The following is a 111,548-nucleotide window of genomic DNA, read 5'->3' on the forward strand; positions in this document are numbered from 1 at the left end:
GATGTAGGAAGTGCCGACCAGCAGGGCGCGGACGCCGATGGCGTAGAGGGATCCGGTGGCGTCGGTGCGCACCCAGCCGCGGCTGACCAACGTCTGCAACAGCGCGTAAAGGCTGCTTCTCGGCACGTCCATCCGCTCGGCGAGCGGGCGCAGTCCGATCGGCCGTCCCTCGAGGCCACCGAGGACCTCGAGGACCTCGACCGTCCGCGCCGCCGACTTCACGTCGCGCACGCCCTTCGGCTGCTCTTCCATGGACACATTGTTCTCCAGCCGTGCCTCTCACGCGGCACACCCCGCTACCAGCGCGGGAACCCCGGGGCCGTCCAGGCGGGGTCGACCCGCCGCATGGCGGCGGCGTCGTCGCGCCGCCGGACGTCACTGTCGAGCCACCGCTGGTGCAGTGCGGCCAGAGAGTCCCGGTCGAGTTCGACGCCGAGACCCGGCGCGTCCGACACCTTCACCAACCCACCGGAGAAGGTGTGCGGCTCGGTGATCACGTCTTCGGTCTGCCAGGGACGGTGGGTGTCGCAGGCATAGTCGAGGGACGGCACGGTCGAGGCGACCTGGGTCATCGCGGCCAGGCTGATCCCCAGGTGCGTGTTGGAATGCATGGACAACCCGACGCCGTAGGTCCGGCAGATCGCCGCCAGGTCCTGCGTCGCGCGCAGCCCGCCCCAGTAGTGGTGATCGGACAGCACCACCTGGACCGCGTCGAGGCGGAACGCTTCGGGTATCTCGTCGAACGCGGTCACGCACATGTTGGTGGCCAGCGGAAGCGCGGACTTGCGAGCGACTTCGGCCATGTTGGCGGTGCCGGTCGTCGGGTCTTCGAGGTATTCGAGGACACCGTCCAGCCGCGCGGCGACCTCCAGGCTGGTTTCCACCGACCACGCGCCGTTCGGATCGAGCCGGAGTGGTTGTTCCGGGAATTCGTCGTGCAGCGCGAGGATGGCGGCGACCTCTTGCGCGGGCTCGAAAACCCCGCCCTTGAGCTTGAACGAGGTGAAGCCGTAGTCGTCGGCCATCCGTTTCGCTTGTGCCACAACGCCTGCCGGGTCGAGCGCGGCGCCCCAGCCGTCCCGGGGCTCGTCCGGCTCGGGGTGCTCGGCCCAGCGGTAGAAGAGATAGGCGCTGTATTCCACGGCGTCCCGCACCTTGCCGCCGAGCAGTGCGTGCACGGGCACGCCCAGTTCACGCCCCAGCGCGTCGAAGATGGCGACCTCGAAGGCCGAGGTGACGGCGGCCGCGATCTTCGCCAGGGTCCGGCTGCCGCGCAGTCCCTCCGCCTGGACGGTGTTGTCGATGCGCTCCGCCCCGACCTGCCGGGTGCATGCGGCGACCCGCGGGCCCAGGCCGTTGACGGTCAGCGCGCTTCCGGTCAGTTTCGGCGCGAACGCTTCGGCCAGCCTGAGATAGTCCAGGTCACCGTAGGTTTCGCCGAGTCCCACGGCGCCGTCCTCGGTGATCACTTCGACGATCGTGCGCGGCGTGTACGGCTGGTGTACGCCCTGCAGGTTCAACAGCGGCGGGTCGGAGATCAGAATCGGCGTCACGCGCACTTCGGCGATCGGGGACATCGCGCTCCTCAGACCAGGTCCAAACCGGTGTCCAGCAAGGCTTTCAACGTCGTGAGCTCCTCGGCCGTCGGATCCACCAGCGGCGCGCGAACCGGTCCCACCGGCAGGCCGCGCAGCCGTGCGGCGGCCTTCACCAGCGACACGGCATAGCCGGCGCGACGGTCCCGTAGGTCGGAGAACGGCTGGTAGAACCCGCGCAGGAGCTCGTCCACGCGGGCATGGTCGCCGGCGAACAGGGCGGTGCGAAACGCCCGCGAGATCTCGGGCGCGAAGGCGTGCACGGCCGAGGAGTACGCGGAAATGCCGATCGAGGAGTAGGCGCGAGCCTGCATCTCGGCGGTCGCGACGCCGTTGAAGAACAGGAAATCGTCCGGGACGGCCAGGCGAATCCGCTGTAACCGGTCGAGGTCGCCGTGGCCGTCCTTGAGGCCGATCACGGTGGGGATCTCGGCCAGCAGAGCGACGGACGCGGCATCGAAGAGCACATAGTCACGCTGGTAGACGATCACCGGCAACGGGGTGGCTTCGGCGACCCTGCGCACCTGTTCGACCAGGCCGTCGATCGGCGCCTTGACCAGATAGTGCGGCATGAGGAGGACCGCGTCCACGCCCGCCTCCGCCGCTCGCTCGGCGTACTGCCTGGCGATCGCCCAGCCGTAGCCCACCCCGGCGACCACCGGCATCCGGCCGCCGGTCTCCTCGACCGCGATGCGCACGATTTCGGCGTATTCGTCGAGCGCCAGCGAGAAGAACTCACCGGTCCCGCAGGCCACGAACACCGCCGCGGGATCGGCTTCGAGCTGGCCCCGGATGTAAGCGCGGAACGCGGCGGGGTCGAGTTCGCCGCTGTCCGTGAAGGGAGTCAGGGGGAACGACAGCACGCCGTCGCTCATCCGCTCGCGCAAGTTACGGGCTATCTCCATCAGCACCGTCTTCATATGTAGACGACAACTCAGTATGAGGACAGCCTAACACCCCTTGTTATGGAGGAAGGTGGCTTTACTACGGATCATCCGTAGTAAAGCCACCTTCCTCACCTTTCTCGGCACCCCAACCGAGGCCAGTGATCAGTGCGGCAGGAGCTCCTCCGCCTTCGTCTTGGCCCCCTGCACCATCAGGTGCCACGCGTGGGGATCGCCCTTGAGCACCGCCTCGGTCATCGACTTCATCTGCTCGAAGGTCGCGTGCGGCGGGATCGGCGGCACCTCGGGGTCACACCGGACGTCGAGCAGCGCCGGCCGGTCGGCCGCGAGCGCCCGGTCCCACGCCGTGCCGAGCTGATCCGGCGAATCGACGGCGACCGCCTCGAAACCGGCCGACCGCGCGAACTCCGCGTAGGAGAACTCCGGCAGTGCCTGGGACTCCTCGAACTTCGGCGAGCCGCTCATCGCCCGGAGCTCCCAGGTGACCTGGTTCAGGTCGTTGTTGTGGAAGACGCACACCACCAGTCGCGGGTCCGTCCAGAGCTGGTAGTACCGCCTGATCGTCAGCAGTTCGGCCAGGCCGTTCATCTGCATGGCCCCGTCGCCGACGAGCGCGATCACCGGACGGTCCGGGGCGGCGAACTTGGCGCCGATCGCGTACGGCACTCCCGGTCCCATCGTCGCCAGGGTGCCCGACAGCGATCCGCGCATCCGGCCGCGGAACTTCAGATCGCGGGCGTACCAGTTGGTCGAGGAACCGGAATCGGCGGTGACGATCGCGTTTTCGGGAATCCGCTCGGACAGTTCCCACACCACACGCATCGGATTGACCGGGTCGGCGTCGAGCATCGCCTGCTTTTCCATGACCTCCCACCAGCCGGCGACGTTGCTCTCGATCTTGTCGCGCCAGGCGCGGTCCTCCTTGCGCCGCACCATCGGCAGGAGCGCCCGCAGCGTGCCCTTCGCTTCGCCGACCAGGTTGACCTCGGTCGGGTACCGCATCCCGATCATGCCCCCGTCGATGTCGATCTGCACCGCGCGGGCCTTGCCGAACTCCGGCAGGAACTGCGTGTACGGGAAGTTCGACCCGACGATCAGCAACGTGTCGCAGTCACGCATCAGCTCATAACTCGGGCGCGTGCCCAGCAGTCCGATCGAACCCGTGACGTAGGGGAGGTCGTCGGGCAGGACGTCCTTGCCCAGCAACGCCTTCGCCACGCCGGCCCCGGTGAGCTCGGCGAGTTCACGCACTTCGGCGGCCGCGTTCCGGGCGCCCTGCCCGACCAGGATCGCGACCTTCTCGCCCGCGTTGAGCACATCGGCGGCGTGTTCCAGTTCGTCGTCCGGCGGGATCACCACGGGGTGCGGGACACTCGGCGGGCTCGACGGAACCTGCTTGAAGACATGCTTGGGCGGGCTGTACTCCTCCTCTTGGAGGTCCGTGGGAATGATCAGGGCGGTCGGCGCCCGCTTGGCCATGGCGGTACGGATCGCCCGGTCCAGCGCGTTCGGCAACTGCTCGGCCACATTGACCTCGACCAGGTACTCCGAAGCCACGTCCTTGTAGAGCGGCTGGAGGTCGACCTCCTGCTGGTAACTGCCGCCCATCGCGCTACGGGCGGTCTGCCCGACGATCGCCACCACCGGAACGTGGTCGAGTTTCGCGTCGTAAAGGCCGTTGAGCAGGTGGATCGCGCCGGGCCCCGAGGTCGCCATGCACACCCCGACCTTGCCGCTGAACTTCGCGTATCCCACCGCCGAGAAGGCCGCCATCTCCTCGTGCCGGGTTTGGACGAATCGTGGCTGGTTGTCCGCCTTGCCGAAGGAAGCGACGATTCCGTTGATACCGTCGCCGGGGTAGGCGAAGACCTGTTCGACACCCCAGTCCCGCAACCTTTCCAACAGGTAGTCGCCAACCGTCTCGGCCATCACTCCTCCTCGCTCTCTTGCGTTTCCCTCGGGCTACCCGGCACACGGCTGATCACACCTGGCTGATGGCGGCGCGGCGCGCCGCTGGCCAGCCCGCACCGTCACCCACAACGGACACGCTTCGCGTGGCTGTCTAAATTCGGTCCATGTCACCTGTGATTGTTTCGTCCACAACGGACAGTGAAGAGGGAGCGCGGGAACTGGCGGCGAAGGTGATCGAGGCGAAGCTCGGCGCCTGTGCCCAGATCGTCGGTCCGGTGACCAGCGTGTACCGATGGGAGGGCGAAGTGCGGACCGACACCGAATGGCGCGTGGAGATCAAGACCGCCGCCGACCGGGTGACGCCCCTGGTGGAGGCGATCAAGGCGGCCCACGGTTACGACGTCCCCGAGATCATCGTGACCCCGATCGAAGGCGGAAGCGCCGAGTACCTCGACTGGCTCATCTCTGAGACGAGACGGTAACGCGGAACGCATTCACTCGTTGACCCAGCGTGATCAACACCAAATACTTCGTTCGACTCCGCCGTGCCGGCCTGCGGGTCCTGGTGACCGTGCTGACCGGTCTTCTTGTTGTCCCTATGACAGCCCAACCCGCGAGCGCGGACAGTTGGTCGAGGACGTTCTACTGGGGCGTGGCCACGGCCGGGTTCCAGTCCGAAGGAACCGCCCCGGACAGCAACTGGTCGCGCTATGTGGCGAGGACGTCGGGCGTCGATCCCTACGGCAACGCGGTCGACTTCCGGCACCGCTACGCCGAAGACATCCGGCTCGCCAGACAGATGGGTGTCACCACCTTCCGCTTCAGCGTGGAGTGGGCGCGTGTGGAGCCCCGGCCGGGAGTGTGGGACGAGACCGAACTCGCCTACTACGACGACGTGGTGGCCCACATCCGTGACGCGGGGATGACGCCGATGATCACGCTCTCGCACTGGGTGTATCCCGGCTGGGTGGCGGACCAGGGCGGGTTCGCCGCCCCGAAGACCGTCGACGACTTCGTCGCCTTCGCCGGCGCTGTCGTGCGGCGCTATCACGGTCTCGGCGTGCTGTGGGTGACCTTCAACGAACCGGTGGCGTTCCTCACCGAGGAACTCAGGATCGGCGCGCTCGACCCGCTCCAGATCCCGCAGTGGCAGTCCGACGTCGTCCAGGCACACCGCCGCGTCTACGACCTCGTCCACGCCTCCGATCCGGCCGCGAAGGTCACCAGCAACCAGGCGTTCTATTCCGGTTTCAACCCGCTGACCGATCTGGTGATCATGGACCGGATCAAGGACAAGGTCGACTTCGTCGGCCTCGACTACTACTACGGCCTCAGCCTGGACAACCTGACCGCGGTCAACGGCATCTCCGGCGACACCTGGAAGATCAAGCTCCAGCCGGAGGGGATCTACTACGCGCTGCGCTACTACGCCGCGCGCTACCCGGGCCTTCCGTTGTATGTGGTCGAAAACGGCATGCCGACCGACAACGGCAAGCCGCGCGACGACGGCTACACGCGGGAGGCGGCGCTTCGGGATTCGATCTTTTGGCTGCAGCGGGCGAAAGCCGACGGCATGAACGTGATCGGCTACAACTACTGGAGCATCACCGACAACTACGAGTGGGGCAGCTACCGGCCGCGGTTCGGACTGTACACAGTGGACGCTTTGACCGATCCCTCGCTGACCCGCAGGCCGACCGGCGGGGTCGCGGCCTACCGCCAGGTGACCGGTGACGGCGGTGTTCCTTCCGGTTACCGGCTGGTGCAGGCTCCGGCCGACTGCTCCCTGGTCGACTTCCCGTCCAGCTGCCTGACTCCGGCGAACCCGAACGGCCCACTGGCTCCGCTGAACTGACAGCGTGTCCGTCGAGGGTGACGGAGGCGGCGGGAGTTTTTGGCGGCTCGGCAGCGTTGTCCCGGCATGGCGACAAGACGGCTGTACGCGCCGCTGGCGATCCTGGGCGCGCTCGCATGGGCGGTGCGTGAGATACCGCTGGCTCTGGGTGGCAAGCCCGATCCGGTGCTGCTCGAGCGGTCGGCGCAGTTCAGCGACGGACGTTTCCGCAACCTCGCGCCGCCCCTCGCACCCACCGCGCAGGCCGGCGGCGGGTTGCTGCGCGAGATGCTGTTCGGTAAACAGCGGCGGCGGCCGTCCGGCCCGGTCCCGCTGGTCCCTCGGCGCGGCGACGACCCGGACAAGGGGTTGCACGTCACCTGGTACGGGCACTCGTCGTCACTGGTCGAACTGGACGGGGTCCGCGTGCTGATCGACCCCGTGTGGAGTCGGCGCGTCTCACCGTCCCGGCTCGTCGGGCCACGCCGTCTCCACGAGCCCCCGCACCGCCTCGAAGAACTGCCGCACCTGGACGCGATCATCGTGTCCCACGACCATTACGACCACCTGGACCACACGGCCGTGGCCACGCTGACCCGCACCCAGACGGCTCCGTTCATCGTGCCGCTCGGTGTCGGTGCGCATCTGCGGCGCTGGCGGGTGCCCGCCGACCGGATCATCGAGCTGGATTGGCACGACGGCACCGAGATCTCCGGACTTCGCATCACCGCGGCGCCCGGCCAGCACTTCTCGGGCCGGGCGTTCATCCGCAACAACACCCTTTGGGCATCGTGGATCATCGCCTCACCGCGACGGCGGCTGTTCTACACCGGAGACTCCGGTTACTTCGCCGGGTACCGGGAAATCGGTGAGCGCTACGGCCCCTTCGACGCCACGCTCGTTCAGGTCGGCGCGTATCACCCGGCTTGGCCCGACATCCACATGACGCCTGAAGAGGGCGTCGCCACTCATTTGGACGTGCGGGGCGGCCTGCTGATTCCGGTGCACTGGGCCACTTTCCGGCTGGCGATGCACGCCTGGAACGAACCGGCCGAGCGAGCCTGGCGGGAGGCCAAGGCACACGACGTCACCATCGCCGTTCCCCGCCCCGGGGAACGAATCGACATCGACGATCCGCCTCCGCTCGACCCCTGGTGGCAAGCCCTCGGCTAGAGGAGCTAGGCCATCCCGAGCCGCCGGCTGATCCGGATCTCGATCACCACGCGTTCCGGATTCGGCCGCGGTTGCCTGCCGTACCGTTCCGCGTAGCGCGCTTCGGCGTCGGCCACCGAATCCGGGTCTTCGCGCACCACCGCGATCCCTTCCAGGGTGGACCACCGCCGCCAGTCCACCTGGCTCACCGCGACCCTGGCGCCCGCTTCCCCGGCGGCGCGCACGTTCCGCGCCTTGACGCTGCCGCGTGAACAGATCACGCGGGCGATCGCGAAGTCCTCGTCGACCGTGACACCGACCGGAACCACGTGAGGCGAGGAGTCGGGCCGCGGGGTGGTGAGCGTGCTCAAGTGTCTTTCGCGCCAAAATGCCGCGAGTTCGTTCGAGACCATGCCAAGATCGTTTCATGATGGGCCGCACACACGCACTGACCGGTTGGTGCGCCGGACTCGCCCTCGCGCCGTTCATCGGTGCCGGCACCGTGCATCAGGCGATCGCCTTCGCGGCCACGACGGCGGGATTCGCGCTCCTGCCCGATCTCGACCACCCCGGCGCCGGGGCGTCGAGGTTGCTCGGCCCGGTCACCGGCGCCCTGTCCTGGCTGCTGACCCACGCGTCGGCCGCGCTCTACGCGGTGACGAAGGGGCCACGGGACGAACGCCGCCGCGGCACGCACCGGCATCTGTCCCACACCATCCTGTTCGCCGTGGGGCTCGGCATGCTCACCGTCGCCGGCACGCGGGCCGGCGGCTGGTACGCGGTCGCCGGCGTGGTGGCGTTCGGCATCCTGCTCGCCACCAGCGCGCTCGGCGACTGGGTCCTGATAGTGGCCGTGGGAGGTGGAGCGTGGTGGGCGGCGACCGCGAACGGTGCCGGCGAACTGCAACAGCTCACCGGCTGGGTCGGCATCGCGGTCGCCGCGGGATGCGTCACTCACTGCCTCGGTGACGCGCTGACCGAGGCGGGTTGCCCGTTCCTGTTCCCCGTCATGATCGCGGGGGAGACCTGGTACGAGATCCGCCCGCCGTCCTTTCTGCGGTTCAGGACCGGGAAGAAGGCGGAAACGCTGCTGGTGTTCCCGGTCTTCACCGTGCTGGCCGTGGTTCTCGTGCCCGGCGTCTGGCCGGCGATCACGCACCTGTTCCAGCACCCGCAGGTGCAGGCGGGCGGCTGAGGACCTCACAGTGTTTCCTTCGCGAGTGCGCGCTGTGGTCACCTTGAATGCCGCGGGTTGGCACAAGGGGTGGTCACAGGGACAGCGCGAGGTACTGCGTGTCGAGGTACTCCTCGATCCCTTCGGCGCCGCCTTCACGGCCGAAGCCCGACGCCTTCACGCCGCCGAACGGCGCCGCCGGATTCGACACCATCCCGGTGTTGAGGCCGACCATCCCGGTGTCCATGGCTTCGCCGACGCGGATGGCCCGGTCGAGGTCGCGGGTGAACAGGTAGGCCACCAGCCCGAATTCGGTGTCGTTGGCCAGCCGGACCGCTTCGTCGTCGGTCTCGAACGTGGTCACCGGCGCGACCGGCCCGAAGACCTCTTCCCGCAGGATGCGGGCGTCCGCCGGCACGTCGGTCAGTACGGTGGGCGCGTAGAAGAACCCGTTGCCGTCCAACGGTTTCCCACCCGTGGTGGCCCGCGCGCCGCGGCTGGTCGCGTCGTCCACCAGCTCGATCACCTTGTCGCGCTGGCCGGCGTTGATCAGCGGTCCCACCTGCACGCCGTCGTCCGTGCCGTGCCCGGTCTTCATGGCGGACATCTCGTCGGTCAGCCGGCGGACGAACTCCCCGGCCACCGAGGAATGGACGTGGAACCGGTTGGCCGCCACACACGATTCGCCGTTGTTGCGCATCTTCGCCGTCACCGCGCCCTTGACCGCGGCGTCGAGGTCGGCATCTCCGAAGACCAGGAACGGCGCGTTGCCACCGAGTTCCATCGACATCCGCTGGAGGTTGGGGGCGCACTGTTCCACCAGCTTGCGGCCGACCTCGGTGGACCCGGTGAAGGACATCTTGCGGATGCGCGGATCGGCCAGGGCCGTACCGGCGACCCGGCTCGCCGAGGTGCACGGCAGCACGCTCAGCACTCCGTCCGGCAGCCCGGCTTCCCTGAGCAGCGCGGCCAGGTTGAGCATCGACAGCGGGGTCAGTTGCGCGGGCTTGACGATCATCGTGCAGCCCGCGGCGATGGCCGGGCCAATCTTGCGTGTCCCCATCGCCAGGGGGAAATTCCACGGTGTGATCAGCAGTGACGGGCCGACCGGGTGTTTCGCCACGAGCATCCGCCCGCCGCCCGCGGGGCTGCGTGCGTAGCGGCCCTCGACCCGCACCGCCTCCTCGGCGAACCACCGGAAGAACTCCGACGCGTAGGCGATCTCCGCGCGGGACTCGGTGAGGCTCTTGCCCATTTCCAAGGTCATCAGCAGCGCCAGGTCTTCGGCGCGTTCGGTCATCAGCGCCCAGGCGCGGCGCAGGATCTCCCCGCGTTCCCTCGGCGGGGCGGCCGCCCATTCGTCCTGCGCCGCGACCGCCTTCTCGACCGCGTCGCGCACGTCCGACTCCCGAGCGTCGGCGACCTCACAGAGCGTCTGCTCGTTTCCCGGATCCTGCACGGCGAAAGTGCCTTCACCGTCACGCCACTCTCCACCCACGAAAAGCCGCTTCGGCACATCGTCGATCATCTTGTCGATCATCTGTACCGGGTACCCGGCACCGCCCGATCGAACCCGTCCCGCTCCTCGACCGCCGCGCCGGTTCGAGAGCAAGGGCTGTTTGCTCCGAAACGAGGCGAGCGGGCCGATGGTCACACGATGATCACTGCGTGCTCCATTCAGGTGACTTGAACTTTCAATTATTCACTGGCGGTCACGTCTCTCTGCACCTTCGTTGAGCTGCGAAAACCGGTCGATCAATGATCGGTATCGCCTGGGTTGTCTCCGGCGGAGCGGTTAAAACGCTGTTACGCAGGGCGAGATTTCGGCGATGCAGGTAGCCGTGACCACAAACCCGGTCACAGCGCGTACCCATCGAAAGAGGCAACCTTGTCCGAGTTCCCCATGCCACCGGCCCCGGTGACTACCGCCCCGGCCCAGCGGAAGAACGGCCTTGGCACCGCCGGCTTCGTCCTCGGCCTGATCGGCGTGATCTTCGCGTTCATCCCGTTGATCGGTGTGGTCGCCTGGCCGCTGACGATCCTGGGGCTGATCTTCGGCATCGTCGGTACCCTCCGCGCGAACAAGGGACAGGCCGACAACAAGGGCCTCGCGATCAGCGGTCTGGTGCTCTCCGTTGTCGGCCTGATCATCTGTGTAATCTGGACCGCGGCCTTCGGCAAGGCCGTGAACGACGTGGCGAACACCATGCCGACGCCGGTGGCCCCTCCGGTCATCAAGGACTCGGCTGCGCCAGGCGCCCCCGCGAACGCTGCCCCGGCGGCACCCGGTGCGGCGAAGCACACCGTGCTGCTGGAAGTCACCACCGGCTCGAAGTCGAACGTGGAGTGGCACAGCGGTTTGACCGTCAACTCGCAGGACGTCATCGACGGCGGCAAGACCTGGAGCCAGACCCTGTCGATGAATGATCTGGCCTTCTCGTCCGTCAGCGTCACGCCGGTCAGCTACCAGATGGGCACCGCGAACAGCACCTGCAAGATCACGGTCGACGGCAAGAAGGTCTCCGAGAACTCCAACGCTCTCGCCGCCCTCTGCACCTACATGCCGTGAGGACAATCTGCCATGACAACACCTTCGAGCGAGGACTACGGCCCGGTTGAACCGGTACCGGTCAAGCGGAAGAAGCCAAAGCGCACCCTGATCGTCACAGGCGCGGGGGCCTTCATCGTGGTCGTTATCTTGGCGCTGACACTGCCTTCACTGTTGAAGCCGAAGACGTTCAGGCTTAACGGTGCCATGACGGTGATGTGCTCGACGACGTACGGTACCTACTCTTCTTCGAATTGTGCCGGGTACAGCGACCTGCGGCCTGGCGCGCAAGTCGTGGTCTACAACGAAAAGCAGGAAATCCTGGCGACGGGCACGCTCGTGAAAGCCGCGGACCCGACGGCGACCACGAGTAGCAGCCGCTCGGTGTCAGACTCCACGATCTACCAGTTCTCGATCGCCGACGTGCCGCGAGGTGAGAAGCAGTACGGGGTGCACATCGGTAACAGCAACCGGGGTGTCATCTGGAAGAACGAACAGGAAGCTTCCACCGATGGCTTCTTACTGTCGATCGGCGGAAACTGAGGGAGCCGGTAGCGGCGACAGGCCCGCGTCCTTGCGTTTTCCGAGACTTCGCGTTACGTGGTAAAGCCACCTTGCTCCACAAAAAGGCGGGAGCCCGACCCCCGACCGGTCCGGGCTCCCGACACTTCCCCGGCTAGTACTACCCGATGTCCCGGCGTTTGAAACCTGTCAATCCGAGCGCGAGCGCGACCAGCGCGATCGCGGTGAGCCACAGCATCGGCGCGGGAGCCGCCGTCGCCCCGGGAAGCTTCGGGATGTGCGTGAACGGCGAGATGTCCAGGACCGGCTGGGGCAGCCGCAAGATCGGTCCGTACAGCGTCAGAGCCAGGGACAATGACGCCACCGTCCAACTCGCCGCCGAGTAGGCCGGCAGGAAGCCGAACAGCAGCATCGACGCCCCGCCCACGGCCCACACCGCCGGCAGCTGCGCCATGGTCGCGCCGAGCATGGCCGGGATCTGTCCGCCGACATCGTGAACCCGCAGTCCGTGTGTCAGGCCGACCCCCACACCGGCCACGGCCAGCAACAGTGCGCTTCCTCCCAGCGAGAACACCAGATGACCGGCGGCCCAGCGCATCCTGGTCACGCGGGTGGCGAGGACGGGCTCCAGCCGGACCGCGGTCTCTTCGCCGCGCATCCGCAGCATCGCCTGCACCGCGTAGAGCGCGGCGATCATCCCGAACAGGCTCGCCATCACGGCCAGGAACGCGGCCACCAGAGCCGAAGCCCCGCCCATCCGCTCGAAGATCTGCTTGGTCTGCTCGCTGTTGCCGACCAGGTCGCCGATTCCGTCGGCCATCGCGCCGGTCAGCACGCCACCGGCGGCGAAGCCCACCAGCCAGCCGGTCAACGCGCCCCGGTGCAGCCGTGCCGCGAGCGCGAACGGCGAGCGGAGACCGGCGGGACCGGATGCGGGCCCGGGGCGGGCAGGCAGGATGCCCATGCCGATATCGCGGCGCGGCAGGACCACGTAGGCCACCCCGGCGAGCAGGATCGCGGTGCCGAGCATCAGCGGCGGCACCCACCACCGTTCCCCGGCGAAGGGCCGGATCTCATTTCCCCATCCGATCGGGGACAGCCAGGACAACCAGCCGAGCCCGCCCGCGGAGTCACCGACGGCGCGCAGCAGGAACGTCGTGCCGAGCACGGCCGACGCGAGCCCGTTGGCGGTGCGCGAGAATTCCGCGAGTTGGACGGTGACGGCGGCGACGCCGGTGAAAACCGCGCCGTTGAGCGTGATGCCCAGACCGAACGCGATCGCGCCGCCCGCCGGCAGGTGCGCGGCGATCAGCCCGATCGCGATGATCAGGCCGGTCGCCAGCGCGCCCGTCCCGGCCACCAGCAGTGCCGCGGTCAGCGGCGCCTTGCGTCCGGTGACGGTCGAAGACAGCAGTTCCTGGCGGCCGGTTTCCTCTTCCTGCCGGGTGTGACGGGTGACCGTGAAGACGCATGCCAGCCCCACGAAGAGGCTGATGAACACGCCGTAGCGCCAGGCCGTGAACCCACCGGCGGTGGACAGGTCGAACGCGCGCCCGTAAAGGAGGCTCAGTGTCGGGTTCGCGGAGGTGGTCGCGGTGAGCGCGGCACGGCTGGCCGCGTCGGGATAGAGCTGGTCGTAGACACCCGTCGTGGTGACGGGGATGACGCCGAGGACGAGCACCCAAAGCGGGAGCACGACACGGTCACGGCGCAGCGCGAGCCGGACGAGGTGCCGGGTACCGGCGAATTCGTTCATCACCGGCTCGCCTCGGTCGTGTAGTGCCGAAGGAACAGTTCCTCCAGCGTCGGGGGCTGACTGGTCAGGCTCCGGACGCCGACTTCGGTGAGCTGCCGGAGCGCCTTGTCCAGCGACGGCGTCTCCACGTCGAACCGGACCCGGTTCCCCTCGATCCTGAGGTCGTGCACATCGTCCAAAGAGGACAGACCGTTGGGATGCCCGGCGAGTTCCGCGGTGATCGAGGTGCGGGTGAGATGCCGGAGCTCGGCCAGAGTTCCGGTCTCCACCGTCCGCCCGTCGCGGACGATGCTCACCCGGTCGCACAAGGCCTCGACCTCCGCGAGGATATGGCTGGACAGCAGCACCGTCCGGCCCTTCTCGCGTTCCTCGTTGATCGCGGTCTGGAAAACGGCCTCCATCAACGGATCGAGGCCGGAGGTCGGCTCGTCCAGCAGCAGAAGGTCCACAGTGGACGCCAGCGCGGCCACGATGGCGACCTTCTGCCGGTTCCCCTTCGAGTAGGCGCGGCCCTTCTTCGTGGGGTCGAGGTCGAAGCGCTCGATGAGCTCCGCGCGGCGGCGCTGGTCGAGCCCGCCGCGCATCCTGCCGAGGAGGTCGATCACCTCGCCGCCGGAGAGATTGGGCCAGAGGCTGACGTCGCCGGGCACGTAGGCGAGCCTGCGGTGCAGCCGGGCCGCGTCGCGCCACGGGGCACCCCCGAGCAGACGGACCTCGCCGGAGTCCGCGCGGAGCAGACCCAGCAGCACCCGGACCGTGGTGGACTTCCCGGCGCCGTTGGGGCCGAGGAAACCGTGCACCTCGCCCGTGCCCACCTGGAGGTCGAGCCCGTCGAGTGCCCTGGTCGACCCGAACGACTTGTGCAGGCCGGAGATGGAGATGGCGTTGTCCATGACGGCGAAGCTACACTTATTTCACAAACTTGTGAACTGTTAAAATCGGATGGATCGAGTGAGCCGCTTCACCCCTGGTGAGGGAGGATGACCCCATGTCGAGTCGACCGCAGTCGCAGCGTGATCCGGCCGAGGACGACGCCGTCCTCCACTTCGTGGAGAAGTTCGCGCTCATCCTCGCCGACGCGGGTATGCCGCGCATGCCGGCGCGGGTCTCGGCGGCGCTGCTGGTCGCCCATGACGGGGGCATGACCGCCGGTGACCTGGCCCGTACCCTCCAAATCAGTCCGGCCGCGGTGTCCGGGGCCGTGCGGTACCTGATCCAGGTCGGCATGGCCAAGCGCGGGCGACGTCCCGGCGAGCGCCGCGACCACTACTTCATCGACGACGACACGTGGTATTCCGCGATCACCCAACGGGAGCAGCTCTTCCAGGCGTTGTGTGACACGCTCGACGAAGGCGTGGCGGCCGTCGGTCGCGACAGCGTCCGGGGGCATCGCGTTTCCGAACTCCGTGACTTCTTCCGCTTCCTCGCCAAGGAAATGCCGCTGCTCGTCGAGCGTTGGCAGGAGCAGAGGCGTTCTCCGGCTCAGTGACGGCTTCCCCGGGCTCGCTGGGCCGTTCCCGTGGTCGCTGTTCGGAGGTACCGGTGACAAAGCGAACCCGGGTCAGCACTCAGCGTAGATCAAACTGGGCTGAATGGGTGAAAGTTGCCGGGGATGGCCAGGTCTTTCCCAAAAAGGTTCCGCCGTATGTATCTGCGGGGCGAGTTCCTGCGTCATAGAGGCGTCGGCAAGGTTGTCCCCCTCAGATGGAGGATGCGCATGAGCTCCGCCCGGACCCTGGAAGAGGAACTCGCGGCTGTCCGCGATTCCCTTGCCACGCTGGGGGATCCGTGGCAGGCGGGTGAGACGGGGCTGAGCCGGCTAGGGGGAGAGTCGCGCTCGGCGCGACTGGGGGTGCCGGTCCCGAGCGCGGAAGAGGTCGAACGCAGGGCCACCCTGCCAGGGGAGATGACCGAAGCCGCGCTCGGGACCGCCGGCCAGCGCTGTACGGCGGCGAACGCGCCCACCGACCGGCTGCCCAGCGCGTTCGATCTTCGCGCCGCCCCCTGCGGTGACTACCTCACTCCGGTCAAGGACCAGGGCGAATGCGGTTCCTGCACGGCCTTCGCGGTCGCCGCGGCGATCGAGGGCACCGCGGCCTACACGCGCGGCGTTCCGGGGCTGGGCCTGGACGTGTCCGAGGCGCATCTCTACTTCGGATACGAGGCGGTCCGTGAGCGCAAGGATCACGACGGATCCTGGCCCGACGACATCCTCGGCGACTGTGTCGACCGAGGCGTGACCTTCGAGGACTACTGGCCCTACCGCCAGGACGGCGCGGGCGCGCTGAACCCGGACTGGCCGAATCGCCTGGTGCGCGCGGAAAACATCATCGATCTCACCCGCAAACCGGCCGAGATCAAGCACCACATCTACGGCTACGGCCCGGTGACCGCGTGCATGGTCGTCTACGAAGACTTCTTCCACTACACCGGCGGCGTCTACCGGCACACCACCGACAAGTCGATCGGCGGCCACGCGTGCGCGCTGATCGGGTGGGACGACGAGCAGGGCTGCTGGATCGCCAAGAACTCCTGGGGCACCGCCTGGGGCGAGGACGGATTCTTCCGCATCGCTTACGGCGAGGCCTACATCGAGGACTATCCGGACCCGCGGCCGACAACCCTCGGCTGCACCGGAGTGGCCCTGCGTGCCTGGCTACCGCCACAGCGCGCGCTCGGCCTGTTCGCGTCCGCCCGAGGGGGGAATGGGTGGGTGTATCTGGAAAACCTTGGCTGGACCAGGGTTTCCGGGGGGTTCGGCGGCGCGGGCGATCCGCTCGCGCTGCTGTCCGGCGCGCGGGCGGGCGGTTACCCCGTCATCCCGTTCGTCGAGAACGATGAGCTACTCCTGGTCCAGACCAATTACTGATGGTGTCGGCTTTTACCGAGCAATTCGGAATGGGGAGCGGAAAGCCATGACGACAAGCGAAATCGATCCACCGGCTACCGAAGAGAAGGGTGAGCCCGAGAGCACCGGCCCGGTCAAGAACGGCAGCCCCGCTGCCGGCACCCCGCCGGTCGTGGGCGCCCCCACGGGGGGCTGGAGTCCCTACGAGCCGCCGCCCGGTGCGCTCACTCAGGCTCAGGGTGGCTCGGTGCCGCCTTCGCCGGGTGTGGTCCCGATGGGTGGGTGGAGTCCGTATCAGCCGCCGCCCGGCGTGCTTACTCAGCCTCAGGGTGGTCCGGTGCCGCCTTCGCCGGGTGTCGTGCCGATGGGTGGGTGGAGTCCGTATCAGCCGCCGCCCGGTGCGCTTACTCAGGCTCAGGGTGGTCCGGTGCCGCCGTCGCCGGGTGTGGTCCCGATGGGTGGGTGGAGTCCGTATCAGCCGCCCGTCGCGGTCGGCCAGGGCCAGGCGAACGCTCAAGCGGTCCAGCCCGCCGGCGGCCAGCCGGTGGCACGCACCGGTTTCATCACGCAGCTGTGGTCGTCGAGCGCGCATCCGGGGGTGTGGGCGCTGGTGTACGGCGTCGGCTGGAGGCGGCTCGCGGAGTCCGAGTCCGGCCGCGGGGCGCTGGCCACGCTGGCGCTGCTGGCCAAGGCCAACGGCCTGCCGGTGTCGTTCCACGAAGACGCCAACGGCCAGATCGACGAACTCCTGGTCTGACCCGGGCGGCACAGCCGGGGCAGCATCAGGACGGGTGGTGGCTGGCAGCCGAGGGGGCCGCCAGCCGCCACCGAACCCGAACGGACGTGGAAGGAGTACGCGGTGTCACACGTTCGGCTCGCGCAGGCCGACGCAGGGGAGACGACGGAACTGCGAGTCGGTGACACCGTGGAACTCCGGTTGCCGGAGGCCCGGATTTCGGGCTACCAGTGGCGCTGGCAACTGCCGGACGCGGTCCACGTGGTCGTCGACGAGTACGTGAGCGGCGACGGCCATTCGGGTGGTGAGGTGGCGCGGGGGGAGCAGCCACCGGGGCAAGGGGGGGTACGCCGGCTGGCGCTCGACATCGTCGGCGCCGGCCGGCACCTTGTCCGGGCCGAACTGAAGCGGCCATGGGAACGCGAACCGCGGCGTTCCGTCACGTTCGTCTTGTCAATCACCGGTGATATTAGGCCGAACGAGTGAATATCTGTATCTCCCGCTCATCAGCACCCTCTTACTTCGGGAGAGACCAGAAGATACTGCCAGCGCCGATGTGAAGAGAGCCGCGCGGAACGGGGGCGAATCTGGTGACCGAAGTCCGGACCGCCGAGGCGGATCCGCCCTGGGACGGGTTGCAGGGTCCCGAATTGTTCGAGGTCTGTCTGCGGGCGGCACGTGCCGGCGATCGCATCGCCATGAACAGGCTGGTGGCCGAGCTGACCCCGTTGGTGTGGAACGTGGCTCGCGGGTGCGGGCTGGACAGGCACACCGCCGAAGACGTGGTGCAGACCGTCTGGCTGGCCCTGTTCAGTCACCTCGACCAGGTCCGGGAACCCAAGGCACTGGCGGGCTGGCTGGTCACCACCGCCCGGCATGAAGCGCAGCGGGTCAACGGCCGCAAACAGCGGCCGATGCCGTTGACCGACGAGATCGCGGAAGCCATGCCGAGCACGCAGCCCGCTCCGGAGGCGGAGGTTCTCCGCGCCGAACGCGACCGGCGGATCTGGTGGGCATTCGGCCAGCTTTCCGGCCGGTGCCAGGAAATCCTGCGGTTGACGGTGCTGGCCGGCCGCGCCGAATACCGGATCGTGGCAGAGTTGCTGCGCATACCGCGCGGAAGTATCGGGCCCAACCGTGGCCGCTGCCTGAAGGCATTGCGTGAACTGCTGGACGAAGGGGGCAGCGCATGAACGAGGCTCTGGTGCCCGGGGGCGCCGATCACGATGACGAGGTGCTGCTCGCCGACCTCGGCCGGATCATCGACCTGGTCGATCCACCGCCGGTGGGCCTGGTCGACCGCGTGCAGTTCGCGCTGGAACTGGAAAACCTCGATGTCGAGGTCGCCCGTTGGGAACGGGCGAGCCAGCTCGCCGGCGTGCGCAGCAGCGTCGACCAGGGCACGATCACGTTCACGGTGAGCGATCTGACGGTCATGATCAATCTGACGAAGACGGGGCTCTGCCACCGCATCGACGGCTGGCTCGTGCCCGCGGGCAGGCACAGCGTCGAGGTACGGGTGGCCGAGCACGGCTCGTCCCGCACGGAGGCGGACGAGGGCGGCCGTTTCGTCCTGGACAACGTGCCGCGCGGCACCACGCAGATCGTCATTTCCGTCGCCGGTGTCGGCCGCCGCACCGTGGTCACTCCGGCCGTGGTTCTCTAGCGAGCGCGTGTTTCCGCATGTGGTGAGCAGGTGCGCGCGCCCTTGAACGCCTAGTAGGGTCACCGCCCGCGTGGCCTCGAGCACGGATGTGCTCAGATAGAGCGTGTGTCAGCGCGCGCACTGGAGTCGGCCACTCGCCTGTATCAGCGCGCCCGCGATACCGCGGAGGACTACGGCCCGGCGGTCGCCGCGCGCCTGTTGCATCGCGCGCTGGCGCGTCTGGGCGCCGTCGGCGGGGACGGCAGGCCCGTCGCCGACGAGGACGAGGAAACCCTGGTCCTGCGGACCCGCATCCTGATCAGCCTGGCGTCCGCGGAGGCGGAGACGAGTTCGCTTGAGGTGGGCCTCGCCCACCTGCGCACCGCGAACACCATGCTGGCGCGGATGCGGCCCGGCGGCGAGCGAAGCACGCTCGCCGCGATCGTCGGCCTCCAGCACGGCGTGTTGTACATGCGGGGCGGGAGGCTGTCCGAGTCGCTGGACAAGTTCGACGAGCACCTGCCCGCCGTCGAGCGGGACACCGGCGACAACGCCCGTCTGCTCACCGCGAGCCTGCTCAACCGCGCCCTTGTCCACGTCATGATGAGCAACCCGGAAGCCGCGCTCGCCGATCTCGAACGCTGCCTCGGGTTGGCCGTCGCGCACGGGCACCGCGTCCTGGAGGCCAAGGCGAGACACACCCTCGGCGACCGGTCCCAGCTGGTCGGTGACATTCCGGGTGCGCTGCGACATTACGAGCAGGCGGCCCGCAACTTCGAAGAGGTCGGACCGGGTTCGCTGCCCCGGCTCCGGCTGGACCAGGCCAGGGCGCTGCTCGCGGCGGGGCTGGCGGAAGAGGCCGCGCGGCACCTGTCCGAGGCCATTCCCGAGTTCCGGCGGACCCGGGTCTTCCAGGACCTCGCCGAGGCCGAGGTTTTCCGCGCCGCCGCCGCGATTCTGGAGGGCGACTACAAGCTGGCGCGACAGCTCGCGTCCGCCGCTCGTCGTCGTTTCGTCCGTCGGCGCAACGTTCCGTGGGCCGAAGTGGCGGCGTTGACCAGGTTGCGCGCCGACGCGACCGAAGCGCTCGAACTCCGGCGCCGTCCCCGGCGCGGGCTTCCCGCCGAACTCGTCGAGCACGCGGATCTGCTGGCAGGCCTGGGACTCCGCGACGAATCGGCGGTGGCCCGGCTGCTCGCCGTGCGGTTGCACCTGCGGCGCGGGGAGGTCGCGAGGGCGGAGGAACTGCTCGCCGAAGTACCGAAACCACGGCAGACCACGCCGATCGACCATGTCATGCTGCTGCGTCTGTGCCGCGCGGAACTCGGCTTGGCGCAAGGGAATTCGCGGGTCGCGCTGGCCCAGGCCCGCGCCGGGTTCACCGAACTCTCCCGCGTCCGCGACCGCATGGGTGGTCTGGACCTTGTCTGCGGCACTGCCGTGCACGGGCAGGAACTCGGCGCGCTCGCGGTGAAGGTGGTGCTCGACGCCGCACGCGGTCACGCCGGCGCGCGCCGGGTCTTCGCCTGGCAGGAACGCACTCGCGCGCAGGTCTACCGCTACGAGCCGTTGCCTGCGATCGATGATCCCGTCCTCGCCGGTCTCATCGACGAGATGCGGCATCTGCAGCGGATGGCGCAACAGAACCGGCTGGAGGGCAGGCCGGTGACCCGGTTCGAGCAGCGCTACCTCCGGCTGCAGCGGGAGGCGGGCAGGCTGGGCTGGTCCACGAGCCCGTGGGGACGACCACGGCCGGTGAGTTCCCCGGAGGAGGTGGCCGCCGAACTGGGCGACCGGGTGCTGGTGAGCATCGCCGCCCACGGCGACCACCTGGCTTGCGTGGTCATCCGGGACGGCCGATTCCGCTTGGTGCGGCTGGGTTTCCGCGCGGACGCCGAGGAAACCACCAAGCAACTGCATGCCGACCTGAACGCGCTCGCGCCGGATCACCTGCCCCCGCCTCTTGTCGGTGCGGTGACCACTTCCGCGGCGAAACGGGCGAAGTTGCTGGACGAGTGGCTGGTGCGCCCACTCGTGGACTTCATCGACGGGCGTGAACTGGTGATCGTGCCGATCGGGCCGCTCTACGCGTTGCCGTGGGCGGCCTTGCCTTCGCTGCGGGGTACGCCCCTGTCCATCGCGCCGTCGGCGACCGCCTGGGTGAGCGCGGTGCGGCGCAAGGGGCCTGGCACCGCGTTGCTGGTCGGCGGACCGGGAGTCCCTGGCGCGGTCGGTGAGGTGGGGAAACTGCGCACGGTGTATCCGGGGGCGCGGTTGATCGACGGCGAGTACGCCACCAGCGAGACCGTGCTCGAAGCGCTCGAAGGGGTCGGCCTCGCGCATCTGGTCGCCCACGGCGCGCACGAGCCGGCGAACGCCCTGTTCTCGCGACTGGATCTGGTCGACGGCCCGCTCTTCGCGCACGAGGCGGCGAGGCTGAGCAGCCCACCCGAGCGGGTCGTGCTGGCGGCGTGCGAACTCGCGATGAGTCATATCCGGCCGGGTGAAGAGCCGCTCGGGTTCGCCGGTTCCCTGCTCGCGAGCGGTTCCCGCGCCGTCGTGGGCGCCATCGCGCGGGTCGGCGACCGGGCCGCGGCCGACGCCATGGCCGATCTGCACCGACGTCTCGCGCTCGGGACGTCACCGGCCCAGGCCCTTGCCCAGTCGGTCGCCGTTGATCCGCTGCGGCGTCCCTTCCTGTGCCTCGGGGCCGGCTAGAGCGGGTCCGAAGTCCCTGTTTTCGCTTGAGGTGAGGACAGGCGCGCGGGTGCGCGCACTGTGAAACACAGTTAACGCGTGACCGGCTCCCGTTCGGCGCCGCGCGCGAGCCGGGTGGCGAGAATCGCGATGACGCCGCCCACGAGAGCCCGGACGAGCGGCCCGGTACCAGGGAAGGACTCGGTGAACGAGCCGCGCCAGCACAGGTCCGTGCCGCCGGACGCGTTCGGCGTGAACGTCACCTCGGCGCGGTAGTCCCGCATGAGCGGCCGACGGGCGAACTTGTAGACGTGGCGCTGATTCCGTTCGTAGACAACGGTTTCCTCGAACATCTGCACCGGTCCCGCGCCGACCCTGCGGATCGCCCCGACACCGCCGGGCTCGTCCGCCTCACGGTCCCAGCCGGCTTTGAGCGGACGTCCCCACTCCGCCCAGCGGGGCGCGTCGGTTTCCAGTCGGAACAGCACTTCGGGCGGCGCCGTGCTGGTGCGGTTGATCTCGTACGAAAAGGTCCGTGCGGTCATCCCGGGCAAGATAGACGATCATGACCGCTCGCGATGCACGATTTGCGAGTTTCGGGTTCTATGGAGACATGGGTATCAATTTCGACGAGCTCAAGAAGAAGGCGCAGGAGACGTTCGATCAGAACGCCGGCAAGCTCGAGCAGGGCATCGACAAGGCGAGCGGGTTCGCCAAGTCGAAGTTCGGCCAGCACTCGGCCAAGATCGACGACGTCAGCACCAAGGCCAAGGACCTGGTGCACAAGAACACCAGCGAGGGCAGGAACGGGGGCAACCCGGAGCGGTAACCACGCTCAGCTCTCAGGAGACTTCGCCGGTCGCGATGCCATCGGTGATGGCGGTGATCCTGCCGCCCCGCTCGCCGACGGCGCGCAGACCGTCACGGGCATCGGGCGCGGACAGTTTGACGCGGACCCCGGCGGGCGTCGCGGCGCGGAAGCGGGCGAACTCGCGCGCGGCTTCGTTGCCCGCGGTGATGGTCGCCGCCAGGCCACCGGTCGACGCCAGCGAACCGCGCATCGCGCCCAACCGCCCGAGCGCCTCGTCGAGCACCGGAAGCAGGGCCTCCCGGTTGCCTTCGGTCATCGCGCGGACGAGTTCGGGACGGGTGCCCGCCACTCTCGTGCCGTCGGTGTACGACCCGGCCGCCAGTGTCAGGGCCGCCGGGCCGCCCTGTGCCCCGACCGTGGCCAGCACCGCGGCGAGCAGGTGCGGCAGATGGGAGATGCGCGCCGCCGCCTCGTCGTGCGCGGCGGCGGGCAGGGGCACCACATGCGCGCCGATGTCGAGCGCGAGCCGCGCGACCTCCGTCCAGGCCACCAGGTCCGTGTCCTCCTCGACGCACACGACCCAGGCCGCCCCCCGGAAGAGCGATCCGTCGCCCGCGTCCCAGCCGGATTCGGTGGTTCCCGCCATCGGATGACCACCGGCGAACCGGGTGCCGGGCGCGTGCGCCCGCACGGCGGCGAGCACGGGGGACTTCACGCTCGTCACATCGGTGAGCAGACAGCCGGGAGCGCACTCGCGCACTTCGCGCAGCACGTCGTCCACTTCGGTCAGCGGGACCGCGAGCACCACCAAGGCGTCCGCCTCCGCCGCGCGGCGGAGCGCCGCGGCCACGTCGGTGGAAGCGTCGAAGCCGTCACCGGCCGCGGCCGTGGCGTCGGCTCCGGACGCCGTCGCACCCCAGGCGGCCCGTCCGGCGGCCGAGGCCGCGCGCAGCAGCGAGCCGCCGATCAACCCGAGTCCGATCACGCACACGTCTCGCACAGGGGCATCTTGCCAGCTTGAGCCTTACTCCGGTTGGAGGGCATCGAGGGCGTAAGCGGCATAGAGCGCCACTCCGCGTGCCATTGCGCCCTCGTCGAACATCACCCGATTGGAGTGATTGGCCGCCGCGTCGGCGGGGTCATCCCCCGGCGGGGCCGCGCCGAGGAACGCTATCGCCCCCGGAACCCGTTGCAGCACATAGGAAAAGTCTTCCGCTCCCATGAGCGGGTTGGCCGCCTCCTCGGCCTCGGAGACGCCGAACAGGTCACTGGCCAGAGCCAGCACGCGGGCGGCCTCCGCCGGGTCGTTCACGGTCGGCGGATAGCCGAATTCGTAGTCGACGCTCACCCGGCAGCCGTAGGCGGCACCGACGGCTTCGCACACCTTCGGTACCTCGTCGCGGAGCAGGGCCCTCACCGGCTCGGACAGCGTGCGGAAGGTGCCTTCGAGTTCGGCGGTTTCGGGGATGATGTTCGAGGTCGTGCCGGTGGTGATGCGGGTCACCGACAACACCGCGGGATCGAAGACGTGCACCTTGCGGGTGACCATGGTGTGCAGCGCGCCGACCATCGCCGCGGCGGCGGGCACCGGGTCGATCGCGCGATGGGGCACCGAGCCGTGCCCGCCCCGTCCGGTGACCGTGACGGTGAAAGCGTCGGAGGAGGCCATGAACGGGCCGGGACGGCAGAAGATCAAGCCGGACGGTTCGTTTCCCCAGATGTGCAAGGCGAAGGCGCGCGTGGCGCGTGAACCGGCCGCGTCGAGCACCCCTTCGTGGATCATGTGGCGCGCGCCGTGACGGCCCTCCTCGCCGGGCTGGAACATGAACACCACCGAACCGGCGAGGTCATCGGCGCGCCCGGCCAGCAGCCGAGCCGCGGACACGAGCATCGCGACGTGGGTGTCATGGCCGCAGGCGTGCATCGCGCCGTCGATCTCGGAGGCGAACTCCAGGCCGGTGTCCTCCTGGAGGGGCAAGGCGTCCATGTCGGCGCGCAGCAGCACCGCCGGTCCCGGCCGCCCGCCCCGGAGCACGGCGGTCAGCGAAGTGGTCGATTCGCCGAGCCGGACTTCGAGCGGCAGCCCGGCGAGGGCATCGGAGACGGCGGCCTGCGTCTCCGGAAGTCGAAGCCCGATCTCGGGCCGCCGATGGATCTTTCGTCGTAGCTCGATGGTGTGGCTTTGGAGGGCTTTCGCCTCGGCGAGCAGGCCCGTGAAACGTGCGTCGGGCAGGGTCGGAAGATCGGTGGGACCGGTCATCTTCGCAGTACACCACTTCCGGCGCGGCGGGTATACCGTGTGCGCATGGCGGAGAAGGAGCCGGTCGCCGGATTCGCGGTGTCGGTGGTCAGGGAGAACGGCCAGTGGCAGTGCGCCGCCCTGGACGCGGTGGCTCTGACCAGCCTCGATGCCGCCATCACGGCGCTGGCGAAGAAGCGCTCGACGGGAGCGGTCTTCGGTCTGCTCGGGGTCGACGACGAGTTCTTCGTGATCGTCAGGCCGAGCCCGCGGGGACCGTCGCTGCTGCTGTCCGACGCCGCCGCGGCGCTGGACTACGACATCGCCGCCGACGTGCTCGACCTGCTCCGCGCCGAACCGCCGGACGAGGAAGACGAGTCCATCTGGCCGGAAGGCGACCTGGACATCCTGGCCGACCTCGGCATGCCCGGGCCCGAGCTCGAAGTGATCGCCGGCGAGGCCGACCTCTACCCCGACGAGCAGTTGCAGATGATCGCCCAGCGGTGTGGTTTCGGCGATCAGTTCGCCGCCCTGCTCGACAAGATCTGACTCCGGTGGACGCGGCGTCATTCGTCCGGGTGGCCATCGAAGCGGCCCGGGAGTCCGGCGACGACGTACCGATCGGTGCGGCGGTCTTCGCGCCCGACGGGTCATTCCTGGCACGCGCCCACAACGCCCGCGAGGAACTGGGAGACCCGACCGCCCACGCCGAGATCCTCGCCCTTCGCGCGGCCGCCCGCGCGTTCGGCGACGGCTGGCGCCTGGATGGCTGCACGCTCGCGGTGACCGTCGAACCGTGCACCATGTGCGCCGGCGCCCTGGTCCTCGCGCGGGTGGCGAAGGTGGTGTTCGGCGCCTGGGAACCGCGCACGGGCGCCGTCGGTTCACTCTGGGACGTCGTACGCGACCGCAGGCTCAACCACCGGCCCGAAGTCGTCGGCGGCATCCTCGAAAACGAGTGCGCCGAACTGCTGGAAGCCTTCTTCGCCTCGCACCGCGAGGTGTGACGCCGAGGGCGGGCGGGTATCCCCGAGCTGGGTACCCCACCGAAGGAGGACAGCATGAGCGTCGTGAAGCGGGTACAGAGCAGGACGAAACAGGCGGTAGGCGAAGCGAAGCACCTGGTGGGCAAGGCCACCGGCAATCGCAAGCTCTCCACGTCCGGCAAGGCCGACAGGGTCGTGGGCTCGCTGCGCGAGACCGGCAACGAAGTGCGCGACTGGGCCCGCGTGGCCGCCAAGGACGCCCGCCGTCGGATCGCGAACCACCGTCACGTATCCTAGTCGGCGGTAGCGTGTCCGAGCGGCCGAAGGAGCACGACTCGAAATCGTGTGACGGTTGATCCCGTCCGTGGGTTCAAATCCCACCGCTACCGCTCGCTAGCAGGCGAAACGCCGGGCGACTCCGCGAGGGTCGCCCGGCGTTTTGTTGTCTGGTCTCGTCTATTCTCCTGGTGAACGTGACTGACAGCCCTGGCCGGACTGGGAAATCGTGCTGGGCGCATTCCGTTTCATCCGTCGTCTACCAGTAAAAACGCCGGACCCCTGTAACTGGAAGCCCTGGCCCCGAGCTCGTCGACGGCGGTATGGCGCGTAAGTGTTACGTGCGTTGTCCGTGCTTCCTGCAGGCGCTTGCTCCTGGGCGACGACGCGTTCATCGGATGTCCACATAGGACAAGGTGGGCGTGATTTCTTGACCCGTTGGATGGACGTGACGTGGGTCACTAACGCAACGCCGGTGGGGCGGTAGGGAACACACCGGGCATGAGGACAAACAAGTTGACTCTCTGCCTGGCCGTGGCCGCCGCGATCGGCGCGCTCGCCGTCAATGGAGCAGTGGCGAGCGCATCGATCGCCGACTCGGGCTCTGCCGTGAACCTGGCGGCTGCCGCCAGTGCGGCCCGCCCCGCGGCCCAGGACCCGGATACCGAGATCACCAAGGAGTGCGTCCAGGCCAGTCCGGATTTGCCCGATCCGCCCAGTTGGCGGCCGGGTGTCCGGTTCGATCTTGATGCGCAGAACGGCTTCCTGGTAATCCGCAACGACCAGTACGCGAGGGTCTGTGTCGTCAAGGACGGCAAAGGTACGTTCACTTACTCCGTCAACGAGCGCCATGTCTATGGCAACCTGACCGCGGAGCGGCCGTTCGACTACCTCAGCTCCTACAATTTCGACTACCCCGCGACGGAATCCGTCCATTTCGGGATCGTGACCAACGACGTGACCGCCGTTTCGCTCGTCGGGCCGGACAAATCGGTGACCCCCGCGGTCGTGCGCGACGGCACCTTCTACGCGAAGAGCAACTTTCCGGAATCGCCCTACGTGTCGACCACCAACTATGTTCGAACCACCCTCAAGGACGGACGGGTGATCGAAGGGCCGTTCCGGAGTTACGCGGCGCCGCCGACAGGAGGGGAAATCTCCTGAGCAGCGGCCAAACGATCGAAGGCTCGTTCCGCGGCTAGGGATCCGACCCGGCCGTACCGCGTTCCTCGCGGCACGGCCGGGTCTCGTCACGAGCGGCACGCAACGCTGCCGGGTCGAGCGGGAACACACTCGTGTGACGATGGCTGGAGAGAGGGTGCGGCGACCAGGCGCGCGTGCCGGACAAGGCGATGATCCGGATCCCCGAGCTCTCTCGCTGTGTGACGACCAGATGTTGTGGAAGCAGGCGGCGGGCGGGGACCGTGCCGCGTATGGCGAACTGTACCGGCGGCATGCCGAGGCTGTGTGGAACTACGCGTACCGGTTGACCGGCTCGTGGACTTCGGCGGAGGACCTCACGTCGTCGACCTTTCTGACCGCGTGGCAGAAGTTGTCCGAGTTGATGCTGGTCAATTCCAGTGCGCGGCCGTGGCTGTTCGCTGTGGTGAGCAACCTGGCCCGTCACGAGTACCGCCGGCTGGGCCGGTTTTCCCGGCTGCTGACGCGCATCCCGCTCAATGACACCGTGCGCGACCATGCCGACGACGTGGTCGACGCGGCCGACGCGGAGGGCAGGCTGCGCGTGGTGCTTGATGCCGTGAGCCAGTTGCCCAAGGGCGAGCGGCGGGCCGTCGAGTTGTGCCTGCTGGGTGAGTTGTCCACGGCCGAGGCGGCCGAGGTGCTGAGGATCGCCGAGGTGAGTGTGCGGGCGCGGATTTCCCGTGCTCGCGGTAAGTTGCGAGTTTTGTTGCGTGACGCGGGCATGGGTATTGACACGGCAGCCTTTGAGGAGGGGCGATGAAGGAGACCGTCGGCCTGCCGGAGTGGCGCCTGATGCCCGAGGGCCTGCGGGATCGGTTGTGGGTCGAGATCGAGCCACGGTTGGAGACGCGGGCTTCCGACAGCTGGTTCAGGACGATGCGCGCACCGTTGGCGGTGGCTGCCTCGGTGGTCGTACTCGCCGCCGGTGCCGCGATCGGGCTCCCGCGGCTTCGTGACCAGGGCGGCACGGTGAGCGCCGGTGCCGGCTCTCCCAGTGACGTGCAACTGGTCAACGAGTGCGTCCAGGCCACCCACCAGAAGCTCAGGCCGGCCTTGAATTGGCGGGCGGGCGCCCGGATCGACGTCGATCCGGAAAATGGCTTCCTGGTCGTCCGCAACGACGATTACGCGGCGATCTGTAACCTCAAGAACGGTAAGGGCGAGGGCATCGACTACAGCGTCGAAACGCGTCAGATGTATGGCAATCTCAGCGCGGCGCGTCCGGTTGAATACGGCTATTCCTCGAACTTCGACTACCTCGCCAAGGGGTCCCTCCACTTCGGAATCGTGACTGACGACGTGGTCGCCGTATCGCTGATAGGGCCGCGCAACTCGGCGACCCCCGCGGTCGTGCGTGACGGCACCTTCCTCGCGGAGACCAAGTTCGGTGAGGCCGGAGCCTCGCCCTTCAATCGCATCCGGGCCACCCTCAAAAGCGGACAGGTGTACGAAGGTCCTCTTCGTTGAGGAAAGCGCCGATGTCAAGCTGATCCGCCCTCTTTTCCCGGCCGAGGATGAAGGTCCCCTTGGAACGCAAGGTGAGGACCAGCCCTCGCTCACCGAGTAAGATGCTCAACGCGGATCGGGGTCCGCGGCCTCCCGCAAATAGGTCAGGTTGTTGCGGGTGACCCGAGTGCTCGGGTGGTCGGGGCCGAGGACGCGTACCAGATCGGTGAGGAGCTGCTGAAACTCGGCGATCGCCCCGGCGATGTCTCCGGCCCTGCCTCGACAGTCGGCGAGGTTGTTGCGAGTGAGCAGGGTATCGGGGTGGTCTGGGCCGAGGACGCGTCGGCGGTCGGCGACGAGTTGCTCCAACTCAGTCGTTGCTCGGGTGAGGTCTCCGGCTTCTGCTCGCCAGGCGGCGAGGTTGTTGCGGGCCACCAGGGTGTCGGGGTGGTCGGGGCCGAGTATCCGTCGGCGTTCGGTGAGAAGTTGTTCGAACTCCGTGATTGCTCCGGCGATGTCCCCGGTGGTGCCACGCAAGGCGGCGAGGTTGTTGCGGGTGATGAGGGTGTCGGGGTGGTCGGGCCCGAGGATGCGCTGGCGGTCGGTGAGGAGTTGCTCCAATTCCGTCGCTGCTCCGGTGATGTCTCCGCCTTGCAAGCGGCAGGAGGCGAGGCCGTTGCGGGCGGCGAGGGTGTCGGGGTGGTCGGGGCCCAGGATGCGCTCGCAGTCGGTGAGGAGTTGTTCGAATTCGGTGATTGCTCCGGTGATGTCCCCGGCTTGGCCTCGCCAGTGGGCGAGGTTGTTGCGGGCGGCCAGGGTGTCGGGGTGGTCTGGGCCGAGGATGCGCCGGTGGTCGGTGAGGAGCTGCTCCAACTCGGTGGCTGCTCCGGTGATGTCTCCGGCTTCAGCGCGCCAGTATGCGAGGTTGTTGCGGGCGGCCAGGGTGTGTGAGTGGTCTGGGCCGAGGATGCGCCGGCAGTCGGTGAGGAGCCGCTCCAACTCGGTGATTGCTCCGGTGATGTCTCCGGCTTTGCCTCGCCAGTGTGTGATTTCGCCACGGGCGACCAGCGTGTCGGGGTGGTGGGGACCGAGGCTCTCTGCCGAGATGTCGTGCAATGACTCGAAGTGACTCCGAGCTGCGTTGACCTGTCCGCTCTGGCCGAGGCTCTCTCCGATGCGGAACAACACCCGGTGCGCGCCAGGCTCCCACAGGTGCCGGTCGACGGTGGCGTGCAGGGTGTTCGCGTTCGCTCGCAAGACCTGGACCAACTCGTTGTCGCGTTCGACCAGGGGCCAGATATCCATAAGGGCTGCCGCCGCGGCGCGCGCGACGGGGCCGAGCGCGGTGTCGGTGAGTTGTTCGCGGGCGGCTCGTTGGACCAGGGCGTGGACCCGGACTTCCTGGTGGCGCAGGTGGGTGTGGACCGTGGCCAGGTTCAGGCGGTGCAGGCAGCGGAGGGCGCTGCGTACCTCGTCGGCGTCGGTTTCGCGGGATGAGACCTTGGCCAGGTAGGCGACGGCGGAGGGCGCGGTGAAGAGCGAGGCGGGGATGCCGTTGGGGTCCAGGACGGCGGCCAGGTTGAGCACGTGAGAGGCCAGGCCGACGGGACGCATCTTGTCGGCGGCTTCGATGGACAGGGACCAGGTCGCGGCGACGGTGGTGGCGTGGTCGTCGGGCAGGGCGGTCGGTTCGGGCAGCAACTCGGCGAGGCGCCGTCGCTTGTCCGCGAACAGTTCCCGGTATCGCGTGCAGGTGAGGTCTTCGTCGATGAGGTAGGCGGCGGCCTGGGCCAGCGCCAGTGGCAGGTGACCCAGGGTGTCGGCGAGTTCCGCCGCTCCCACCTTCAGGTGCGGATGATCCTCCAGTTTGGCGTTGAGATAGGAGAGAGATTCCTCAGTGGCGAACACGCCGACATCGATCACACGGCGGCGATCCCCCGCCATCGCGGCGTCTCGCCGGCGCGTCGTGGCGATCGTGCGGCCCGTCGCGGTGTGTGGGGGCCACAGCTCGCGGGTGTCTCCTGGGTTTCGCACGTCGTCGAGGACGACGAGCCAACGTTTCCGGGTGCCGGCCAGGGCGGCGAGGAAGCGTTGTGCTCCTTGTTCGTCGTCGCTGTCGTGGTGCCGGCCGAGTTCGGTCGCCGCCCTGGCATAGGTCGACACGATGGCGTCCCGGGATCCGGCCGCCACCCAGACCAGCAGGTCGATTTCGCCGGCTTCCCATGCCTTTTCGGCGAAGTTCGCGGCCAGCTGGGTTTTGCCCACGCCTCCCAGTCCGGACAGCACCTGAGTCGATGCCGGTTCCAGCGCTGTCAGCACGACGGTATCGCTCTCGGCCACTGCCTGAGCCAAGGTCGCGGTGAGCGCGCGGTCTTGAAAACACCCCGCACGGGTGGGCACGACACCGGTCCGGTGTGGCCACTCCACCTCGGGCTGAACACCGAAGTTGAAGGTCACATCGCCCGTGCTCCGGGCCTGGACGCCGGTCATCTTGCCGACGACCGAATTCAGCGTTCCCGGATCGTTCGTTGTGCCTTCCGTTTTCCCCGGCTCCACCTCCCTATCATCACACCACCTTGTCGACGGTGATCGGCAAATCGAGGATCCGCTTTCCGGTCGCGTGGTAGACGGCGTTCGCGACCGCGGCGGGCACGCCGGTGATGCCCACTTCACCGGCGCCGACGATGCCCAGCGGCATGGTCGGATCGGGGTCGTCGAGGAACGCCACCTCGATCGGCGGAATGTCGGCGTGCACCGGGACGTGGTAGCCGGTCAGGCTGGGATTCATGATCCGCCCGGTGCGGGGATCGACGAGGGTCTCCTCCGACAGCGCCATGCCGATTCCCATCACGATGCCGCCTTGGAGCTGGCTGGTCGCCGTCTTCGGGTTGACCACCCGGCCGATGTCGAACACCCCGGTCCACCGGGTCACCCGCACCTCGCCGGTGTCGGTATCGACCCGTACCTCACAGAAATGTGCCCCGGTTGCGGCTTTCACCGTGCGAAGGTCGCGCATGATCGTCGCGATCATCCTCGCCTGCCCGGCCAGCCTGCCCAACCTGGTGTCCGATCCGACGGCGGCCTCGACGGCGGGCAGACCGGCTTTGGCCAAGGTTTCCGGGTACGAGCCGGTGCCGTGGCGTCGTGCGAGCTTGTGCAGCCGATCCTTCAGCTTTTCGCACGCTTCGAGAACGCTGGCTGCCACGCTGGCGGTTTGGACCGACCCGCCGGCCATGGGCGCGGTGGGCAGATCCGAGTCACCGTAAGCGACTTTGACCGCGTCGATCGGCACGCCGAGCGCGTCGGCGGCGATCTGAGCCTGTGCGGTCGCGGCGCCCATGCCCATTTCCTGGAAACCGCACCGCACCAGCACGCTGCCGTCCGCGGACAGGCGCACCGTGACGTCGGCGGTGAATCGCAACCCCGGGTGGTATGCCGTGGCCACGCCCATGCCGACCAGCCACCGCCCGTCCCGCATCGAACCCGGCTGCGCGGACCGGTTCGCCCAGCCGAAACTTTCGGCACCCTGCGCGTAGGCTTCGCGCAGCATGCGGTGAGAGAACTTCTTGCCGTCCAAGGGACCCACCGTGGGTTCGTTGCGCATCCGCAGTTCGATCGGGTCGAGTCCGAGACGGTAGGCCAGTTCGTCGATCGCCGACTCCAGGGGGAAACTTCCGACCGCCTCGCCGGGCGCGCGCATGGAGGTGTTCGGGAGGAGGTCCAGTTCGACCAGGTTCTGCCGCAGGAGAATGTTCTCCGCGGCGTACAGGTGCCGCGTCTGGGTGGTCACGCCCTCCGGAATGCCGTTACCTTGCCGGACGACGCTGGTGTGGACGATCGCGGTCAGCTTGCCGTCGGCATTCGCACCGAGGGCGACCCGTTGCGCCGAAGGACTACGCCCACCGACCGTGCGGTAGACGGCTTCCCGGGTGAGCGGCAACCGCACAGGCCTTCCCGTCGCACGCGCCGCCATCACGGCGAGGAGCGTGCCGGCCCAGGCCATCGCTTTGCCACCGAAGCCTCCACCCACGTACGGGGCGATGACCCGCACGTTCGCGGGCGGGACGGCGAATCGTGTCGCCAGGTGCGAGCGCAGGTAATGAATAGCCTGCGTCGCCTCGTGCACGGTGAGGTGGTCACCGTCCCAGACCGCGGTCGTCGCGTGCGGCTCGATCGCGTTGTGGTTGTGCGGCGGGGTGGTGAACCGCAGATCCACCGACACCGGAGCGACCGCCAGCGCGGCCTCCGCGTCGCCTTTCTTCCCGCCACTCGGCAAAATCGGATTGTTCTTCTGCGGCTTGGCGTTCTTCCGCTCGGCCGCGAAGTCCACAGTGGACGGAAGTGACCGGTAGCCGACCCGGACCAGATCCGCGGCCTCGCGCGCGGCCTCCGAGGTCTCCGCGATCACCACCGCGACCGGCTGCCCGTCCCAGTGCACCTCGTCGGTGTTGAGGTAGTCGACCGAAGTTCCCGAGATGAGCGTGCTCATGTTCATCATGCTGACCCGGGGCGCCGGCTTCAACGCGGGCGCGTTGTGGTGGGTGAGCACGGTGATCACCCCGGGGACGGCGGTCGCGGCCGTGGTGTCGATGCCGGTGATCCTGCCCCGGGCGACCGTCGCGTGCACCAGTGCGGCGTGCGCGAGGTCGGGGTAGGGGTATTCGGCGGAAAAGCGTGCGCCGCCGGTGGTTTTGGCGTGGCCGTCGATCCGGTCGAGGCGTTTGCCGACGGCCGGGGGAAGGGTCTGGGTCATGGTCTTTGCTCCCGTTCGCGCAGCCGGCGCAGCGTCGCGACGATCGTGCGACGGGCCAGGTCGATCTTGAAGGCGTTGTGTTCCTGGGCCGTCGCGGGCGCCAGTTCCGCATCGGCGGCGCGGTGAAACGACTCGGCGGTGGCCGGCGCACCGGTCAGGATCCGCTCGGCCTCGCGGGCTCGCCACGGCTTGGCCGCGACCCCGCCGAGCGCGAGCCGGACGGCGTCGATCTGTCCATCTCGCACCCGCATCGCCGCCGCGACCGAGACCAGGGCGAAGGCGTAGGACGCCCGGTCGCGCACCTTGCGGTACCGCGAGGTGGTGGCACACTGCAGCGGAGGCAGTTCGACCGCGGTGATCAGTTCGTCGTGGGCCAACGCGGTCTCGACCTGCGGCGTGTCGCCGGGCAGCCGGTAGAAGTCGTCGAGCGGGACCCGCCGGACCCCGCGCGTGCTCTCCACCTCGACCACCGCGTCCAAGGCGGCCAGCGCGACGGCCATGTCCGACGGGTTCGTGGCGATGCAGGCCCCACTCACGCCGAGAATCCCGTGGTCACGGGTGAAGCCGCCGAGCGCGCCGCATCCGGTGCCCGGCTCACGCTTGTTGCACGGTGAAGCCTTGTCCTCGAAATAGAGGCAGCGGGTGCGCTGCAACAGGTTCCCGCCCACCGTCGCCACATTCCGCAACTGCGCCGAGGCACCGTGCAGGATCGCCTGGGACAGCACCGGGTACTTCGACCTGACCAGCGGATGCGCGGCCAGTGTGGTGTTGCGCACGAGCGCGCCGATGCGGATCGAGCCGTCAGCGAGTTCGTCGATCCCGTTCAGCGGGAGCCGGGTGATGTCGACGACGGTGTCCGGGCGCTCGATGTCCCGGCGCATCAGATCGACGAGGTTCGTGCCGCCGCCGAGGAACTTCGCGTTCGGCTCGGTGGCCATCGTCCGCAGTGCGGTGTCCACATCGGACGCGACCACGTAGGAGAACGGTCTCATCCGGCCACCTCCGCGATCGCTTCGACGATTCCGTTGTAGGCGCCGCAGCGGCACAGGTTTCCGCTCATCCGCTCCCGGATTTCCTCCTCGGAGAGGGCTTCCGGCTCGTCCTCGTCGTCGGTGACCGCGCTCGGCGTCCCGTCCTTGTGCTCGGCCAGCATGCCGATGGCCGAACAGATCTGACCTGAGGTGCAGTACCCGCACTGGAAGCCGTCGTGCTTCACGAACGCCTCCTGCAACGGATGCTCGATTCCTTCGATCGTGGTGATCTCGCGATCGGCGTACTGCACCGCCAGCGCGAGGCACGAGTTGATCCGCACTCCGTCGGCCAACACCGTGCAGGCGCCACATGCGCCCTGGTCACAGCCCTTTTTCGGGCCGGTCAGGCCCAGCCGCTCGCGGAGTGCGTCGAGCAGGCTGACCCGTGGATCGACGTCGAGCGCCTCCCCGGCCCCGTTCACCCGTAGACGTATCTCGGCCACACGCTTCCCTCCGTTCGTTCCCTGGGGCCGACGTTAACAGGACGACGTTCTCTTAACAAGAGGACGTTGTTCTCTTAACTGAGGGATCTATGATGACGGGACATGTCTCACGAACGGTTTCTGCGGGCCAGGCGGCCGGAGCACAAGCAGCAGCGCCGCGAGGCCATCCTGTCGGCCGCGCGCGAACTCGCCACGGCCTCCGGGGTGCGCGGCGTGACCTTGGGCGAGATCGCGGAGGCCGTCGGCCTGGCGAAGTCGAACGTGGTGCGCTACTTCGGCACCCGGGAGGAGATCTTCCTCCAGCTCACCGCCGATTGCTGGCGGGAATGGGCGACCGAGGCCGTCGCGCGGCTGAAGGCCGGAGAGGATGTCGTGGACGTGCTCTCCGGGACGCTGGTGGACCGGCCGTTGTTCGGTGACCTGCTGAGCCAGATGGCGTGCAACCTGGAACAGAACGTCACCACGTCGGCGGCCGCCGCTTTCAAGGACACCACCCTGAGCATCGTCCGCGAGGTCACCGCGGCGGTCGCCCGGTCACGTCCGGACCTGACCGACGACGAGGCTTTCGAGCTGACCGCGGCTTCGACCCTGTTCGCGGGCGCCTTGTACCCGGCGGCGAACCCGCCGCCGGCCCTGGCCGAGGTCTACGAGTCGAACCCGGAACTCACCGCCATGCGGGTGTCGTTTCCGAATGCCATGCGGCGGGTCCTGACGGTGCTCATCGCCGGTTTTCCCGCCGCGCGGGGCTGACTCGTCGCCAAGATCGACAATACTCGACTGAAGATCAACTCAACCTCGCGCGAAAGACCGAGGCCGACCGAAGCCGACCATGGTCAGCTTCGGCCGCGCTGCTTCGGTTTTTCGCGCCTGGATGACACTGGCGCCCACGCTGTCGGTCTGGACCACTCGCCGACCGGGGGCCGCGGGCAGAGTGGTCTCACGTGTCATCTCACCGGGGGTGAAGTTGACACTTTCGGGTCTTTCCTCGTTCATCTCCGCGGGTGAGGATGCGTCGACTGATCGAAATGAGGGGGCCCGGTGTCGACGATCCGAAGGCTTGGTGTGCTCGCGGCTACCGCCGTCGCGGGGCTGGCGTGCGCCACACCCGCGATGGCGGCGCCCAGCGCGGACGTGGTGATCAGCGAGGTCTACGGCGGCGGTGGCAACTCGGGGGCCACGCTGACCAGCGATTTCGTCGAGCTCGCCAGTACGGGGGCGGTCATCCTCGATGGGTACAGCGTGCAGTACCTGCCGGGTACTCCGAGCGCCTCGAGCAAGTGGCAGGTCACGCCGCTGAGCGGCGGCATCACGGCGGGCGGACGCTATCTCGTCGGCGAGGCGAAGGGCAGCGGCGGCACGGTCGAACTGCCGACGCCGGACGCCACCGGAGCGATCGGGCTGGCCGCGTCCTCCGGCACCGTCGCGCTCGTGCACGGCACCGACCCGCTCACCTGCCTGACGGCGGCCGACTGTGCCGCCGACACGCGCATTCGCGACCTGGTCGGCTATGGCACCGCCACCGTTCGCGAGACGAGTCCGGCGCCTCAGGCGAGCAACACCACGTCCGTCGCCCGCGCCGGGTCGGCCGACACCGACGACAACTCTCGCGATTTCACCGCCGGGACCCCGACTCCCGTCAACGCCAAGGGAGAAACGCCGGGCGGCGGCACACCGCCGGTCGAGGCGAAGATCCACGACATTCAAGGCACCACGAGGATCTCGCCGTTGGCCGGCCGGAAGGTCACCGGCGTGACCGGTATCGTGACCGCCTTGCGCACTTTCGGTTCCGCGCGCGGTTTCTGGCTCACCGATCCGGTGCCCGACAACGACCCGCGCACGAGTGAAGGATTGTTCGTCTTCACCGGCTCGACGGCACCGGGAGTCGTGGTGGGTGATTCCGTGACGCTCACCGGGACGGTGCGGGAGTATTACCCGGACAACCCGGCGAGTTCGGTGTACCAGTCGACGACTGAGCTCACCGATCCGCAGTGGACGGTCTCCTCGAGCGGGAATCCGTTGCCACAAGCCACCATCGTCACTCCCAGTACCGTCCCCGGCGAGTTCGCGCCACACCCGGGCGGCAATATCGAGAGCCTGACGCTGGACCCCGCGAAGTACGCGCTCGATTTCTGGGAGGCGCACGAAGGCGAGATCGTGAGCGTCAGCGACGCGCGCGTCGTCGGGCCGACCACCGCGTACAACGAGTTGTACGTGACGACAAAACCCGACGAGAACCCGAGTGTGCGCGGCGGTGCCGTCTACACGGGATACGACCGGACCGAGACCGGAGTGGTCAAGGTCGAGTCGCTGATCCCGTTCGCGCAGCGACCGTTCCCCAAGGCCGACACCGGCGATGTGCTGACCGGCATCACCTCCGGTCCGGTCGAGTACAGCCAGTACGGCGGCTACACCATCGAAGCCGCCGTCCTCGGTGACCTGAAGGACAACGGTCTGGCCAGGGAGGTCACCCGGCGGCAGCGCCCGGACGAACTCGCGGTGGCCACCTACAACGTGGAGAACCTGTCGCCCAAGGACAGTCAGGACAAGTTCGACCGGTTGGCACACGGAATCGTCGAGAACCTCGCCGCGCCGGACGTGGTGACCCTGGAGGAGATCCAGGACAACAACGGGGCGAGCGGAACCGGTGACGGAGTGGTCGCCGCCGACCAGACGCTCAACCGGTTCACCGACGCGATCGTGACCGCCGGAGGCCCCCGGTACGAGTGGCGGGAGATCGACCCGCGTGATCTCGCCGACGGAGGCCAGCCGGGCGGGAACATTCGCACCGCGTTCCTCTTCAACCCTCGTCGAGTGTCCTTTGTGGATAAGCCGGGTGGTGATGCGGTCACGGCCGTATCGGTGGAGACCGCGCACGGCAGGCCGCATCTGTCGATCTCACCGGGCCGGGTCGACCCGGGTGACGAAGCATGGCAGGACAGCCGCAAACCGCTGGCGGGCGAGTTCGTCTTCCACGGGCGCACGGTGTTCGTCATCGCCAACCACTTCAACTCCAAGGGCGGCGACCAGCCGACCCACGGCCGTTACCAGCCTCCGGCACGGAGCTCCGAGGTGCAGCGCCAGAAGCAGGCGCACCTCGTGCGCGGTTTCGTCGATCAATTGCTGGCCGTGGACCCCGGCGCGAACGTCGTGGTGGCCGGCGACCTCAACGACTATCAGTTCTCACCGGCGCTGGCCGAGCTGACGGCGGGCCACCATTTGACCGATCTCATCGCCACACTGCCCCCCGCCGAGCGTTACAGCTACGTCTACGAGGGGAATTCGCAGGTCCTGGACCACATCCTGGTGTCACCGGCGTTGCGTCGCGTGGACTACGACGTCGTCCACGTCAACGCCGAGTTCGCCGAGCAGGCCTCCGATCACGATCCCCAGATCGTCAGGCTCGTCCCTCACGGACGGGGGTAGCTTCAGCGGCGGTCACGCCACCCCAGGGAGAGAACGGCGTCGACGAGCTCCTGGTACACCGTCTTGATCTCGTTGAGGTGGCGGTCCAGCCAGGAGCCGCGGGCATTCGCCACGGGGATCGGCTCTTCCCCGAGTTCCAGCCAGGACAGGTGCGCGACGTTGTCCGCCGTCATCCGCCACCAGTGGCGGACCGTCTGCCCGGTGCGCTCCTCCCGCTCCTTGGCCTGCTCGACGGCGGCCTCCGCCTCGGCGATGCGGCTGTCCAGTTCCCGCGCGTGGTGGTCCTCCCAGGCGCGCATGTCCTCGGCGGCCTTGGCGGCCAGGCCGGTGATCGCCTTGTAACGCATGGCCGCGGATTCCATCAGAACTCCGGACGGTCGAAGGGAATCATGACTTCCGGAGTCATGTGGGTGCTCCGGTCGAAGAACAGCGCCCGGCCGGGCCTCGGCGACCAGTGCACCACCTGCCCGGCGGCGAACCCGGTGAGTTCGCTGCCCTGGACGTCCAGTGCGGCCCAGGCGCCGATGTCGTCGGTTCCGGCGAAGCCCAGGGTGTCCTTGAGGCGGGCGGTGCCGCGCCACCAGCCGATGGTGTGCACACCGCGCGACGGGCCCAGCTTGAGCACCGTGCGAAAGTGGTCCAGTCCGCTCTTGATCTCGCCGGGCAGTTTGGCTTCCAGCGCGGGCAGGGCCGCGTCCACTCCGTAGAGCAGCAGGATCCGGGTGTGACCGACCGCTTCCCCGGCGATCTTGGTCATGCGTTCGGCGATGTCGTCCTCGGTCATCCGGACCACCCAGTGCCCCTCCGCCTTGAGCACCTCGACCAGCTGGTCGACCGCCGGGGCACACCGGTCGACCAGGCAGCACACGACGAACTCCACCTCGTCCGGGTGGTACTGCCGGGCCAGCGACCGGGCGGAAGCGTCCATAATGGACAGTGCTTCGGCGATCGCGGTGCCCAGCACGGCCACGTTGCGTCCCGGCGCCGACGCGAGCTCCACCGCGCACGCCTTGTCGTCGACGTCGATCGCCTGCCCGAGCAGCGCTCGCGCCCGTCCGCCGGGTGAGAGTGTCGCGTACGCGGCGACGTGGTCGAGCAGCGGCGACACCGCACCGTCGAACAAGCGTGGACGCTGGTGTTCCTCGGCGTAGAGATCCCACAACTTCCGTTGCAGGGTCGAGAAGATTTCCCGGTTACTGGCGTCCGGGATGTGCGCGAGCTGGTTGCCGTGCGCCACCCCTGAGTCGTGGTTGACCACCGCGTGCCACTTGGGCGCGGCGATCGCGGCGTTGTTGGTCTCCGCCAGCACCCGGCGCGCCTTCGGCATCGCGATCCGCAGGGTGCACTGCTCGAACACGGCCGGCTTGCCCCAGAACGCGTCGATTCCGGCGATGTCCTGGCTGGCCAGGATCAGGTGGATGCCCTGCGCCCGCCCGCGCCGCGCGATGTCCTCCAGCAACGCGGTCGCGGCGCCGGTGACCGTGTCCCGGCCGGCGAAGAGGTACTGGAACTCGTCGATCACGGCGACGATGCGCGGCCAGTGGCCGCCGGGGTCCTGCCGTCGCAGCCCGGCGAGATCGGTGACCTCGTGCTCCTTCGCCGCGGCCGACCTGCGGCGCAGCTCGTCGGCGAGGAACTTCAGCAGTGCCAGCCCGAACTCGCGATCGGTGTTGACGTTCACGCCGATGAGCCGGGCCTGCGGAAGCCAGCTCTTGTCCCGGCGGCCGGGCGCGAGACCCGCGAACGACACGCCTTCCTTGAAGTCCAGGAGATACAGCGCCAGCTCGTCCGGCGGGTAACGCGCGGCCAGGCTGCCGATCAGCGCGTACAGGAAGTTCGTCTTGCCCGACCCGCTCGGTCCGCCGATCAACACGTGCGGGGTGGCGTCCCCGATCACGACCTCGACCGGGTCGCCTTCGAAGAACCCGACCGGGGCACGGAGTTCGGCGGCGGAGCTCTCCTGACCGAACTCGGTGGGCAGCAGGTCGTTGAAGGTGCGCGGCCCGCCCTGGCGCTCGATGAGGGCCTCGGCGAGCCTGGCGGCGGCCCCGCTGACCTCGGTCGCCGGGATCGGCGGGTCGAGGCTGACCACCAGGTCGGGGCCGGTCATGCTGGTCATCGCGTGCTTTTCGTCGAGCAGCCGGATGTTCTCCACCCCGCCGCCGAGCACCGTCGGCAGGTCCACCGCGATCAGGGAGATGCCGGCCGCGACCGCGCCGCCCGCGATCCGCCTGAGCTCGCGCAGCGTTTCCGGTGCCCAGTTCTCGCCGTTGCCGAAGAGCACCGCGATGCGCCACGGTTCGGTGCGCTGCCCCAGGCTTTCCCGCATCGAACGCAGCGAGGTGTGGCCTGCCTGCATGGTCTGCGTGTGGATACGGCGGATATGCCCGGCCAGGTCGTCGAACAGATCCTCCAGCCTGGTGGGGTCGTAGACGGTGATCGCGCTGGTCCGGCTCAGCGGGTACAGGTTGGGCAGCACGGCCGTGAGCTGTCCGATGTCCCACAGGTGGATGCGCACCGCGCCGGGTTCCATGCTGGAGAGCACGCGCAGCAGGATGCCCTCGACGAGCGCGTCCACTGTCGCCCGGGTCTTCGGCGCCGACGTGATGGCCAGATGGGATTCGTCCAGCAGTGGCACGGAGACCGGGAACGGCCCGGTTTCGTCCATTGTGGACGATCCAATGCGCCAGAGCGGCGGGACGGTGAGCGCGCCGGTGCCGATCCGGCCCAGCCAGTCCGTCGGCGGACGGCTCGCCGGGCCCGGCGCGGCCTGGGCGATCAGTTCGCGCAGCCGCGCGGGAACCGTCGCCGCCTCGGCATGGAAGGCGGCCTGGGTGGCCTTGAACTGGTCTCGCAAGCCCGCCATCAGCGGGTGGTGCATGGCGGCGGCGAGGCTCTCGTCGTGGTCGGCCCTGGCGATGCCGACCCGCGCGATGCGCTGCTCGAGCCTCAGCCGCTCAAGCGTGGTTTCGGCGTCCTGACGGGCGTTCCGGGCGGCGCCGAGCACGAGCCCCAGCTGATGCCGCATGTTGCCGATCGCGGTGAGGACGCGCTTGCGTCGCTCGTTGACCTTCGAGGACCTCATGCCGGTTAAAGTCGCGCCTGATAGCCGTCGATCAGCTCACCGGCCGCGCTGAGGCGGCCGGCGTCTTCTCGAAGCCCCTCCGTGGCGCCTTCGAGCTCGGGCGGCAGCCAGGGCTCCGCCTGCGCGTAGGCCGTGACAATCGTTTCGCGTGCCTCATCGAGCAGCTCCACCGCACGGTTGGTGTGTTCGGTTGCCTCGGCCAGTTTCGCACGGAAAGCGCCCAACTGGGCCTGCAGTTCCGGGAGGGAGTACATCCGGTCTACAGACGCTGCGCGTACGACTCTGCGGACTGGATCGCCGCCTGGATCGAGTTCTGCTGGCCGCTGATGCCGTTCGCCGCCTCCTGGAGCATGCCGTGCGCCTGCGTGACCTCCGGCTGGCTGCTGCCCGCGGTCACCTGGCCCAGAATCTGCTGAGCCTCTTCAAGTGCCCGCTGGGCCTGCTCGAGTGCGGCGAGGCCGGCGTTGCACTTCTCCTTCGCCGTCATGATCCCAGCGCGGATGTCTTCCACTCCCGCCATCGCCCGGGTTCTCCTTGGGTAGTACCAGTGGGTGTCGTCAATAAACTATCGGTAGACCAGGTACCCACTTGAGTCCGGCCTGCTACGACAACGGAGTGAAATACGAGCTCAACCTACCTACGCTAGCCCATTCGGAGCAGGCAGTGGGCGTCACCCCGAGCCCGGATGGAGTGACGCGTGGTCGCGTGCCATGCGCTTCGACGACAGGCACGACGGAAAAACTGAGCCCACTATCCTGCGGCGGATGGACGCGTCCCTGCCCTCGACTCCTCACCGCCAGGCATTCGGGGCAAACCTCCCACGGACAAGCGGATGGACGCGGCGTCGGCGGTTAACTTCCGTCGCATGACCAACTGGGTTGGGTTCGTTCCCACGGCTCTACTCGTCTCGCTCATCCCGGGCGCGAACCAATTACTCGGTCTGAGCAACGCGGCGCGCTACGGCGCCGCTCACGCCCTTGCCGGCATCGGCGGCCGCCTCGCCGCTTTCGTTGCCCTCATCGCGCTTGTCGTCGCCGGCCTCGGCACGATGCTGGCGGCCTCGGCCACCGTGCTGACCGTGATCAAGTGGGCAGGCGTGGTCTACCTGCTCTGGATCGGGATCGCCGGTCTGCGGCAGGCCTGGCGGCGACGCGACGTGTCCGGCGCGGCCGGGGGGCCGCGCGGCGGCAAGGGGCCATGGGCGCTGGCGGTCAACGAATTCGTCGTCGCGATGGGCAATCCCAAGGCGCTGCTGCTGTTCGCCGCACTACTTCCCCAGTTCACCAGCAGCGGCCACGGGCTTGCCCTGCTGGGCGCGGCCTACCTCGGGGTCGAATTCGTGGTCGGGCTCGGTTACGTGGCGATCGGCAGCGGCATCGGAGCCACTGGAATGTCGATACGCACCCAGCGGCGGGTCGATCTCGGCGTGGGCATTTGTTTCGTCACGCTGGCGGGCCTTCTCGCGGCGGACTGAGGAAGTGCCTCGGAAATGTGGGGTCGCGATCGTGCCGAAGGCCGTGCCCGGTCGACTTGCCCGAACTTCATCCGCATATGCCCAAAATTACTTCCTGGGCTCAAAATTGGTACTCGTTCGGGTGCCGGTTCGAATACTCCTGCCGCGCGGCAGAAACCCGTCCGCTGGCGTGCGAACATATGTCTAGCTGCGAAAACATACTCAGATGGATGATGGGGGTGACTCGTTGCATTCGGGTGATTCACATCACAACTGGACACCCTTTCGCCTTGCCGAACATCTTTTCCTATGCGAGGTCGGGCTGAGCATCGAATAACTGGAACGACTTATCAAAGGGGACGAAATGAATGTCAACGGCACGATTCTTCGGCGTGGTGCGGCTACCGCTGTCGCGGTCGGCGCGATGGTGGCGGCGCTCGGGGCGTGCTCGGCGGGTGGGCCGCAGAGCGCCTCGGCGGCCGGTGGCGTGGGGGTCGCCCCGGCGGCCGCCCAGTCGGCTCAAGACGGTGCCCAGAACGCGATGGGCATGGCTGACGATGTCGACCACCCCGGTGTCGCTCATGCCGGGAACAAGATTCCCTGCACGACACTCGCGGTCAGCACCGCCGACCCGGAGCCCGTCGGTGACGGCAGTGCGCAGTGGCGGTTGCCGATCGAGTTCACCAACCAGACCGACGCCACCTGCTCGGTGCGTGGCTTCCCCGGGGTTCGCCTCCAGGGAGGCGACGGCGAAACGTGGGACCTGACCCGGACCGATGCCAAGATTTCCCCGGTCGTCCTTCAGCCGGGGCAGCACACCGAGGCCTCTCTGACCTTCCTCCCCGACCAGTCCGCCGACGGCTGGAAGGTTCTGACCATGGCGGTGACCCCGCCCAACACCACCGACACCCAGATGGTGAACTGGCCGCTCGGAAAGATCGTGAGGCAGGACGGCGCGACACACCCCGGCACCTACATCGACCCGGTTCACGTGGCCGGGTGACACCACGCTGCGTACCTGCCTGAAACGGCGATCGAGACCCAAACTGAGACGGACAGCAGAACGCCGGTCACCACTTACCCACGGTGACCGGCGTTCTGCTGGTAGCTGGCGGAGGATACGGGATTCGAACCCGTGAGGGCTGTTACACCCAACACGATTTCCAATCGTGCGCCTTAGGCCGCTCGGCCAATCCTCCGTGGAAGAGGGTACAGGAGGAACACCCCGAGGCCGGTACGGGGTGGCCGCCGACCAGGCCCTGTCGACACGATCGCGGGGGCGCGCAAGGCCGCGGAGGCCGCAGGGTGGCGAAGGGTGGCGTCGCGGCGCGATGCTGGAGGGGACGTGTCGCGAGCACGAGGTGGGATATGAAGGCATTGCGTTTGCCGCGGTGGAAGTCCGAAGCCGAACTCGTCGAGGTGGAGGAGCCGACGCCGGGACCGGGCCAGGTGGTCGTGCGGATCGGTGGCGCGGGGGCCTGCCACTCCGATCTTCACCTGATGCACGACTTCGACGAGGGCACGCTGCCCTGGGCACCGCCGTTCACACTGGGCCACGAGAACGCCGGCTGGGTGCACGCGCTGGGGACCGGAGTGGCCGGGCTGGAGCCGGGGCAGCCGGTCGCTGTCTACGGCCCCTGGGGTTGTGGCAGCTGCGCGCGGTGCAGGCTCGGCATTGAGACCTACTGCGAGAACCCGGCCGGTGCGCCGATTCCCGGCGGGGGCGGGGGTCTCGGTCTTGACGGCGGGATGGCCGAATTCATGCTGATTCCCGACGCGCGGTTCCTGGTCCCGCTGCCCGACGGGCTGGATCCGGTGACCGCGGCGCCGCTGACGGACGCGGCGCTGACCCCCTACCACGCCGTGCGCCGCTCCTGGCCGAAGCTCGCGCCGGGAACCGCGGCGGCGGTCGTCGGGATCGGCGGCCTGGGGCACATGGCGGTCCAAATCCTCAAGGCCACCACCGCGACCACGGTGCTCGCCGTCGACTCCCGGCCCGAGGCGCTGGCCGTCGCCGAACGAGCCGGTGCGGACCGCACCTTCCTGGCCGGTGACGGGACGGCCGAGGAGATCCGGGCGGCCACCGGCGGCAGGGGCGCGGACGTCGTCCTCGACTGTGTGGGCAGCGACACGACGCTGGCGCAGTCCGCCGCCGCGGCCCGGACGATGGGCGACCTCACGATCATCGGCCTCGGTGGCGGGACGCTGCCGGTGTCCTTTTTCGGCGTGCCCTACGAACTCTCGGTGCAGACGACCTACTGGGGCACCCGGCCGGAGCTGATCGAAGTCCTCGATCTCGCCGCTCGCGGGCTGATCCGGAGCACCGTCACCACCTTTCCGTTGGAGCGGGCCATGGATGCCTACCGGCAACTCGAAGCGGGCGAACTGGTCGGGCGCGCGGTCGTGGTGCCCAACGACGGCTGACGAACGAGTCGCGTGAGGCCGGTTTCCTGAACGATTCCCGCCCTCCATTTTCCACAGTGGACAAGGAGGACAGAGCGATGCCCGGTGACAATAAGTCGTAATCGGTCACCTGGTGTGCGTTCGGTGGAAACGGCATAGGACCGCTCGGGGCGGCGAATCAGGCGCTCTTCGGTACCCTTTCATTGCCGGGGTCCGTCGGTTTCGGGACCGCAAGGTCGCGGACGGCGGCGATGACGTCGGGGTGCGCGGCGAGTGTGAAATGTCCGGCGCCGTCCGTTACCACGTTGCGTACGCGCAGGTCGGGATGCTCGAGCCGGCTGTTGCGGGCGGGCAGGATCAGCGCGTCCGCGGTGCCGGAGAAAACCACGAAACGCGTGGTGCATTCCGGCGCGGGTTCGGCCAGTTCCCGGAACAGTTCGCTGCCCGGACGGAGTTGACGCACCAGCGGCACCGTGCACAACAACCACGCCGTCATGGTGCCGCCGTGCGGGGTCGCGATGGTCACCGTGGTCTGGACCCGCCGGTGACCGTCGAGCCGTTGCACGTAATACCGGGCGATCAGGCCGCCGAGACTGTGTCCCACCAAATCCACTGTGGACACTCCGGTGACCGCGCACAGTTCTTCGATCTGTGCCGCCAGCCGTGCGGCCGCCGTGCGCAGGTCCCCGGTCAGTGGGCTGTAACCGAACGACACGACCGGCCGGGGAAGCGCCCGCTTGAGTTCGGTGAAGACGGCGGTGTTGTCCGCGAGACCCGGAAGAACCACAATCGGCCGTTCGAGTGTTTTTTGTTTCATATCGGAAGCAATCGTCCACCGGCGCCCGATAGCCGCCGGATAGCGTGCGACATGCGTCATCACGCCGGTGATCTCCCCCAAGACGGCTCGCAGCATCGCGCACCTCCCTCCATCGAGAATAGACGCAACAGACGACATTCCCGTTACTCTTCGCTGTTTGCCAGGCTAGAGTGGGAGGGAAGCGATATCCAATCGTTGCCCGAGTTCCGCGTGAGACGGCCCTGACACCGCTCGCCCCGGCGAGTCGTACCTGTGATCGGGGCCTATTCCCGTGTGACCGGCGAAAGTGTGGTGATCACTGTGGACCTTTCCCAGGCGGCCGAGTTCGACGACGCTCGCCGCCGCCCTTCCCGCGTTCGCCGACGGCAGCCCGGAAAGCGGCGAGCGCGCCAGGGTCGAACCAAAGTGAGCGCTTATTTCGGCTGTGGGTCGACGGGGGCGGATATCCGGGATCCGCGCCCGGGCGGCACCGGAAATCGTGCACCGTCGCCAATCCGGCGGCAGACATGGCGGAAACGGGCGTCCGCAAGCAGGTTGACGGTGGACCGTGTCCGCCCCCTTTCGGCCGGATTGGTAACATGCGGTATGGCTCACCCAGCCAATATAGTCGTTGATTTCAGTCAAATTTGCCGGGTCTGGAAAAACGTCTCGCGACACTCTGCCGAGCAATGTGGTCCAGCAGTAGCGTCGGCGCTCGAATCGGACCGGAGGGGTTGATGGTGGAGCCGAATTGGGATGCGGTCGGAAAGGCCGTCCGAGAACGCATGATTCAGCTTGGCCTGTTGCAGGAAGAAGTCGCGCGCCGCTCCAACATCGCACCCGCGACCATCCGGGAGATCGAATACAACACCGTGCAGCGTCGGCGCGGCAAGCGCACGCTCAGGGCGTTGTCGGCCGCTCTGGATTGGCATGAGGATCACCTCGAGGCCATCAAGAACGGCGAGACTCCGCCCGAGCGTGTGATGCCGGGCCAGGACCCGGGAGAGGTGGCGGCCGGAGCCGCGAGCGCCGTGGAGGCGCTGCGCGAACTGGTGGACCGTGTCACCGAAATCGAGAGCATGGTCCGCGACCTGCACCGGAAGGTGTACGGCGGCTGAGCATCCCGCCCCGGAACGCCATGTGCGTCAGCCCGGCGTCTCCATCCGCTGCGCGCCGGCCACCGGATTGGTGGTGATGCCGGAGGCCAGGTCCATCAGTGTCCGCGCCACTCTCTTGGCGTCGGCGAGCGTGAACCGTGAGGATGGGCCGCTGACGCTGAGCGCCGCCGGGAGGTGGGTGCCCAGCAGCGGTGCCGCGACGGAACGCCCGTCCTCCTCGTGTTCCCGGTCGTCGATCGCATAACCCGAACGGCGCACTTTGGCGAGTTCTTCGAAGAACTCGTCGATCGTGTCGATCGTGTTGGACGTCCGCTTCACGAGCCCGGTTTGTTTGACCAGGTCGCGGACCCGGTCGTCGGGCAACCGGGCCGCGATCGACTTGCCGAGCGCCGTGCTGTGCACCGGAACTCGTTCACCGCGCGCGGCGGCCAGCCGGACGCCCCGCCGGCTTTCCACGATATCGATGTGGATCACGTGATCTCCGTCGAGAATCCCGAGGCTCGCCGTTTCGCCGAACTCGTCACGCAGGTAGTCCAGTGAGGGGCGGGCTCGTTCTCGCAGGATTTCCAGATGTCTTGACTGCATGCCGACGAAACCCAGGCCGAGCCGGAAGACGTTGCCGTCCGTGCCTCGTTCTACATAACGATGGTTTTCCAACGTCCATAGGTAGCGGAACGCTGATGACTTCGGCAGTCCAGTGGTCTGCGCCACCTCGTTCAGGGTGATTCCGTCGACCGACTCCTGTAACTGGTTCAGGATCAGGCAGACGCGTTCGACCGCGCGAACCGAGTAGTCACGCTCCAGTTCGCACGTATCCGTGGAATCGGGGTTACGGATGCTTCTCACACCAAACGCACCTCATTTCGTTAGCCGTTGTCGGCGATTGGCAGCACACTACCGCCGTTTAAGGTTTCCTGTCAGCGTCCGGTATGGCGTTCCGGTGCGGGCGAGATGTTGTTCAGAACGCAGGTATTCCGTCCTCCGGCGCAGCGTGACCTCCTCCACCGGCGGAAGTCGCCACGCCGACGCGGGGGCGGTGGCGCCCTCCGGCCGACTCTGAGGAAGAGATCCCTTGACGTCAAAGGGGAAAACAGTGCTGTGCATGCGCTGGCCCGCCCGCCGTGCGCCGGCCACGGGAGGCCGGCGCACGGGTTCTGGGAGCGATACCAGGACGGAGAATCGTCGCTCGCGCGTATTCCATTCTCCGGGTTCCGGGCGCGGACCTATCTTCGCCCGGACGGCCGGATGCCCGACCGTGAAAATTTCAGCATCCGGTACGCGAAAACCATCTGCCGTACCTCGGGTCCCGGTGTTGGAGACCGTACTTCGCCGATGCGACCGAAGCCGGCCTGGATGGTCCGGACATTACCTGTCGATGTCGGGCACACGGCCGTTCCTCGCGCACGCGAAGCGTGCCGGGCGGTGCGTTCGCTCGTGGGACGACGAACGAGTCAGTAGTCATGGGTCTCCCTCCTGGGCAACGTCACGAAAGTGCCTTTCGACCGCAGCGTGATGACCAGGCCCCGTTCGCGGAGGAGTTCGGTCGCCCGGCGTGCCGTGCCGAGCGATACCCCGTACTCGTCCGCGAGCCGGCGCTCGGCGGGCAGCGGTTGATTGGGTGGCAACTCGCCCTCTTCGATCCTGGCGGCCAGGTGGTCCGCCATCCGTTCGTAGATGTATCCCGGAGTTTCGCCGGGTTCGAATTCACTTATGGGCACGGCGATAACGGTAGAACCGTGCTGAACTGCCCAAATTCTCTGGTCGCAATGTGCCGCGACCCGTAGCGTATGTGCGCAATGCGAAATTGCTGCCACTCGAATGGGTAATTTCGTCTGGTGGTCTTTCATGTCGGGGTGTGGCGCGGTATCAATTGGGGTTCTCGTCTTTCGTGCCCGGGTGGGAATCGGTTCGGCGGGTGCCGGAGAGACGGGGCGCGCCGAGCCTGGTTGACCAGTGGCGCGTGCGGGTAGCCACGCACCATGAACCGGCTGCGACCTTTTCCCGATCGCCGTGTCGCCGGCCTTCACCTGGGCGAATGCCTGCGCGGGCGGGAGTGGCACGATCCGCTGGTCCTGGGGCTGGCCCGAGGTGGCGTGGTGGTGGCGCACGCCGTGGCGGAGACGCTCGACGCACCGCTGGACGTTCTGGTCGCGAGGAAGATCGGTGCGCCAGGACATCCGGAGTTCGGAGTGGGCGCGGTGACCGCGCGAAGTGACCCGGTCTTCGACGAACGCGGATTGGCCGCCCTGGGCCTCACGCCGTCGGACCTGGCCGGAACCCGCGACGAGGAACAGGCGGAGGCGTGTCGCCGGGAAGCGGTCTATCTGGACGGGCGTGGCCCGCTACCCCGCGCGGGCCGGGACGTGATCGTGGTCGACGACGGATTGGCCACCGGTGTGACCGCGACGGCGGCGCTGCGGGAGGTCCGCGAAGACCTTCCCCGCACGCTCTGTTTCGCCGCGCCGGTCGGGAGTCCGGATGCCTTCGACGTCATCGCCGGGGACGCCGACGAGGTGATCTGCCCACTGCGGCCACCGGATTTCCGTGCGGTCGGGGAGTGGTTCACCGATTTCCGGCAGATCACCGACGAAGAAGTCGTCGCGTTGTTGGGATGACGACGTGGTTCACGCCTTCTTGGCGGGCAGGCCGATCAGATCGGCCATTTGCTCGGCCGAGTAGTCGAAGAACCAGTCGGCGGGTTCGACGACTTTGTTGTATTGCCCGAACAGCTCGAGGCCGATCGCACCGAAGAGTTGCGTCCATGCGATCAGCAACCGCGCGATGTCGGCTTCGGAAAGCCCGGCGCCCAGGTGTGCGGCGAGGATTCGAGCCTGCTCTTTGAGCTTCGCGGGCAGAGCGGGGCCGGTTCGGGCCGGCGTGAGGGACGCCGAGCGAACGACCTCCAGAAGTGCCAGGGCGACCCGCCCGGCCGGTGCGATGGTGTCCTCAGGGGCGCGGTAGCCGGGCACGGGAGAGCCGTAGATCAGGGCGTACTCGTGCGGATGCGCGCGTGCCCATTTCCGCGCACCGCGCCAGATCTCGCGCCACCGTCCGCGGGGCGACTGCCCGGGTCCGGGATCGGCGCCCTCGGCGGCTTCGCCGAGGGCGTTGTAGGCGTCGATGATCAGCGCCGTCAGCAGGTGGTCCCGGCTCGGGAAGTACCGGTAGAGCGCCGAGGAGACCATGCCCAGTTCGCGGGCCACCGCGCGCAGGGACAGGCTGTGCGCACCGGCTTCGCCGAGCTGGCGCCGGGCTTCGTCCTTGATCTCCTGGGTGAGTTCGGCGCGGGCACGTTCGCGAGCGGTCCGGATCGCTGTCATGCGGACGAGTCTGCCACCTTTGTGAGCGCCAGCCAAATTCGAGATCAGTGCTCTTGACAGGTGCGCACCGATGGAGTTCACTGTTCTCAAGCGAGAGCACTGATCTCACAATGGGAGGACCTGATGAACGAGACCCGCTACATCACCACGTCGAACAAGGCCGATCACCTGTTCAACCGTTCCGTCGCCTGGCTGGCGAAGCACGGCGTCAGCCTGATGGGCACCCGGCTGCTGGGCGTCCGGGGACGCAAGAGTGGCGAGCTCCGCTCCACACCCGTGAACCTGATGTACTTCGAGGGCGAGCGCTACCTCATCTCCCCGCGTGGGCACACACAGTGGGTGCGCAACCTCCGTGTGGCCGGTGAAGGACAGCTCGTCCTCGGCCGGCGCACGGAAACGTTCCGCGCGATCGAGTTGACCGACGAGGAGAAGCCGCCTCTGCTGCGCTTCTACCTCAAGAAGTGGGCCTGGGAGGTCGGGCGGTTCTTCGAAGGCGTGGACAAGAACTCCCCGGATGAGGTGGTCCGTGGCATCGCGCCGGGTGTTCCCGCCTTCCGCATCACTGCCGACTAGCGGGGTCCCTTCGCCAGGACCGGCGAAGGGACCCCACCTGGGGTCAGTGGCCGGAGTGACCCGAGCCGCCGTGGTGGAGGTGGAAGCGCGCCACCTCGGGCGGGTGCACGACGAACGGGCGCATCATGCCCTCGTCTTCGTGGTCGAGGATGTGGCAGTGGTACATGAACTCGCCGGTGGCCCCGGCGAACAACCCGGCCACGCTCACCCACTCACCGGCCTGCACCTGGAAGGTGTCCTTCCAGCCCTCCTCGTACCGCTCGATCGGCCTGCCGTCGCCCGTCACCTTGAGCGGGGTGGTCGTCCGCCCGGCGGACACGTCGAAGCCGTCCACGTTGCCCTGAGCGGTCCGCGTGAAGGCCCTCCGGGTGAGGATCTGGTACTCGATCATGTGCATGTGCATCGGATGTGTCGGCCCGCCGAGATGGATCAGGTTCCACACCACCCACCGGCCATGCTTGAGGAAGAAGGTCGTCCCGTCGTCGAAGAGGTTCGCGACCATCCGGAACGTCCTGACGTTGCCCGTCGCCGGGTCGGTGAGCTGGATGACTCCCTCGCCGTCCGGCTCGGTGCCGTCGGTCACCTCGCCGAGCTCCCACAGTTGCGGATGCCCGTCCCCGGCCGTGCCCGGCGGGACCAGCGCCACGAAGACGTGGTCGTGGTCCTCCGGCACGGTCGTTCCGTGCTGAAGCCGCACATAGGACGTGGAAAGCTTCTCCGGCAACGTGAACCGGTCGTTCCGCGTCCGGCTCTCCACCCGGAACTGCATCGCGTCGGGCTCGGTGCCCTGTGCCCCGGTGTCGGTCAGGCGCAGGTTCTCGCCGGTGAACCGCGAGAAGTCGATCAGGACGTCGGCCCGCTCGGACGGCGCCAGGACCAGGCCGCCGGCCGGCACCGGCGCGGGGGCCGGCAGCAGTCCTCCGTCGGTGCCGATGATGCGGACAGCGTCGTTGTGCGCCGTTCCTCCGTCGTCGATCAGGTTGAGCCGGTAGAAGCGCGAGTTCGACGCGTTGAGCACCCGGAACCGGTACCACCGGGCGGACACGTCCAGGTACGGCCAGATGATCCCGTTGACCAGCGTGAACGGGCCGCTGAACGGGATCAGCGCGCCGCCGAGGGCAGGCACCTTGTACAGCAGTTGCCCGGTGAGCGCGCCGGTCGCCGGGTCGGTGTCGAGATTGCGGTCGGTGAGGACGAGCGGCACCTCCTGCGCGCCGCCGGGGAGGCCGAGCGCGTCTTCCTCGGCGTCACGGATCAGGTACATCCCGGCGAGACCGGCATGGACGTTGAAGCGCGTGACGGCCATCGCGTGATCGTGGTACCACAACGCGGTCGCCTGCTGGGCGTTCGGATATTCGGTCAGCTGTGCGTGCCCGCGCAGCGTGGCGTTGTGCGCCCAGCCGTCGTTCCCGCCGTTGGTGAGCGCCCCGTGCAGGTGCGTCACGGTCCACGGCGGCAGGTCGGTCACTCCTTCGATGATCGAGACGCCGTCGGCCAGGCTGCCGTCCGGCTTGCGGTAACCGGGTGAGCGGGTCGGGGCGAGCACGTCGGGCGGGACGACCGTCTGCTGGACCGCGACCAGTGGAATGGTGCCGTCGATGGTGTTGCTCCAGGCCACCCGGAGCTGCCTGCCCGCGCGCACCTCGATGGTCGGCCCGGGAAACTGCCCTTCGTAGGTCCAGAGTTCGGTTTCCGGAAGCTGTGCGTGCAACCGCATCCGTGCCCGGGTCATGGTCACGGTGATCTCGTCCTGGTGAAGCCACGAATGCGGCCTGATCACCGGCGGAACGCGCAGCGGGTCGCGAAACTTGTCCAAGCCCCAGTTCGGCCCGGACGGCACGATCGCCGGTGCCGGTGCGGTGACGACTTCGGTCATCGGGTCCCCTCCAGATTCGGTGTTTTCGGGCAGGGGAGAACCACATTCGCCGCGAGCACGGCGAGCGCACAGGAAAACGCCGCGATACGGTGGTGTCCGTTACCAATCCGACGGCAGCCACGACGGAAGCGGGTCCATACCGCCGATTCGGTCGTGGACCGCGCAAATCGAAGCGTTGATCCCCCTCGTGAAACCCCCCAGTTCCATGATCGCCAAGTGCCCCCTCGAAAAGCGCTCGGCTATGGCCAGTGTAGAGGTTTTTCCGGCCGAGGTCACAAGAATTCGATCCGTTACCGGAAATCCACCATGACCAGGGCCTGGTCGTCGTGCCGCTTGGAGCGGGGCCAGCGTTCGCCGTGCGGATCGGCGTTTTCCGCGGCACGCACCGCCTCCAGGACGGCGAAAACCCCTCGGGTACGGGCGATTTCGAGAGCGCCGGGCCAGTCGAAGATCCGATAGTCGTCGACCCCGTCGGACACGCCGTCGGTGGCCAGGAAAACGCTTTCGAGAGTGCCGGCCGGCCAGCTCCGGCGCATCGCGTGACGGGCCGCCCCGGGGTCCGCCTCCGCCACCCAGAATCCGCCTTCGGTGTTGCGCCGGGCGTAGACGTCCTTTTCGTTGATCAATTTTCGTTGCCGGCGCAAGGAAGCCAGCCGTCCGTCGGCGAGGACCTCGTAGCCCGAGTGTCCGAAAGCGACAATCGGGCTGTCGGCGAGAACGAGCCCGTCGATGCGATCTTCCGTCCAGCGCAGCATCGCCACCGTGCTGGACGGGGAGTCGCGGGGGCGTAATCCGTGCTCGCGGACGACGGCGGAAATGGCACCGCCGAGCAGGTCGGCGAGGTCCCCGTCGGGGCTCGCGCGCAGGGCGTCGGCGAGCCGTTCGGCCAGCTGCCCGGCGTACCAGCCGCCGAGCGCCCGGGTGGGATCCGGGGAGGTCGCGCCGTCCAGCACCAGCACGGCGTTGTCCAGTAACGCGACACGGTCCTCGGTGGGTCTCGGCTTTCCGTCGAGACCCACCCCCGGTTGTTCGGCGACTTCGATTTTCGGCACCGAACGACCATACGTCGCGTCAGTTGAGCGGCCGGCGCGCCGGATGAGTGACTGCGTATTCCAGGGAGTCCATCCGGCGCGCCGGCCGCGGATACCGCGGGCCGGGCCGGCACCGCCCCTCGACGTGCCGAAGAGCCCGCGGCCGGGCTCGCGCGACGGGACGGTGAAGCTCCCACTCGGCGCGGTGAGCAGGAGAACCCGGCGCGGTGCCCGTTCGGTCCCGGTGCGCGGTGCGCGTTCCCCGGGACCATGCCCCACCCGGCCGGACGCGGTCGGCCGGAGCGGGATGCCAGGAAGTCGATCTTGAAGGTCACGGGTCACCGGCCCGTGACCTGGGAAGGGTCAGTCCGGTGACGTTGCCGGCAGTGCCGATTTCCTGGCAGGCGCCAGGACCTTTCCACTGGTCACCGGGCCCGCGGGCCGGCGATCGGCGGCCCCGGTCTTGCCACCGGGGACGACGAAGGGCTGCTTCCCGCCACCTGCCTCGTGCGGGGCGCCGACTCCCATGACGTGGTCGTCGCTGCGCCCCGGGGCCGGAGCGGGTGTGTTCCCGTTGGCTCGCTGTGACGCGGTCGGCGGGTCGGCCTCGCGCGGCGACGGTGCCGGCCGGGCACCCGCGTTCACGATCGGGTGAGACTGGGCGGCCGGTGCGGGCCGCTGCGGGGTGACGCCGACGTTCACCGGAGCCGGTGGTGGTGCGGTGTTCGCCCGCGGTACGGACGAGGGAATCCCGGATTTCCGGGATGTGGACGAGTCCGGCGGAGGGGGATCGGACCGGTCCGTGACGGGCGAATCGGCGGCGCCGTCCGGCCGGGGGACGACCGCCGAGACGGCGGCGGTGACCTGCGTCGCGACGTGCTCCACCGTGCCGGTCAGCGCGGTGAGGTGGGTCAGGCCGCTTATCTCACCGAGCGTGCCGGTGAGCGTGGTGAGCAATTGCGGTTCGGCCGACGTTGGCCCGTCCGGGGTGGGCGAAGGGGCGGTTTCCGCGGCGGACGCGGTGAACGTGCCGAGTACCAGACCGACCAGCCAGGCCGCGGCGGCGAACCCGGCGGTCAGCAGGAGTCGGCGTGCCAGCCGCGCGGCTGGGTGCCCGGCTCCCGGGTCCCGCACCGCCACCACCACCATCCGCGCCCACGACATTTGCCGGCTGTTGTCGAGCCGATCTTGTTGTCCCATTGTTTGACCAGGTCACGCCCTTTGCGAGCCGGTCATCTTTCTAGCATCGCCGGCGAGTGTTTCACCTCTAAAGCGTTCTATCCACCCCAGACGGCCGAACACGCCCACCGTCTTGCCTCCCAGTAGAGACTATTTGATCACGGAGGGTGAGCGTGAGTACAACTACGCATCTTGGCCTTCCCGAGGATCTCGTGCGCATCACGTGACGTCCCAATCGCCGAATGTGAGCGGAAGGGAAAACGTGGTGACCGAATCCGAACTCGGCGAATTGATCGCCCGCGCGCTCGACGGCGATCAGGGCGCTTGGCGGGTTCTGGTGAGCGGCCTGTCCGCGCTGGTCTCGATGGTCGCCCGGGCGCACCGGCTCGGTGAGGCCGACGTCCGGGACGTCTGCCAGAACACCTGGTACACGCTGACCCAGCACCTCGCGGACCTGCGCGAACCGGCACGGCTGGCCGGCTGGCTGAGTACCACCGCGCGGCGGCAGGCCCTCCGCGTCGTGACGGCACGGCGGCGCGAGGTCCCGGCGGACGATCTCGACCCCGGCGCCGGCGCGACCTCCCCCGAGGCGACCGTCCTGGCGGCCGAGCGAGACCGCGTCCTCTGGCAGGCCGTCGCCCGGCTGCCCCAGCCGCACCGCGACCTGGTGCGGCTGCTGGCAGGCGAACCACATCTGACCCATGCCCAGCTCGCCGCGCGCCTCGGCATCCCGCCCGGCAGCATCGGACCGCTCCGTCGCCGGGCACTCGACCGGCTCCGCCGTGCCCTCACCGCTCAAGGCTTCGACCATGCCTGATCGGGTGTCCGGTCAAGAAAGCTTGTGGAGCCTGGTGATCGCCTCGTCAAGGACCTCGTCGGTCTTACAGAAAGCAAAACGCAGAAGATGCCGCCACTCGGCCGGGTGGTCTGTGAACACATTGACCGGAACGGCGGCAACCCCGACCCGTTCGGGCAATTGCCAAGCGAGTTCGGCGGCGTCGGTGAAGCCGAGTGGCCGCACATCCGCGCAGACGAAGTAGGTGCCCGCGGTCGGCCGGACCGCGAAGCCCGCCTCGGACAATCCCGCCGACAGCCGGTCGCGTTTGGTCTCCAGCGCGGTGCGCAGCCCCGCGACCCAGTCCAGTTCGTGGTCGAGGGCGTGCGCGACCGCGGGCTGGAGCGGACCGCCGGAGACGAAGGTCATGAACTGCTTGGTGGCCTTGACCGCGCCGACCAGCTCGGGCGTCGCGCAGACCCAGCCGATCTTCCATCCGGTGCAGTTGAACGTCTTGCCCGCGCTGGAGATCGACACGGTTCGCTCGCGCATGCCGGGAAAGCCCGCGAGCGGCAGGTGCACGGCGTCGTCGAAGACCAGGTGCTCGTAGACCTCGTCGGTGATCGCGATCAGGTCCTCGGCGACGCACAACTCGGCCACGGCGGCCAGTTCCGCCGCGGTGAACACGGTGCCGGTCGGGTTGTGCGGCGAGTTCACCAGGATCGCGCGGGTGCGAGGGCCCGCCGCCGCGCGCAGTCCGTCGAGGTCGAGGGCGAAGCGGCCGCCCTCGCCCTCGACCAGCGGAACGACCCGCCGCTGCGCGCCCGCCATCGCCACCGCGGCCGCGTACGAGTCGTAGTAGGGCTCGACGACGATCACCTCGTCGCCCGGCTCGACGAGCGCGAGCAGCGCGGCCGCGATCCCCTCGGTGGCCCCGGCCGTGACCAGGATCTCGGTGTCCGGGTCGTATTCGAGGCCGTACCGGGCGCGGTGGCGGGCCACCGCGGCACGGAGTTCGGGACGGCCCGGCCCCGGCGGATACTGGTTCGCGCCGCCGTAGAGCGCCTGGTTCGCGGCATCGAGCATGCCGGCGGGCCCGTCGGTGTCGGGAAAGCCCTGGCCCAGGTTGACCGCTCCGGTGCGGACCGCGAGCGCGGTCATCTCCGCGAACACGGTCGAAGCGAACGGGCGCAGGCGAGGGACGAGAGCTGGTACGCGCATAATTCCCGATCCTTGAGGACAATGGCCATGTGGAGCAACTGACGCCTGCCGACCCGCCCGGTGGCCTCGCCAACGAGGAGGCCAAGCGGCGTGGGCTGCGCAAGATGAAACTGGTGGCGCTGTCCTTCCTGCTCGGGGCGACGGTCGTGTTCCTGCTGACGAGCTGGGCGCAGTCGGCGGGCTGGCCGGCCTGGGTGGGATATCTGCGCGCGGCGGCGGAGGCGGGCATGGTCGGCGCGCTCGCGGACTGGTTCGCGGTCACCGCCCTGTTCCGCCGCCCGATGCGGTTGCCGATCCCGCACACCGCGATCATCCCCAACAAGAAGGACCAGCTCGGCGGCAGTCTCGGGGAGTTCGTCGGCACCAACTTCCTGTCCGAGCAGGTGGTACGCGACAAGCTGCGCAGGGTGGAGCTCGCCCGCAGGCTCGGCGGCTGGATCGCGCGGCCGGACAATGCCGAACGCACCACGTCCGAACTGGCGAACGTGATGAAAGGCCTGGTCACGGTCCTCCGCGACGACGACGTGCAGGCCGTGCTGGAGCAGGCCATCCTCCGCCGCGTGGTGGACCAGCCGTGGGGCCCGCCGTTGGGAAAGCTCCTGGAGCAGGTGTTCGCCGACGGCGCGCATCACAAGATGGTCGACCTGATGTGCGACCGCACCTACGAGTGGGTGCGCGACAACCACGCGACCGTGCTCCGCGTGGTGTCGGAACGGGCCCCGAGCTGGTCACCGAAGTTCGTCGACGCGATGCTCGCCGACAAGGTCTACGGCGAGGTGCTCTCCTTCGCCTGGGCGGTCAAGACCGACGTGAACCACCCCATGCGGCTGGCGCTCGACAAGTTCCTCACCGAGTTCGCGCAGGACCTGCAGAAGGACCCGGAAACGATGGCCAGGGCGGAGGCGGTCAAGGAGCAGATCCTCGCCCACCCCGACGTGAAACGGCTGATCGGCTCGGCCTGGAGTACGGCCAAGAGCATGCTGCTCACGGCGGCCGAAGACCCCTCCAGTGAACTGCGGCGACGTGTCCGGGAGGGGCTGCGCTCGCTGGGGACGAGGCTGGTCGAAGACGACGCGATGCGGGCCAAGGTGGACGGCTGGGTCGAGGGCGCGGCCGTCCACCTGGTCACCAACTACTCCCGGGAGATCACCACCATCATCACCGACACGGTGGAGCGCTGGGACGCCGAGGAGACCTCCCGCAAGATCGAGTTGCAGGTCGGCCGGGACCTCCAGTTCATCCGGATCAACGGCACCGTGGTGGGCTCGCTCGCCGGCCTGCTCATCTACACCGTCGCCCAGCTGCTGTTCTGAAGTGGGGGTTGTCCACAGAAGGGCGAGTTATCCACAGCCCCGATTGTGGGTAACTCACTCGTGGGTAACTCATTCGGGTGAATGCGCGCGCTTGCGCCAGCTCCGCGCCTTCTCCCGGTTGCCGCAGACGCTCATCGAGCACCAGGTTCGGGACCGGTTGCGCGACTGGTCGTAGAAGGCCCAACGGCAGTCGTCGGCCGGGCAGATCTTCACCCGCTTCCAGTCTCCGAGGACGGCCAGGCGTGCGGCCGCGGCGAGTACCGCGCCGACCGCCCCGGTGGCGACCAGCGCCGGACCCTCGGGGCCCAGTTCGACATCGATCGCCGCGCGCACCGCGCCGGCGGCGGCGTCCGGGTCACCGGCAGCGGCGCGCAGCGCGGTCCGGACGCCACGTGCCTCCTTCGAGGGCGAGGGCATGAGGCCGCGCTCGGCCGTCCAACGTCGCCAGGCCTGCTCGTCGGCGAGCACGTCGGTGTCGTCCTCGACATCGAGGGTATTGAGAAAGTCCACCACCAGGCGCGGGTCGTCCACATAACCAGTGTAGGAGGAATACCGGTTGCGACCCTCTCACGTAACTTCCATACTTGGTTGACTGGTTACTGAGAAAGGGGTCGACGATGACCGGTTCTTCAGCCGTTCCCGAGTACGGAGTGGTGGTCTTGGATTGCCCGGAACCCACGAAACTCGCCGGTTTCTACGCCGCTCTGCTGGAGTGGCCCGAACCCGAGGCGAGCGAAGACGGCGAGTGGGTGACGATCACGGGTCCGAAGGGGGCGAAGATCGCCTTCCAGCGCGTCGAGGGCTACCGGCCACCGGAGTGGCCGGGGCAGGACGCGCCGCAGCAGGTGCATCTGGATCTCTACGTCGGTGATCTCGACGCCGGCAGCGGTCGCGCCGTCGAACTCGGGGCGAAACCACTCGACAGCTCGCCGGAAACCTTCCGGGTTTTCGCGGATCCGGCGGGGCACCCGTTCTGCCTGTGCCACTGCTAGGCGGCATAGATCGGGGTTTCTGAAAACCCCAGGTGAAACGCTATGAGCCGGGACTATACACATGGTGTAGACGCAGCTATGAACCATGTGTATAGTCCTCGAGCATGTCAGTTGGACACGTCTTGCTCGGTCTCCTGGAAACCGGGCCACGTCATGGATACGACCTCAAGCACGCGTACGACGCGCGGTTCGCGGTCGACCGTTCCCTGCACTACGGGCAGGTCTACGCGACCCTCGCCCGTCTGCTGCGCAACGGCCTCGTCACCGAGAGCGGAACCGAGCCGGGCAGTGGCCCGGAACGCAAGAGCTACGCGATTACCGACGCCGGCGTCACCGACGTCGAACAATGGCTCGCCACCCCGGAAAAGCCCGAGGTGTATCTGCAGAACACGCTTTACACCAAGGTCGTGCTCGCACTGCTCTCCGGTCGTGATGCCGCGGACGTCCTCGACGTCCAGCGTGCGGCACACCTGAAGACCATGCGGGAGCTGACCAAGCGGAAGACCGACGGTGATCTCGCCGATGTGCTGGTCTGCGACCACGCGCTGTTCCACCTCGAAGCGGATCTGCGCTGGCTCGAACTGACCGCGGCCCGCCTCGCCGACCTCGCCGAGGCGGTGCGGCGATGACCAACACCCAGTCCGCGCAAGGGAACCACGCGCCCTCCGGCGCTACGCGGAGAGAAGCTCCGCGGACTTTGTTGTCCGCGCTCGGCCTGACGAAGTCGTTCGGGCAAACCCCCGCGCTCGTGGACGCCGAGTTCGCGATCAAGCCTGGCGAGGTGGTCGCCGTCATGGGCCCCTCGGGCTCCGGCAAGTCGACCTTGCTGCACTGTCTCGCCGGCATCATCAGGCCCGACGCGGGAACGGTCACCTACGCCGGTGAAGACCTCTTCGCGCTGTCGGACGAACGCCGGACCTCGCTCCGGCGTGGTGAGTTTGGTTTCGTGTTCCAGTTCGGCCAGCTCGTGCCCGAACTGAGCTGCCTGGAGAACGTCGCGCTCCCGTTGCGCCTCGGCGGCATTCGCCGGAAGCAGGCCGAGTCCGCGGCCAAGGAGATCATGGGACGCCTCGACATCGCCGATCTCGGAGCCAAGCGGCCCGGTGAGGTCTCCGGCGGGCAGGGACAGCGGGCCGCGATCGCGCGGGCACTGATCACCGGACCGAAGGTGATCTTCGCGGACGAACCGACCGGGGCGCTGGATTCCCTCAACAGTGAGCTCGTCATGAAGCTGCTGGTGGGAACGGCGAAAGAGGTGAACGCGGCCGTCGTGCTGGTCACCCACGAGCCCAGGGTGGCCGCGTACTCGGACCGCGAGGTCGTGGTCCGCGACGGAAAGACCCGCGCGGGGATGGTGCCCGCATGACAGGCGCGGTACCCGGGTCGAGGACCCGAAACACCTGGGCGAGCGATGTCGTGCTGGGGGTGCGGCTGGCGGTGGGGAGTGGCCGCACAGTGAAGAGTTCGCTGGTGCGGCTGGGTCTGGTCACGATCGGGATCGGCCTGTCCACGGCGGTGATGCTGTTGCTCGCCGCGGTGGTGACCGGGCTGTCCCACAGCAATGATCGCCTCGACGCGCGGGCGCCGGTGCAGGCCGCCGCCGGGCAGGGGGCACCGCTGCTCGAGGCCGAGCGGTTCATGACCTACGGCGGCACTCCGGGCATCAATGTGATCTACCTGGAGCCGCTGACGCCGTCCGCGCCGGTTCCGCCCGGGCTGCGCGTGATCCCGGCTCCCGGTGAAATGGTCGTGTCGCCCGCGCTCGCCAAAAGCCTGAATTCGGACGGGCATCTTCGCGCCCGGTTCGACCAACAGGTCGTGGGGACGATCGGTTCCGACGGCCTGCAAGGCCCGGACGAGTTGTGGGCGTATGCGGGCGCCACCGGTCTGAAGGATCACGGCGAGGCCATATCCGGGTTCGGTGGAGCCGCCTCTCTCCACATGGAGGGCCCCGTGATCTTTCTGGGGGTTCTCGGTGTGCTCGTGGTGCTGATCCCGTTGCTGGTGTTCGTGGCGTCCAGCAGCCGGATCGCGGGCGCGGAACGAGAGCGCAGGCTTTCCGCGCTCAGGCTCGCGGGTGCGTCCTCACGGCAGGTGCACCGGATCGCGGCCGCGGAAACCCTCGTCGGTGCGGCAGCGGGCGAGCTGCTCGGTTTCGTCGCCTTCGCCTTGGTCCGGCCATTCGCGGCGCATGTCGGCATTGCCGGGATCACCGTGTTTTCCGATGATTTCATGCCTTCTTGGCCGCTCGTGCTGCTCGTACTGGTGATAGTGCCGCTGATCGCGACGGGCTCGGCGTGGCTGGGGATGCGCAAGCTCGTGGTCGAGCCGTTGGGCGTGGTGCGCATGGGCAAAACGGCGCGGCGGCGTGCGTGGTGGCGGCTGCTCTTGGTCGTGGCCGGTGTGGTGTTCCTGGTGCCGGACAAGGTGTTCGGCGTCGACGGAGGTCCGAGCCAGAAGACGCCCTTCCTCGTCGTGGGAGCGGCGCTGCTGCTGATCGGCCTACCCACGCTGATGCCGTGGCTCACCGAAAGGGTGGTCTCGCAACTGCGCGGCGGGTTTCCGGCCTGGCAACTCGCTGTCCGCCGGCTACAACTGGACAGCGGCACACCGAGTCGCGTGGTGGCGGGCCTCGTCGTGGTGGTCGCCGGGGTGATCTCACTGCACATGCTGCTCGACTCGGCCGATGCGAGCAACGCCGCCCAGATCAGCCGGGCGGCCGATGCGCAAACCATGCGGGTCAACATCGAAGGCGGCGACGAAGCGGCCGCGCTCACCCGCCTGCGTGCGCAGCCGGGCGTGCAAGGCGGCGACATCGAATATCGCGGTGTGCTGAAGGGCGACCATTCGTATGGCCTGCTGGTCGCGCCGTGCTCGGCGCTGCAACGGGCCTACCAGGTCTCCGACTGCGTTGACGGTGACGCGTTCGTCGCCGACGGAATCAAACCGGGTCAGACCTTTTCGGTCGCGGCCGACTACGGCTCCAAGTCGACCGGAAGCCGGTTCACCGTACCGGCGAACGCTACGACACCGGCGAAGATGTCACGGGAGAACTGGGAAGACGTGGCTCTGACCCCAGCCGCTGCGGCGTCGATGAACCTTTCGGCGCTCCAAGCCTGGGTGGCCCTTCGGCTCTCCTCTGATCCCGGCGCCGCGGAGCAGGTTTACGCGGCAATGGCGCCGTGGCAATGGCGAGCTGATGTGGGTTCGAGCGAGATCGCGGGGTCCGCGGGCGGAGACAGCTATATGGCGGAGTTCAAGGCACTCCTGTCCACGGGTGCCCTGCTGGCGCTTTCGCTGGCCGGCGTCAGCCTGCTCGTCATGACCATCGGTCAAATCAGCGAACGGAGGCGCCCCTTGGCGGCGATGAGCGCCGGTGGTGTCCCGCGTGGGGTGCTGGAACGGTCACTGTTGTGGCAGAACGCCATTCCGATGTTCTTCGGTGTGCTGGTGGCCGTGGGCGGCGGGATCGGGGTCGGCCTGCTGACCGAGCGGATGATCGGCGGTCCCAAGGCGACGCTGGACTGGAGCTTCATCGTGACACTCGCGCTGGCGGCGGTCGTGCTGGTGCTTGCGGTGACCGCGGCGACGCTGCCCAGCCTCCGGTCCGTCACCAGGGTGGAGACGCTTCGGGCGGAGTGACGGCCGGCAAGTGGAAGGGGCCCACCGGGGACGCACCGGTGGGCTCCTTTCTTCTGCCGTCACCGCTTCCGTGGTCGTGCGCGCCGGGTGCGGCCGTCACCGCGCGGCCGCCTACGGTAGTGCGGATCACACCCGATCGGGTGCAAGCAAGGCGCTTGCAATAGCTAGCGCTGACGCGTACCGTGGGAACTGTCGGAAGGGGATGAGGCAAGGTGGCCGAGGCCGACGACCAGCCGGGACCGATCGAGAAGGTCGGCCACATCGCCTCCGACATCGGCGAGTACATCCGGCAGCAACGCAACAACGCGAAGATTTCGTTGCGGCAGTTGTCGAAACTCGCCGGAGTGTCCAACCCGTACCTGAGCCAGATCGAGCGAGGGGTCCGCAAGCCCAGCGCGGAAATCCTCCAGCAGATCGCCAAAGGACTGCGGATTTCCGCCGAAGCCCTGTACGTCCAGGCGGGAATCCTCGATCTGCCCTCCGGCGGGCCGGTGCCCGACGCGATCCGCGCGGCCGCCGAGCTCACGGAGCGGCAGAAGCAGGTGCTGCTGGACGTGTACGAGTCCTTCCGACGCGAAAACACCGCCGGAAACGGCGGGGAAGTCACCCCAGGGAGTGATCATCATGGCGAACACCAGCCGGAACACCAACCGGACTGACGAAGTGCGCAAGGCCGTGAGCAGCGCCACGGAGCAGCTCCGCACGCCGCTGCTGGCCGCGCTCGGTGCCGGCAACCTGGCGAGCCAGGCCGTCGCCGATGTCGTGTCCAAGGCGAAGGAGCGGGTCACCGAGACCGGCGAGGCCGCGCGCAAGAACATCGAGGAGCTGCCCACCGAGGTGACCACCCTGCGCGAGCGGCTCGACCCGGCCGAACTGCGCAAGGTCATCGACGACTACACCGAGGCCGCGCTCAAGCTCTACAACAAGCTGGCCGAGACCGGTGAGCAGGCCTGGGACCGCTTCCTCGCCGAGCCGCGCGTGAAGGACGTACTCAAGCAGGTCGAGGAGGTCCTCCACACCGCGCAGGACCGCGTCGGTGAAGTGAGCGCGGAGGCCAAGGAGAAGGTCGAGGATGTCCTCGGCACCGTATCCAAGAAGGCCCGCACCGGTGGCGAGAAGGTGGCGGAGGCGAGCGAGGCCGCCGCGGGGAAGGTCGAGCACGCGCCGGCTCCCGCGAAGCCCGCTCCCAAGACGACCACCTCGCGCACGACCAGCACCACCCGGCGCACGTCGCCGGCGGCCAAGAAACCGTCCGGCGGATCCACCACCTCGAAGTAACGACTGACCTGCCAGGGCCCGTCCGGACTGTGGTTCCGGACGGGCCTTTCGTGGCATCCTTGGTCACAGGGGAAGGGATAGAAGGGGTAGAAGGGACGTAAGCTGTAACAGTGCCGCCTATCGCCGCGTGGATCATGCTGGTCATCAGCTGGGCCGGAACCCTGGCCGGCGTTTTCGCGTTCATCCACGCCCTGACGCAGCGCGCCGACGCCTTCGCCGCCGCGGACCGGAAGACGAAACCGATCTGGCTGGGGATCACCGGCGCGGGCACGGTGGCGATGGGCCTGTTCGGTTTCGGTGGCGCGGGCACGTTGTTCTGGCTCGCCGGGATCGTGGCGGTGCTGGTGTACATCGTGGACGTCCGTCCGAAGCTGATCGAGGTCCAGCGCGGCGGCCGGAACTGGTAGGTCGCCGCCCATTAGTCTTTGGGTATGCGGAACTGGACCGTTGCCGGGACCCTGACCGTCGAGCCGGCGGCCGAACGCCCCGACCTGCTCGCCGAACCCGTCGTCAAAGCTCTCGCCACGCTCGACGATTCCGACATCGGAGCGGTGGCGATCGACCCCGAACTCGCGGACACCGCGGCTTTCTGCGAGGCGTATTCGTCCCAGATGAGCGCGTCCGCGAACTGCGTCGTCGTCGCTGGTAAGCGCGGCGGGGATGTCCGGTACGCGGCCGCGCTGGTGCTCGCCACCACCCGGGCCGACGTGAACGGTGTGATCCGCCGGAGGCTGGACGTGCGCAAGGCATCGTTCGCGCCGATGGAGGAGGCCGTCAGCCTCACCGGCATGGAATACGGCGGGATCACGCCGATCGGCCTGCCCGCGGGCTGGCCGATCCTCGTGGACATGGCCGTCGCCGACGCTGAAGAACTGGTGATCGGCAGCGGTGTCCGGGGCGGAAAGCTCCTGGTGACCGGTGCGCTACTGGCCTCGCTGCCCGGCGCCGAGGTCATCGAGGGGTTGGCCAAGCCGGTCGAGTGACCGTCCTCGTCACCGCCCCGGACGATCTGGACAGCCGGACCATTCGGCGGATCGCGGCAGGCGCTCCGGTCCGGCTGGACGACGGGCTCATGACCGCCGTCGCCGCGCACCGGAAACGCGTCCTGGCGGCGCTCACGCAAAGCGCGAAGCCGGTCTACGGCGTGAACACCGGCATGGGCAGGCTCGCCGGGACGGTGCTCACGGCGGAGCAACAGGCCGATCACCAGGTGAGGCTCCTGATCGGCCGGGCTGTCGGAGGTCCGCCCTGGCTGCCTGACGACGACGTTCGCGCGGTATTAGCCGTGCGGCTCCGCGATGTGCTCATGCCCGAGACCGGGGCTAGTGCGGAACTCGCGCGGTTTGTGGCCGACCGGCTCAACGACGGGTTCGTGCCTGCTGTTCCCCGCACCGGGCTGGGTTCGGCCGGGGAAATCATCCCGTTGTGCCACGCCTTCCAGACCTTCGCCGGCATCGGCACGGTGCTCGAAAACGGTCGGGAAGTACCGGCCGCGCAAGCGCTTTCTTCCCGTGGTGTGGACCCCTACCGTCCAGGTCCGAAGGAAGGGATCAGCCTGCTGCAGGGAACTCCGGTGGCCGTCGCGCACGCGCTGCTGCGGGTTGAGCAGGCTTCGCTCGCGGTGGACCGGCAGCTCGTCACCTGTGCCATGGCCGTCGACGTGCTCGGTGCCCCCCGTGCGGTCTACCGTTCGGCCCTGGGTGGTCCGGACCGGGTTCTCACCGGTGTGCTCGCCGAGGTCCACGCCCTGACCGCGGAGGCGGCCGAACGACCGGAACTGGTCCAGGCGCCCGTCTCGGTCCGCGTCGCACCCCATGCCGTCGCCTATGCCCGCCGTACCCTGGCCGAACTCGAATCCGCGGCCGGAAGAGTTCTCGCCATGCCCACGGATTCCCCGGCCTTCGTCGAGGGGGAGTTCGTTTCCACCGCCGGTTTCCACGCCACCGAACTGGGGCTGCGCATGGACGCCGTCACCGCTTCGCTGACGCATCTGGCGGAGGTGGGCGTCCAGCGGATCCACCGCATGCTCGACGACCGGTTTTCCGGCCTGCCCGCGCAGCTCACCCCCGATCCCGGCCCGCAGGCCGGGCTGTCACCCCTGCACAAGAGGGCGGTGGGCGAGTTGCACGCGATGCGACTGCTCAGCACGCCGGCCACCCTGGGTTCCTTGGACACCTCGGCGGGCCAGGAGGACGTGCAAGCGTTTGCCTGCGCGGCGGGCGAGCAGTTGCGCGAGGCACTCGACCGGCTGCTCGTGATCACCGCGTGCGAGCTGATCACCGCACACCAGGCGCACGTCCTCCGGGGAAACCCCGGCGCGCCCGCGCTTCGTGACGTCTATCGCCAAGTGGGCGAGATCGTGCCCGCCGTGCTCGTCGACCGGCCGCTCGGGCCGGAGATCACAGCGCTCGTGCGCGCACTGCGGTCGTGGCGGTCAGGCCCTTGGGCACCGCGAGGCGGGTCAGCAAGCTGAAGAGGCCGTCACACGCGAGGGCGAGCAGCACCACCGCCACCCCGCCGGCCAGGATCTCGCCGTAGCCTCCCGCGCCTTGGGCGAAACCGTCCACAATGTACCGGCCGAGGCCGCCTCCGTCGTTGACGATCGCCCCGATCGCCACGGTCGCGATCAGTTGCAGGAACGCGACCCGCGCGCCGGCCAGAATCACCGGCGACGCCAGCGGGAGTTCCACGCCGAGCATGATCTGCGTCTCGGTGTGCCCGGTGCCGCGGGCCGCGTCGACGGCGCCGGCGTCGACGGAGATCACGCCGGCGTAGGTGTTGGCGAACAGCGGCGGCAGAGCGAGCGCGACCAGTGCGATCAGCAACGGCCAGAACGAAGTGCTGAACTGCCACCGGCTCGCCAGATACCAGACCAGAATGATCAGCCCGAAACTCGGCACCGCGCGGCCGATGTTCACCACGCTGCCGGCGAGGAAGGCGCCGCGGCGGTAGTGCGCGAGCCACAGTGCGAACGGGATGGTCAGAATCGCCGCCACCGCAAGGGAAAGCGCGGAGAAACCGAGATGTTCGAGGGTGCGGTAGGGGATCCCGGCCGGGTCGCTCCAGCTCCACCGGCCCGGCCGGCTCAACCACTGCCAGGTCTGGTCCCAGATGTTCATGCGCGCGCCTTCCTCGCCCACGGTGCGAGCGCCCGTTCCGACAGCCACAGCAGCAGATCGACCACCACGGCCAGCACAATGGACAATCCGACGCCGACGATGATCGCGGTCGGGTTGGGGGTGGTGGTCTGGATGCCCTGGCGGATGAAGTACCCGAGTCCGCCCATGCCGAGCATCGAAGTGACCGTCACCAAACCGATGGTGGTGACCGCGGCGACCCGGAGACCGGCGATCACCACGGGCAGCGCGAGAGGCAGTTCGACGCGGAGCAACAGTCTCATCCGCGTGAACCCCATACCGACCGCGGCTTCGCGCACGTCGGCGGGCACCTGCTCGACGCCGGTGACGATGTTGCGTAACAGGATCAGCAGCGTGTACGTCGCGAGCGGGATGACGGCGGTGGTGAACGACAGCCCGAAAAACGGCACCAACAGGGCGAACGCACCGAGACTCGGGATCACGTAAAGGGCACCGGCGCCGGCCAGCGAGAGCGAGTAGAACCACCGCCAGCGCAAGGAAATCACGGCCAGCAGAACCGACACGATCAGGCCGATGGCCAGCGCCGTGGCGGTCAGGGACAGATGTTCTCCGAGCCTTCGCACGATGTTGTGCGCGTTACGCTCGACCCAGCGCCACTCGAACAACGGCCGGGTCGACTCGGCCAGCACGATCGATCCATCCACCGGGCCAGCATAGGCGTGGACGCCGTCACAGTGTGTTTCCCAGAATGTGGTTTTTGTCCCTGGCTGCTTATATGGTCTGCGTACTCGCGCGCCAACAGGAGGGTGAAGCGGATGCGCTGGACTCGGAAGTTGCAGGCCGGAGCGGTGGTGGCGGCGGTACTACTGGGCCTGACCGCCTGTGGTGGCGGCGGACAGCCCGCGGCGGCGAGCAAGGGTGGCAACCCGATCGTGGTGGCCTCGTTCAACTTCACCGACAGCCAGATCCTCGCCGAACTCTACGCACAGGCGTTGGAGGCGAAGGGCTATCCGGTGACGCGCAAGTTCAACATCGGTTCGCGTGAACTGGTCTATCCCTCGCTGAAGTCCGGGGAACTCCAGTTCATCCCGGAGTACCAGGGTGCGGCGATCAGCAGTGGCTTCAACGAGCAGGCCCCGAAGGACGCCGAATCCGAGCACGCCAAGCTCGCCCAGCTGTTCGCGCCGTCGGGTGTCTCGTTGCTGAACTACGCCCCGGCGGAGAACAAGAACACCTACATCGTGAAGTCCGATCTGGCGCGGCAGCACGGTTTGACCAAGATCAGCGACCTGGCCAAGCTCGGCGCCGTCACCCTGGCCGGACCACCGGAATGCGGGACGCGGGCGAACTGCTTCGTCGGTTTCCGCGACGCCTACAAGTTGAACGTGACGTTCTCCAGCGTCCAGGAGGCCGGCCCTCGCCTGGAGCAACTGCGGTCCGGTGCGGTCACCGTTATCCCGGTCGACTCGGTCAGCCCGCCCACCGCGGACCCGCAGTACACGGTGCTGCAGGACGATCTGGGAATCGTCGCCACGGAGAACATCGTCCCCGCGGTGAACGGAAAGATCCTCGCCGAGCGGGGGGACGACTTCAAGAACACGGTGAACGCGGTCAGCGCCAAGCTGACCACCGAGCAACTGCGTGACTTGAACAAACAGGTCGATGCGGACGGTGACGCGGTGCCCGACGTGGCCAAGGACTGGCTGTCGCATCAGGGGCTGACGTAAGCGTTACGAAGCCGACCGAAAGTAGGCGGATACGGATCTGCGGCGGACCTGTTTGGAGACGCCCGTTTCCGCCGTGGCTGCCGTCGGGTCGGTAACGAACGGCACAGTAGAGTCGCGGCCATGGCTAAGGTTCATGCTCACGCCGAACGCACGATCGGCGCGCCGGTGGAGAAGGTGCGGGCGCTGGTCGCCGACTACGCCGACACGCGGCCGCGGATCCTGACCGAGCACTACCGCGACTACGAAGTCGTCGAGGGCGGCACGGGTGCGGGCACGAAGGCGAAGTGGAAGCTCCAGGCCACTTCGAAACGAGTCCGTGACGTGCTGGCCTCGGTGACCGAGCCCGCGCCCGGCACCCTGGTCGAGACCGACGCGAACTCGACCATGGTGACGACGTGGACCGTGAGCGCCGCCGGTGACCGCACCATCGTGCGGATCGAGACGACCTGGGAGGGCGCGAGCGGGATGGGCGGATTCTTCGAGAAGACGTTCGCTCCGGTCGGCCTCAAGCGCATCTACGACGGGGTGCTCGACAAGTTGGCGGAGCTCTCCGTTTCCTGACGGTTCGGTTGTCCACTGCGGAGAGGCGCGCGCCGCGTGGCCGTACGCCTCCGGGCGTAGGAAGAGGAGACGCAGCCAGAATGACGACGTGACGCCGGGAAAACCGCACGATCGGTGTCATGGAAACGTTCGGATCCCCACCCGGTGAAACGACTTCGCCCGGTGTGCGGCCCGCGGTCGACAGGGCGCGGGCCGCGTTGGTAGAAAAGTGGGCTCAGGGCCGGCGCGTCGAGCGTGTCGCATACCTGGTGGCGGCGGTGCTGTTCACCAGTGGTCTCGTTCATTTCGGCGTGTTGGTGACCACGGGTACGACTTGGGAAGGCCCCTTGTCGTACCGCAAGGCGATGACTTTCGGACTGTCCTTCGGACTCACGCTGGCGACGCTCGCGTGGGCGACATCGTTTCTCGCGATGCGTCCGAGAACTCGCACGCTTCTGCTCGGCGCGTTCACCGGCGTCAGTGTGGTCGAGGTCGCGCTCATCACCATGCAGGTCTGGCGGCGGGTGCCCTCGCATTTCAACTTCGAGTCCGGTTTCGACTCCGTGGTTTCGATGGGTCTCGCGCTGGGTGGTGCGGTGATCATCGCGACCGTGTTCGGCTTCACGGTCACCGCGTGGCGGGCCACGACGGCACTTTCGCCGAGCATGCTGCTGGCCCTGCGCTTCGGGCTGACTGTGCTGATGGGCGCGCTCGCGGTGGGCGCCATGATGATTGCCGACGGGGTGCGCCTGGCCCGGGGCGGTGACCCGCAACTGGCCTACACCACGGCGGGTGCCCTCAAGCCGGTGCACGCGGTGACCATGCACGCGATCCTGGCCGTCGGCGGCCTGGCCTGGTCGCTGCGCTTCACCGAGTGGTCCGAGCGCCGACGGGTCATGGTCATCCGGGCCGTCATCATGGTCTATACCGTGCTGATCGCCGTCGTCTGGGCCGTCTTCGGGTGAACTAGAAGACCACGGTGCGGTTGCCGTGGACCAGAACCCGGCGTTCCAGGTGCCAGCGCAGGCCACGGGCGAGGGTGACCTTCTCGATGTCCCGGCCCTTGCGCACCAGGTCCGCGACGCTGTCGCCGTGGTCGACGCGGATGACGTCCTGTTCGATGATCGGTCCGGCGTCGAGGTCGGCGGTGACGTAGTGGCAGGTCGCGCCGATCAGTTTGACCCCGCGTTGGTAGGCCTGGTGGTAGGGCCGGGCACCGGCGAAGGACGGCAGGAAGCTGTGGTGGATGTTGATCGCGCGCCCGGCCCACTCGTCGCACACCTCCGGCGGCAGGATCTGCATGAAGCGGGCGAGCACGACCGCGTCCGGGTCGTGCGCGGCGACGATCTCCCGCACCTCGGCGAAGGCCTCCGCCTTGCTCTCCGGCGGGAACGGCACGTGGTGGAAGGGAATGCCGTGCGCGCGGGTGATGTCGGCGAGGGTGTCGTGATTGCCGATCACCGCCCGCACGTCCACGTCGAGCTCGCCGGAGGCGACGCGGCCGAGCAGGTCGTAGAGGCAGTGACCTTCCCGGGAGACGAGGATCACCGCGCGCGGCCGGATGCCGCTGTCCTGGACGAGCCAGTTCGACTCCGCCGACAGGGACGCGGCGACCTCGGCGAACCGCGCGCGTAGTTCGGCCAGCCCGAACGGCAGCGAGTCGGCCTTGATCTCTTGCCGGGTGAAGAACCAGCCGGTGTCGGGGTCCGCGTGGTAGGCGGCCTCGACGATCCAGCCGCCCGCGTCCGCGACGAAAGAGGCGACACGGGCGATGATGCCGGTCCGGTCGGGGCAGCCGAAGGTGATCACGTAGCGTCGATCGGGCACCCCGCCATCCTCGCTCACGGTGCTCGAAGTGTCTCCAGCAGGCCGGTTTCGCCGGTCACCGAGGCGTGGCTCGGACGACCCCAAAGCCGCCGGTAGACGGCGTCCGCGGTGCCCGCGATCGTCAGGTCCCCGGCCGAACCTCCGCGCGTGGTCTCCGGCGTGGCCCCGGGTTCGATCCGCACGGTCCAGCTGAGCGCCACGTCGGTCGCGTGCAGCAGCACGGTTCCCCCGTCGGCCGCCTCGTCCGCCCGGCGTATCGACGGCACCATCAAAGTGGTCAGTTCCTCGATTCCGTCGGCGGCGAAATCGGGGTCGAACAGCAGCGCCGGGACGGCGTTCGGGTCGGCGTCCCCGGCACGTGCGTGCTCGGCGTCCAGGCGGTGAATCGCCGCCTCGTGGGCCTGCCGCCACGCCCATGCTCCCGTGGTCCCCGGCATCCGCGCGAACGGTGTCCAGGCCGGTTTCTCCGGCTCCTCCAGTTCGGCGAGCAGGCCCGTGACCTGCTCGTCCCACCAGCTCAGCAGGTCGTCCCAGGCTTGGGGCGGGTCACCGGCCCGGACGTCGTGCCCCGCCGTAGCCCCCACCGCGGCGCGCGCCCACGACTGCACTCTTGCCAAGTGACCGACCAACCGCGCGACGGTCCATTTCGGACAGGTCGGGACTTCCGCGTCCGGCCCCGCTTCGATCGCCGCCGACCGCAGTTCGGCGCACTGGTTCCGGATCGCGGTGAGGTACCACTCGTGTCGCATGGCGCGAGCGTAGCCGCCGCGCCACCTCGATGGCGCCCACCACGAGCAGTCCGATCCCGCACGACAGAAGCAGCCCCTTCACCGGACGGCCGGCGAAGCTCGCGCCGCCCACGAACCCGACGGCCGTGCTGTACACGGCCCAGATCGCCGCGCCCACGAGGTCGAGGACGGCGAACCGGAGCCACGGAAAGCCCATGCCGCCGGTAGCGAGTCCGGTGGCAAGGCGGCCGCCAGGAAGGTAGCGCGCGCCGATGATCAGCAAGGCGCCGTGACGGGCGAGGTGCGCCCGGGCCCACTCGTAGCGTGCCTCGCCACCGGGGCCGCGCTCGAGCCGTCGTGCCATGACCGGACCTGCCCGGCGGCCGATCCCGTGGGACAGACAGTCGCCGGTCCAGGCTCCGGCGGTCGCGACCACGGCCAGCAGCGCCAGTTTCGGCAGGGCAGGCCCGAGGAACACGGCGACCGTGACGACAGTGGTCTCGCTGGGCATGAACGGCACCAGCGCGTCGAGCGCGGCCACCAGAAAGACGATCAGCCAGAGCCACGGTGAGCCGAGTACCTGGTGCAGAGCCGCGGCGATCTGGCTCAGCGTGTCAGCCACGGGCATTCCGCCGGTCGGTGGTCCAGGGCATCTCGACTCCCAGCTGTCGTCGGCGCCGGGCGCGCCCGCTCGCCCTATTGTGATCACCCAAGGCCACGTCGAGGTGACGCAGCGCGGTGTGCCGGGTTAACAGCCGGATTCGCCTCCGCCCGCCGGAAACAACCGGAAAAAGGTCACGCAGGGGCGACCGTGTGCCAGGGCACGGTCAGTTCGCCCATTCGCGAGCGGCGCTGGCCACCCAGCACAGGCCACCCGCCTGCGGCGAGCATGCGCACCGTCTCCACCCACCGGAAGCGCGCGCCGAACGCCCGGTGCGGTGCCGCGACAGCCCAGTACCTGTCCAATAAGGACAGAAGAGCGTGAATGCGCTCGCCCGGAACATTCCGGTGAATCAGGGCTTTCGGCAATCGTTCGGCCACTGTGGACGGACGGTCGAGCGTGTCCAGGGCGCAGGAGAGGGTCAGGCTGAGCGGGCCGTCGGCGGTCAGCGCGATCCACGTGGAGAGCCGGCCGATCTCGTCACAGGTGCCCTCGACGAGCATGCCGCCGGGCGCGAGCCCGGCCAGCATGTGCCGCCACGCTCCGGGCACCTCCTCCTCCGGGTACTGGCGCAGCACGTTGAAGGCGCGGACCAGCACCGGACGGGTCCCGGCGAGTTCGAACCCACCCTGCCGGAACTCCAGCCGGGGCGGATCGGCGTGCGGCAGCGCGGCCTCGACCCGGTCCTGGTCGAGTTCCAGTCCGAGCACCCGCACGTCCGGACGGACCTTGCGCAGGCGGTGGGCGAGTTCGACGGTGGTCACGCCGGAGGCGCCATAACCCAGATCCACCACCAGCGGGTCCGCGGCGCCCCGGAGCAGCGACCACGTTCGCGGCGATGTCGTCAGCCAGCGGTCGACGCGGCGCAGCCGGTTCGGATGGGTGGTTCCCCGGGTCGGCGATCCTACGACGGCTCGCCGAGCCATTGAGCCGTGAATTCGGCCTCACTACGCAGCAGGTCGGTGACCTGCCCGGCGACGAAACCCTCGATCTTGCCGCCGACGAAGGGAAGGTGGACCTTCACTTCGCCGTTGGTACGCAGCACGGTCCGGGCCCCCTCGGCTACCAGGTCGGTGCGGGCGCCGATGTCTCCCGGCACACCGGAAACGGTCGCCTTCACCGCGCCGGTGTAGGTGTCACCGGTCTTCGTCCAGGTGTGCTCGCGTTCGACGACCAGGTCACCACGGTGGAGGGTGCGCACGAACGACGGAAGCTTGTCGGCGGTCACGCCCTGGTGGAGCACGAACCGCCACTGGTCGCCGTCGTGCGAGTACGTGACGATCCGGGCGTTGTGCCCACCGATGGCGTCCAGGCGTGCCTGGACCGCTTCCCGTCCGGCCACCGCGGTGAACACGTCCGCGATGCCTCGCGAAAACTCCGCCCGGTGCTCGATACGCGCTGCCATGAGCGCAGACAGTACCCCCACCACCGCCCTCAACGGACACGCTGCGGCGTCGGAGGGCGGCGCGAAGGGATGAGCCAAGGCGAGGCCGGACGGGTGTTCCTCTACGGTTTGTGCCCATGAGCCCTGTCGAGACCCGGACCCTCCTGGCCGACCACACCACGCTGAGGCTGGGTGGCCCGGCGGGCCGGTTCGTCATCGCCAAGACCACCGATGACCTGCTGGAGGCGACCCGCGCGGCCGGTGAACCCGTGCTGTTGCTCGGCGGCGGGTCGAACCTCGTGGTGGGTGACGCCGGGTTCGCGGGGACGGTGATCAAGATCGCCACCGAGGGCTGGCGGTTCGACGGCGCCGAGGTCGAGGTCGCGGCGGGGCAGAACTGGGACGAGTTCGTCGCCGCCATGGCCGGCGAGGGCTTCTCCGGACTGGAATGCCTTTCGGGTATCCCCGGCTCGGTGGGCGCGACACCGATCCAGAACGTCGGCGCCTACGGGTGCGAGGTGGCCGACCTGCTGGTCTCGATCGAGTGTTTCGACCGCCGTACCGGCGAGATCGTCACGATGACGGCCGCGGATCTGGGCTTTTCCTACCGGACGAGCGTGCTCAAGGGCAGTGACGCGAGGATCGTGCTGAGCGTGCGGTTCGCGCTTCGCGATGACGGCCTTTCCGCGCCGATCCGCTATCCCGAACTGGCTCGTCTGCTGGAAGTCGAACCCGATCAGCAGGCACCCGCCGAGCGCGTCCGCGAAGCGGTGCTGGAGTTGCGGCGCGGCAAGGGAATGGTGCTCGACGCGGACGACCACGACACGTGGAGCGCTGGGTCCTTTTTCACCAACCCGATCGTGCGGCCCGGCATGCTCGACCGCTTGCCCGATGACCTCCCCCGGTATTCAGCCCGAGGTGGGGTGAAGCTCTCCGCCGCGTGGCTCATCGAACATGCCGGTTTCGCCAAAGGACACCCGGGTCCCGGAGGCCGGGTTTCGTTGTCCACCAAGCACACCCTCGCGCTGACCAACCGCGGCCCGGCCACGACCGGCGATCTCCTCGCGCTCGCTCGCGAAGTTCGTGACGGAGTCCGCGCCCGCTTCGGCGTCACCCTCGTCCCGGAACCCCTGCTGATCAACTGCGACTTCTGAACATCACTCCCTCCGAAGTTTCCGACGACGGCAGGGCAGGTCCGTACCTCCCGCCGTGTTAACGAAACCGTGGCATTCTGGGATCTAGGGGACAAACGAGCAACCAAGCCGGGCTCGATGACGTCCAGTCAAGACTGCAAGGTTCGAACAACACTGTGGTCGGCCGGGGTGGAGGGAAATCGTGATCGAAAGACGGACGGTGTTCAAGGCCACGCTCGCCTCGGGGGTCGCGGCGCTGGCCGCGGCTTGTACCGGCGACGTTCACCTCAACGGTGGCGCCGCGGCCCCCGCGCAGCCACCGAAACCCGTCGAACCGGTAGCGAAGATCACGACCGAACCCGCCGTGGGCGCCGGCGGCGTATCGGTGCGCGATCCGGTGACGGTCAAGGTCACCGCCGGAAAACTGACCGACGTCAAGGTGACCAATGCGGAAGGAAAGGAGGTCCCCGGGACCTTCAACGCCGACCGCACGGCGTGGACCAGCTCCGACGTCCTCGGTTACGACCGGACGTACACCTACGCCGCGGGCGCCACCGGTGACGACAACAAGCCCGTCCAGCTCACCGGTACTTTCACCACGCTCAAGCCCGCGCAGCAGACCCGGATCAGCGTGAATCCGTCCGACGACGCGCGGGTCGGGGTCGCGATGCCGGTGAGTGTCAAGTTCGCCGCGGACGTGACGAACAAGGCCGAGGTGGAGAAGGCGCTCACGCTCAAGACCTCGAAGACCGTCGAAGGATCGTGGGGCTGGCTTTCGTCCCGTCAGGTGGATTTCCGGCCCAAGGAGTACTGGCCCGCGGGCGTGGAGATCACGGTGGGCGCCCATCTCTACGGCATCGACCTCGGTGGAGGTACCTATGCCAAGGCCGACGTCACCAGCAAGTTCACCGTGGGCCGCAACCAGGTGGTGAAGATCCACACGCCGGACCACGTGATGAACGTCTACCGGGACGGCCGGCAGGTCAAGAGCTACCCGTGCAGCAACGGCCTGGACTCCGACATCGACCGCAACACCCCGAACGGCACCTACATCGTGATGTCCAAGGAGCCGCACGCGATCTTCGACAACGCGCGCTACGGCTACACCAACGTCGACAAGAAGTGGGCCTGCCGGTTCTCCAACCACGGCGAATACATGCACGAGAACCAGGACAACGCCGCCGCGATCGGCAAGACCAACAACTCCCACGGCTGCGTCAACCTCCTCGAGGCCGACGCCAAGGACTACTACGACTCGGCGCTCGTCGGGGATCCGGTGGAGATCACCGGTTCGCGGCTCGGGCCCGTGGTCACCTCGGACGTGATGGACTGGCTCGTCGACTGGTCGTCCTGGAAGTCGAGGTCCGCCCTCAAGAGCTGAGTTCCCCGCTCACGGCGGCCGGGAAGATTCCGGGGGCCCGCGTACGTTGGGGGGAGGTGGCGGCGCCGTACGACCCCGGGGAGTGAACTTCAGTGACGATCTCGCTGCACGGTTCTCGACGAGTCGCGACGATGTGGCCGCGCCGGGTCGCGGTGCTTTCCGTGCACACCTCGCCGCTCGAGCAGCCGGGTACCGGGGACGCCGGCGGCATGAACGTCTACATCACGCACACCGCGACGGAGATGGCGCGGCGGGGAATCAGCGTCGAGGTGTTCACCAGGGCCACCTCCTCCGACCAGCCGCCTGCGGCCGAACTGGCGCCGGGCGTGCTGGTGCGTCACATCCCGGCCGGGCCGTTCGAACCGCTCGCCCGTGACGAATTGCCGGCGCAGCTGTGCGCGTTCACCTCGGGCGTGCTGCGCACGGAGGCGTTCCACGAGCCCGGCTACTACGACTTGATCCACTCGCACTACTGGCTGTCCGGGCAGGTGGGCTGGCTCGCGCGGGACCGCTGGGGCGTCCCGCTCGTGCACACCGCGCACACGCTCGCCAAGGTCAAGAACGCCGCGCTCGCCGACGGGGACAAGCCCGAGCCGCGGACCAGGGTCATCGGTGAGGAGCAGGTCGTCGCCGAGGCCGACTGCCTGGTCGCGAACACCTCGGTGGAGGCGGGTCAGTTGGTCGGCCTCTACGGAGCGGACCCGAACGCGGTCCGGACCGTCTCACCCGGTGTCGACGTCGAACGGTTCACGCCCGGCCCGCGTGCCGACGCGCGCCGCCGGATCGGTGTGCCTGCCGACGCCATCGTGCTCGCCTTCGTCGGCCGCATCCAGCCGTTGAAGGCGCCGGACGTGTTGCTGCGCGCCGCCGCGCGTCTGTTGGAGCGGCAGCCCGAACTGGCCGGACGGCTCGTCGTGCTGGTGGTCGGCGGCCCGTCGGGGAACGGGCTCGAACAGCCGCGGGCATTGCGGGACCTGGCCGTCTCCCTGGGTATCGAGAAGCAGACCGTCTTCCTGCCCCCACAGCCGGGTGAGGAACTCGCGACGGTCTACCGCGCCGCGGACGTGGTGGCGGTGCCCAGCTACAACGAGTCGTTCGGGCTGGTCGCGTTGGAGGCGCAGGCCTGCGGCACGCCGGTGGTCGCCGCCGAGGTCGGGGGCCTGCCGGTTGCGGTCGCGCACCGCGAGTCCGGGCTGCTGGTGCCGTCGCACGCGGACGACGACTGGGCCGCCGCGCTGGCCGACGTGGCGTTGCGGCCGGGACTGCGGGAGGCTCTCGCGGTCAACGCCGTGCGCCACGCGCGCCGGTTTTCCTGGAGCCGTACCACCGACGCCCTGCTGAGCACCTACGCGGCGGCGGCGGATTCGTTCTCCGCGCTGCGATCGGAGGTCGCGGTATGAGCCGGACAAGTCGCGGAGGGACGAGCATGAGCCTGGACGAGATCATCCAGTCCACTGTGGACGATCTTGGGCTGAAGTACGAGAAGAAGGGCACGGGGCGGTACTTCGTCACGCTGCCCGGGACCCGGAAGCTGCAGACCAACTGCTGGCTGATCGTCGGTGAGCACGCGTTCGTGATCGAGGCCTTCGTCTGCCGCAGGCCCGACGAGGCGCACGAAGAGGTCTACCGATTTCTCTTGCGCCGCAACGCGAAGCTCTACGGAGTCCACTACACGGTGGATGCTCTGGGGGACATCTACCTGGTCGGCAGGCTCGGCCTGGACACGGTGACCGAGTCGGGTCTCGACAAGATCCTGGGTCAGGTCGTCGAGGCCGCCGACGGCGACTTCAACACCCTGCTGGAGATCGGTTTCGCAAGCTCGATCAAGCGCGAGTGGGACTGGCGCGTGTCACGAGGCGAGTCTTTGGCCAACCTGGAGGCGTTCAAGCACCTCGTCGAGCCGGAAGGGAAGGAAGGTGTCTTTACTACGGATGATGAGGAGTAAAGACACCTTGCTCCACAAAAAACCCGAACGAACTGACCGCGCGTGCGGTCACTGTGCGTGATCGGAAGGGGGATTCGCCCGCGGGGGAGGCGGGACGGCCTGAGGGAGGGGGAGTCGCGAACTCAGGCCGCCCCGCTGACGCTCCCGCCGCTGTGTGGACCCGGTGGCGAGGGGGAGTGCCAACGGGGCCGGCGGGGCCGCAGCCCGGCAGGGGGGAGACGAGCTGCGGTCGTACCCCGCGATCGCTGGGGAGTGCGTGGTTCCAGCTTCGCGGGACGTTGCCAACTTGTCAGATTTCCTCCAGTAATCACAAGACTACCGGCTGCTCCATTAGAGTGAATTTTGTTCAGGATGCTTACGGAAAGCGACATCTGTCCCAGTGAGCTGGGCTTATTGGCGTCGTGCTTAACTACAGGGTGATCTCGCAGGTCGGCGCGGACGCACATTCCGTGAAAACTTCCGGCGCTGGCCCGTGCGGCTTCCGGATGGCCGTTCTGGCAGGCTTACGGCATGGCCGAACTAGGGACGCTGGTATTGCTCCGCCACGGGCAGAGCACCTGGAACGCGGAGAACCTGTTCACCGGCTGGGTCGACGTACCCCTGTCGGAGCAGGGCGAGGCCGAGGCGCGACGCGGCGGCGAACTGCTCGTCGAGTCCGGCCTGCTGCCTGATGTCGTGCACACCTCGGTGTTACGCCGTGCGATCAGCACCGCGAACATCGCGCTCGACGTCGCCGACCGCCACTGGATCCCGGTCCGCCGGGACTGGCGTCTCAACGAACGTCACTACGGTGCCCTCCAGGGCAAGAACAAGAAGCAGGTGCGGGACGAGTTCGGCGAGGACCAGTTCATGCTCTGGCGCCGCTCCTACGACGTTCCTCCGCCGCCGATCGAGCGAGGCAGCGAGTTCAGCCAGGACGCCGACCCGCGCTACGCGTCGCTCGGTGGTGACGCGCCGCTGACCGAATGCCTCAAGGACGTCGTGGCCCGCTTGCTGCCCTACTGGGACTCGGCGATCGTGCCGGATCTGCGGGCGGGCAAGACGGTGCTGGTCGCCGCGCACGGCAACTCCTTGCGTGCGCTCGTCAAGCATCTCGACTCGATCTCCGACGCGGAAATCGCGGGTCTGAACATCCCCACCGGCATCCCGCTCCGCTACGACCTCAACGCCGACCTGACTCCGGTCACGCCCGGCGGCACCTACCTGGACCCCACCGCCGCGAAGGAAGCCGCGGCGGCGGTCGCCGCCCAGGGCCGCTGACCTCGGTGTTGTCTTGAAACCTGGAGGGCGACCACTCACCACTCCAGGCACCTTCCGGTTCGAAGACGGTTTCTCAGATCAGGCCGAGTTCACGAGCGCGGGCGCCCGCCTGGAAGCGTGAGGTGGCGCCGAGCGCCTCCATCAACTCGGCCACGCGGCGACGGTAGGTGCGCAGGCCGAGGCCGAGGGTGCGCGCCGCGGTCTCGTCCTTGCAGCCGGAGGCCAGGACATCGAGTATCCGCGGCGCGAGTGCCCTCACCTCGGCGAATCGTGCGTCGAACACCGACAGCGGGGTCGCTCGCCGCCAGGCCGCTTCGAACAGGGAGGCCACGCCCGCGACCACTTCTCCTCGCGTGAACACACTGAAACTGCGGGGGCCATGCGAGGAGTCCCCGGCCAGGATCGCCATCCGCCCGTCGAGAATGATCGTTTCATTGATCTCGTCCGGTGCGATCCGGATGTGCGCGCCGAGCCGCGCCAACTCCCGCAGCCGCTCGGCCCGCCCCGCTTCGAGCAGCACGCCCGGCCGGTAAAGCTTGCGCACCCGCCGTCCGTCCAGGTCGCCCGGATCGACTTCCTTCGCCCGCGAAGCGGCCCAGGTGTTCATCGTGTTGGCCGCGCAGGCGATGTCCCGCGCGACCCCGAACAAGTGCGCGGTCCGGATGAAAAGTTCTTCTTCGCCCCGCACCACGACATCGCCGGTGTCGCCGATCGTCTCCACGCTTCCAGTGTGGCAGGATCGCGCGGTCACGGACCGAATGGCAGGAAGTTGCCGATCCGCTCGCGAGACCGGCGCGGCGGATCAGGCTGGTTCCATGACAGAAACGGTCAACGCCTCCGCTTCGGGCACCTGGACTCTCGGCGACCTCACCGTCAACCGCCTCGGCTACGGCACGATGCGCCTGGCCTTACGCGCGGACGGTGGCACCGGAGACCGGGACACGGCCATCGCGGTGTTGCGGCGTGCCGTCGAACTGGGTGTGAACCACATCGACACCGCCGCGTTCTACTTCAACCCGCGCCTCTCGGCCAATGAGCTGATCAACACCGCCCTGCGCCCATACCCGGAAGACCTGGTCATCGTGACCAAGGTCGGGCCTGGCCGCGATCCTTCGGGCGGGTTCCTGCCCCAGGCGCGCCCCGAACAGCTTCGGGGCCAGGTCGAGGAAAATCTGCGCCAGCTCGGCCGCGACCACCTGGACGTGGTCAACCTTCGCATCGGCGACGGGCTCGAACGCGGTGAAGGCTCGCTCGCCGACCGGTTCGGCGCCCTGGCCGAACTCCGGGAAGCCGGGATGATCCGGCATCTGGGCATTTCCAATGTCGGCCTCGCGCACCTCGACGAGGCACAGGCGATCGCGCCAGTGGTCTGTGTGCAAAATCAATACGGTCTCGCCGTCCGGCGTGAAGACGATGAACTCGTCAGGATCTGCGCGGAGCGTGGAATAGCCTTCGTGCCGTTCTTTTCGGTGGCGAGCGGGGCCGACGAGGAGCCGGTCGACGTGGTGGCCCGGGACCATGGGGTGTCGCCGGCGCAGGTGCGGCTGGCCTGGACCCTGCACCAGGGGCCGAACGTGCTGGCCATTCCCGGTACCGCGAATCTCGCGCATCTGGAGGCCAACGTCGCGGCCGGGTCGCTGCGTCTGTCCGAAAAGGATCTCGCCCGGCTGGCGGGCATCTCATGGCTGGACGGTCACAATCCGGCGGAATCGGCGTGAACAGGGCTTGAACACTTTCCGTGAAGATGTCACGGCGATCACGAGAAGGCTGCCAGGACTAGGCCGGAACACCTCCGGCATGCTTACGATTCAGCCGTGAGCGTGCCTGCTTCACTCGCACTGGCCGTCGGCGCACTACTGGTCGGCGCCATTGCCGGTTTCCTCTTCGCCCGGATCAAACGGAACGTGGCCGAGCGAACACCCACCGGTCCCACGGTGGCCGAGCTCCTGCTTCGTCTCGTCCGGTCCTCCAACAACGGCGTCCTGGTGCTGAACCGCTTCGGCGACATGGTGTTGCACAACCGCCGTGCCGAGGTCCTCGGCCTGGTCTCGTCGAATCGCGCGGACACGCGCGCCCGCAAGGCCGCCGAGCACGTCGTCGAAACCGACGAGCCGCTGGAGATCGACCTCTCCCCGCTGGAAGCGCGCGGCAGGCAGCCCGAGGCCGTCGTCGGCGAGGTCCGGCCGCTCGGCGACGGCTACACCGTGATCGAGGCCGTCGACCACTCCGAAGCGGCGCGCCTGGAAGCGGTCCGCCGTGACTTCGTGGCCAACGTCAGCCACGAACTCAAGACCCCGGTCGGCGCGATCGCCCTCCTCGCCGAGGCCGTGCTGGACGCCGCGGACGACGAGGAGGAGGTGCGCCGGTTCGGTGGCAAGATCCTCCACGAGTCGACCCGCCTGGGCACCCTGGTCACCGAGCTGATTTCGCTGTCGCGGCTCCAGGGCGCGGAACGACTGCCCGACCTCAACGTGGTCGACGTCGACGCGGTGGTCCGCGAAGCGCTCGGCCGCACCCGGCTTTCCGCCGAGTCCGCGGACATCAGCGTGACCGCCGACAACCCCAGCGGCCTGCTCGTGGAGGGCGACCGGACGCTGCTGGTGACCGCGCTGTCGAACCTGCTCGCGAACGCGGTCGCGTACTCGCCCCCGCACAGCCCGGTCTCGGTCAGCCGCCGGGTCACCGACGGGATGGTCGAGATCGCGGTCACCGACTGCGGCATCGGCATCGCCGAGGACGAGCAGCACCGGGTGTTCGAACGCTTCTACCGCGCGGACAAGGCCCGTTCGCGCGCGACCGGCGGGACCGGGCTCGGGCTGGCGATCGTCAAGCACGTGGCGGCGAACCATGGCGGCGAGGTGACCTTGTGGAGCAGGCCGGGCACCGGTTCCACGTTCACGCTCCGCCTGCCCGCCTACCAAGTCCCCGACCCCGCGCCGGAACCCCGGCAGGAGACCGCACCGGACCGGGTATCCCGGTTCGTGGTGACCACGCACGAACAGGGAGGAAGATCGTGACGAGGGTGCTCATCGTCGAGGACGAGGAGTCGTTCGCCGACCCACTGGCCTTCCTGCTGCGCAAGGAGGGGTTCACGGCCGCCGTCGCGACCACCGGCCAGCAGGCGCTGGAGGAGTTCGACCGCAACGGCGCCGACATCGTCCTGCTGGACCTGATGCTGCCGGGCATGAGCGGAACCGACGTGTGTAAACAACTCCGCCAGCGCTCGGCCGTGCCCGTGATCATGGTCACGGCGCGGGACAGTGAAATCGACAAGGTGGTCGGCCTGGAGCTGGGCGCCGACGACTACATCACCAAGCCCTACTCCGCCCGCGAGCTGATCGCGCGGATCAGGGCGGTACTGCGCCGGGGTGGAGAGTCGGGTTCCGACGGCGAACTTTCCCCGCCCGTGCTGGCCGCCGGACCGGTGCGGATGGACGTCGAGCGGCATGTGGTCACCGTCGACGGCGGGGAGGTTTCCTTGCCGTTGAAGGAGTTCGACCTGCTGGAATACCTGTTGCGCAACGTCGGCCGGGTGCTCACCCGCGGGCAGTTGATCGACCGGGTGTGGGGCGCGGACTACGTGGGCGACACCAAAACGCTGGATGTGCACGTCAAACGGCTGCGGTCCAAGATCGAACCGGACCCGGGATCCCCCCGGCATCTGGTCACGGTCCGAGGACTTGGTTACAAGTTCGAGACTTAAGCGCTCGGCCAGGTACCGTAGGGCTTTGTGCGCCTAGGGGTATTGGATGTCGGTTCGAACACCGTCCACCTGCTGGTGGTGGACGCACATCGTGGTGCCCACCCGACGCCGATGCATTCCGAGAAGTCCGTGCTGCGTTTGACCGAGCAGATCACGGGGAATGGCGAGTTGACCAAGGAGGGCGCCGACGCGCTGGCCCGGTCGGTCGAGTCGGCGAAGGCCTCGGCCGCCCGCCTCGGCTGCGAGGAGTTCATGGCCTTCGCCACGTCGGCGGTCCGCGACGCGGAGAACTCGCCGAAGGTGCTCCGCAGGATCACCGAGCGGACCGGCGTGGAGCTGGAGGTGCTCTCCGGCACCGAGGAGGCGCGGCTGACCTTCCTCGCGGTGCGCCGATGGTTCGGGTGGTCGGCGGGCAACCTGCTGGTGCTCGACATCGGCGGCGGATCCCTGGAGGTGGCGATGGGCTGGGACGAGGACCCGGCTCTGGCCGAGTCGCTGCCTCTGGGCGCGGGGCGGATCACGCGGACCAGGTTTTCCCATGACCCTCCCCTCCGCGCCGAACTCACCGAAACCTCGGAATGGCTGGAAGAGCAGCTCGCCGGGCTGGCGGGCAAGGTCGCCGGGCTGGGCAGGCCCGACAGGGCGGTGGCCACGTCCAAGACCTTCCGGTCGCTGGCCAGGCTGGCCGGAGCGGCTCCCTCTGCCGCGGGACCCCGGGTACGACGTACGCTGTCCGCCACGGCGCTGCGGCAGCTCATCGCGTTCATCTCGCGGATGACGGCGGCGGACCTGGCCGAGCTGGAAGGGGTCAGCTCGAGCCGGGCGCACCAACTCGTCGGGGGAGCACTGGTGGCGCGGGCGGCCATGCGGGCGCTGACGCTCGAAGAACTGGAAATCTGCCCCTGGGCGCTGCGAGAGGGCGTGATCTTGCGGCGACTGGACCACTCGAACGGCTCGGGTGAGACCGCGGTGACGGACGAGCGCAGTTCGTCGCGGAAACGGACCGGTGACAGCACTCCGCTGGACGACGGCGAAGTGGGACAGGCACGGTGGAAGCGATGAGTCGAGAAAGCGGACAAGACCGGTCACAGAAGACTGTGGCCGAACTGCTCGCTCTGCACGGCGGGAACGTCGACGGCACTCGCCGCCGACGGCGTCGCGCTGCCGATGACGAGGACGAGCAGGGCGGCAACGTCTCCGACATGTCCTCACACCGCCGGGGTGGCGGTGGGGGCGGCAGCGACAGCCAGGCCATCATCGACCGGGTGCGCGGCGACGGGCCGCCGACCCCGCCACCACCGACGCGCCGCGAGGGCGGCCGCCGTGCGCTGCCGGAACCCGAGGCGCAGCCACCGGCGCAGTCGTTGCCGCGCCGCAGGCCCGACGCGGGTCCGCGTCACGGGGCGGACCCCGTCCCGCCGCGGTCCCCGGCCGCGCCGCCCCAGGAGTCGGGTGCCTACCCCCGGCCGGCGGCGTTGCCGCCGCAGGAGCGTTCCCGGTCCCCGCACGACTCGGGATACCATTCCCGGCCCGCGCCTCCGTCCGAGCCGGGCACACCCGGATGGCCGGGAGGCGGCCGCGAGTCGGGTAATTTCCCCCGTCCGAACGGCGCTCCCAAACACGACTCCGGTGCGTTGCCGCGGTCTCCTCAGCCCCCCGCGCCCGCGCCCGAATCCGGTGCGTTCCCTCGTCCGAACGGGGCACCGCCCCGCGAGTCGGGCACCTTTCCACGGCCTCCTCAGCCGGCGCCGGAGTCCGGTGCTTTCCCGAGGCCACCGGCGCCCGAGTCGGGTGCGTTCCCCCGGCCCAACGGCACTCCACCGAAGGAGTCCGGAGCCTTCCCGGTCGCGGGCAACGCGAGTCCGGCCGCACCGACCCGCCGGGCCAGGCCCGTCGAGCCGCCGATGCGGAGACCGCCGCAGGAGTCCAGCGGCATGCCGCTCCCCGAACCGCCTGCGCCGGACGAGTTGCCCCGCCGGGGCCCGGACACCCGCGCTCAGCTTCCGCCGCGACGGCTCACCCCGCGGGCGCCGGGCCCGCCGGCACCGCCCGGTGCGATGGGACTCGACGGAGCGCCCGAAGAGGCACCGCCGGAGCCGAACGGGATGGCCAGTGGCGCGTTTCCCGCGCCGCCGCTGCGTCGCCGCGCCGCCCCGCCGCGGCAGGGCGAGCCCCACACCGAGCAGTTCCGGCCGATCGACGCACACCCCTCCGGCACCGCCTTCGAACCGGCCCCGGACGCTCCGCCTGCCGGGCTCAGCGACTGGCGGCGGCCGGGACCGCCTCGCGGCCGTGATGCCGAGGCCACCGAGGTCGGCGTCATGCCGGTGGTGCCCGTCGAGGACGCCGATCCCGGGGAAGCGATGGAGGCCACCGGCTTCCACGACCCCTTCGCGGATGACGACGAGGGCGACGAGTTCGAGGCCTTCGCCGATCCCGAAGCCGAACAACTCGACGACTACGACTACGACGCGGAAGCCGACGCGGACGAGCCCGAGGACGACGAGGAACCCCTCGAGGCGTCGCCCGCCAAACAGTGGCTGTCGATGGCCGCGCAGCTCGCTCTCGGCGTGGTCGGGGGCGCCGGGGTCTGGCTCGGCTTCAACTGGCTGTGGGGCAAGATCCCGGCGGCGGCGCTGGTCGCGGCGGTGGTGGTGATCGCAGGCCTGGTCTGGATCGTGCGGAAGATCCGCAGGGCCGACGACATCCAGACCACCGTGCTCGCCGTCCTGGTCGGGCTCGTGGTCACCGTCTCGCCCGCGGCACTGCTGCTGTTGTCCCGTTGATCCCGATCGGCCTTTCCACGGCGTCGGTCTGGCCCTTGCGGGCCGGCGCAGGCTTCGAGCTGGCCGCGGATCTGGGTTACGACGGCGTCGAGGTGATGATCTGGGTCGACCCGGTCAGCCAGGACATCGCGGCGGTGCGCAAGTGGTCGCGGCGCACCGGGATGCCGGTGCTGTCGGTGCATTCCCCGTCGCTCCTGATCACCCAGCGGGTCTGGTCGCCCGACCCGGTGGTTCGCTTGCGCCGCAGCGTGGACGCCGCGGTGGAGCTCGGCGCTCGCACGGTGGTCGTGCACCCGCCGTTCCGCTGGCAGCGCCGCTACGGCGACGCGTTCGCCGACCTGCTGTTCGAACTGGAGGCCGCCAGCGGAGTCGACATCGCGGTCGAGAACATGTTCAAGGTGCGGCCGCCCGGCGGGAAGCGTGACGCGCGGGTCTCGGCGTTCCGCCCGTCGATCGACCCGACCGATGTCGGTTACTCGCATTACACACTCGATCTTTCACACGCGGCGGCGGCGCGGATGGACCCGCTGGCGCTGGCGGACCGGATGGGCCCGGCGCTCTCGCACGTGCATCTCGCCGACGGCACCGGCATTCCCAAGGACGAGCACCTGATCCCTGGCCACGGCGTCCAGCCCTGCGCTGACTTGCTGGAACGGCTCGCGCCGGGCGGATTCGACGGCCAGGTGGTCCTGGAGGTCAACACGCGCCGGGCGCCGAGCGCCGCGCACCGGGTGAAAGCGCTTGCGGAAGCTTTGCTGTTCGCGCGCTTCCATCTCGGCCAGTGATCCCCGGTCCGCGCGGTCGATCAAGATCAACTTTTCGCCGGGTTCGTGGGCTTCGGATAGGCGAACCCGTAAAGTTTCCGACGTGAACCCGCTGCGCTCCTTGATCCTCGCGGCTGCCGGGAACGAAGCTCTCGGCCGTGCCGTGGCCGCCCTTCCCGCCACCAGAGGCATCGTCGACCGGTTCGTCGCCGGGGAGACCGTCGCCGACGCCGTGACCGCGGCCGCGCGCCTGGTCGACGACGGCCTCTTCGTGACCCTCGACTACCTGGGCGAGAACACCGGGCAGGCCGCGCAGGCGGACCACACCGTGCGGACCTATCTCGCGTTGCTCGACCGGTTGCGCGGCGAGGGCCTGTCGGCGCGAGTCGAGGTGAGCGTCAAGCTGTCGGCGGTCGGTCAGCTGCTGGACGAGAAGCTCGCGCTGGACAACGCGTGGCGGATCTGCGCGGCCGCGGAACAACTCGGCACCACCGTGACCCTCGACATGGAGGACCACCGGACCACGGACTCGACGCTGCGCGTGCTTTCCGAACTCCGGCGCACCTGGCCGTGGGTCGGCGGGGTGCTGCAGGCCTACCTGAAGCGCACCGAATCGGACGCGGCCGGACTCGCGGTCGCCGACTCCAGGATCCGGCTGTGCAAGGGCGCCTACGCCGAGCCGCCCGAGGTCGCGTACGCCGACGGGCACGAGGTCGACCTGGCCTACGTCCGGTGCGCCAACATCCTGCTGGGCGGCAGTGGGTACCCCATGTTCGCCACGCACGACCCGCGCCTGATCACGATCCTGGGCGAGCGTGCGCGGTGGTACGGACGTAAGCCGGGAGGGTACGAGTACCAGATGTTGTACGGGGTGCGGCCCGACGAGCAGCGAAGGCTCGCGGCCGAAGGGGAGACGGTGCGGGTCTACCTGCCCTTCGGCGAGCAGTGGTACGGCTACCTGGTGCGCAGGCTTGCCGAACGCCCGGCGAACCTGGCCTTTTTCCTGCGTGCGCTGGCCAGTCGTTCGTGAAGGCACCGGAGCATCCCGATCCGGCGGACTTCGCGTCCGCCTGCACCGTGCGCTCTCTCGGCGACGGCACCCTGACCGCCGACCTGCCTCACGAGTGGTCCATCGGTACCCATCCGCATGGTGGTTTCGCGATCGCGCTCGCGGCCAAGGCCGCGGTGCGGATGCTCACCGAACGAGGCGAGCCCTCGACCGACCCGCTCGTGGTCAGCGCCCAGTTCCTGCGGCCCCTGGCGATCGGCCCGGCCTTGCTGCGGACCGACCTGAGAAGGGTCGGCAGGCGCATCAGCGTGGTCACGGTCCAGTTCGAGCAACGCGGCCGCAGCTGCGTCGAGGCGACGGTCACGGCAGGCCGCCTGCCCGTCCGGCGCCCCGAGTGGGTGGACGTCCCGCCGATGGCCGCCGAACCGCCGTCCCGGGCGATCCCGCTGGGGGGAGACACCGCCGAGGGCCTGTTCAACCTGGCCAAGGGCTGTGACGTACGGATCGACCCGGCGACGGCCGGTTACCTGTCCGGCCGGACCGGGGACGCGCCCCGGATCCGGTTGTGGGTCAAGCCGAGGCAAGGGGCCCCCGACCCGTATTTCGCCCTGCTGGCCGGCGACATCAACCCGCCGGTGGTGTTCAACCTGGGACGTTTCGGCTGGGCTCCGACGGCTCAGCTCACCGCGCTCGTCCGGGCCCGGCCCGCGCCGGGATGGCTGCGGGTGTTCGCCGAATGCCGCACCATCCACGACCCCTGGTTCGATTCCGATGCCTCGGTAATCGATTCCACGGGCCGTCTGGTGTGTCAGGCCCGTCAGCTCGCGCTGGCCCCGGCACCTGACGCCGGCAACGGTGGACGCCCGGGCTGACCGGGAACGCCAGGGACGGCGACTTCGATGACGAGGCCGCCATCCTCCTTCGCTCGCGCGTCAAGAATGGCATTGGTGAACGGGTCCGCGTATTCGTCCCAGGTCGACCGGAGTGGTTCTTCGGAGCCGAGGCGAAGACCGGAAACCCCGTTCGCGGACATTCGCCATGGCGGTGAGCATCAGTATCCTGGTCCGGCCACCGGCGGAGACGAGTTGTCCGCGGATTTCGTCGCCATGCGTCCCCGGCAGATCCCGGTCGAGCACGACGACGTCGTACTAGCCGGTGCCGAGTTTGTTGATCGCCGAGTCGCCGTCGTGGGCGACATCGACCGACATCGCCAGCTCGCGCAGGCCCTCCGCGATGTAGCCGGCAAGGGTTTCTTGGTCTTCGACGACGAGCGCGCGCACTGCCGTCTGAATTATCGAAACAATCTGCAAGACTATTCTTTCCAAGCTATCGGCGCCGGTGCTTCATCGGCATAACGCGATGATGTGGCGTTGATCCGGTGATGGTGAAACGGTGTTGAAATGGGTGTCCGGGTAGCTTTTGCGAGGCAAGGTCATTTACGGTCCGGCCCGGCTCATCGAACTGCTCGACACTGAGCCGACGGTGGCCGACGCCCTCGTTCCCGGGCATTGCGCGCCGCTCGCACCACGATCCTGATCACGCACGACCTCGACCTCGCGGCCCTCGCCGACCGGATCATCGTCCTCGGTGACGGGGGAAGGGGGCACGAACGGCACAGTAGGCTCGCGTCATGAGCACAATCGCGGTTCTGGGCGCGGGCAAGATCGGCGAGGCACTGTTGTCGGGTCTGCTCCACGGCGGGCGGAGCGTCGACGACCTGCTGTTCACCGAGCGGCACCCGGAGCGGGCCGCCGAGCTGACCGCGCGCTACGGCATCGCGGCGGTGGAGATCCCGGAGGCGGCGAAGCGTGCCGAGGTACTGGTCGTCGCGGTGAAGCCGCAGGACATCGAGCCGCTTCTGGAGGAGCTGGCGCCGCTGGTGGGCGCGGACTCGTTGATCGTGTCGCTGTGCGCGGGCCTGCCGACCTCGCTCTACGAACAGCGCCTGCCGCCCGGGGTACCGGTGGTGCGGGTGATGCCCAACACCCCGATGCTGGTCGGGGAGGCCATGAGCGCGATTTCCGCCGGCAGTCACGCGAGTGCCCGGCACCTCGCCGTGGTCACCGAGATGCTGGCCTGCGTGGGCCAGGTGATCGAGGTCCCGGAGTCGCAGCAGGACGCGGTGACCGCGCTCTCGGGATCCGGGCCGGCGTACTTCTTCTACCTGGTCGAGGCCATGATCGACGCCGGGATCCTGCTCGGGCTCCCGAGGACGGTGGCCGAGAAGCTGATCGTCCAGTCGGCGGTGGGCGCCGCGAAGATGCTGGCGGAAAGCGACGAGCATCCGGTGCTGCTGAGGGAAGCGGTCACCTCTCCGGCGGGAACCACCATCAACGCCATTCGTGAGCTGGAGAAACACGGAGTGCGTGCGGCGCTGCTGGCCGCGATCGAAGCCGCGCGTGACCGCTCCGTGGAGCTGGGCAGGGCCCACGAGTAGCGCGCGCCGCTGGGCGGTTTGGTGGAAAATATCAGCGCGCGTCGCACTGGTCCCACGTGTCCCGCTACCCTCAGGGATAAAGTACGAGCGTGCCGGGCCCGTCGGTGGGGAAGCCAGGCGGCAATGGCGCGCGAAGGGCACGGTGACCTATGCCGTCGAACTCCAAGGGCGTGCCCGAGCTCGGGCAGGTCCAGTTTCTGACAGTCGCCGAGGTGGCCTCGCTGATGCGGGTCTCCAAGATGACCGTCTACCGTCTGGTGCACTCGGGTGAGCTGCCGGCCGTCCGGGTGGGCAAGTCCTTCCGGGTGCCGGAGAAAGCCGTCCATGACTACCTCGAAAGTGCGTATTTCGACGTGGGGTAACCTGGGTGGCCGCCTGAGATTCATAATTCGTGAAGGAGCACCTGTGGGCTCGGTGATCAAGAAGCGCCGCAAGCGCATGTCCAAGAAGAAGCACCGCAAGTTGCTGCGCCGCACGCGCATGCAGCGTCGGAAGCAGGGCAAGTAACGCTCAGGCGAACGGCTGATGCGGCCCGTCCGGTTGTTCCGGGCGGGTCGCGCCCGTTCAGGTGATCGGTGGTGACCTGGGGTGAGAGGGCCGCCTGAGCCACTGACTCGGCAACTCGTCGGGAGTAGCATCGCCACCACCGGTCGAGCCGGCTCCAACCCTGGAGAGGGGGTCGAATGCCGCCCAAGATCGTCCTCGTCACGGGAGTAGCGAGCGAACTGGGCGGACGGCTGTTGGCGCGTCTCGGTTCCGGCACCGAGTTCGACCGGGTGATCGGCGTCGACACCCGGGCACCGGGCAAGCAGGTGCTGCGGCGCCTGGGCCGGGCGGAGTTCGTCCGCGCCGACATCCGCAACCCGCTGATCGCGAAGGTGATCACGGACGCGCGCGTGGACACCGTCGTGCACTGTGCCACCACCTGCCATCCGGCGGGGCCGGCGCGGCGGAGCGCGATCAAGGAAGTCAACGTCATCGGCACCATGCGGCTGCTCGCGGCCTGCCAGCGTTCGCCCTGGATGCGCAAGCTGGTGGTGAAGTCCACCGCCGCCGTCTACGGCAGCGGGCCGGGTTCGCCCGCGGTCTTCACCGAGGACTCGGAGCTCATCCCCACGTCGTCCAGCGGCCATGCCAAGGACGCGGTCGAGGTCGAGGGTTACGTGCGCGGGCTGTCCCGGCGCCGTCCCGACATCGGCGTCACCACCGTGCGGTTCACCAACGTGATCGGGCCCGACGTGGACACCGTGCTGGCCCGCTACTTCGCGTTGCCGGTCGTGCCCACCGTGCTCGGTTTCGATGCCCGTCTCCAACTGCTGCACTCCTCCGACGCGCTGTCGGTACTCGAGTTGGCTACCCTCGAAGACAGACCAGGTGTGTTCAACGTCGGTGCCGACGGGGTGCTCACCTTGTCGCAGGCGATCCGCCGTGCGGGCCGGGCGGAGCTTCCCGTGCCGCGCTCGGTGGTGCCTTCGGTGGCGAAGCTGTTACGCGGGGCGCGGGTGGTGGACTTTTCCGAGGACCAGGTCCGGCTGCTCAATTTCGGTCGCGTCGTGGACACCACCAGGCTCACCGAGGAGTTCGGTTACCGGCCGAGGTGGACCACGAAGGCGGCGTTCGACGACTACGTCCGGGGCCGTGGCCTTCGCCCGGTCCTCGACGGCGAAAAACTCGCGGCGGCGGCAGGCAAGGTCCTGTCCGCCGCCGGCCATGCGCGCCTTTGAACCCCGAGCCCGAAAGAGACGACTCATGCCCTTGCCCGCTGACGCAGGTGAAGCACAGGTCATCCCTCTGCACCGGCCCGGGCGCGAGAGACCGCCCGCCACCGTCAAACCGGTCGAGGCCCCGGTGGTCTCGTTGCCCGGCCAGACCGCTCCCGAGGACGAACCGGAGCCGGACGCGGACGTCGTCGGCAAGGCCCTCGCGTTCCTCCGCGGCCGCCTGACCGGCGACTACGCCGTCGACGAGTTCGGCTTCGATCGTGAACTCACCGACCTGCTCCTGCTGCCTCCGCTGCGTCTGCTCTATCAGAAGTGGTTCCGCGTGAGTGCCTCCGGAGCCGAACACCTGCCGTCCGAGGGCGGCGCGCTCATCGTGTGCAACCACTCGGGTACGGTCCCGCTCGACGCGGTGATGACCGCGCTGGCCGTGCACGACGAACACCCGGCGCACCGCCACCTGCGCATGCTGGGCGCGGACCTGGTGTTCCGCACGCCGCTGATCGGTGCGCTCGCCCGCAAGTCCGGACAGACCCTGGCCTGCGCCTCCGACGCGGAAAGGTTGCTGCACTCGGGCGAACTGGTCGGCGTATGGCCGGAGGGTTTCAAGGGCGTCGGCAAGCCCTTTTCGGCGCGGTACAAGCTGCAGCGGTTCGGCCGTGGTGGTTTCGTGACGGCGGCGCTGCGCGCCGGAGTGCCGATCATCCCGTGCTCGATCGTGGGCGCCGAGGAGACCTATCCGAAGATCGGGGACATCAAGCCGCTGGCCAGGCTGCTCGGGCTGCCCTACTTCCCGGTGACGCCGTTCTTCCCGCTGTTCGGCGCGCTCGGGGCGATTCCGTTGCCCACCAAGTGGTACATCGAGTTCGGCGAGCCGATCGAAACGGGCTCGTACTCCGCCGAGGATCTCGACGACCCGATGCTCGTGTTCAACCTCACCGACCAGGTCCGGGAGGCCATCCAGCAGGCGCTCTACCGGCGCCTTGCCCAGCGGGAGAGCGTCTTCCGCTGATCCTCCGCAGCCGGCGGATTCTCGCCGTGGTCACGGTGCGAGACGAACACCGATCGCGCCGCTACCGTTTGACCGGTGATCAACGACATCGAAACCTTCCAGCAGCGGCTCGCCGCCAGTGGGCTGCCACCTGTGCTCAGCGGGCGGCACGACAGCGGGGACTTCCGGGCCGGCGTCGTGGCGCGCGACCTCGGGCCGCTCAGGCTGATCGAGCTGGTCACGCCCGGGGGCGAATGTTTCCGGCCCTCTCGTCGCGCCCGCGCCGAAGATGAGGAGCTGTGGCAGATCGATCTGATGACCTGGGGACAGGCGCGCGTCGAGCAAGGGCGCGGCACCGCCGAGCTCGGGCCGGCCGACCTGGTTCTCATCGACCCGGCGCGGCCCGTCCGGTACCGCAGCACCGCCGCCAGACACGTGACCGTGCTGGTGCCCCGGCGAGAGTTGCGGCTCCGCCCCGGAGACGCCGCCCGCCTGGCAGGTGTACGCATCAACGGCGACCGCGGCCCGGGGGCTCTGGTGTCCTCGCTGGCGCGGGATTTCGCCCGGTCTCTGACCGGGTTCCGGGCCGGTCAGGCGGACCGGTCGGCCGCCGCGGTGATCGAGTTGATCTCGGTGGCGCTCGAGGCTCAACTGGGGGACGCACGCCCGTGTCCCGATGAGGCGCTGCGCGACCGCGTTCTCGGCTACATCGAGGCCCGGCTGTCCGACCGGGATCTCTCCCCGGCCCGGATCGCCGCGGCGCACCATATCTCCGTACGCCGGCTCCACAAACTTTTCGAAGACCAGCCGCAGACCGTCGCGGCCCTCATCCGCCATCGGCGCCTGGAGCGGTGCCGGTCCGACCTGTTGCGACGCGACCGGACGGTCGCGGCTGTCGCCGCGCGCTGGGGATTCGCCGATGCGGCGCATTTCAGCAGACTCTTCAAGGCGACGTACGGCTACAACGCGGCGGCGCTGACGTCCAGCAACCGTGCACGGACAGTCAAGGCGCCCGCGGACCGGCCCGTCGACGATGGGGGCACACATGATTGAAAGGTGATCGTATGGACCAGTCAGTCGAGGCGCTGAGCGCGATTCCGCTGCGGATGTACGAGGCTTGGAACCGCGAGGATGTCGCCGGCTTCTTCGCCGACTTCGCCGAGGACGCGCTGTTCGCGGAGCTCGAGGGAACCATCTACCGGAGCCGCACGGAGGCGATCGCGGCACACGAGGAGCTCTTCGCGACAGTGATGAAAGGTTCCCGGCTGGTGCGGGGCGAGGTGCCGTTCGCCCGGATCATCAGTCCGGGCGTCGGCGTGGTCCACGGCCGCGTCGGCATCCTCATGCCGGGCGAGGAGGAGCCGCCGCAGACGCGCTTTTCCATGCAGCTCTACGTCACGGCGTGGCGAAACGACCGCTGGGTGGTCGTGGCCCTGCAGAACGCGCGCCTGCTCTCCTTGGAGACCATGGGGGCCTTGGAGTCCCTGGCCACGGGATGACGAGAACGCGCTCCGCTCGGGAAGCGAAAGCATTTTCAAAATAGGCTAGCGGCGGCGGTAGGCGAGGCCCGCGGCGACGGCGCCAGCGAGCGCACCCGCGCCGAGGACCGACGGGACTCCGATCCGGGCCGCCTTCCGTCCGGTGCGGAAGTCCCGGATTTCCCAGCCGCGGGCACGGGCCACCTCGCGCAGGCCGGTGTCCGGGTTGACCGCCACCGCCGTGCCGCAGACCGAAAGCATCGGGATGTCGTTGGAGGAGTCCGAGTACGCCGTGCAACGGCGCAGATTCAGGCCTTCCCGGGCGGCCAGCGCGCGGACCGCGTGCGCCTTCGCGCGGCCGTGCAGCAGGTCGCCCACCAGTCTTCCGGTGTAGACGCCGTCGACGTGTTCCGCGACCGTGCCCAGGGCGCCGGTCAGGCCCAGCCGTCGCGAGATGATCGCGGCCAGTTCGACCGGTGTGGCGGTGACCAGCCAGACCCGTTGGCCCGCGTCGAGGTGCATCTGGGCCAGCGCGCGGGTGCCCGCCCAGATCTTGTCGGCCATGAGTTCGTCGTAGATCTCCTCGCCGACCCTGGTCATCTCGTCGACGCTGTAGCCGGAGACGAACGACAGCCCCTGCTCACGGATCGAGCTGACGTTGCCCTCCTTGCCGCCGACCCGGAACTTCACCTGCTGCCAGGCGAATCCGGCGAGGTCGGAGGCGGTGAAGTACTTGCGCGCGGCCAGGCCCCGGGCGAAGTGGAAGATCGACGCGCCCATCATCATGGTGTTGTCCACGTCGAAGAAGGCCGCCGCGGTCAGATCCGGTGGAGCGGGCGGGACGGGCTTGCCGCCCTCCGCGAGACGGGGGGATGCCATGCTCTCCATGGCGACGGCGGCCTCCGCCGAGGCTTCCCCGGCCAAGGTGGCAAGCCGCTCCAGTTCGGGGCCCTTTGCCTTGCCGCGCCACACGTAGACTGCCTCCTGACTCGGTGCCTGCGCTCAGCGTAGCGACCCGGTTCAGCCGAGCCCCACCCCGGGAAGTCCGGGAAGTCCGGGAAGCAGAGGCGGCAGGGACGGCACCAGAGGCGGCGGGGACACGGTCGGCGGTGCGGGTCCGGTGGTCGGCGCGAGGATCGGCGGGAGGACCACCAGCGGTGTCGTGGTGCTTCCGGCCGGGGGCACCGGCGGTGTCGCCAGGGGCACCGCGACCGGTGTCAGAGCCGATTCCGACGATCGGGTGGCGTCGAAATCCCGTGAATCCGGCTCGCGTGAGCCGGGGCTTCGCGAGGGCGCCGTCGGAACCTGGCCCGGCAGCGCGGGTACCTGGCAGCCGTCCCCGGCCGGGACCGCGCCGAGTTCGTCCGCCTCGCCGGTGGTGATCCGGTAGCAGCCGAGCCGGCCGCTGAGCGCCCGCACCCGGGTGTCGATCCGGTCCAGCAGGCTGGTGACCTCGGCGAACGGTGCGGCCTTCGCGCTCTGCTCGTGCACCCAGGCGCTCAGGTCGCCCAGTTGGCTGCCGGTGCCCTGGACACCCAGCACGGTGAGGCCCGCGGCCCCGGCCGTCGCTTCGCGCCGGAACGCGCGCACGAGGTCGGGATTGCCACTGTGCAGCGCGACGAGTTCGTCGAGCCGGGTCGCGGCGAACTTCAGGTGCCGGGTGGCCTTGGCGTTGTCGCCGAAGGTGAGCCCCAGTTCCGCGGACTCCGCCGCGCGTTTGACCGGATACAGCGTGTCTCCGGGCAGTGAATCGTGGGAGAGAACCATGCCCAGGCCGGCGAGCGCGACGACTGCCGCCGCCGCGGCGAGCAGGTTCGCCGTCATGCGGCGCTTCCTTCCCGGTACGGCGCCCTCCAGGCGGCGGCGGATCCGTTTCCGGGTCACCGCGTCGGGGGTCGTCGCACCGAGCTCGCGCAACCGGGAAATGATTTCCAGTTCACGCGCCGACCACCCGGACACGTCCACGACTGTTCAACGACGGAAACGTCGTGGCCGTTACGGCGCCGGAGTGTGACGCCGTCGTTCAAGCCAGGTCAGCGCCAGGCCGGCGGAAGGAGCTGAGCCAGCTTGCGGACGGCGCGATGCTGCAGCGCCTTGATCGCGCCCTCGTTACGGTGCATGATCTCCGCCGTTTCGGTGAGCGAGAGCCCCTGGATGAACCGCAGCACGATGCATTCGCGCTGGTCATCGCCGAGGTCGGCGATGCAGCGCAATAGCGCCGTCCTGGTCGCCTCGGCGAGTGCCCGCTGTTCCGGCCCGTCCTGGGTGCCGCTGTGGCCGGCGAACGGGGGCGTGCCTGCCTCCGACACCTCGTCGGTCACGATCTCGAGCTTGTACCGGCTCGACTTGACGTGGTCGAGCACGATGTTGCGGGCGATGGTGATGAACCAGGCCCCGACGTCGCGCCCCTGGTAGCTGACCGACGTGATGCGGCGCAGGGCCCGCAGGAAGGTCTCGCTGGTGATGTCCTCGGCCAGTTCCCGGTCGCCCAGCCGGAAAAGGACATAACGGTACACTGTGTCGACATAGCGGTCGTACAGCTCTCCGAAAGCGGAGCTGTCACCCTCCTGTGCGGCATGGACGAGGTCCCACGCCTCCGGCTGTCCGGATTCGGTGCTCCCGAGACGCAGGCCCGCGGGACGGGCGGCAAGCCAATTGGTCACGCTTGCTCCTCCGCGAGTCCGTGCGCCACCGCTGACGGCAGAACGCGCGCTCTGTGGTCACCTTGACAGCGACAGAGCATTGCCAATAGGGGTGCCATGGCGACTCCTCTGTCCGACGCGCACCAGAGCATACGTCTTGTTACCCGAAAGTAGGTAGTGTTCCGGGTTGCGGAAACGCCACGAACGGCGGGGGTGGGACGGCTCGCGCGCGAGCGGGGGGCACGAGAGACTGTGGGGCATGGGCAACATCTCGGATCTGCCGGCCCGCGCGGCGCGGCGGTGGCCGGACGCCGTCGGCCTGATCGACACCACCGCGGGCAGCGACTTCACCTGGTCCAACCTGGATTCCCTGGTGAACGGGCAAGCTCGGCGATTCGCCGCGGAGGGCGTGGAGCCCGGGGACCGGGTCATTCTCCGGCTGCCCACGTCGGCCGGTTTCGTGATCGCGCTGTTCGCCTTGGCTCGTGCCGGTGCGATAGCCGTGCCGCTCTCGCCGACCGTTCCCGAGCGCGAACTCGAGACGGTGCGCGAACAGAGCGGTGCGAAGTTCGTGGTGACCCGGAATTCCCTCGGGGAGCCCGAGGCCGGTGAACCGGTGGAACCGATCGGCGACGGCGAGGACACCGCCCTGCTGGCCTATACCTCCGGCACGACCGGACCGGTCCGCGGCGTGATGCTGTCGCACCGGGCCTTACTCGCCAACGTGGAACAACTCGGCTCCGTCCAGCCTCCCCCGCTGACCGAGGAAGACCGCGTCCTCATCGCGATCCCGTTGTTCCATGTCTACGGGTTGGGGCCGGGTCTGCTCCAGTCGGTTTCGGTGGGCGCGACGGTCGTCCTGGCGGAGCGGTTCCAGGCGCGCGAAGCACTGGAGATCACCGCGCGGCATCGGGTCACGGTCATCGGTGGGGTACCGGCGATGTACACCGAGCTGGCAGCCCTGCCCGAGGAAGAAGTCCGGAAGGGCCTGGAAAGCGTGCGCCTGCTCAGTTCGGGCGCCGCACCGCTGCACCCCAAGATCCTGGCCGCGGTCGGGGAGAAGACCGGGCTCGGCGTGTACGAGGGTTACGGGCTGACCGAGGCGGCGCCGGTGGTCACCTCCACGCTGGTCACCGGTCATCCGAAGCCCGGTTCCGTCGGCCGTCCGCTGCCCGGGGTCGAGATCCGGCTGGTCGGGCCCGACGGGGTGGCCGAACGGGTGCCGCTCGATCCCGACGATCTGGCCGACGCTTTCGACGACGACGGGGGCACCGGCCTGGTCGCCGTCCGCGGTCCGAACCTGTTCTCCGGGTACTGGCCCGACGGCGCGCACGGACCGGCCGAGGACGGCTGGTTCCGTACCGGCGACGTCGGTTACATCGACACCGACGGCGACCTCCACCTGGTCGACCGGGCCAACGACCTGATCATCGTCAACGGGTTCAACGTCTACCCGCATGAGGTGGAGAAGGTCATCTCCGAAATGCCGGGCGTGCGCGAGGCCGCGGTGGTCGGGGTGATCGACGAGCGCAGCGGTGAGGCGGTGAAGGCGGTCGTGGTGCCGGAGCCGGGAGCGGCGGCCCCGTCCGCGGAGGAGGTGGCCGCCCACTGCGCGCGGATGCTGGCGGGCTACAAGGTCCCGAAGACCGTCGAGTTCGCCGACTCGCTTCCGCATTCGGTCACCGGCAAGCTCCGGCGGGTAGGTTTGCGCTCATGACGCACCAGGTGGTCGTGATGACCCGGCAGGGCTGCCCGTCCTGTGTCCGGGCCGAGGAGGACGTCGAGCGGATCTGCGGTGAGCTGGGGGTTCCGTGGTCCACGGCCGACGTCGACAGCGACTCGGAGTGGCAGGCGGAGTACGGCGACCGCGTGCCGGTGATCCTGATCGACGGCGCCGAGCACGGGTACTGGAAGGTCGAGGAGGAGCGCTTCCGGAAAGCGCTCGCCTGAGGCGGCGTAAGGCACTTGTAACCACCGTTCCGGGCGCCGCCCGGCCTCCACGCGCGAACAATGGGTGCGTGACACCACTTGCCTCCACGCGCGAACCCGCGGAGAAACGGCCGTGACGACGGACCTCGAGCAGGCGCCCGCGAATCCGCCGGAGCCCACCGAAGCACCGCCGAAGCTGGCGGCGGGGCCTGCCGCGTTGATCGGCGTACTGGCACTGGCCGCGGCGCTGGCCGCGGGGCATCTGGTGGCCGCCTTCGTAGGCATCAAGGCGTCCCCGTACCTGGCGGTCGGCAACGCGGCCGTCGACGCGACTCCCGCCTGGCTCAAGGACTTCGCCGCCGGCACCTTCGGCACGGCCGACAAGACCGTCCTGCTCGGCGGTATGGCCGTGGTCATGGTGGTGCTGGCCGTCGTCGCGGGCCTCGTTTCGCGAACCTGGGCGTGGCCGGGACAGGCGATCATCGGCGTCTTCGGCGCGGTCGGGGTCGCGGCCGTGGTGACCCGTCCGGACCTGGGGCAGTTCGCCGTGATCGCGCCGGTGGCGAGTCTGGTCACCGGTGTCCTGGTGTTCCGGGGCCTGCACCACGCCGCGCTCGCCCAGGGCATCAGTTCGCCGAGCCGTCGCCGGTTCCTGTTCGCGGGCGTCGCGGTCGGCGCCGGGCTGGCCGGGGGTGCCGGCCAATGGATCGGTTCACAGGACGCGGAAGCCTCACGGGACGCCCTGGGCCCGCTGGTCCCCACGCGCGTCGCGCCCCCGATTCCCCCGGACGCCGATTTCGCCCGGCTCGGCACGCCGACGTTCCTGACCGAGAACCACGACTTCTACCGCATCGACACCGCGCTCGTCGTGCCGCAGATCCCGGCCGAGGGGTGGCGCCTTCGCCTGCACGGCATGGTGGACCGGGAGATCACCTACACCTACGACGACATCCGGCGCCGTCCGCTCGTCGAACGGGTGGTGACCCTGTGCTGCGTGTCGAACCCGGTGGGCGGGCCTTACATCTCGACCGCGAAGTTCATTGGGGTCGACCTCGCCGACCTGCTCAACGAGGCCGGGGTGCGCCCCGGCGCGGAGCAGTTGTTCTCCACCAGCGCCGACGGGTTCACCGCGGGCACGCCCGTGTCCACGGTGCTGGACCCCGGCCGGGGCGCGATGCTGGCCATCGGCATGAACGGCGAACCGCTGCCGATCGAGCACGGTTTCCCGGCGCGTCTGGTCGTTCCCGGTCTTTACGGCTATGTCTCGGCGACGAAATGGGTGACCGAGCTGGAGGTGACCACCTGGGACGCGCAGCAGGCCTACTGGCTGCACCGAGGCTGGGCGGAACAGGGACCGATCAAGACCGAGTCACGGATCGACGCGCCGCACGGGAGCGTGCCGCCGGGCCGGGTGGGGATCGCCGGGATCGCGTGGGCGCAGCACACCGGGATCGCGAAGGTCGAAGTCCGACTCGACAACGGCCCGTGGCAGGAGGCGACGTTGTCGGCGAACGTCACCGATGACGCCTGGCGTATGTGGTGGGCGCAGGTCCAGGCTTCGCCCGGCAGCCACACGGTCACGGTGCGCGCCACCGACCGCTCCGGCTACACCCAGACGGACCAGGTCGCCGATGTCGTCCCCGACGGGGCGACCGGCTGGCACACCATTAATTTCGTCGCGCAATGAGTCATCACAGGGTGTGACGATCGTGTGACGCGGGTGTGCTCCGGTCGGGGGTGTGGTCATTGGCACGACTCTGACCAGCCACTTTGTGCGTGCGTTCACAAATGGCTACCGTAGGGCGGTACCCACCGCGCGCGGCGCCGGCATCGAACCGGACAAGGCACGCCCGGTCAAGTGGTAATTCACGATTGACGGTGTCGAAGGAGGCCAGCGTGGCCGTACAGCGTGGCCGGCGCAACGGCGCCGCCGTTGCGCGCAAACTCGCCACGCCCGATGCCGACAACGCTCCGACGGCCGAGATGCCCGCGGTCACCGAGAACGACGAGGGAACCCGCGCACGGTCCATTCCCGAGGCCGCCGTCGCCAGGCTCGCGGTCTATCTCCGCGTGCTCTCGGCGATGGCCGAGCAGGGGGCGACGACGGTGGCCAGCGAGGAACTCGCGACGGCGGCCGGAGTCAACTCCGCGAAGCTGCGCAAGGACTTGTCCTACCTCGGTTCGTACGGCACCCGAGGGGTCGGCTACGAGGTTTCGGTACTGGTCGGCCACATCGAACGAACCCTCGGCCTGACCCGTATGCACAAGGTGGCCGTGGTCGGAATCGGAAACCTCGGTCACGCGTTGGCCAATTATGGCGGGTTTCCCGGACGTGGGTTTCCCGTCGAGGCGTTGTTCGACGTCGATGCCGACCTGATCGGCGTGCCGGTCGGCGGCATCCCGGTCTCGCACCTGGAGGACATCCCGAGGGTGTGCCGGGATCGCGGGATCTCGATCGGCGTGATCGCCACACCGCCCACGGCGGCGCAGTCGGTCTGTGACCGGCTGGTCGCGGGCGGCGTGCAGTGCATCCTGAACTTCGCCCCGGTGGTGCTCCAGGTCCCGGAGCACGTCGAGGTCCGGAAGGTGGACCTGGCTGTGGAACTGCAGATCCTGTCGTTCTATGTGGCACGGCGCAACGGAATGGTGGTTGGCTAAGTGAGCGTGTTGGCCGTCGGGCTCTCCCATCGCACCGCCGACCTCGCCACCCTGGAGCGGGCCGTGGTGCCCGCCGCGGAGCTGGACAAGGTTCTGCACCAGCTGCAGCAGGGGCAGTATGTGCACGAGGTGATGGTGCTCTCCACGTGCAACCGCATCGAGGTCTACGCCCTCGTCGAGACCTTCCACGGCGGTCTGGCCGACGTGTCGGAGGTGCTCGCCCAGCACTCCGGCTGCCCGGCGGCCGACCTGTACGACAACCTCTACGTCCACTACGCGGGCGCGGCGGTCGAGCACATCTTCAACGTGGCTTCCGGTCTCGACTCGATGGTCGTCGGCGAGACCCAGATCCTCGGTCAGGTCCGGAGCGCCTACGCCGCTGCCCGCGAGGCGGGCACGGTGGGCCGCACCCTGCACGAGCTGATCCAGACCACCCTGCGGGTGGGCAAGCGGGTGCACACCGAGACCGGGCTCGACCAGCTCGGCGCCTCGGTCGTCGCCGAGGCCCTGGCCGCCGCCGGTGAGCTGGCCGGGCGGCACGCCGTGGTGGTCGGCGCCGGGTCGATGGGCGCGCTGTCGGCGAGCAGGTTGCGCAAGGCGGGTGCCGGGCGGATCACCGTGGTCAACCGGACCCTGGCCCGCGCCGAACGGCTCGCCTGGACCGTCGCTCAGCAGGGGGTGGACACCGCCGCCCTGCCGATCGACGGTCTGAGCGACGCGGTCGCCGCGGCCGACGTGGTGATCTGCTGCACCGGCGCCAAGGGGGCGGTGCTCACCGCCGATCACGTCTCGTCCCGGACGGGCCGGCCGCTGGTCATCTGTGACCTCGGCCTGCCGCGTGACGTGGACCCGGCGGTGACCGAGGTGCCCGAGGTCGCGTTGGTGGACCTGGTGACCGTCCAGCGCCGGATGGAGACTTCCGGCAGTGGCGGCAGCGCCCGCCAGATCGCCAAGGCCACCGGCATCGTCCTCGACGAGGTGCGTGAGTATCTGGCGGGCCAGCGCAGCGCGGCGGTCACCCCGACCGTCACGGCCCTGCGCAAGCGGGCGGCCGAGGTGGTCGACGCCGAACTGCTCCGGCTCGACAAGCGGCTGCCGGAACTCGACGGCCCGGTGCGCGACGAGTTCGCGCGCACCGTGCGGCGCGTCGTCGACAAGCTCCTGCACGCGCCCACGGTGCGTGTGAAGCAGCTCGCGGCGGAAACCCAGGGGATGGACTACGCGGGCGCGTTGCGCGAGCTGTTCGAGCTCGACCCCACCTCGCCCGTCGTGGTCTCCAGCCCCACTCCCAATTTCTCGGCAGACGGTGAAACTCAGTGACGACTATCAGGATCGGGACGAGAGGCAGTGCTCTCGCCCTGACGCAGACCGAAACGATCGCCGACGCGCTGCGCCGTGCCGGGCAGCAAGTCGAGATCGTCAAGGTCACCACCCCCGGTGACCGATCGAGCGCTCCGATCGCGGAGATCGGCGTGGGCGTGTTCACCTCGGCGCTGCGCGAGGCACTGGCGAACAAGCAGGTCGACGTGGCGGTCCACTCCTACAAGGATCTGCCGACCGCGCCCGAGCCGGGCATCGTGCTGGCCGCCGTGCCCGTCCGCGAAGATCCGCGTGACGCGCTGATCGCCCGTGACGGGCTGACGCTGGCCGAGCTGCCTGCCGGGGCCACGGTCGGGACCGGTTCGGTGCGGCGCTCGGCGCAGGTGCGTGCGCTGGGTCTCGGCCTCGAGGTGGTGCCGATCCGCGGCAACATCGACACCCGCGTGCGGAAAGTCCATGACGGCGAGCTCGACGCCATCATCATCGCGCGGGCGGGCCTGGCACGTCTGGGACGCGTCGCGGAGATCACCGAGACGCTGGACCCGATCCAGATGCTGCCCGCTCCCGCGCAGGGAGCGCTGGCGGTGGAGTGCCGCGCGGACGACGTGGACATCGAACATCTTCTTCAGTCCATTGTGGACGATGAAGCGGCACGGGCCGCGGTGACGGCCGAGCGCACCATGCTGGCCACGCTCGAAGGCGGCTGCAACGCGCCTGTCGGTGGCCTGGCCGAGGTGGTGGAAGACCTCAACGCGGATGGTTCGATCGTCGAACGCATTTCGCTGCGTGGTGTCGCCGCCGCCGGTGGCGACGGCGAATCCGAGAGCGTGCCGGTGCTGATCCGCGCCTCGGCCGTCGCGGACAAGAGCGATGCGGAGCGACTCGGCCGTGAGCTGGCCGTGGAGCTGCTCGACCTGGGGGCCGGCGCGCTGTCCGGCCCGGGCCGCAATTCACGGTGACCGACGACAAAGAGAAAGACGCAACTGCAATGACCCCCGCGCGGAAGACCGCTGGGCGCGTCGCTTTCGTGGGCTCGGGCCCCGGCGACGCCGGACTGCTGACCGTTCGTGCCCAGGAACTGCTGGCCAAGGCCGAGGTCGTGGTGACCGACCCGGACGTGCCTGCCACGGTGCTCGCGCAAGCCAGCGCGGACGCCGAAGTACGGCCCGCCGTCGGCGAACCGGGTGAGGTCGCCAAGGACCTGGCCGGCGAGGCCAAGTCGGGCAGGCTGGTGCTGCGGCTCACCGGTGGTGACCCGCTGACGAGCGCTGCCGTGGTGGCCGAGGTTCAGGCCGTGGCCAAGACGAATGCCGTGTTCGAAATCGTGCCCGGCGTGGCGCCCGGTGTCGCGATTCCCGCCTATGCGGGCATCGCCCTCGGCGGCACGTATGTCGAGGTCGACGTCCGTGGTGACGTCGACTGGGCCGGCCTGGCCTCGGTGCCGGGCCCGATCGTGCTGCACGCGACTTCGAGCCATCTGGCCGAAGCCGCCGGAGCGCTGATCGAGCACGGCCTCTCCCCGCAGACCCCGGTCGCGGTGACCTCGAACGGCACCATCAACACCCAGCGCACGCTGGACAGCAGCCTGGCCACGCTGGCGCAGGACGCCGGTGAACTGGTCGGCCCCATCGTGGTCACCATCGGCGAGGTGGCCGGGCAGCGGTCGAAGCTGTCCTGGTGGGAGTCGCGTGCCCTCTACGGCTGGAAGGTCCTCGTCCCGCGCACCAAGGAGCAGGCGGGCGAGATGGCCGACCGGTTGCGCCAGCACGGTGCGACCTCGCACGAGGTACCGACCATTTCGGTGGAGCCGCCCCGCAGTCCCGCCCAGATGGAGCGGTCGGTCAAGGGCCTGGTGGACGGCCGCTACCAGTGGATCGTGTTCACCTCGGCGAACGCGGTCCGCGCGGTGTGGGAGAAGTTCGAGGAGTTCGGGCTGGACGCCAGGGCGTTCTCCGGCGTGAAGATCGCCTGCGTTGGCGAGGCGACGGCGGAGCGGGTCCGGGCGTTCGGCATCAACCCCGAGATGGTGCCCAAGGGCGAACAGTCCAGCGAGGGTCTGCTGGCCGAGTTCCCGCCGTACGACGACGTGCTCGACCCGGTGAACCGGGTCCTGCTGCCGCGCGCCGACATCGCCACCGAGACGCTGTCGGCGGGACTCGTCGACCGCGGCTGGGAGGTCGACGACGTGACCGCCTACCGCACCGTCCGTGCGGCCCCGCCGCCCGCGGAGACCCGCGAGATGATCAAGACCGGTGGCTTCGACGCGGTGTGTTTCACCTCGTCGTCGACCGTGCGGAACCTGGTCGGCATCGCGGGCAAGCCGCACACGCGGACGCTCGTGGCCTGCATCGGTCCCAAGACGGCCGAGACCGCGGTGGAGTTCGGCCTGCGCGTGGACGTCCAGCCGGAAAAGGCCGACATCCCGAACCTGGTCGACGCTCTGGCCGCGCACGCCGCCAAGCTGCGCGCCGAGGGCGCCCTGCCGCCGCCGCGGAAGGCGAAGCGCACCCGCCGTTCCTGAGCCGTCCGGCTCACCCGGGAACTAGAGCAAGGTGTCTTTACTACGGATGATCCGTAGTAAAGACACCTTGCTTCATAACGGGGCGCGATAACAGCGCCTATAACGGCGTTCGCTGGCTGCCCCGGGGTGGTGAGGGGCGTGGCGGTGCGGGAGTAGCCTCGGAGGGTGTTTCCCGAGCAACGTCCCCGCCGGCTTCGGACCACCGCGGCGCTGCGACGGCTGGTGAGCGAGACCACCCTTCGGCCGCGCCAGCTGATCCTGCCGATGTTCGTCGCCGAAGACGCCGACGCCCCCCGTCCGATCAGCAGCATGCCCGGTGTCGTCCAGCACACGCGTGACACGCTCCGCAAGGCCGCGGTGGACGCGGTCCGCGCGGGCGTGGGCGGTCTGATGATCTTCGGTGTGCCCGCCCGCCGCGACGCGACCGGGTCCGGCGCCGTCGACGAGAAGGGCATTCTCAACGTCGCGTTGCGAGACCTCAGGTCCGAACTGGGCGACGAGACCGTCCTCATGGCCGACACCTGCCTCGACGAGTTCACCGACCACGGTCACTGTGGCGTCCTCGACGCCGACGGCGGCGTGGACAACGACGCGACCCTCGAGGTCTACGCCCGCATGGCGGTCGCTCAGGCCGAATCGGGTGCGCACCTGCTGGGCCCCAGCGGCATGATGGACGGTCAGGTCGGGGTGATCCGGCACGCGCTCGACGAAGCCGGGTACGCCGGGACCGGCATCCTCGCCTACTCCGCCAAGTACGCCAGTGCCTTCTACGGCCCGTTCCGTGAGGCCGTGGATTCTCAGCTCAAGGGCGATCGCAAGACCTACCAGCAGGACCCCGGCAACGCCCGCGAAGCGCTGCGAGAGATCGAGCTGGACGTGGCCGAGGGCGCGGACGCGGTCATGATCAAGCCCGCATTGTCCTATTTGGACGTTCTGCGGGCCGCGGCGGAGATGTCGCCGGTGCCCGTCGCCGCCTACAACATCTCGGGGGAGTACGCGATGGTCGAGGCCGCGGCGGCGAACGGATGGCTCGACCGCGAGCGCACGATCCTCGAAGTGCTCACTTCGATCCGCCGCGCCGGTGCCGACATGATCTTGACCTACTGGGCCGCCGAGGCCACGGCCTGGCTGGACTGACCACCGTCCGAAGCACGTCGGTCGAGGGCCGGGGCGGGCCGGAGGAACTGCCGTCCGAAGCGCGTCGGTTGAGGGCGGTGGTGGGTGACGCTGGGGAAAGGCCGCCGCGCGAAGCGCGTCGGTTGAGGGCGGTGGTGGGCGACGGGAGGGATAGACTCGCGGCCGTGACGACACCAGACGAACCGGACAACGAGCGGCCCAGCGAGGGGCTGCCGCCCGCGCCGGGCCTTCCGGACGAGACGACGACCCCGGCCGGCCCGCCGCCGACGCCGGTGCGGGTCTCGTTCTGGCTGTGGGTGGCCTCCGGTGTCGTGTTCGTGGTCGGCTACCTGATCATCTTCCTGGCCCGGGACCGGGTCATCGACCAGCTGGTCAAGAACAACACCAAGACCGCGGTTACGCCGGCCCAGATCGCGAACGGGACCACCGTCCTCCTGGCGAGTCTGCTGGTCGGAGCGGTGTCGTTCGCCGTGCTGTACGTCCTGTTCGGCTGGAAGGCGCAACAGGGCACGCGTTCGGCACGCACCGTGCTCACCGTGCTGATGGCGATCACCCTGGTGTTCCAGCTGGTACTGCAGTTCGCGAGCCTGATCACGTTGCTCGCGACGCTGATCGGGTTGGTCGCGCTGGCACTGCTGTACCTCCCGAAGACGACCGGCTACTTCCCCAAGGTCGGCCGCCGCCCGCGCCAGTGAGCGAAACCCGCTACCGCGAGCCTGGCGCGAGCTGGGTGGCGCTGCTCTACGGCCCGGCCTTCGCGGCGTTGGGAGCGGTCGCCGAACTCCTCACGGGCGCGCCCGTGCACGTTGTCGCGTGGGTGCTCGTCGGGCTCGGTCTCGCCGCGATCACCGCGCCGTGGATCTACGCGCGGCGACGCTTTCTCACCGTGCGCGTGACTTCGAGCGCACTATGGCAAGGGCGCGAGGAAGTGCCGCTCAGCAGCATCGCGGAGGTGACCGACGTCGGTGCCCCGGCGGGTGCGCGAGTGCTCGGTGGCGGCTGGAGCGCGCCACGGAAGTACGACGAGCTTCCCGTCCGGCTCGACGACGGCAGCGTGGTGCTCGCGTGGGCCAAGGACGGTCAAGCCCTGCGGGCCGCGATCGAAGATGTGAAAGGCTGGTCGGCGTGAGCGAGGAAGCGGCGCCCGAGAAGCCCCCGGCCCGGCCCGAACGGCTGCATCAGCCGTGGCGTGGGCTGGTCGCCGGCGCGGAGGTGGTCGCGGCCGCACTCGCCGTCTGGGGCGCGTTCGCGATGTGGGGTCCGGGCGTGAGAACGCTCACCATGACCCTCTCGGACGGACTCGTGCTCGTCTCCACCCGGTACGTCGGCAGTTGGATGACCGGGTCGATCGCGTTGGGCGCGACCGCCGTGCTCCTGCTGGTCGACGCCGTGCGCGAGGTGCTGCTGGCGGTGCGCGTCAGGCACCGTGACGACCGCGGCGAAGGTGGCTCGTCCGGGCCGGAGGGCAGCGTCGGAGGTTCCCTGCCGGACCTCACCGTGACCTGAGGTTTCCTTCTGCGAGACTGGCAGTCGTGACGCACGGAGTCGATCGGTCGAGGGAATGGTTCGAACGGGCGGCGGCCGCCACCCCTGGTGGGGTGAACTCGCCGGTGCGCGCGTTCAATTCGGTGGGCGGAACGCCGCGGTTCATGGCACGCGGGGAGGGCGCCTACCTGTGGGACGCGGACGGGAACCGCTATGTCGACCTGGTCTCGTCCTGGGGCCCGATGATCCTCGGGCACGCGCATCCCGGCGTGGTCGCCGCGGTCCGCGCGGCCGCCGGGTCGGGACTGTCCTTCGGCACCCCGACCACCGGTGAGGTGGAGCTGGCCGAGGAGATCATCGCCAGGGTCGATCCGGTGCAGCAGGTCCGTCTGGTCAACTCCGGTACCGAAGCGACGATGAGCGCGATCCGCCTCGCCCGCGGGTTCACCGGGCGGAACAAGATCGTCAAGTTCGCCGGGTGTTACCACGGCCATGTCGACGCCCTGCTCGCTCAGGCCGGGTCCGGGGTCGCCACCCTGGGCCTGCCCACGTCACCCGGGGTGACCGGAGCGCAGGCGGCGGACACGATCGTGTTGCCGTACAACGATCTCGACGCGGTGCGGAAGACCTTCGCGGAGAACCCGGACGGCGTCGCCGCGATCATCACCGAGGCGGCGGCGGGAAACATGGGCGCGGTCGCCCCGCTCGGTGACTTCAACGCGGGGCTGCGGGAGCTCACCCGCGAGCACGGCGCCTTGTTGATCATGGACGAGGTGATGACCGGGTTCCGCGTGTCACGCTCGGGGTGGTTCGGCATCGAGGGTGTGCCGGGCGATCTCTACACCTTCGGCAAGGTCATGTCGGGCGGTCTGCCCGCGGCGGCGTTCGGCGGCCGTGCCGACGTGATGGCGCGCCTGGCGCCGTCCGGCCCCGTCTACCAGGCCGGCACGCTGTCGGGCAATCCGGTCGCCGTGGCCGCCGGGCTGGCCACGCTCCGGGCGGCGGATGACAACGTCTACCGGGCGCTCGACGCGAATTCCCAGCGTCTCGGCGCACTGTTCACCGACGCGCTGTCCGCCGCGGGTGTCGCGCACCACGTCGCCTACGCCGGGAACCTGTTGAGCGTGTTCTTCCGCGAAGAGCCGGTGCGCGACTACCACGACGCGACCGAATCGGAGACCTGGCGTTTCCCCGCGTTCTTCCACGCCTTGCTGGATCGCGGGGTGTACGGGCCACCGAGTCCGTACGAGGCCTGGTTCGTCAACGCGGCGATGGATGACGCCGCGTTCGAGGTGATCGAAAGCGCCTTGCCCGCGGCGGCTCGCGCGGCGGCGGAGGCACGCCGGTGAACACCGTCGTCCATGTTGTGCGCCATGGTGAAGTGCACAATCCGGAGCAGATCCTGTACGGTCGGTTGCCCGGTTTCGGGTTGTCCTCGCGCGGACAGCGGCAGGCCCTGATCGTGGCGGAAGCGCTGGCAGGGCACGACATCACGCACGTGGTGGCCTCGCCGTTGCAGCGAGCGCAGGAGACGGCCGCGCCGCTCGCCGCGGCACACCGGCTCGACGTGGCCACCGACGAGCGGCTCATCGAGGCGGGGAACCTGTTCGAAGGCCTGCGGGTTTCCGTCGGTGACGGGGCACTCAGGCGGCCGGAGCACTGGTCGAAACTGCGCAACCCGTTCCTCCCGTCGTGGGGCGAGCCGTACGTGGACATCGCGCGGCGAATGCTGGCCGCGGTGTATCGCGCCAGGGCGGCGGCCGAGGGGCACGAGGCGGTCTGCGTGTCCCACCAGTTGCCGATCTGGACCCTGCGCCGGTTTCTCGAGGCCAGGCCGCTGTGGCACGACCCGCGCCAGCGGCAGTGTTCGCTGGCTTCGATCACGAGCCTCGTCTTCGACGACGATCAACTGGCCGAAATCGTCTACTCCGAGCCGGCCGGAACGACCGAACCCAAGGTGACCGGCGCGTGAAACGGTTGCTCTTGGTGGTGTGCGTGGTGCTCGCTCTGGCGGGGTGTACCACCGGAAAGGACGCGGTTTCCCGAGGCACCAACTTCCAGTTCGTCGCGCCCGGCGGCCAGACCGACATCGTCTACGACAGCGATCGCCAGCCGATTCCCCCGCTCTCGGGTGAGGATCTGACGGACCCGGGCAAGCGGGTCTCGGTCGCCGACTACGCGGGCAAAGTGGTGGTGCTCAACCTGTGGGGCCAGTGGTGCGCGCCCTGCCGGACAGAGGCGCCCGAACTGGAGAAGCTGTACCAGCAGAACCAGGCGGCCGGAGTGCAGGTTCTCGGCTACGACGTGCGGGACTTCGACCGCTCGCCGCCGCAGGACTTCGTTCGCGACCGCGGCCTGACCTACCCGTCGATCTACGATCCGCCGGGCCGGGGACTGCTGGCGCTGTCCGGTTACCCGCTCAACGCGGTCCCGTCCACGATCGTGATCGACAAGCACCAGCGGGTCGCGGCGATCTACCTTCGCTCGATCCTGGCCAGTGACATCAGCCGGCTCGTTCAGCGGCTCGCCACGGAGTAGCTCGCGGCGGACGGCTGACGGGCATAGAGCCCGATGGCGGTCGCGGTTCCCAGCGCCAGGACGCCGTAACCCCACAGCGTCGCCGGAGCGATCGCGGTCGCGGCGTGGGCGCGATGCGCCATGACCCAGTCGAGTACGGCGGCGCTCGCGGCCGCCGTCGTCAGGGCGCCGACACCCGCCGCGACCTGCGTGACCGGGGCGCTCCTGAACAGCAGGACGACCACGGCCAGAACCGCGGTGAGCTGCGCGATCGGCAGGTCCATCAGCCGTGGGTAGTCCCCGGCGTAGCCGTAGAGCGAGGGGGTCTGGGGGCTTGCCCCCAGCGGGGGTGTGGTGCCTCCACAGAGCAACGGCAGTGCCGCGGAGACGAGCAGCAGGGCAGCGGCGACCAGGCCGGCGGGCAGCAGTTTCCGGGCCGACCAGCCGCCGACGAACACGGCCGCGGCGATCCCTGCCGAGCATGCCGTCAGCGGCCATGACCGGGGCGTCCTACCCAGCGTCGCGGCCACCTCCCAGAGCAGCGGGACGGCGAGCACGGCGGCCAGGAGCAGGCGTTCCCGGGGGAGCAGTTCCCGTCGGAGCACGGCCTGTGGTCCGGGGCGCCGATCGAGCGCGCGTTGCGTGTTGGTGGAGGAAGGTGGCTTTACTACGGATGATCCGTAGTAAAGCCACCTTCCTCCAAAACCGGCTGGATGCATGGCCCAGAGGCTAGGAATGCGGGTACGGTCGGCGCTTCGGTCAGGTGGCTGGGCCGAGGTC

General features: G+C 68.8%; 117 protein-coding genes, 2 tRNA genes and 1 pseudogene (1 of these 120 only partly in view). 77 read left to right on the forward strand and 43 right to left on the reverse strand.

What is annotated here, in order from left to right; genetic code table 11:
* The 4 genes from ACFSXZ_RS18440 to ACFSXZ_RS18455 form a co-directional block, all read right to left on the reverse strand.
* Positions 1-252 carry the beginning of an IclR family transcriptional regulator gene (locus tag ACFSXZ_RS18440; RefSeq protein ID WP_378266253.1) on the reverse strand. It extends 534 nt beyond the left edge of the window, so only the first 252 of its 786 coding nucleotides appear in the window; its start codon is at positions 250-252; its stop codon lies off the left edge, out of view.
* A gap of 44 nt (positions 253-296) precedes the next feature.
* The gene (locus ACFSXZ_RS18445) at positions 297-1,577 is read right to left on the reverse strand and encodes a glucarate dehydratase family protein (protein ID WP_378266254.1); all 1,281 of its coding nucleotides are present in this window, start codon (positions 1,575-1,577) and stop codon (positions 297-299) included.
* Between the two features lie 8 nt (positions 1,578-1,585).
* Positions 1,586-2,515: a 5-dehydro-4-deoxyglucarate dehydratase gene (locus tag ACFSXZ_RS18450; protein WP_378266255.1), complete on the reverse strand. Its 930-nt coding sequence runs from the start codon at positions 2,513-2,515 to the stop codon at positions 1,586-1,588.
* A gap of 129 nt (positions 2,516-2,644) precedes the next feature.
* Complete coding sequence (locus ACFSXZ_RS18455) at positions 2,645-4,429, reverse strand: thiamine pyrophosphate-requiring protein (protein ID WP_378266256.1); 1,785 nt, start codon at positions 4,427-4,429, stop codon at positions 2,645-2,647.
* A 146-nt stretch (positions 4,430-4,575) separates the two neighbouring features.
* Here ACFSXZ_RS18455 and cutA point away from each other — a divergent pair, with 146 nt between their 5' ends.
* The 3 genes from cutA (at position 4,576) to ACFSXZ_RS18470 (ending at position 7,418) form a co-directional block, all read left to right on the forward strand.
* Positions 4,576-4,893, forward strand: a complete 318-nt coding sequence (cutA, locus tag ACFSXZ_RS18460; RefSeq protein ID WP_378266257.1) for a divalent-cation tolerance protein CutA — start codon at positions 4,576-4,578, stop codon at positions 4,891-4,893.
* A gap of 116 nt (positions 4,894-5,009) precedes the next feature.
* Positions 5,010-6,266: a glycoside hydrolase family 1 protein gene (locus ACFSXZ_RS18465; RefSeq protein WP_378266258.1), complete on the forward strand. Its 1,257-nt coding sequence runs from the start codon at positions 5,010-5,012 to the stop codon at positions 6,264-6,266.
* Positions 6,267-6,332: 66 nt separating this feature from the next.
* Positions 6,333-7,418 (forward strand): MBL fold metallo-hydrolase, encoded by a 1,086-nt coding sequence (locus ACFSXZ_RS18470; protein WP_378266259.1) that lies wholly within the window; start codon positions 6,333-6,335, stop codon positions 7,416-7,418.
* A 5-nt stretch (positions 7,419-7,423) separates the two neighbouring features.
* Here the strand turns inward: ACFSXZ_RS18470 and ACFSXZ_RS18475 are convergent, their stop codons facing one another.
* Positions 7,424-7,810: a PPOX class F420-dependent oxidoreductase gene (locus ACFSXZ_RS18475; protein ID WP_378266260.1), complete on the reverse strand. Its 387-nt coding sequence runs from the start codon at positions 7,808-7,810 to the stop codon at positions 7,424-7,426.
* A gap of 17 nt (positions 7,811-7,827) precedes the next feature.
* Here ACFSXZ_RS18475 and ACFSXZ_RS18480 point away from each other — a divergent pair, with 17 nt between their 5' ends.
* Positions 7,828-8,592, forward strand: a complete 765-nt coding sequence (locus tag ACFSXZ_RS18480; protein WP_378266514.1) for a metal-dependent hydrolase — start codon at positions 7,828-7,830, stop codon at positions 8,590-8,592.
* Positions 8,593-8,665: 73 nt separating this feature from the next.
* Here the strand turns inward: ACFSXZ_RS18480 and ACFSXZ_RS18485 are convergent, their stop codons facing one another.
* The gene (locus ACFSXZ_RS18485; RefSeq protein ID WP_378266261.1) at positions 8,666-10,111 is read right to left on the reverse strand and encodes an NAD-dependent succinate-semialdehyde dehydrogenase; all 1,446 of its coding nucleotides are present in this window, start codon (positions 10,109-10,111) and stop codon (positions 8,666-8,668) included.
* 348 nt (positions 10,112-10,459) lie between these two features.
* Here ACFSXZ_RS18485 and ACFSXZ_RS18490 point away from each other — a divergent pair, with 348 nt between their 5' ends.
* Together ACFSXZ_RS18490 and ACFSXZ_RS18495 are read left to right on the forward strand one after the other, a co-directional pair.
* Positions 10,460-11,140 (forward strand): DUF4190 domain-containing protein, encoded by a 681-nt coding sequence (locus ACFSXZ_RS18490; RefSeq protein WP_378266262.1) that lies wholly within the window; start codon positions 10,460-10,462, stop codon positions 11,138-11,140.
* A 12-nt stretch (positions 11,141-11,152) separates the two neighbouring features.
* Positions 11,153-11,662, forward strand: coding sequence for a hypothetical protein (locus ACFSXZ_RS18495; RefSeq protein WP_378266263.1), 510 nt, complete (start codon positions 11,153-11,155; stop codon positions 11,660-11,662).
* Positions 11,663-11,801: 139 nt separating this feature from the next.
* Here ACFSXZ_RS18495 and ACFSXZ_RS18500 read toward each other — a convergent pair whose 3' ends face one another.
* Entirely contained in the window at positions 11,802-13,397 is a 1,596-nt protein-coding gene (locus tag ACFSXZ_RS18500) for an ABC transporter permease (RefSeq protein ID WP_378266264.1), read from the reverse strand.
* Positions 13,397-14,290: an ABC transporter ATP-binding protein gene (locus ACFSXZ_RS18505; RefSeq protein ID WP_378266265.1), complete on the reverse strand. Its 894-nt coding sequence runs from the start codon at positions 14,288-14,290 to the stop codon at positions 13,397-13,399. The genes ACFSXZ_RS18500 and ACFSXZ_RS18505 overlap by 1 nt, the downstream gene beginning before the upstream one ends.
* Before the next feature lie 95 nt (positions 14,291-14,385).
* On the opposite strand from ACFSXZ_RS18505, the gene ACFSXZ_RS18510 reads away from it, so the two are divergent.
* The 7 genes from ACFSXZ_RS18510 (at position 14,386) to ACFSXZ_RS18540 (ending at position 21,344) form a co-directional block, all read left to right on the forward strand.
* Positions 14,386-14,886, forward strand: coding sequence for a GbsR/MarR family transcriptional regulator (locus ACFSXZ_RS18510; protein WP_378266266.1), 501 nt, complete (start codon positions 14,386-14,388; stop codon positions 14,884-14,886).
* Between the two features lie 228 nt (positions 14,887-15,114).
* Complete coding sequence (locus ACFSXZ_RS18515) at positions 15,115-16,266, forward strand: C1 family peptidase (protein WP_378266267.1); 1,152 nt, start codon at positions 15,115-15,117, stop codon at positions 16,264-16,266.
* Between the two features lie 46 nt (positions 16,267-16,312).
* Complete coding sequence (locus ACFSXZ_RS18520; protein ID WP_378266268.1) at positions 16,313-17,002, forward strand: hypothetical protein; 690 nt, start codon at positions 16,313-16,315, stop codon at positions 17,000-17,002.
* A gap of 102 nt (positions 17,003-17,104) precedes the next feature.
* On the forward strand, positions 17,105-17,467 hold the full coding sequence (locus tag ACFSXZ_RS18525) for a protease inhibitor I42 family protein (protein ID WP_378266269.1): 363 nt from the start codon (positions 17,105-17,107) through the stop codon (positions 17,465-17,467).
* Positions 17,468-17,571: 104 nt separating this feature from the next.
* On the forward strand, positions 17,572-18,174 hold the full coding sequence (locus ACFSXZ_RS18530) for an RNA polymerase sigma factor (RefSeq protein WP_378266270.1): 603 nt from the start codon (positions 17,572-17,574) through the stop codon (positions 18,172-18,174).
* Complete coding sequence (locus tag ACFSXZ_RS18535) at positions 18,171-18,647, forward strand: carboxypeptidase regulatory-like domain-containing protein (RefSeq protein WP_378266271.1); 477 nt, start codon at positions 18,171-18,173, stop codon at positions 18,645-18,647. The genes ACFSXZ_RS18530 and ACFSXZ_RS18535 overlap by 4 nt, the downstream gene beginning before the upstream one ends.
* 105 nt (positions 18,648-18,752) lie before the next feature.
* Positions 18,753-21,344 carry a CHAT domain-containing protein gene (locus ACFSXZ_RS18540; protein WP_378266272.1) on the forward strand — a complete coding sequence of 864 codons (2,592 nt, stop codon included), beginning with the start codon at positions 18,753-18,755 and terminating at the stop codon, positions 21,342-21,344.
* 71 nt (positions 21,345-21,415) lie between these two features.
* Here the strand turns inward: ACFSXZ_RS18540 and ACFSXZ_RS18545 are convergent, their stop codons facing one another.
* Positions 21,416-21,868, reverse strand: coding sequence for an SRPBCC family protein (locus tag ACFSXZ_RS18545; protein ID WP_378266273.1), 453 nt, complete (start codon positions 21,866-21,868; stop codon positions 21,416-21,418).
* Between the two features lie 68 nt (positions 21,869-21,936).
* Between ACFSXZ_RS18545 and ACFSXZ_RS18550 the strand changes: the two genes are divergently transcribed.
* Positions 21,937-22,152, forward strand: coding sequence for an antitoxin (locus ACFSXZ_RS18550; RefSeq protein WP_378266274.1), 216 nt, complete (start codon positions 21,937-21,939; stop codon positions 22,150-22,152).
* A 13-nt stretch (positions 22,153-22,165) separates the two neighbouring features.
* Here the strand turns inward: ACFSXZ_RS18550 and ACFSXZ_RS18555 are convergent, their stop codons facing one another.
* Together ACFSXZ_RS18555 and ACFSXZ_RS18560 are read right to left on the reverse strand one after the other, a co-directional pair.
* On the reverse strand, positions 22,166-23,134 hold the full coding sequence (locus ACFSXZ_RS18555; RefSeq protein ID WP_378266275.1) for a prephenate dehydrogenase: 969 nt from the start codon (positions 23,132-23,134) through the stop codon (positions 22,166-22,168).
* 24 nt (positions 23,135-23,158) lie between these two features.
* Entirely contained in the window at positions 23,159-24,394 is a 1,236-nt protein-coding gene (locus ACFSXZ_RS18560) for a M20 metallopeptidase family protein (protein WP_378266276.1), read from the reverse strand.
* 45 nt (positions 24,395-24,439) lie between these two features.
* On the opposite strand from ACFSXZ_RS18560, the gene ACFSXZ_RS18565 reads away from it, so the two are divergent.
* From ACFSXZ_RS18565 to ACFSXZ_RS18595, 7 genes are all read left to right on the forward strand, one after another.
* On the forward strand, positions 24,440-24,922 hold the full coding sequence (locus tag ACFSXZ_RS18565) for a tRNA adenosine deaminase-associated protein (protein WP_378266277.1): 483 nt from the start codon (positions 24,440-24,442) through the stop codon (positions 24,920-24,922).
* Between the two features lie 5 nt (positions 24,923-24,927).
* Entirely contained in the window at positions 24,928-25,380 is a 453-nt protein-coding gene (locus ACFSXZ_RS18570) for a nucleoside deaminase (RefSeq protein WP_378266278.1), read from the forward strand.
* A gap of 54 nt (positions 25,381-25,434) precedes the next feature.
* Positions 25,435-25,656 carry a CsbD family protein gene (locus ACFSXZ_RS18575; protein WP_378266279.1) on the forward strand — a complete coding sequence of 74 codons (222 nt, stop codon included), beginning with the start codon at positions 25,435-25,437 and terminating at the stop codon, positions 25,654-25,656.
* 5 nt (positions 25,657-25,661) lie between these two features.
* Positions 25,662-25,748: transfer RNA gene (locus tag ACFSXZ_RS18580), tRNA-Ser, on the forward strand.
* Between the two features lie 421 nt (positions 25,749-26,169).
* The gene (locus ACFSXZ_RS18585; RefSeq protein ID WP_378266280.1) at positions 26,170-26,799 is read left to right on the forward strand and encodes a hypothetical protein; all 630 of its coding nucleotides are present in this window, start codon (positions 26,170-26,172) and stop codon (positions 26,797-26,799) included.
* A 229-nt stretch (positions 26,800-27,028) separates the two neighbouring features.
* Positions 27,029-27,598 carry an RNA polymerase sigma factor gene (locus tag ACFSXZ_RS18590; protein ID WP_378266515.1) on the forward strand — a complete coding sequence of 190 codons (570 nt, stop codon included), beginning with the start codon at positions 27,029-27,031 and terminating at the stop codon, positions 27,596-27,598.
* The gene (locus ACFSXZ_RS18595; protein WP_378266281.1) at positions 27,595-28,305 is read left to right on the forward strand and encodes a hypothetical protein; all 711 of its coding nucleotides are present in this window, start codon (positions 27,595-27,597) and stop codon (positions 28,303-28,305) included. The genes ACFSXZ_RS18590 and ACFSXZ_RS18595 overlap by 4 nt, the downstream gene beginning before the upstream one ends.
* Positions 28,306-28,410: 105 nt before the next feature.
* Here ACFSXZ_RS18595 and fxsT read toward each other — a convergent pair whose 3' ends face one another.
* Genes fxsT through ACFSXZ_RS18615 form a run of 4 tightly spaced genes read right to left on the reverse strand, consistent with a single transcriptional unit; the run spans position 28,411 to position 34,511 of the window.
* The gene (gene fxsT, locus ACFSXZ_RS18600) at positions 28,411-30,840 is read right to left on the reverse strand and encodes an FxSxx-COOH system tetratricopeptide repeat protein (RefSeq protein WP_378266282.1); all 2,430 of its coding nucleotides are present in this window, start codon (positions 30,838-30,840) and stop codon (positions 28,411-28,413) included.
* 10 nt (positions 30,841-30,850) lie between these two features.
* Positions 30,851-33,037 carry a xanthine dehydrogenase family protein molybdopterin-binding subunit gene (locus tag ACFSXZ_RS18605; protein ID WP_378266283.1) on the reverse strand — a complete coding sequence of 729 codons (2,187 nt, stop codon included), beginning with the start codon at positions 33,035-33,037 and terminating at the stop codon, positions 30,851-30,853.
* Positions 33,034-34,029: an FAD binding domain-containing protein gene (locus tag ACFSXZ_RS18610; RefSeq protein WP_378266284.1), complete on the reverse strand. Its 996-nt coding sequence runs from the start codon at positions 34,027-34,029 to the stop codon at positions 33,034-33,036. The genes ACFSXZ_RS18605 and ACFSXZ_RS18610 overlap by 4 nt, the downstream gene beginning before the upstream one ends.
* Positions 34,026-34,511: a 2Fe-2S iron-sulfur cluster-binding protein gene (locus ACFSXZ_RS18615; RefSeq protein WP_378266285.1), complete on the reverse strand. Its 486-nt coding sequence runs from the start codon at positions 34,509-34,511 to the stop codon at positions 34,026-34,028. The genes ACFSXZ_RS18610 and ACFSXZ_RS18615 overlap by 4 nt, the downstream gene beginning before the upstream one ends.
* 102 nt (positions 34,512-34,613) lie before the next feature.
* Between ACFSXZ_RS18615 and ACFSXZ_RS18620 the strand changes: the two genes are divergently transcribed.
* A complete protein-coding gene (locus tag ACFSXZ_RS18620) occupies positions 34,614-35,261 on the forward strand; it encodes a TetR family transcriptional regulator (RefSeq protein ID WP_378266286.1) in 648 nt (215 codons plus the stop codon).
* Between the two features lie 360 nt (positions 35,262-35,621).
* Complete coding sequence (locus tag ACFSXZ_RS18625; protein WP_378266516.1) at positions 35,622-37,934, forward strand: endonuclease/exonuclease/phosphatase family protein; 2,313 nt, start codon at positions 35,622-35,624, stop codon at positions 37,932-37,934.
* Positions 37,935-37,936: 2 nt separating this feature from the next.
* Here the strand turns inward: ACFSXZ_RS18625 and ACFSXZ_RS18630 are convergent, their stop codons facing one another.
* From ACFSXZ_RS18630 to ACFSXZ_RS18645, 4 genes are read right to left on the reverse strand one after another with little or no spacing between them, the layout of a single operon-like run.
* The gene (locus tag ACFSXZ_RS18630; protein ID WP_378266287.1) at positions 37,937-38,296 is read right to left on the reverse strand and encodes a hypothetical protein; all 360 of its coding nucleotides are present in this window, start codon (positions 38,294-38,296) and stop codon (positions 37,937-37,939) included.
* Positions 38,296-41,019, reverse strand: coding sequence for an FtsK/SpoIIIE domain-containing protein (locus ACFSXZ_RS18635; RefSeq protein ID WP_378266288.1), 2,724 nt, complete (start codon positions 41,017-41,019; stop codon positions 38,296-38,298). Before ACFSXZ_RS18635 ends, ACFSXZ_RS18630 begins: the two co-directional genes overlap by 1 nt.
* A gap of 5 nt (positions 41,020-41,024) precedes the next feature.
* A complete protein-coding gene (locus tag ACFSXZ_RS18640) occupies positions 41,025-41,273 on the reverse strand; it encodes a hypothetical protein (protein WP_378266289.1) in 249 nt (82 codons plus the stop codon).
* Positions 41,274-41,278: 5 nt separating this feature from the next.
* A complete protein-coding gene (locus ACFSXZ_RS18645; RefSeq protein WP_378266290.1) occupies positions 41,279-41,539 on the reverse strand; it encodes a hypothetical protein in 261 nt (86 codons plus the stop codon).
* A 345-nt stretch (positions 41,540-41,884) separates the two neighbouring features.
* On the opposite strand from ACFSXZ_RS18645, the gene ACFSXZ_RS18650 reads away from it, so the two are divergent.
* Both ACFSXZ_RS18650 and ACFSXZ_RS18655 read left to right on the forward strand, forming a co-directional pair.
* Positions 41,885-42,493, forward strand: a complete 609-nt coding sequence (locus tag ACFSXZ_RS18650) for a LysE family translocator (protein WP_378266291.1) — start codon at positions 41,885-41,887, stop codon at positions 42,491-42,493.
* A 343-nt stretch (positions 42,494-42,836) separates the two neighbouring features.
* The gene (locus tag ACFSXZ_RS18655; RefSeq protein ID WP_378266292.1) at positions 42,837-43,475 is read left to right on the forward strand and encodes a DUF4232 domain-containing protein; all 639 of its coding nucleotides are present in this window, start codon (positions 42,837-42,839) and stop codon (positions 43,473-43,475) included.
* 106 nt (positions 43,476-43,581) lie between these two features.
* Here the strand turns inward: ACFSXZ_RS18655 and ACFSXZ_RS18660 are convergent.
* Positions 43,582-43,671: transfer RNA gene (locus ACFSXZ_RS18660), tRNA-Ser, on the reverse strand.
* 169 nt (positions 43,672-43,840) lie between these two features.
* Between ACFSXZ_RS18660 and ACFSXZ_RS18665 the strand changes: the two genes are divergently transcribed.
* Positions 43,841-44,896, forward strand: a complete 1,056-nt coding sequence (locus ACFSXZ_RS18665; protein ID WP_378266293.1) for an NAD(P)-dependent alcohol dehydrogenase — start codon at positions 43,841-43,843, stop codon at positions 44,894-44,896.
* A gap of 157 nt (positions 44,897-45,053) precedes the next feature.
* Here ACFSXZ_RS18665 and ACFSXZ_RS18670 read toward each other — a convergent pair whose 3' ends face one another.
* A complete protein-coding gene (locus ACFSXZ_RS18670) occupies positions 45,054-45,788 on the reverse strand; it encodes an alpha/beta fold hydrolase (RefSeq protein ID WP_378266294.1) in 735 nt (244 codons plus the stop codon).
* A gap of 620 nt (positions 45,789-46,408) precedes the next feature.
* Between ACFSXZ_RS18670 and ACFSXZ_RS18675 the strand changes: the two genes are divergently transcribed.
* Positions 46,409-46,789 carry a helix-turn-helix domain-containing protein gene (locus ACFSXZ_RS18675; protein ID WP_378266517.1) on the forward strand — a complete coding sequence of 127 codons (381 nt, stop codon included), beginning with the start codon at positions 46,409-46,411 and terminating at the stop codon, positions 46,787-46,789.
* Positions 46,790-46,816: 27 nt separating this feature from the next.
* On the opposite strand, the gene ACFSXZ_RS18680 is transcribed toward ACFSXZ_RS18675, so the two are convergent.
* Together ACFSXZ_RS18680 and ACFSXZ_RS18685 are read right to left on the reverse strand one after the other, a co-directional pair.
* Positions 46,817-47,626 (reverse strand): IclR family transcriptional regulator, encoded by an 810-nt coding sequence (locus ACFSXZ_RS18680; RefSeq protein WP_378266518.1) that lies wholly within the window; start codon positions 47,624-47,626, stop codon positions 46,817-46,819.
* Positions 47,627-48,240: 614 nt separating this feature from the next.
* Entirely contained in the window at positions 48,241-48,453 is a 213-nt protein-coding gene (locus ACFSXZ_RS18685; protein ID WP_378266519.1) for a winged helix-turn-helix domain-containing protein, read from the reverse strand.
* 315 nt (positions 48,454-48,768) lie between these two features.
* Between ACFSXZ_RS18685 and ACFSXZ_RS18690 the strand changes: the two genes are divergently transcribed.
* Positions 48,769-49,404: a phosphoribosyltransferase gene (locus ACFSXZ_RS18690; RefSeq protein ID WP_378266295.1), complete on the forward strand. Its 636-nt coding sequence runs from the start codon at positions 48,769-48,771 to the stop codon at positions 49,402-49,404.
* 9 nt (positions 49,405-49,413) lie between these two features.
* On the opposite strand, the gene ACFSXZ_RS18695 is transcribed toward ACFSXZ_RS18690, so the two are convergent.
* A complete protein-coding gene (locus tag ACFSXZ_RS18695) occupies positions 49,414-50,109 on the reverse strand; it encodes a TetR/AcrR family transcriptional regulator (protein WP_378266296.1) in 696 nt (231 codons plus the stop codon).
* Positions 50,110-50,232: 123 nt separating this feature from the next.
* Between ACFSXZ_RS18695 and ACFSXZ_RS18700 the strand changes: the two genes are divergently transcribed.
* Positions 50,233-50,682 carry a nitroreductase/quinone reductase family protein gene (locus ACFSXZ_RS18700; protein WP_378266297.1) on the forward strand — a complete coding sequence of 150 codons (450 nt, stop codon included), beginning with the start codon at positions 50,233-50,235 and terminating at the stop codon, positions 50,680-50,682.
* 43 nt (positions 50,683-50,725) lie between these two features.
* Here ACFSXZ_RS18700 and ACFSXZ_RS18705 read toward each other — a convergent pair whose 3' ends face one another.
* From ACFSXZ_RS18705 to ACFSXZ_RS18715, 3 genes are all read right to left on the reverse strand, one after another.
* Complete coding sequence (locus ACFSXZ_RS18705) at positions 50,726-52,558, reverse strand: multicopper oxidase family protein (protein WP_378266298.1); 1,833 nt, start codon at positions 52,556-52,558, stop codon at positions 50,726-50,728.
* 290 nt (positions 52,559-52,848) lie between these two features.
* Positions 52,849-53,610, reverse strand: a complete 762-nt coding sequence (locus ACFSXZ_RS18710) for a protein phosphatase 2C domain-containing protein (protein ID WP_378266299.1) — start codon at positions 53,608-53,610, stop codon at positions 52,849-52,851.
* A 342-nt stretch (positions 53,611-53,952) separates the two neighbouring features.
* Complete coding sequence (locus tag ACFSXZ_RS18715; RefSeq protein ID WP_378266300.1) at positions 53,953-54,789, reverse strand: hypothetical protein; 837 nt, start codon at positions 54,787-54,789, stop codon at positions 53,953-53,955.
* Positions 54,790-55,033: 244 nt separating this feature from the next.
* Between ACFSXZ_RS18715 and ACFSXZ_RS18720 the strand changes: the two genes are divergently transcribed.
* A complete protein-coding gene (locus tag ACFSXZ_RS18720; protein WP_378266301.1) occupies positions 55,034-55,585 on the forward strand; it encodes an RNA polymerase sigma factor in 552 nt (183 codons plus the stop codon).
* A gap of 12 nt (positions 55,586-55,597) precedes the next feature.
* On the opposite strand, the gene ACFSXZ_RS18725 is transcribed toward ACFSXZ_RS18720, so the two are convergent.
* A complete protein-coding gene (locus tag ACFSXZ_RS18725; RefSeq protein WP_378266302.1) occupies positions 55,598-56,764 on the reverse strand; it encodes a pyridoxal phosphate-dependent aminotransferase in 1,167 nt (388 codons plus the stop codon).
* Between the two features lie 29 nt (positions 56,765-56,793).
* Here ACFSXZ_RS18725 and ACFSXZ_RS18730 point away from each other — a divergent pair, with 29 nt between their 5' ends.
* Complete coding sequence (locus tag ACFSXZ_RS18730) at positions 56,794-58,077, forward strand: DUF445 domain-containing protein (RefSeq protein WP_378266303.1); 1,284 nt, start codon at positions 56,794-56,796, stop codon at positions 58,075-58,077.
* Between the two features lie 69 nt (positions 58,078-58,146).
* Here ACFSXZ_RS18730 and ACFSXZ_RS18735 read toward each other — a convergent pair whose 3' ends face one another.
* Positions 58,147-58,608 carry a CGNR zinc finger domain-containing protein gene (locus ACFSXZ_RS18735; RefSeq protein WP_378266304.1) on the reverse strand — a complete coding sequence of 154 codons (462 nt, stop codon included), beginning with the start codon at positions 58,606-58,608 and terminating at the stop codon, positions 58,147-58,149.
* A gap of 86 nt (positions 58,609-58,694) precedes the next feature.
* Here ACFSXZ_RS18735 and ACFSXZ_RS18740 point away from each other — a divergent pair, with 86 nt between their 5' ends.
* The 9 genes from ACFSXZ_RS18740 to ACFSXZ_RS18780 all read left to right on the forward strand — a co-directional run bounded on the left by ACFSXZ_RS18740 (position 58,695) and on the right by ACFSXZ_RS18780 (position 66,462).
* On the forward strand, positions 58,695-59,069 hold the full coding sequence (locus ACFSXZ_RS18740; protein ID WP_378266305.1) for a VOC family protein: 375 nt from the start codon (positions 58,695-58,697) through the stop codon (positions 59,067-59,069).
* Between the two features lie 104 nt (positions 59,070-59,173).
* Positions 59,174-59,698 carry a PadR family transcriptional regulator gene (locus tag ACFSXZ_RS18745; protein ID WP_378266306.1) on the forward strand — a complete coding sequence of 175 codons (525 nt, stop codon included), beginning with the start codon at positions 59,174-59,176 and terminating at the stop codon, positions 59,696-59,698.
* A complete protein-coding gene (locus tag ACFSXZ_RS18750) occupies positions 59,695-60,435 on the forward strand; it encodes an ABC transporter ATP-binding protein (RefSeq protein ID WP_378266307.1) in 741 nt (246 codons plus the stop codon). Before ACFSXZ_RS18745 ends, ACFSXZ_RS18750 begins: the two co-directional genes overlap by 4 nt.
* Positions 60,432-62,711 carry an FtsX-like permease family protein gene (locus ACFSXZ_RS18755; RefSeq protein ID WP_378266308.1) on the forward strand — a complete coding sequence of 760 codons (2,280 nt, stop codon included), beginning with the start codon at positions 60,432-60,434 and terminating at the stop codon, positions 62,709-62,711. The genes ACFSXZ_RS18750 and ACFSXZ_RS18755 overlap by 4 nt, the downstream gene beginning before the upstream one ends.
* Positions 62,712-62,953: 242 nt before the next feature.
* A complete protein-coding gene (locus ACFSXZ_RS18760; RefSeq protein WP_378266520.1) occupies positions 62,954-63,370 on the forward strand; it encodes a helix-turn-helix domain-containing protein in 417 nt (138 codons plus the stop codon).
* Positions 63,336-63,989: a hypothetical protein gene (locus tag ACFSXZ_RS18765; protein WP_378266309.1), complete on the forward strand. Its 654-nt coding sequence runs from the start codon at positions 63,336-63,338 to the stop codon at positions 63,987-63,989. The genes ACFSXZ_RS18760 and ACFSXZ_RS18765 overlap by 35 nt, the downstream gene beginning before the upstream one ends.
* A 110-nt stretch (positions 63,990-64,099) precedes the next feature.
* Positions 64,100-64,396, forward strand: a complete 297-nt coding sequence (locus tag ACFSXZ_RS18770; RefSeq protein WP_378266310.1) for a DUF2516 family protein — start codon at positions 64,100-64,102, stop codon at positions 64,394-64,396.
* A gap of 24 nt (positions 64,397-64,420) precedes the next feature.
* Positions 64,421-64,972 (forward strand): YbaK/EbsC family protein, encoded by a 552-nt coding sequence (locus ACFSXZ_RS18775; protein ID WP_378266311.1) that lies wholly within the window; start codon positions 64,421-64,423, stop codon positions 64,970-64,972.
* A gap of 41 nt (positions 64,973-65,013) precedes the next feature.
* Positions 65,014-66,462, forward strand: coding sequence for an aromatic amino acid lyase (locus ACFSXZ_RS18780; protein WP_378266521.1), 1,449 nt, complete (start codon positions 65,014-65,016; stop codon positions 66,460-66,462).
* Here ACFSXZ_RS18780 and ACFSXZ_RS18785 read toward each other — a convergent pair.
* Complete coding sequence (locus ACFSXZ_RS18785) at positions 66,389-67,108, reverse strand: ABC transporter permease (RefSeq protein WP_378266312.1); 720 nt, start codon at positions 67,106-67,108, stop codon at positions 66,389-66,391. The two genes, ACFSXZ_RS18780 and ACFSXZ_RS18785, sit on opposite strands and share 74 nt — an antisense overlap.
* Positions 67,105-67,791: an ABC transporter permease gene (locus ACFSXZ_RS18790; protein ID WP_378266313.1), complete on the reverse strand. Its 687-nt coding sequence runs from the start codon at positions 67,789-67,791 to the stop codon at positions 67,105-67,107. Before ACFSXZ_RS18790 ends, ACFSXZ_RS18785 begins: the two co-directional genes overlap by 4 nt.
* Before the next feature lie 111 nt (positions 67,792-67,902).
* Here ACFSXZ_RS18790 and ACFSXZ_RS18795 point away from each other — a divergent pair, with 111 nt between their 5' ends.
* The 3 genes from ACFSXZ_RS18795 (at position 67,903) to ACFSXZ_RS18805 (ending at position 70,319) form a co-directional block, all read left to right on the forward strand.
* Positions 67,903-68,814, forward strand: coding sequence for an ABC transporter substrate-binding protein (locus ACFSXZ_RS18795; RefSeq protein WP_378266314.1), 912 nt, complete (start codon positions 67,903-67,905; stop codon positions 68,812-68,814).
* A 120-nt stretch (positions 68,815-68,934) separates the two neighbouring features.
* Positions 68,935-69,375, forward strand: a complete 441-nt coding sequence (locus ACFSXZ_RS18800) for an SRPBCC family protein (protein ID WP_378266315.1) — start codon at positions 68,935-68,937, stop codon at positions 69,373-69,375.
* Positions 69,376-69,494: 119 nt separating this feature from the next.
* A complete protein-coding gene (locus ACFSXZ_RS18805; RefSeq protein ID WP_378266316.1) occupies positions 69,495-70,319 on the forward strand; it encodes a hypothetical protein in 825 nt (274 codons plus the stop codon).
* A 1-nt stretch (position 70,320) separates the two neighbouring features.
* Here the strand turns inward: ACFSXZ_RS18805 and purU are convergent, their stop codons facing one another.
* From purU to ACFSXZ_RS18830, 5 genes and pseudogenes are all read right to left on the reverse strand, one after another.
* Positions 70,321-71,181, reverse strand: a complete 861-nt coding sequence (purU, locus tag ACFSXZ_RS18810) for a formyltetrahydrofolate deformylase (RefSeq protein ID WP_378266317.1) — start codon at positions 71,179-71,181, stop codon at positions 70,321-70,323.
* Positions 71,182-71,195: 14 nt separating this feature from the next.
* On the reverse strand, positions 71,196-71,930 hold the full coding sequence (locus ACFSXZ_RS18815; RefSeq protein ID WP_378266318.1) for a maleylpyruvate isomerase family mycothiol-dependent enzyme: 735 nt from the start codon (positions 71,928-71,930) through the stop codon (positions 71,196-71,198).
* Between the two features lie 127 nt (positions 71,931-72,057).
* Positions 72,058-72,537, reverse strand: a pseudogene (locus ACFSXZ_RS18820) (DedA family protein); the annotation flags it as partial.
* Between the two features lie 167 nt (positions 72,538-72,704).
* Positions 72,705-73,496 (reverse strand): class I SAM-dependent methyltransferase, encoded by a 792-nt coding sequence (locus ACFSXZ_RS18825; RefSeq protein WP_378266319.1) that lies wholly within the window; start codon positions 73,494-73,496, stop codon positions 72,705-72,707.
* Entirely contained in the window at positions 73,475-73,975 is a 501-nt protein-coding gene (locus ACFSXZ_RS18830) for a DUF2505 domain-containing protein (RefSeq protein WP_378266320.1), read from the reverse strand. The genes ACFSXZ_RS18825 and ACFSXZ_RS18830 overlap by 22 nt, the downstream gene beginning before the upstream one ends.
* A gap of 116 nt (positions 73,976-74,091) precedes the next feature.
* On the opposite strand from ACFSXZ_RS18830, the gene ACFSXZ_RS18835 reads away from it, so the two are divergent.
* The 5 genes from ACFSXZ_RS18835 (at position 74,092) to ACFSXZ_RS18855 (ending at position 79,673) form a co-directional block, all read left to right on the forward strand.
* On the forward strand, positions 74,092-75,108 hold the full coding sequence (locus ACFSXZ_RS18835) for a UDP-N-acetylmuramate dehydrogenase (RefSeq protein ID WP_378266321.1): 1,017 nt from the start codon (positions 74,092-74,094) through the stop codon (positions 75,106-75,108).
* A 181-nt stretch (positions 75,109-75,289) separates the two neighbouring features.
* The gene (locus ACFSXZ_RS18840; RefSeq protein WP_378266322.1) at positions 75,290-76,468 is read left to right on the forward strand and encodes a L,D-transpeptidase; all 1,179 of its coding nucleotides are present in this window, start codon (positions 75,290-75,292) and stop codon (positions 76,466-76,468) included.
* Positions 76,469-76,599: 131 nt separating this feature from the next.
* On the forward strand, positions 76,600-77,868 hold the full coding sequence (mshA, locus tag ACFSXZ_RS18845; RefSeq protein WP_378266522.1) for a D-inositol-3-phosphate glycosyltransferase: 1,269 nt from the start codon (positions 76,600-76,602) through the stop codon (positions 77,866-77,868).
* 26 nt (positions 77,869-77,894) lie between these two features.
* Complete coding sequence (locus ACFSXZ_RS18850; protein ID WP_378266323.1) at positions 77,895-78,413, forward strand: type III secretion system chaperone family protein; 519 nt, start codon at positions 77,895-77,897, stop codon at positions 78,411-78,413.
* A 510-nt stretch (positions 78,414-78,923) separates the two neighbouring features.
* On the forward strand, positions 78,924-79,673 hold the full coding sequence (locus tag ACFSXZ_RS18855) for a phosphoglyceromutase (protein WP_378266324.1): 750 nt from the start codon (positions 78,924-78,926) through the stop codon (positions 79,671-79,673).
* A 73-nt stretch (positions 79,674-79,746) separates the two neighbouring features.
* On the opposite strand, the gene ACFSXZ_RS18860 is transcribed toward ACFSXZ_RS18855, so the two are convergent.
* On the reverse strand, positions 79,747-80,394 hold the full coding sequence (locus tag ACFSXZ_RS18860; protein ID WP_378266325.1) for a helix-turn-helix transcriptional regulator: 648 nt from the start codon (positions 80,392-80,394) through the stop codon (positions 79,747-79,749).
* A gap of 94 nt (positions 80,395-80,488) precedes the next feature.
* On the opposite strand from ACFSXZ_RS18860, the gene ACFSXZ_RS18865 reads away from it, so the two are divergent.
* The 8 genes from ACFSXZ_RS18865 (at position 80,489) to ACFSXZ_RS18900 (ending at position 88,807) form a co-directional block, all read left to right on the forward strand.
* Entirely contained in the window at positions 80,489-81,391 is a 903-nt protein-coding gene (locus ACFSXZ_RS18865) for an oxidoreductase (RefSeq protein ID WP_378266326.1), read from the forward strand.
* 96 nt (positions 81,392-81,487) lie between these two features.
* On the forward strand, positions 81,488-82,690 hold the full coding sequence (locus ACFSXZ_RS18870) for a sensor histidine kinase (protein WP_378266327.1): 1,203 nt from the start codon (positions 81,488-81,490) through the stop codon (positions 82,688-82,690).
* On the forward strand, positions 82,687-83,376 hold the full coding sequence (locus ACFSXZ_RS18875) for a response regulator (RefSeq protein WP_378266328.1): 690 nt from the start codon (positions 82,687-82,689) through the stop codon (positions 83,374-83,376). Before ACFSXZ_RS18870 ends, ACFSXZ_RS18875 begins: the two co-directional genes overlap by 4 nt.
* A gap of 27 nt (positions 83,377-83,403) precedes the next feature.
* A complete protein-coding gene (locus tag ACFSXZ_RS18880) occupies positions 83,404-84,438 on the forward strand; it encodes a Ppx/GppA phosphatase family protein (protein ID WP_378266329.1) in 1,035 nt (344 codons plus the stop codon).
* Positions 84,435-86,162 (forward strand): hypothetical protein, encoded by a 1,728-nt coding sequence (locus ACFSXZ_RS18885; RefSeq protein ID WP_378266330.1) that lies wholly within the window; start codon positions 84,435-84,437, stop codon positions 86,160-86,162. Before ACFSXZ_RS18880 ends, ACFSXZ_RS18885 begins: the two co-directional genes overlap by 4 nt.
* Entirely contained in the window at positions 86,159-86,947 is a 789-nt protein-coding gene (locus tag ACFSXZ_RS18890) for a sugar phosphate isomerase/epimerase family protein (RefSeq protein ID WP_378266331.1), read from the forward strand. The genes ACFSXZ_RS18885 and ACFSXZ_RS18890 overlap by 4 nt, the downstream gene beginning before the upstream one ends.
* 82 nt (positions 86,948-87,029) lie before the next feature.
* Positions 87,030-87,956: a proline dehydrogenase family protein gene (locus ACFSXZ_RS18895; RefSeq protein ID WP_378266332.1), complete on the forward strand. Its 927-nt coding sequence runs from the start codon at positions 87,030-87,032 to the stop codon at positions 87,954-87,956.
* Positions 87,953-88,807 (forward strand): thioesterase family protein, encoded by an 855-nt coding sequence (locus tag ACFSXZ_RS18900; RefSeq protein WP_378266333.1) that lies wholly within the window; start codon positions 87,953-87,955, stop codon positions 88,805-88,807. Before ACFSXZ_RS18895 ends, ACFSXZ_RS18900 begins: the two co-directional genes overlap by 4 nt.
* Positions 88,808-89,083: 276 nt before the next feature.
* Here ACFSXZ_RS18900 and ACFSXZ_RS18905 read toward each other — a convergent pair whose 3' ends face one another.
* Together ACFSXZ_RS18905 and ACFSXZ_RS18910 are read right to left on the reverse strand one after the other, a co-directional pair.
* Complete coding sequence (locus ACFSXZ_RS18905; RefSeq protein WP_378266334.1) at positions 89,084-89,215, reverse strand: hypothetical protein; 132 nt, start codon at positions 89,213-89,215, stop codon at positions 89,084-89,086.
* A gap of 156 nt (positions 89,216-89,371) precedes the next feature.
* Positions 89,372-89,542 (reverse strand): hypothetical protein, encoded by a 171-nt coding sequence (locus ACFSXZ_RS18910; protein ID WP_378266335.1) that lies wholly within the window; start codon positions 89,540-89,542, stop codon positions 89,372-89,374.
* 23 nt (positions 89,543-89,565) lie between these two features.
* Here ACFSXZ_RS18910 and proC point away from each other — a divergent pair, with 23 nt between their 5' ends.
* From proC to ACFSXZ_RS18945, 7 genes are all read left to right on the forward strand, one after another.
* Positions 89,566-90,372 (forward strand): pyrroline-5-carboxylate reductase, encoded by an 807-nt coding sequence (proC, locus tag ACFSXZ_RS18915; RefSeq protein WP_378266336.1) that lies wholly within the window; start codon positions 89,566-89,568, stop codon positions 90,370-90,372.
* Between the two features lie 149 nt (positions 90,373-90,521).
* A complete protein-coding gene (locus ACFSXZ_RS18920; protein WP_378266337.1) occupies positions 90,522-90,734 on the forward strand; it encodes a helix-turn-helix domain-containing protein in 213 nt (70 codons plus the stop codon).
* 43 nt (positions 90,735-90,777) lie between these two features.
* The gene (locus ACFSXZ_RS18925) at positions 90,778-90,879 is read left to right on the forward strand and encodes a 30S ribosomal protein bS22 (protein WP_017986394.1); all 102 of its coding nucleotides are present in this window, start codon (positions 90,778-90,780) and stop codon (positions 90,877-90,879) included.
* A 176-nt stretch (positions 90,880-91,055) separates the two neighbouring features.
* Entirely contained in the window at positions 91,056-92,096 is a 1,041-nt protein-coding gene (locus ACFSXZ_RS18930; RefSeq protein ID WP_378266338.1) for an NAD-dependent epimerase/dehydratase family protein, read from the forward strand.
* Between the two features lie 25 nt (positions 92,097-92,121).
* On the forward strand, positions 92,122-93,102 hold the full coding sequence (locus ACFSXZ_RS18935; RefSeq protein ID WP_378266339.1) for a lysophospholipid acyltransferase family protein: 981 nt from the start codon (positions 92,122-92,124) through the stop codon (positions 93,100-93,102).
* Positions 93,103-93,177: 75 nt separating this feature from the next.
* Positions 93,178-94,134, forward strand: a complete 957-nt coding sequence (locus ACFSXZ_RS18940; protein ID WP_378266340.1) for an AraC-like ligand-binding domain-containing protein — start codon at positions 93,178-93,180, stop codon at positions 94,132-94,134.
* A gap of 11 nt (positions 94,135-94,145) precedes the next feature.
* Positions 94,146-94,580: an SgcJ/EcaC family oxidoreductase gene (locus tag ACFSXZ_RS18945; RefSeq protein WP_378266341.1), complete on the forward strand. Its 435-nt coding sequence runs from the start codon at positions 94,146-94,148 to the stop codon at positions 94,578-94,580.
* A gap of 45 nt (positions 94,581-94,625) precedes the next feature.
* On the opposite strand, the gene ACFSXZ_RS18950 is transcribed toward ACFSXZ_RS18945, so the two are convergent.
* The 3 genes from ACFSXZ_RS18950 to ACFSXZ_RS18960 form a co-directional block, all read right to left on the reverse strand.
* Entirely contained in the window at positions 94,626-95,531 is a 906-nt protein-coding gene (locus ACFSXZ_RS18950; RefSeq protein ID WP_378266342.1) for an HAD family hydrolase, read from the reverse strand.
* 48 nt (positions 95,532-95,579) lie between these two features.
* Positions 95,580-96,518, reverse strand: coding sequence for a DUF5667 domain-containing protein (locus ACFSXZ_RS18955; RefSeq protein ID WP_378266343.1), 939 nt, complete (start codon positions 96,516-96,518; stop codon positions 95,580-95,582).
* A gap of 74 nt (positions 96,519-96,592) precedes the next feature.
* Entirely contained in the window at positions 96,593-97,222 is a 630-nt protein-coding gene (locus ACFSXZ_RS18960; protein ID WP_378266344.1) for a sigma-70 family RNA polymerase sigma factor, read from the reverse strand.
* Between the two features lie 238 nt (positions 97,223-97,460).
* Here ACFSXZ_RS18960 and ACFSXZ_RS18965 point away from each other — a divergent pair, with 238 nt between their 5' ends.
* From ACFSXZ_RS18965 to ACFSXZ_RS19030, 14 genes are all read left to right on the forward strand, one after another.
* A complete protein-coding gene (locus tag ACFSXZ_RS18965; RefSeq protein ID WP_378266345.1) occupies positions 97,461-98,918 on the forward strand; it encodes an AMP-binding protein in 1,458 nt (485 codons plus the stop codon).
* Entirely contained in the window at positions 98,915-99,151 is a 237-nt protein-coding gene (locus tag ACFSXZ_RS18970) for a glutaredoxin family protein (RefSeq protein ID WP_378266346.1), read from the forward strand. Before ACFSXZ_RS18965 ends, ACFSXZ_RS18970 begins: the two co-directional genes overlap by 4 nt.
* A 112-nt stretch (positions 99,152-99,263) precedes the next feature.
* On the forward strand, positions 99,264-100,817 hold the full coding sequence (locus tag ACFSXZ_RS18975; protein ID WP_378266347.1) for a molybdopterin-dependent oxidoreductase: 1,554 nt from the start codon (positions 99,264-99,266) through the stop codon (positions 100,815-100,817).
* Between the two features lie 209 nt (positions 100,818-101,026).
* Positions 101,027-101,788 carry a redox-sensing transcriptional repressor Rex gene (locus tag ACFSXZ_RS18980; protein ID WP_378266348.1) on the forward strand — a complete coding sequence of 254 codons (762 nt, stop codon included), beginning with the start codon at positions 101,027-101,029 and terminating at the stop codon, positions 101,786-101,788.
* Positions 101,789-103,108, forward strand: a complete 1,320-nt coding sequence (locus tag ACFSXZ_RS18985; protein WP_378266349.1) for a glutamyl-tRNA reductase — start codon at positions 101,789-101,791, stop codon at positions 103,106-103,108. It begins immediately after the preceding gene.
* A gap of 11 nt (positions 103,109-103,119) precedes the next feature.
* Complete coding sequence (hemC, locus tag ACFSXZ_RS18990; protein ID WP_378266523.1) at positions 103,120-104,067, forward strand: hydroxymethylbilane synthase; 948 nt, start codon at positions 103,120-103,122, stop codon at positions 104,065-104,067.
* A gap of 29 nt (positions 104,068-104,096) precedes the next feature.
* Positions 104,097-105,629: a bifunctional uroporphyrinogen-III C-methyltransferase/uroporphyrinogen-III synthase gene (locus tag ACFSXZ_RS18995; RefSeq protein ID WP_378266350.1), complete on the forward strand. Its 1,533-nt coding sequence runs from the start codon at positions 104,097-104,099 to the stop codon at positions 105,627-105,629.
* A gap of 165 nt (positions 105,630-105,794) precedes the next feature.
* Positions 105,795-106,766: a porphobilinogen synthase gene (hemB, locus tag ACFSXZ_RS19000; protein ID WP_378266351.1), complete on the forward strand. Its 972-nt coding sequence runs from the start codon at positions 105,795-105,797 to the stop codon at positions 106,764-106,766.
* A gap of 164 nt (positions 106,767-106,930) precedes the next feature.
* Complete coding sequence (locus ACFSXZ_RS19005) at positions 106,931-107,461, forward strand: hypothetical protein (RefSeq protein WP_378266352.1); 531 nt, start codon at positions 106,931-106,933, stop codon at positions 107,459-107,461.
* Positions 107,458-107,895 carry a DUF3093 family protein gene (locus tag ACFSXZ_RS19010; RefSeq protein ID WP_378266353.1) on the forward strand — a complete coding sequence of 146 codons (438 nt, stop codon included), beginning with the start codon at positions 107,458-107,460 and terminating at the stop codon, positions 107,893-107,895. The genes ACFSXZ_RS19005 and ACFSXZ_RS19010 overlap by 4 nt, the downstream gene beginning before the upstream one ends.
* Entirely contained in the window at positions 107,892-108,272 is a 381-nt protein-coding gene (locus ACFSXZ_RS19015; RefSeq protein ID WP_378266354.1) for a hypothetical protein, read from the forward strand. The genes ACFSXZ_RS19010 and ACFSXZ_RS19015 overlap by 4 nt, the downstream gene beginning before the upstream one ends.
* A 26-nt stretch (positions 108,273-108,298) precedes the next feature.
* Entirely contained in the window at positions 108,299-109,600 is a 1,302-nt protein-coding gene (gene hemL, locus ACFSXZ_RS19020) for a glutamate-1-semialdehyde 2,1-aminomutase (RefSeq protein WP_378266355.1), read from the forward strand.
* Positions 109,597-110,223, forward strand: a complete 627-nt coding sequence (locus tag ACFSXZ_RS19025) for a histidine phosphatase family protein (RefSeq protein WP_378266356.1) — start codon at positions 109,597-109,599, stop codon at positions 110,221-110,223. Before hemL ends, ACFSXZ_RS19025 begins: the two co-directional genes overlap by 4 nt.
* On the forward strand, positions 110,220-110,789 hold the full coding sequence (locus ACFSXZ_RS19030; protein ID WP_378266357.1) for a TlpA family protein disulfide reductase: 570 nt from the start codon (positions 110,220-110,222) through the stop codon (positions 110,787-110,789). The genes ACFSXZ_RS19025 and ACFSXZ_RS19030 overlap by 4 nt, the downstream gene beginning before the upstream one ends.
* Here the strand turns inward: ACFSXZ_RS19030 and ACFSXZ_RS19035 are convergent.
* A complete protein-coding gene (locus ACFSXZ_RS19035) occupies positions 110,768-111,373 on the reverse strand; it encodes a hypothetical protein (RefSeq protein ID WP_378266358.1) in 606 nt (201 codons plus the stop codon). The two genes, ACFSXZ_RS19030 and ACFSXZ_RS19035, sit on opposite strands and share 22 nt — an antisense overlap.
* Positions 111,374-111,548 lie beyond the last annotated feature (175 nt).

Source organism: Amycolatopsis pigmentata, assembly GCF_042684065.1.
GTDB lineage: Bacteria > Actinomycetota > Actinomycetes > Mycobacteriales > Pseudonocardiaceae > Amycolatopsis_E > Amycolatopsis_E pigmentata.

Bases quoted from the DNA above. Each gene is read 5' to 3' on its own strand.
- ACFSXZ_RS18920 (WP_378266337.1), top strand. From the start codon at position 90,522: ATGCCGTCGAACTCCAAGGGCGTGCCCGAGCTCGGGCAGGTCCAGTTT.
- ACFSXZ_RS18795 (WP_378266314.1), top strand. From the start codon at position 67,903: ATGCGCTGGACTCGGAAGTTGCAGGCCGGAGCGGTGGTGGCGGCGGTA.
- ACFSXZ_RS18685 (WP_378266519.1), bottom strand. From the start codon at position 48,453: ATGGCGGACCACCTGGCCGCCAGGATCGAAGAGGGCGAGTTGCCACCC.
- ACFSXZ_RS18450 (WP_378266255.1), bottom strand. From the start codon at position 2,515: ATGAAGACGGTGCTGATGGAGATAGCCCGTAACTTGCGCGAGCGGATG.
- mshA (WP_378266522.1), top strand. From the start codon at position 76,600: ATGTGGCCGCGCCGGGTCGCGGTGCTTTCCGTGCACACCTCGCCGCTC.
- ACFSXZ_RS18865 (WP_378266326.1), top strand. From the start codon at position 80,489: ATGACAGAAACGGTCAACGCCTCCGCTTCGGGCACCTGGACTCTCGGC.
- ACFSXZ_RS18645 (WP_378266290.1), bottom strand. From the start codon at position 41,539: ATGGCGGGAGTGGAAGACATCCGCGCTGGGATCATGACGGCGAAGGAG.
- ACFSXZ_RS18775 (WP_378266311.1), top strand. From the start codon at position 64,421: ATGCGGAACTGGACCGTTGCCGGGACCCTGACCGTCGAGCCGGCGGCC.
- ACFSXZ_RS18655 (WP_378266292.1), top strand. From the start codon at position 42,837: ATGAATGTCAACGGCACGATTCTTCGGCGTGGTGCGGCTACCGCTGTC.
- ACFSXZ_RS18610 (WP_378266284.1), bottom strand. From the start codon at position 34,029: ATGAGACCGTTCTCCTACGTGGTCGCGTCCGATGTGGACACCGCACTG.
- ACFSXZ_RS18495 (WP_378266263.1), top strand. From the start codon at position 11,153: ATGACAACACCTTCGAGCGAGGACTACGGCCCGGTTGAACCGGTACCG.
- ACFSXZ_RS18800 (WP_378266315.1), top strand. From the start codon at position 68,935: ATGGCTAAGGTTCATGCTCACGCCGAACGCACGATCGGCGCGCCGGTG.
- ACFSXZ_RS18855 (WP_378266324.1), top strand. From the start codon at position 78,924: ATGGCCGAACTAGGGACGCTGGTATTGCTCCGCCACGGGCAGAGCACC.
- ACFSXZ_RS18650 (WP_378266291.1), top strand. From the start codon at position 41,885: ATGACCAACTGGGTTGGGTTCGTTCCCACGGCTCTACTCGTCTCGCTC.
- ACFSXZ_RS18835 (WP_378266321.1), top strand. From the start codon at position 74,092: ATGAGCCCTGTCGAGACCCGGACCCTCCTGGCCGACCACACCACGCTG.
- ACFSXZ_RS18755 (WP_378266308.1), top strand. From the start codon at position 60,432: ATGACAGGCGCGGTACCCGGGTCGAGGACCCGAAACACCTGGGCGAGC.
- ACFSXZ_RS18695 (WP_378266296.1), bottom strand. From the start codon at position 50,109: ATGACAGCGATCCGGACCGCTCGCGAACGTGCCCGCGCCGAACTCACC.
- ACFSXZ_RS18785 (WP_378266312.1), bottom strand. From the start codon at position 67,108: ATGAACATCTGGGACCAGACCTGGCAGTGGTTGAGCCGGCCGGGCCGG.
- ACFSXZ_RS18550 (WP_378266274.1), top strand. From the start codon at position 21,937: ATGGGTATCAATTTCGACGAGCTCAAGAAGAAGGCGCAGGAGACGTTC.
- ACFSXZ_RS18465 (WP_378266258.1), top strand. From the start codon at position 5,010: ATGACAGCCCAACCCGCGAGCGCGGACAGTTGGTCGAGGACGTTCTAC.
- ACFSXZ_RS18625 (WP_378266516.1), top strand. From the start codon at position 35,622: ATGGCGGCGCCCAGCGCGGACGTGGTGATCAGCGAGGTCTACGGCGGC.
- ACFSXZ_RS18510 (WP_378266266.1), top strand. From the start codon at position 14,386: ATGTCGAGTCGACCGCAGTCGCAGCGTGATCCGGCCGAGGACGACGCC.
- ACFSXZ_RS18590 (WP_378266515.1), top strand. From the start codon at position 27,029: ATGTTGTGGAAGCAGGCGGCGGGCGGGGACCGTGCCGCGTATGGCGAA.
- ACFSXZ_RS18635 (WP_378266288.1), bottom strand. From the start codon at position 41,019: ATGAGGTCCTCGAAGGTCAACGAGCGACGCAAGCGCGTCCTCACCGCG.
- ACFSXZ_RS18470 (WP_378266259.1), top strand. From the start codon at position 6,333: ATGGCGACAAGACGGCTGTACGCGCCGCTGGCGATCCTGGGCGCGCTC.
- ACFSXZ_RS18965 (WP_378266345.1), top strand. From the start codon at position 97,461: ATGGGCAACATCTCGGATCTGCCGGCCCGCGCGGCGCGGCGGTGGCCG.
- ACFSXZ_RS18885 (WP_378266330.1), top strand. From the start codon at position 84,435: ATGAGTCGAGAAAGCGGACAAGACCGGTCACAGAAGACTGTGGCCGAA.
- ACFSXZ_RS18765 (WP_378266309.1), top strand. From the start codon at position 63,336: ATGGCGAACACCAGCCGGAACACCAACCGGACTGACGAAGTGCGCAAG.
- ACFSXZ_RS18670 (WP_378266294.1), bottom strand. From the start codon at position 45,788: ATGCTGCGAGCCGTCTTGGGGGAGATCACCGGCGTGATGACGCATGTC.
- ACFSXZ_RS18935 (WP_378266339.1), top strand. From the start codon at position 92,122: ATGCCCTTGCCCGCTGACGCAGGTGAAGCACAGGTCATCCCTCTGCAC.
- ACFSXZ_RS18705 (WP_378266298.1), bottom strand. From the start codon at position 52,558: ATGACCGAAGTCGTCACCGCACCGGCACCGGCGATCGTGCCGTCCGGG.
- ACFSXZ_RS18475 (WP_378266260.1), bottom strand. From the start codon at position 7,810: ATGGTCTCGAACGAACTCGCGGCATTTTGGCGCGAAAGACACTTGAGC.
- ACFSXZ_RS18630 (WP_378266287.1), bottom strand. From the start codon at position 38,296: ATGGAATCCGCGGCCATGCGTTACAAGGCGATCACCGGCCTGGCCGCC.
- ACFSXZ_RS18745 (WP_378266306.1), top strand. From the start codon at position 59,174: ATGTCAGTTGGACACGTCTTGCTCGGTCTCCTGGAAACCGGGCCACGT.
- ACFSXZ_RS18665 (WP_378266293.1), top strand. From the start codon at position 43,841: ATGAAGGCATTGCGTTTGCCGCGGTGGAAGTCCGAAGCCGAACTCGTC.
- ACFSXZ_RS18455 (WP_378266256.1), bottom strand. From the start codon at position 4,429: ATGGCCGAGACGGTTGGCGACTACCTGTTGGAAAGGTTGCGGGACTGG.
- ACFSXZ_RS18700 (WP_378266297.1), top strand. From the start codon at position 50,233: ATGAACGAGACCCGCTACATCACCACGTCGAACAAGGCCGATCACCTG.
- ACFSXZ_RS18850 (WP_378266323.1), top strand. From the start codon at position 77,895: ATGAGCCTGGACGAGATCATCCAGTCCACTGTGGACGATCTTGGGCTG.
- ACFSXZ_RS18725 (WP_378266302.1), bottom strand. From the start codon at position 56,764: ATGCGCGTACCAGCTCTCGTCCCTCGCCTGCGCCCGTTCGCTTCGACC.
- ACFSXZ_RS18595 (WP_378266281.1), top strand. From the start codon at position 27,595: ATGAAGGAGACCGTCGGCCTGCCGGAGTGGCGCCTGATGCCCGAGGGC.
- ACFSXZ_RS18945 (WP_378266341.1), top strand. From the start codon at position 94,146: ATGGACCAGTCAGTCGAGGCGCTGAGCGCGATTCCGCTGCGGATGTAC.
- ACFSXZ_RS18740 (WP_378266305.1), top strand. From the start codon at position 58,695: ATGACCGGTTCTTCAGCCGTTCCCGAGTACGGAGTGGTGGTCTTGGAT.
- ACFSXZ_RS18605 (WP_378266283.1), bottom strand. From the start codon at position 33,037: ATGACCCAGACCCTTCCCCCGGCCGTCGGCAAACGCCTCGACCGGATC.
- ACFSXZ_RS18545 (WP_378266273.1), bottom strand. From the start codon at position 21,868: ATGACCGCACGGACCTTTTCGTACGAGATCAACCGCACCAGCACGGCG.
- ACFSXZ_RS18750 (WP_378266307.1), top strand. From the start codon at position 59,695: ATGACCAACACCCAGTCCGCGCAAGGGAACCACGCGCCCTCCGGCGCT.
- ACFSXZ_RS18970 (WP_378266346.1), top strand. From the start codon at position 98,915: ATGACGCACCAGGTGGTCGTGATGACCCGGCAGGGCTGCCCGTCCTGT.
- ACFSXZ_RS18825 (WP_378266319.1), bottom strand. From the start codon at position 73,496: ATGGCTCGGCGAGCCGTCGTAGGATCGCCGACCCGGGGAACCACCCAT.
- ACFSXZ_RS18515 (WP_378266267.1), top strand. From the start codon at position 15,115: ATGAGCTCCGCCCGGACCCTGGAAGAGGAACTCGCGGCTGTCCGCGAT.
- ACFSXZ_RS18675 (WP_378266517.1), top strand. From the start codon at position 46,409: ATGGTGGAGCCGAATTGGGATGCGGTCGGAAAGGCCGTCCGAGAACGC.
- ACFSXZ_RS18485 (WP_378266261.1), bottom strand. From the start codon at position 10,111: ATGATCGACAAGATGATCGACGATGTGCCGAAGCGGCTTTTCGTGGGT.
- ACFSXZ_RS18830 (WP_378266320.1), bottom strand. From the start codon at position 73,975: ATGGCAGCGCGTATCGAGCACCGGGCGGAGTTTTCGCGAGGCATCGCG.
- ACFSXZ_RS18575 (WP_378266279.1), top strand. From the start codon at position 25,435: ATGAGCGTCGTGAAGCGGGTACAGAGCAGGACGAAACAGGCGGTAGGC.
- ACFSXZ_RS18815 (WP_378266318.1), bottom strand. From the start codon at position 71,930: ATGCGACACGAGTGGTACCTCACCGCGATCCGGAACCAGTGCGCCGAA.
- ACFSXZ_RS18640 (WP_378266289.1), bottom strand. From the start codon at position 41,273: ATGTACTCCCTCCCGGAACTGCAGGCCCAGTTGGGCGCTTTCCGTGCG.
- ACFSXZ_RS18505 (WP_378266265.1), bottom strand. From the start codon at position 14,290: ATGGACAACGCCATCTCCATCTCCGGCCTGCACAAGTCGTTCGGGTCG.
- ACFSXZ_RS18565 (WP_378266277.1), top strand. From the start codon at position 24,440: ATGGCGGAGAAGGAGCCGGTCGCCGGATTCGCGGTGTCGGTGGTCAGG.
- ACFSXZ_RS18690 (WP_378266295.1), top strand. From the start codon at position 48,769: ATGAACCGGCTGCGACCTTTTCCCGATCGCCGTGTCGCCGGCCTTCAC.
- ACFSXZ_RS18715 (WP_378266300.1), bottom strand. From the start codon at position 54,789: ATGGGACAACAAGATCGGCTCGACAACAGCCGGCAAATGTCGTGGGCG.
- proC (WP_378266336.1), top strand. From the start codon at position 89,566: ATGAGCACAATCGCGGTTCTGGGCGCGGGCAAGATCGGCGAGGCACTG.
- ACFSXZ_RS18995 (WP_378266350.1), top strand. From the start codon at position 104,097: ATGACCCCCGCGCGGAAGACCGCTGGGCGCGTCGCTTTCGTGGGCTCG.
- ACFSXZ_RS18480 (WP_378266514.1), top strand. From the start codon at position 7,828: ATGGGCCGCACACACGCACTGACCGGTTGGTGCGCCGGACTCGCCCTC.
- cutA (WP_378266257.1), top strand. From the start codon at position 4,576: ATGTCACCTGTGATTGTTTCGTCCACAACGGACAGTGAAGAGGGAGCG.
- ACFSXZ_RS18805 (WP_378266316.1), top strand. From the start codon at position 69,495: ATGGAAACGTTCGGATCCCCACCCGGTGAAACGACTTCGCCCGGTGTG.
- ACFSXZ_RS18535 (WP_378266271.1), top strand. From the start codon at position 18,171: ATGAACGAGGCTCTGGTGCCCGGGGGCGCCGATCACGATGACGAGGTG.
- ACFSXZ_RS18620 (WP_378266286.1), top strand. From the start codon at position 34,614: ATGTCTCACGAACGGTTTCTGCGGGCCAGGCGGCCGGAGCACAAGCAG.
- ACFSXZ_RS18560 (WP_378266276.1), bottom strand. From the start codon at position 24,394: ATGACCGGTCCCACCGATCTTCCGACCCTGCCCGACGCACGTTTCACG.
- ACFSXZ_RS18520 (WP_378266268.1), top strand. From the start codon at position 16,313: ATGACGACAAGCGAAATCGATCCACCGGCTACCGAAGAGAAGGGTGAG.
- ACFSXZ_RS18500 (WP_378266264.1), bottom strand. From the start codon at position 13,397: ATGAACGAATTCGCCGGTACCCGGCACCTCGTCCGGCTCGCGCTGCGC.
- ACFSXZ_RS18930 (WP_378266338.1), top strand. From the start codon at position 91,056: ATGCCGCCCAAGATCGTCCTCGTCACGGGAGTAGCGAGCGAACTGGGC.
- ACFSXZ_RS18445 (WP_378266254.1), bottom strand. From the start codon at position 1,577: ATGTCCCCGATCGCCGAAGTGCGCGTGACGCCGATTCTGATCTCCGAC.